Genomic DNA, 115,343 nt, shown 5'->3' with positions numbered 1-115,343 from the left:
TTTCCTCGGCGGCTTCCGCCGGGATCACGCCGCAGCGCGCCTCGGCCTTGGCCAGCGCGATCTCGACTTCGGCGTAGCGCGAGATCAGGCTGAAATCCGAGAACACTTCCCGCATCGCCGGCGTGCCGAAGGCGTCGCGGAACAGGATAGAGTCAAGGACGGTGGTCGAGGTCGGAAAGGCGGGCATGTCGTTTCCTGCAGGCAATTCGCTGGAAAGACTCATGCCACAATCATTGCCGGTTGGGAAAGCCGATCACCATTTCTCGTGCATGGTCCGGACATCGAGTTCGAACGACCAGGCGCGCGGCGGCTGTTTGTGCAGGAACACAAAACCGTCGACGATGCCCTCGATGCTGATCAGGCGCTCCTCGCGGCTGGCGGCCTCCGGGAAACGCGTCTTGATCTTTTCGCCGCCGATCGCGCCATCGACCACGACATGGCCGACATGAATGCCGTCGGCGGCATATTCCTTGGCCATCGCCTGCGCCAGCGTGCGCAAGCCCGCCTTCGATGAATTGAAGGCGCCGTAGCCCGAACGGCCGCGCAACGAGGCGCTCGCGCCGGTCACAGCAGCGTACCTTTGCCTTTCGGCACCATGCGGCGGACCGTCTCACGCCCGAACAGGAAGCCGCCGAAGCACACCACGCGCCAGCTTTGCTCGAAGTAATCGGCGGTCATGTCGATGATCTTGCCCGCAGTGTTATTGCCGGCGTTGTAGATCGCGAGTTCGAGGTCGGAACCGGCCTTGTCGAACAACGCGATAGTATCGGCCTCGCTGGTGGCATCGGCTACAACAGCCGTAGCGCGCCCGCCGGCTGCGACGATGTCGGCAACGACGGCGTCCAGCGCCGCCCTGGTGCGGCCGGCAACGAGCACGTTGAGGCCCTCAGCGGCGAACCGCTTGCAGAGTTGTGCGCCGAGGCCCTGATCAGGCCCGACACCGATGATAACAGCCGTTCCCATCCATCTCTCCCGCGTTCGAGGTCCACCAGCTAGTTATATGACGATCGTCATCAATTCAATCGACGGAGCGTCCACTTCCTGCTGTTCACGAGGATATGAGCGTCGGCAGTTCTGGTGAATCGCGCCGGGCGGTTGCCGGCGCCTCCTCAGTCGCGGAATTTCTTCTTTTTCTTCTTTCCGAATGCGGGCTTCGCAGCGCCGGCATGTTTCGGCTTGGCGGCATAAGCGGGCTTCTCCCGGAACGGCCGCTTTTTGTCGTAGCGCCTTTCCTTGTCGAATCCAGGCGCCTTTTCGCTGCGAGGCTTCTCTTCATACGGCTTACTGTCGCGGGATTTGCCGCCGGGCGGCTTGTTGCTCCAAGGCTTTTCGTCACGTGGCTTTTCATCACGGGGTTTTTCGTCGCGAGGCTTGTCTTCGCGAGGCTTGTCCCAAGGCTTTGCTTCGCGCGGCTCGGCCTGCGGGCCCTCGGGCAGCGGCTCGATGCGGATATTGTCTTCCTTGTCGGGGCGGCGGAGGTTGCCGACAAATTTATCGGCGGCGCGCGCGGAAATCTCGAACTCGGTGGTCGTGTCCATGACGCGGATGGCGCCGATGTCTGTTTTGTCGATGCCGCCGCGGCGGCAGATCATCGGCAACAGCCATCGCGCCTCGGCATTCTTGCGGCTGCCGATCGAAGCGCGGAACCAGACGCTGTTCTCGCCCATGACGTGGCGCGCCGACGGCTTTTTCGACTTGGATCGTGGACCGGCGCTACGGTCGTCACCGCGCGGCGCACGACTATCCCTATCTCTTTCGCGGCCGCGATCCTCACGGCCCCGGCTGCGATGTTCGCCGGGATCGATGATGTCTTCCGGCGAGGGCAGCCGTGATCGATAGAGCCGCGCCAATGCCGCGGCGATATCCTCCGCCGATCGCTCGGCGAGCAGGGCCTGCGCCAGCATCAAATCCTCAGGCGTGGTCTCTTCGGCGAACAGCGCATCCTTCAGCATACGCTCCTGGTCGAGCTTGCGGATTTCATCGGCCTGCGGCGGCGTGCCCCAGATCGCATCGATGCCGGCCAGGTTCAGCAGCACTTCGGCGCGGCGCTTGCGCGCCGGCGGCACCAGCAACACGCTGACACCCTTGCGCCCCGCACGGCCGGTGCGCCCGGAGCGATGCTGCATGACTTCGGGATCGTTCGGAATATCCGCGTGGATGACAAGATCGAGATTCGGCAGATCGATGCCGCGCGCGGCGACGTCGGTCGCGACGCAAACGCGGGCGCGTCCGTCGCGCAATGCCTGCAGCGCGTGGGTGCGCTCGTTCTGGGTCAATTCGCCCGACAGCGCCACCACCGAGAAGCCGCGTTCCGACAAGGTCGCCTGCAGATGCCGCACCGCTTCGCGGGTGTTGCAGAACACCAGCGCGCTCGGCGATTCAAAGAAGCGCAAGGTGTTGACGACCGCATGGTCGACGTCGCCGGGCGCAATCCGGATGGCGCGGTAATCGATATCGGCGTGACCGCCTTCGTCGCCACCAACCTCGATGCGGAAAGCTTCCTGCTGGTATTCCTTGGCCAGGGCGATGATGACGCGCGGCAGGGTCGCCGAGAACAACAGGGTGCGGCGGGTCTCCGGCGTGGTCTCGAGGATGAACTCCATATCCTCGCGGAATCCCAGATCGAGCATTTCGTCGGCCTCGTCGAGCACGACGGCTTTCAGTTCGGAAATGTCGAGCCGATTGCGCCTCAAATGATCGCACAGCCGCCCCGGTGTGCCGACCACGATGTGGGCGCCGGCCGCAAGCTCGCGCTGTTCACGGCGCGGGTCCATGCCGCCGACGCAGGAAACCACGCGCGCATCGGCATATTGATAGAGCCAGGCGAGTTCGCGGTGGACCTGCAGCGCGAGCTCGCGCGTCGGTGCGACGATCAGGGCAAGCGGTGCGCCCGCCCGCTCGAAGCGCTCGGCATCGCCGAGCAGTTCGGCGGCAATGGCCAGCCCATAGGCGACGGTTTTGCCGGAGCCGGTTTGCGCCGACACCAGCAGGTCGCGGCCGGCAGCGTCATTGGCCAGCACGGCGGTCTGCACCGGCGTCAGGGAATCGAAATTGCGCTCGGCCAGGGCTCGGGCGAGCGGCGGACTTGTGGTCAGGGATGTCACGAGATCAGAACCTTAATGGGCGCAGCTGCGCCGGAAAGCCGAATAAAGCCTCGAACCATACGATCGAGGCTGCCGGCTGGAGGATGCGCGGGTCCGATGACCCGAACGATTTGAATGAGATAGGCACCCTTTAGGCCATTCGCAGCCAAAGCGCCATGGAATGTTGGTAGGGGCTGCATTGCGTCGTTAACGGCGGGCTATGGTGTTGATATTGTTGCGTTATGATCGTGATGGCGCATCATCAGCAGGTCGTCATCCCCGCGAAGGCGGGGATCCAGTACGCCGCAGCCTATCGGTTCGATCATCGGCGTCTCTGGGATACTGGGTCCCCGCCTTCGCGGGGACGACAATTGTGGGTGTGACACACACCTCGACGATCTCGCGACGCGTTGCGCCCGAGCTTTGCTTGGAAATCCTTGCCCTCGAAAATGAGGGCGCAGGGAAGACCGGGTGCGCGCTGCACCCGCGGTCCCGTGTGCGGTTTGCACTAAGTAGGCTGCACACGAGCATACAGGGCAGCGGAGAACACCCGGCCTTCCCTGCGCAATGGCTTTACGGCTTATGCCGTGATCTCCCCGGAGACGAGTTCTTGGTTGACTCCGTCGCCGCCGGTTCGGCTCTCGCCTACCCGACAGCTTGACGCCTGCAACGGGCGCCAGGACCACACGGTTTTGCCGTACGCTCGATCCACGCCATCGTCAGACGTGAGCCCAGCGTCCACCGCAACCCGCCCAACGTCCGTGACGACGGCCGACGCCCTTCTGAGTAGGACGGGATGGACAAACATATGCACCCGATTTTCTTTCTGGTAAACGGAAATATTTTTTATTTCGGGGCTTGACACGATTTCCGGAAATACGAACTGATTTGCCCGTCGGGTTACTTTGTCGCACTCAGCCGTCATTGCCTGCGACAAACGCAAACGCGTTTGCGCAAGGGAGCGAAGCGACGAAGCAATCCATTCCTCGGCTGGGCGAGCCATGGATTGCTTCGCTTCGCTCGCAATGACGAGGCCTGGCTGGGCTGCCCGTCGGACGGGTGGAGCATTGGTTCATTCAACGATAGGATCTGCCCCATGACCATCCCGTTCAAGACCATTCGCGCGCGCGCCGAGAAGCGCAAGGGCGGGCCGAAGACGCTGCAGAAGCTGCTGCCGCCCAAGCCGGAGGCGAAGGCGCTTGCCAAGCTCGGCGACGACCGGATTCTCGCCGAGATGACCAAGCGGGTGTTTTCGGCCGGCTTTGCCTGGAGCGTGATCGAGAACAAATGGCCGGGCTTCGAGAAGGCGTTCCTCGGCTTCAAGCCCGGGCCGCTGACGCTACAGGCGGATGAATTCTGGGACGCGCTGATGAAGGACACCCGGATCGTGCGCAACGGCGCCAAGATCATGTCGGTGCGATCAAATGCGAGTTTCGTGCGCGAGATCGCCAAAGAACATGGCAGCTTCGGCAAGTTTCTCGCGAACTGGCCCTCCTCCGACCAGGTCGGACTACTCGACCTGCTGGCCAAGCGCGGCAGCCGGCTCGGCGGCAACACCGGTCAGATGATGCTGTGCTTTCTCGGCTTCGACGGCTTCGTCACGTCAAGAGACATGGTCGCGTGCCTGCGCGACGCCGGCCTCGATATCGCGGAGACGGTGACCTCGAAGCGCGACCTTGCCAAGGTGCAGGCGCAGTTCAACGAATGGGCCGAGGAAACCGGGCTGCCTTACGTGCAACTCTCACGCATCTGTGCGATGTCGGCGGGAGAGAACTACAGTAACGAGACGCTGGCGCGGTTTTTGGGTGGCGAGGAATGAGAACCTGATGTCGGGCTCCCTCGGTCGAGAAACCGCGCGCAGGGAGGAACCCACCCGTGCGCATTCCGGCTTTGACTGTCGTAATCGTCGCAGCACTTTTGACCGCAGCGCCCGTTCGGGCGCAGACCTATGATCCGGCCTACCCGATCTGCATCCAGACCTACAGCCACAACGGCAGCGCCATCATCTGCCGTTTTACCTCGATGGCGCAGTGCGCCGCGACGGCATCGGGGCGCGCGGCCCAGTGCATCACCAATCCATATTATGGTGGTGCAAAGGCGACTGCGGGACGGCGACCGCGCGGGGCGTATTAGTACGGCCTGAAATTGATCGCCGCCATCAGCCCGCCGCGCGCCGCGGCATCTGCTCCGGCGCCACCTCGGAAGGCTGCGGGATCTGCATCAGGATGGTTTGTCCTGAGGAGGCGATTTCGATTCCGGCGTCCTGGAATCTCTGCTTCATGCGCCGGTTGAACTCGCGCTGCACCGGCCAGCGCCCGCTGTCGGTGCAGCGGATCTGGCCGACGATCGACACCATCGAACCGTCGACCTTGTCGACGCCCCACAGTTCGAGATCGCCGCGGATCGCGTGCCGGTAGGCGTCCTCGCGGCGCATTTCGGCGACGATGTCCTTCAGGATCTGCCCGGCGCGGTCGGTGTCTTCCTTGTAGGAAACATTGACACTGACGGACGCATTGCCGGCCCCGCGGCTCGAATTGGTGAGCGTCGTCACCGCGCTGAAGGGAACGATGTGCACCGAGCCGTCGCCGGCGCGCAGGCGGATGGTGCGGATCGAGACATTCTCGACCGTCCCTGATAGCCCGGACACCGTGACGTTGTCGCCGACCTGGACGGTATTTTCCAACAGCAGAAACAGCCCGGTGATGAGGTCCTGCACCAGCTTCTGCGAACCGAAGCCGATGGCGATGCCGACGATGCCGGCACCGGCCAAGAGCGGCGCGACGTTGACGCCGATTTCGCTGAGCGTGGTCAGACCGACCACCGTGACGATCAGGCACAGCAGCGCCGTCCGCAGCATCGGCTGGAACGTGCGCAGCCGCGCCGCGCGCGCGTAATGTCCCTCGCGCGACAGCGCATTGACCTGGCGATCCATCAGCGCGTTGCTGATCTCCCAGATCGCGGCGGCCGCAAGCGCGGCGATGCCGATCGTCACCACCGCGGACAGCAGCCGGCTGCCGATTTGCCCGCCGTAGAACCATACGATGGCGTCGATGCCCCATACTTCGAGCAATGCGACGAAGCCCATAAAGGCGATGACCGAAGCGACGATCTTGCGCAGCAGCGGCAGATAGCGATTGGCGCGGGTCTCCAGACCCGGAAAGCGCTGCAGAATTTCGGGGCGGATGCGGAAACCGCGATCGATCAGGCTCAGCACCACGATGATCGCGAGCCGTGCGATCAGGATGACGGCGATGCCGCCGACAAAATACTGCAACAGCAGCGAATAGCCGTTTCGGATGTGCAGTGCCCACACCGTCCAGAGCGCAAGGTCGAGCGCGATCGCGGGATAGTGCCACACGCCGGCAATGCGGTTGCGTATCTGGGCGGCGGCGCCCGTGCGACCGTGCGGCGCGCGAATGGCGTCCGCGATCGGGCGGCGGCATTGCAGGATGATGACCACGATAAAGAGATGCACGACCAGCATCACGAGGCGCAGCAGCGCGGCATAACCGCCGCGGCTAAGCCCGAGCAGCAGCGCCACGTTTGCAAAGGCGATACCGGATACACCGACGGCGACGATGCGCCGGACCCAGATCTCGATATAGGCCGCGGTCTCGGCGCGGACCCGAAACAGGCCGTATGGCCCGGCCAGCGCCCGCGCGGCGCAGATCAGCGCGCGCGACAGCGCATAGCCATTGACGACCGCCTGGATGGCAAGCCGGACCGTCGGGCGATCGCCGATCTCGGTGCTCAGCAGCATGGTGGAAACGCCGACGAAGACCAGCACCGGCAGCAGTTCGAGCGCGAGCCGCCCCAGCACGAACGGCAACCTGATCAGCGACTGCCAGGCCCGCGCCAGGCTGAGACGCCGCCGGTGCAACGCCGGCTCCACGGTGACGTCAGCGGCGGAGGATGGCGGATCGACCATTGCCAGCGTCTGCGCCGGCGCGCGCGCGGTTTGCGGCAGGCGCGCTTCCAACAGCGCCACCGGCCGCTTGATCAGACGGAACACCAGCCATTCGGCGGCGAAGGCGCAGCCGAACACCAGCGCCAGTTTCCATGCGATGTCGAAGATCTGGCCGTAAGCCGCGGGATCGTTGACGGTTCGCAGGAACCAATAATAGAACGCCGGGAAATGCGTCACCGACCGCACCAGATAGGAGACTTCGCGCGATATATCGCCGACCTGTTCGGAGACCGTCAGCAGCAATTGCGCACCAAGACTGTCAGCGGTGAGCGGGATGGCCGGCTTCGCTTCGGGCGCCGGCTCGGCGGCCTGCAGCGATGAAGACGCACCCGCAATCGCCCGCAGCGTGTCGATCATCTGCGCGCGCTTCTTGTCGTCCTGCAACGTCTCCAGCGCCCGCTTTGCCTGATCAGGCGTCAGTGCATTGGCGTTGTTGGTTGCCGGGGCAGCGGCGGCCGGCGCGGTGTTGGATTGGGCAAGCGCCGCGGGGCAAGCAAACAGCGCGCACACGAGCAGGAGCGAGGGCAGGAATTTGTGCGACATCGAGGCCCCTTTTAAATGCGCACGACGGCAAAACCGGAACCGGTTTGCCGCCGCGCCAGCGTCATGTCGGAGAGCCCCTTTTCGCCGCCATCATGTGTCGGAAGTTTGCCATGGAGACGACTTTCTCTTGGCATTTGCGCGTGGCATTTGCCCTTGGCATTTCTTGCATGCCGCGTCACACAAATGTCGCAGCCATTAATCGCGCGACGTCGCCTGTCTGCGGATGGTGAAGAAAAAATACAGCAAGACCGGCAAGGACAGCGAAGTCCACGACAGGCCGTCCCACCACCCGTCACCAACGAGGGCGGCGACGAGGCCCACGGTGGAGAGGATGCCGATCAGGATCGGCAGCGCAAAGATTTGCCTCAGCGTGCGATGATTTCTCAAGCGATCACCGCGACAGCACGGGCCTATCGAGGGCGGAACCCTGGGCGATGGCGCGATCGACGCTGACGCCGGCCTTGCGCCGGCGCAGCCAGAGATAGACCCCGGTTCCGAGCACGATGATCGTCAGCACGTCGAGCAGCGCCCAGAGGATCTTCAGCGGCATGCCGCCATAGTCGCCAAAATGCAGCGGCTGCGAAATGAACAGGGTGGTGACATACCAGGGCATGTCGCGGCTGTCGGTCAGCTTGCCGGTTTCCGCATCGATCAATGCCGGCTTGAGCAGGCGCGAGGTCACCGGCGTGTCGCCCTTCAGGAACACCGCATAGTGGCTCTTGCTGCTGAACAGCGTTCCGGGGAAAGCGACAAAGCTCGGCGTCATGCCCGGCACCGTGTCCGTCGCCACAGTCACGGCCGATTGCAGCGAGGTTAGCCTCGTGGGCGGCGCGCGATCCTTGTATTGCGACGTCATCTCGGCAAGCTGGCCGTATTGCCACATCTTCAGTACGAGGTCCGCCCAGGTGTTGATCACGCCGGTGAAGCCGACCACCAGCGTCCACATCACGAGCAGAATGCCTGCGAGATTGTGGATGTCGAGCCAGCGCACGATGCGCGGGCGATGGCTGCGGTAAGCGCCGAAATCCAGCTTCCGCATCGACGGCGCATAGACCACGATGCCGGAGATGATCGCGATGCAGAACAGGATCCCCATCAGCCCAAGGAACAGTTTTCCCGGCAGACCCGCGAACATGTCGGTGTGCAGCTTCAGCATGATGTAGGTGAAGCGGCCGGTGACATCGGGCGAATCGAGATAGGCGCCGGTATGCGAATCCATCCGGACGAAGCGGTTGTTGGTCGGGTCTGACATGAGGGACTCGCCGACGCTGACGAACATCGCGTTGGGATCGTCGCGGTCCCAGATCAGGAAATGCGGCACCGGCATATTCTTCGGCGCATTCGCCATCGCGGTGGCGAGCAATCTGTCCAGATCGGCGAACGGTGTGCCGGGCGCGACCTCGGCCGGCTTCACCTCGCTGTGCAGGAGCTCGTCGATCTCATGATGAAAGATCAGCGGCAGGCCGGTGATGCACAGCATCAGCATGAAAATCGTGCAGATGAGGCTCGTCCATTTATGGACGGCGCCCCATCTGCGAAGAGATCTGGTTGCTGGCGTCATGATCAGCTAGTTCCAGGCGTATTTCAGCGTACCGAGCACCGTACGCGCCGCACCGAGGCCGCAATAGGGCATCGCCGTCAGGCAGGATGAGACATAATATTTGTTGGTGAGATTGGTCGCGTTGACCTGCGCGCTCCATCCTTTCAGGTCGCGCCGCAGATACTGGAAGTCGTAGCTGATGGCGGCGTCGTACAGCGTGTACTCCGGGATAAAGAGCGTGTTGGCGGCATCGCCATAGCTTGCGCCGACATAACGGGCACCACCGCCGATGCCGAACCCGGCAAGCGGACCGTCGTACCAGGTATATTTCGCCCACAGCGACGCCTGCCGGAGCGCGGTATTGACGAGATAATTGCCGACAAAGCCGTCGTTGCTCTTGGTCACCCGCGGATCATAGATGTTGTAGCCTCCGACGAGCTCCAGTTCCCTCGTCACGTTGCCGCGCACCTCGAATTCAACGCCGCGCACGCGGGCTTCGCCGGTCTGGACACTGAAGTTGATATTGCCCGGATCCCTTGTCAGCACATTCTGCTGGGTCACCTCGAATACCGCGGCCGTGAGCATCAGGTTGGAGCCGACCGGCTTGAACTTGACGCCGATCTCGGCGCCCTCGCCGGTCGTCGGCTTGAACGGGCTGCCGAACTGGTCGGTGCCCGAGATCGGCACGAACGAGGTCGAATAGTTGGCGTAGGGCGACAGGCCGATATCGAACAGATAGTTCAGGCCGACGCGCCCGGTCGAGGCCCGGTCATTTTGAAGATAGGTGCCCGGCGCCGGAAAGAAGCCTTTGCTGACGGTTTCCGCCTGCGCCCAGTCCTGACGTCCCGTCATCGTCAACGTCCAGCGGTCGAGCTTGACCTGATCCTGCAGGTACAGTCCCGCCTGGTTCATCGTCGTCGCGGTATTGATGAAGGACGGCAACGTGCTCGCCGCCGGAACCGGCGCACCATAGACCGGCGCGAACACGTCGATCGGTGCGATCATCGAGAACTTGTAATCCGAGGTCGAGGCCTGGCGGTTATAGTCGAACCCGACGAGCACCTTGTGAGTTAGCGGACCGGTGGCGAAATCGGCCTGGACGTGATTGTCCAGCGCCACGTTCTGCGCGGCGGATTTCACGTAGTTGAACGAGCGCAGCACGGTTCTGAAATCGGGAAGCAGGCCTTCGGAGCGAACGCCGGCCAGATCCTGCGACACGTCGAAGTAGCGAAAGTTCGAACGGAACTGCAGATTGTTGTCGAAGCGATGCTCGAAGGCATAGCCGAGCGAAAACTGCTCCAGCGTGAAGCGGTCGGCGCTGGGCTCGCCGATGTAGCGGCTATAGGGAATGCGGCCAAACGGATTGGGCGCCAGCCCCGCCGCGTCGCCCGGCACATATTGCTGCCATCCCTTGTTCTGGATGTTCGAATAGTGCGAGAGGAAGGTGAACGACGTGTCGTTGGTCGGCCGCCAGGTCAGGCTGGGCGCGATGAATGCCTTGTTCTCGTGCACGAAGTCCTGCTGATTGCCGGTGCTTCGCCCCAGACCGACGAGGCGATAGAGAAATTCGCCGTTCTTGTCGATCGGCCCCGAGGTGTCGAACGCGCCCTGGAACTGATCGAACGAACCGAAGGTGCCGACGATCTCATGCTGCGGCGTAGCCGTCGGCCGCTTGCTGATCATGTTGATCAACCCGCCGGGATCGGTCTGGCCGTACAGGCCCGACGACGGCCCGCGCAGCACTTCCAGCCGCTCGAGGCCATAGGTTTCGATCTTCGGATTGGCGAACTGCGTTCCCCGATCGATCGGCAGCCGCAGACCGTCGAGGTAGCGTGGCACGTCAAAACCACGGAGCTTCATGGCGTCGAAGAAGGTCGTGGCGCCATACGTATCGAGCGAGACACCTGGCGTGTAACGCAGCGCCTGGACAATGTTCTGGGCGCCTTGTGCCGCGATTTGATCCTTGGTGACGACCGAGATCGACTGCGGCGTGGTCAGAATAGGTGTGTCGGTCTTGGTGCCGCTGGCGCTTTGATTGGCGAGATAGCCGACCACGGGTCCGGTGGCGCGTTCGCCGGCGCCGCCGCGGGCCCCCTGTTCCACCAATTGCCGCTGGGCGGGAACCGCAGCGCGACGCGTCGCCGTCTGCGACCGCGCCGCGCGGCGGGACGGCTGTGCCGGACGCGCCGCTTGCGGCTTCGGTGCATCGACGGTGACCGGCGGCAAAGTTTGGCCGGACTGCGCGTGAACCGGCCCGATCTGCATGCTCAACCCGAATACGGTTACGCAGAAGAACGCCTTCGACGCCTCGCCCCACGCCGACGGCCTTACACAATCACGCATCATCACATCCCCGTTAACTAATCCCCGTTCACGAGAGATCAGATTTGATTTTCGAGCGCCTTTGCGTATGCGCAAAAAACCTTTGATCGTGCGTCGACACTCTCCAAGTTCAGCGCAGGAACACGCCGCCCGGTCATGCACCGGCGCAGATGCCGCCGGCCGCCGCGCAGGCGGCCCGGTTCCCCCTTGGGGATGCGGTGATGTCAGGACAGTCCGTCGCGCTGGCAGCTGCTCGGCACGTAGCCAAAATGCCGGCGGAACGCCGTGGAAAAATTCGCCGGGTTGGCGTAGCCGACGGCATAGGCCGCCTCGGTGACCGACAATCCCTGATGCAGCAAGGCTTCGCGCGCCGATTTCAGCCGGCTGGTTCGAAGATATTCCGATGCGCTGACGCCATAGACCCGATGAAATTGCGCCGTGAACGACCGACGGCTGACGCCGGCGTGCCTTGCCAGTTCGGCAATCGTCCAGGGATGCCGCAGATCGGATTCGATCAGTTCCCTGACCGCCTGCAGGCGTAAACGCTTATGGTCGGATACGAGACTGACGCCCTCGTTGCCGCGCAACGCCAGCATGGCTCGGGCCAACATCTCGGTCGCATGCGCCGACAGCAGCAGCTCGGCGGTCCGGCCGTCGGCCGCCGGGGAAATCATCTCTATGGCAATCGCCTTGATCCGGGGCGACGCCTTCAGCGACGCGACGAAGACGTTCTGGTCCCTTGTGTCGAACAGTCCGATGAATTCAGCCATCAGTCCGAGCCGCTCCAGCGACGCGACGGGAAAGGCGACGCCGGCCGCCTGCATGTGCGCGCCGCGCGGCGCATCGCCGTCCCACAGCGTCGGCTCTCTGAGCGCCATGACCACGATGGAAGCATCCGAATAGCTGATCCGGGTGGTGCCCTTGCGCGCCCGGCCGCTCCCTGCCCCCTTGAGTATCACGGAGACAAAAAGCCCTGCCTTGATGACACCTTCAGTACGAATCCGGGTGCCCAGCACCATGTTGTTGCGTTGGAAAAGGCAGCCCGGCGTCTCCAGCCATTGCGTGCGGCTGGCAAAATCTTCCACGATCGACCTGTCATTGTCATCGGGATCGACGATGCGGAACTGCTCGAAAATGTGGTCGTAGATGTGCGGCATCAACGGGGTTCGGAAACGTTCATGCCGGCACTATGCAATCTGTGCACATCGTCCTCAACGATGATCGCCGCATCCAGTTTAGAAGCGCTTGAAAATGGAATCGTTTTAATCAGCTTGCGCGCACCGCCGGCGCGCGTCCGTCACTCCGGCTTGTCGACATTCCAGAACACCGGCGTCGCCGGGCCGTCTAGGACGCCGGACAGCGATTTTCGCCGCGCCGCGGTCACGAGATACTGGCCGAGCGGGATACGTCAGCAGCACGGAAGCCGCGACAATCGACACTGCCGAAAACATGGTGGAACGTTTCCGGCCCGCGATGCGATGCATTCGATCTCTCCCGACGTGACGATCGATGGATGAAAAGCGCGTGCAGTGTGCAACCTGACGTCCCTCCGGGCAAAAACTGTTCCGTGAAGGGTGCACGACTCCGCGCGCGCCATCCGGCCGACCCTTGTCGCCGGCCTCTACCACCATTAGCGGAGTCCGCTTCGGGCTTGCCGTCGCCACTGATCGCGCGCAGACTGCCATTGGCAGGAAGACGGGGAACGCCATGCAGCGCCGACTTGCAGCCATCCTGGCGGCGGACGTGGTTGGTTACAGCCGCCTCATGGGCGCCGATGAGATGGGGACCCTCACCGCGCTCAAGTCACACCGTCGCGAACTGGTCGATTCCGGAATTTCAGAGCATCACGGCCGCATCGTCAAAACCACCGGTGACGGCATGCTGGTGGAATTCGCCAGCGTTGTGGATGCGGTTGGCTGTGCGGTCGCCATTCAGCGCAAGATGGTCAGCCGCAATTGCGGAATTCCCGCAGAAAAACAAATCGTATTCCGAATCGGAATCAACGTCGGCGATATCATCATTGACGGCGACGATATTTTTGGCGACGGCGTCAATATCGCGGCTCGGCTGGAAACGCTCTGCGAGCCCGGCGGCGTTTGTATTTCAAGGGCGGCGAACGACCAGATCAGGGACAAGCTTTCGATGGCTTTCGCTGATCTGGGCGAGCAAACCGTAAAGAACATCTCGCGCGCGGTCGGCGTATTCGGGCTTACCGCCAGGGACATCGAGGGCATTCCGGATTCCGCCATCCTCTCATCTACTGAAGACACCCTGACAACAACCATCCAGTACAAACAGGAAATACATTTCTGTCAGACCGGAGATGGCGTGCAGCTTGCGTATGCCCGAATAGGCCAGGGTTTCCCGCTCGTCAAAACCGGCCACTGGATGACCCACATCGAATTTGATATCGAAAGTCCGATCTGGCGATATCTTTACCGGGAATTGTCTCGCGATCACGCCTTCTTCCGATACGACGCCCGGGGCAACGGGCTATCGGATCGCGAAGTCCCGGAAGTCACTTTTGAAAAATTTGTCAGCGATCTCGAAACGGTCGTCGATGCCGCCGGCATCGATCGGTTCGCGCTTCTCGGCATATCGCAGGGTTGCGCGGTTTCAATCGCCTATGCCGTCCGGCATCCCGAGCGGGTTTCGCATCTCGTCCTGCTCGGAGGTTTTGCCGTGGGCTGGAAGAAACGTGCGAGAACCGAGGCCGAGAAGGAGGCGGGCGAAGCGATGCTCACCCTCATGCGCCTTGGATGGGGCCAAGAAAATCCGGCGTTCAGACAAATGTTCACCTCTCAGTTCATTCCGGACGCCAACAAGGAACAGGCCGACTGGTTCAACGAGCTGCAACGAATTTCGAGCTCACCCAACGACGCGGCGCGCAATCTCCTGGCGAATGGCGAGGTCGATGTGAGTTCGCTGCTATCGCAGGTCGAGGTACCGACGCTCGTCATGCATGCCCGTCAGGATTCCAGGGTACCGTTTGAGTCGGGCAGGCGGTTGGCCGCAGGCATCCCGGGTGCTCGCTTCGTTCCGCTTGAGAGCCGAAACCATGTGATGCTGGAAGGCGAACCGGGACTTGCGCACTTCCTTGACGAGCTACGATCATTTCTCGCTACCGATGTCGGGCACTAATCACGCAGCTTCCGCCATTGGCTCATAGCTGGCGCGTGCGCCACAAGGGACATCGGGGGCTCCGGCCAGAGATAAATCCGGCACGAGCCTTTGCAAATTCCGCGATCATTCGCCCTCGGCGAAGCCGGCCCGGACGACTTCCTCGCGCTTTCGCCGCAGATGGTTACGCAGGATATGGGCGAGACCGCCAGCGTCGCGCCGCTGCAGCGCGTTCAGGATTCCTTCGTGCTCCTGGATGGCGAGCGTCCAATGCTCTGGCGACATCGGCGTGATGAACCGTGCCCGCCGTATCCTTGCGGCGATCGACTCATAGAAGCCGGCAAGCACTGCGTTATCGGCCGCGCGAACGATGGCCTCGTGGATCAACCGGTTGCAGCGATAGTACGACAGCAGATCCTGCACGCGATAATGTTCGACCATGCTGGCCTGCAGCTCGGCAATCTCGCGCAATTGCGCGTCGGAAATGCGCGGACATGCCAGCTCACCGGCCGCGGCCTCGAGCGCCTCGCAGACTTCAAACAGTTCCTTGACGTCCTTCCGGGTGAGCTTGGCGGCGCGCGAGCCACGATTGGGCAGCAGCACCACAAGCCCTTCCGCCGCGAGCACCTTGAGCGCCTCGCGTAGCGGGGTGCGCGATATCGCGAACGACGCGCACAGTTCGCGCTCCGGAATGCGCGCGCCCGGCGGGATTTCGCCCTCCGTCAAGACGTGCCTGAGGCGGGAAACCACCTCGTCATGCATCATATCGAGGTTCTCCTCGGCGACTCGATGGAACCATTTTGAATGCAAAAATGATCCAGACCAAGCAAATTAGACCAGAATCCTGTTGCATTAGATAGTTTTTGCATTCAAAAATGCCCTCCGCAGCCAAACTGAGGTTCCATCCTGAGGGGTCTGTCAAGAAGATGAATGAAAACGTCACCCCCGTCACAGACCTGCTTTACGAGGTCCGCGACGGCATCGGCCGGATCATCTTCAACCGGCCGCAGGCGAGAAACTCGCTGACCTTCGGCATGTATGAGCGGCTGGCCGCGATCTGCGAAGCCGCCGCCGGCGACCGCAGCCTCAAGGTGCTGATCCTCAGCGGCGCGGGCGACAAGGCGTTCGCGGCCGGCACCGACATCAACCAGTTTCGCGCGTTCAAGACTCCGCAGGACGCCATCGGCTACGAAGCCAGGATCGACCGCGTGCTGACCACGCTCGAACAATGCGCCGTGCCGACCATTGCGGCGATCAACGGCGCGTGCACCGGCGGCGGCGCCGCGATTGCCGCGTGCTGCGATCTGCGCATCGGCACCAGGACCGCAAAATTCGGGTTCCCGATCGCGCGCACGCTCGGCAACTGCCTGTCGGCATCCAGCATCGGCCGGCTCTCGGGCCTGATCGGGGCGACGCGGCTCAAGGAGATCATTTTCACCGCGCGCCTGATCGAAGCTGAAGAGGCCGCCGCGCATCGCCCTGCTGCACGAAGTCGTGGAGGATCTTTCCGCCCTCGAACGACGGGCCGATGAACTGGCGCGGCTTGTCGCTGGTCATGCGCCCCTGACGCTGCGTGCCACCAAGCAGGCGCTGCTGCGCGCGCAACCCAAGCCGGCCGAAGACGAGGACCTGATCCTGATGTGTTACCAAAGCCGGGATTTCCGGGAGGGCATGGATGCCTTCCTGAACAAGCGCCAGCCGCAATGGACCGGCGACTAAGCAACAACAAAAAAGACAACAACAAAGATTGCGGGAGAAACAATGGGTCCGCTGGCTGGATTGAAGGTTGTCGATCTGACGCACGTCATGGCAGGCCCGACCTGCACGCTGATGCTCGCCGACATGGGCGCCGAGGTCATCAAGATCGAAAAGATTCCGGCCGGCGACGACACCCGCTACATGATCCCTCCCAAGATCGGCGACGTCGCGGCCTCATTCCTGATGATGAACCGCAACAAGAAGGGCATTGCGCTGGATCTGAAGACACCGGGCGGCGCAAAGGTGCTGCGGCGCCTGATCGGATCGGCGGACGTGCTGGTCGAGAATTTCGGCCCCGGGGTGATGGACAAGCTCGGTTTCGGTTACGCCGATATCAAGAAGGCGCACCCTGCCCTGATCTACTGCTCGCTATCAGGCTTTGGCCGCACCGGCCCCTACAAGCATCGCCGCGGCTTCGATCTGGTGGCGCAGGCGATGAGCGGCATCATGAGCTTCACCGGCGAGCGGCCCGACGGGCCGCCGGTCAAATGCGGCGCACCGCTGTCCGACATCACCGCGGGAATTCTCGCGGCCATGGGCATTCTCGCCGCCTATGCGCACCGTCTCAAAACCGGCGAGGGGCAGTGGGTCGAAACCTCCCTGTTCGAGGCGGCCCTCGTTCAGACCTACTGGCAGGCTGCGATTGCAATGGCCACCGGCGTGGCGCCGAAGGCGATGGGTTCGGCCCATCCGCTCAATGCGCCCTACCAGGCGTTCGAAACATCAGACAAGTGGATCGTGGTCGGCGGCGCCAACCAGAAAAACTGGATGCGCACGCTCGAAGTGCTTGATGCAACCGAACTGGCGCGGGATCCGCGGTTTGCGACCGGCGCCGATCGAATGGGGCATTTGAAGGAACTGGAGGCGCTGCTCACGGCTCGCTTCAAAACCAAATCCGCCGACTATTGGCTGGCTGCGCTCGAGGAGGCCGGCGTGCCCTGCGGGCCCGTCAACGACATGCTGCAGGCCCTCGCCGACCCGCAGACGATCGCGCGCGAAATGGTGGTCGAGGTCGGGCATTCCACGCTCGGCCAAGTGAAGACGATCGGATTGCCGATCAAGTTCTCGCAGACGCCCGGCAAGGTGCGGTCGGGCGCGCCGCTCTACGGCGAGCATACCAATGCAATCCTTGGCGCTTACGGCTTTGACGCCGACGAGATTGCCGCGCTTCACAAGGAGGGCGCGATCGCCGCGCCGGAGTTTGCCGGGGATGAAGTAGGCTGACGCAAGAGCCCAGCAAACGCCAAGACCAAGAAAACAAAAACCAAAAGACACATGGCAAAACACTTGGGAGGACTAGATGTCTCAGAAGCCGACATTCGCTGCGATTGCCTTCGGTCTCGCAATCGGGTTCACGGGAGCGGCAAATGCCGCGTGGCAACCGGCCAAGCCGATCGAATTCATCGCAACGGCAGGCCCGGGCGGCGGCACGGACAATTTCGCCCGCGCGGTCCAGAACATCGTCACCAAATACAAGCTGGTCGAGCAGCCTATCGTCGTCGTCAACAAGGCCGGCGGCAGCGGTGCCGAAGGCTACACCTACACCAAGGCTATGGCGGGCGATCCCTACAAGGTCGTGTTCGGCACATCGAACGCCTGGAACCAGCCGATGGTCTCCAAGGTCGCCTATAACTACACCGACCTGACGCCGATTGCCGCGATGGTGCAGGACGAATTCCTGCTCTGGGTGAAGCAGGACGCGCCCTACCAGAACGTGCAGGATTTCCTCAAGGCCGTTGCCGCCAAGCCGCCGGGCGATGTCAAGATGGGCGGCGCGCAATCAAAGGACACCGATGAAACCCTCACCCGCATGATCGACAAGGCGGCGAAGGTGAAATTCGTCTACATTCCCTTCAAGAGCGGCGCCGAGGCCGCGGTGCAATTGGCCGGCGGCCATATCGACGCCCATGTCAACAATCCCAGCGAAAGCATCGGACAGTGGAAGGGCAGCACCCAGCGCCCGCTCTGCGCCTTCAGCCCGCAGCGCCTGCCTGACGGACCCAAGGTCACAGCAACGCAGAACTGGCACGACATCCCGACCTGCGTTGAATCCGGCCTGGCCATTCCGCAATTCCAGCAACCGCGCACGGTGTGGCTGCCGGGAAAGGTGACGGCCGATCAGACCGCCTTCTATGTCGATCTGATGAAGAAGGTGCAGGCCACGCCGGAATGGAAGGAATATATCGAGCGAACGTCGCAAACCGACACTTTCCTGATCGGCGACGCCTTCAACAAGTTCATCAAGGAAGACATCGAACGCACCCGCAAGGTTGCTGTCGATGAAGGCTGGCTGATCTCCAACTAGGGTTCGGACGATGGTCTCCGGACGCAGCCTGGAAACGACGACGGCGCTCATTACCGGGGCGTTCGGCGCAGCCGTCGTCGTCTCCAGCCTCGACAACGGCATCGGCTGGTCCGCAGCCGGCGTCGAGTCCGGCACCTTTCCGTTGATCGTCGGCCTCGTCATTCTGGCCGGCAGCCTGTTCAATCTCGTACAGGGATGGTTGCACGCGCGGGCCGTCATTCTCGGGCCAAGCGAGTTCAGGCGATTGGCGATCCTGTTCGTCCCGGCGGCGGTCTTTGTCGGGGTCATTCCGCTGATCGGGATGTATGTGGCGGCTGCCTTGTACATTTTTGGTGCGATCGCCTGGAACAAGCGCGAATCACTGCTGCTTGCGGCGGCCGCCGCGATCGGCGCGGCGTTGTCGCTCTATCTGATGTTCGAGAAGACATTCCAGATCTCGTTGCCGCGCGGCGCGCTCGGCACCTGGTTCGGCTTCTAGGGGAGCGCTTCGTTGGAAAATCTCGAAGCCCTGATGCACGGCTTTGGCATCGCGCTGTCAGGCAATCATATTTTCCTGATGGTGATCGGCGTGCTGCTCGGCATTCTCGTTGGCGTGTTGCCCGGCCTCGGCGCCCCCAACGGCGTTTCGCTGCTGCTGCCGCTCACCTTCGGAATGCAGCCGGTATCGGCCATCATCCTGCTCTCGTCGATGTATTGGGGCGCCTTGTTCGGCGGCTCGGTCACATCAATCCTGTTCAACATTCCCGGCGAGCCATCCTCGGTCGCGACCACGTTCGACGGCTATCCGATGGCGCGCGACGGCAGGCCGACCACGGCGCTGGCGACGGCATTCGGCTCGGCTGCCTTTGGCGCGCTCGCCGGTGTCGTTCTGATTACGCTTGCGGCGTCATGGGTCGCGCAAGTGGCGCTGGCGTTCGGACCACCGGAGTATTTCGCGGTCTATTTTCTGGCGTTTGCGAGTTTCATCGGCATGGGCGGCTCGCCGCCGATCAAGACGCTGGTGTCGCTCGCGATCGGCTTTGCCCTGGCGGCCGTCGGGATCGACACGGTCTCCGGCAGCGTGCGGCTCACCATGGGCATCGACGAGATGGTGAAGGGTGTCAGCTTCGTGGTCGCCGTCATGGGCCTGTTCGGGATCGGCGAGTTGATGATTGCGGTGGAAGAGGAATTTCACGTCAAGGCGATCTCCTCCAGGGTGGAGTGGCGCGAAGTCTTCCGTACGCTCGTGGGTCTTCCAAAACATGGCTGGGCGCTGCTGCGCAGCGCGGCGATCGGCTGCTGGATGGGTATCACGCCAGGAGGCCCGACCGCCGCATCGTTCATGAGCTACGGCATCGCCAAGCGTCTTTCGCCCCGGCGCGCGAATTTCGGCAAGGGCGAGCCGGAAGGCATCGTCGCTCCAGAAGCCGCGGATCATGCCGCCGGCACCAGCGCCCTGCTACCGATGCTGTCGCTGGGCATCCCGGGATCGGCGACCGCGGCCGTCATGATGGGCGGCCTGATGATCTGGGGCCTCAATCCCGGACCGATGCTGTTCGTCGAGCAAAAGGACTTCGTCTGGGGACTGATCGCCTCGATGTATCTCGGCAACGTCGTCGCCGTGGTGCTGGTGCTGCTGACGGTGCCGATCTTCGCGGCGCTGATGCGCGTGCCGTTCTTCATCATTGCGCCTGTGATCGTCATCATCTGCACCGTCGGAGCCTATTCGGTTTCCAATTCCTATCTCGACGTCATGTTGATGATGGGATTCGGCGTTCTGGGATATCTGTTCAAGAAGCTTCATTATCCACTGGCGCCACTGGTGCTCGCGATCGTGATTGGCGACAAGGCGGAAGACGCATTTCGCCAATCCATGCTGATGTCGAAGGGCTCGCTCGGAATATTTTTTGCCAAACCGCTGGTGACCACGCTGATCCTGCTTGGCGCGGCGCTGCTGCTGATGCCGACAATCTGGCGAACGATCGGCCGGATGATGCCGCGGTCGGAGGTGAAGCCATGATCGTCGCACAGAACAAATTGACGCAGCTAAGGCCCCGGAGATCCTGATGAGACCGATCATAGCGCTTGCGATGGGCGACCCGGCCGGCATCAGCCCGGAGCTGACGGCCCGGCTCCTTGCTCTCGATGACGTCGCGGCCCGGGCCCGGATCGTCGTCATCGGCGACCGCCGCGTCCTCGATGATGGCGCGCGCGTTGCCGCGGTAAAGCTTGACCTGATATCCGCATCGCCCGACGCCGATCTGTCGAAGGAAGAGCGGGCCCCGGTTTTCATCGATCTCGGCCATCTCGATCCGGCGTCGGTCGCGCGAAGCACCGCGACAGCCGAAGGCGGCCGGTTTGCGCTGACGAATTATCGTCAGGCGCTGACGATGGCACGCGACGGCCGGGCCGACGCCGTTTGCTTTACGCCATTCAACAAGAACGCCATGCGGCTTGCACATCCCGTCTATGACGACGAGATCAGCTTTTCGGCCGACGTGGTCGGGCTCGACGGCCCGGCAAGCGAATTCAACGTGCTGGATGGGCTTTGGAACGCCCGTGTCACATCGCATATCCCGCTTGCGGAGGTCGCTTCGCACATCACCAGGGAACGCGTCCTGCGTGCGCTGCGGCTAACCGATGCCTCGATGCGGTCAGCCGGGTTCAAGCGTCCGCGCATCGCGGTCGCCGGCCTCAATCCCCATGCCGGCGATGGCGGGAATTTCGGGCGTGAAGAGATCGACGCGATCGGCCCCGCGGTAGAAGAAGCCCGCGCCGACGGGATCGCGACCGAAGGCCCGTTTCCCGCAGATACCGTGTTCCTCCGCGCCAAAGGCGGCGCATTCGATGCCGTGCTGACGATGTATCACGACCAGGGCCAGATCGCGATGAAGCTGATGGGCTTCGATCGTGGCGTGACGCTGCTGGGCGGCTTTCCGTTTCCGATCTGTACGCCGGCCCACGGAACGGCCTACGACATCGCCGGGAAGGGAATCGCGGGGATCGGAGCCGCCCATGCGGCGATCCTGCTTGCGGCGGAAATGGCGCAAAGAAAGCTGCAGGCTTGAAAGCTGCCCTCGCTTTGGAGTTTCGTCCGGATTGACCAGCGGTGTTTAGGGCGCGGCGGCGGCTTCACCTCAATCAGCTTTCTCTTATTCCAGAGCACTCGCTTGGGCGCCTAACGGGCAAGCGCGGAGTAAGCGATTGACCCAACCCGGACATTGGGCCTAGCGGCCGTGTAGCCATTCATGCTTTGATGGTTTGGGCTGAACCTACCAAGTTCGAGGCTCTTTTGACCGACGAGCGTGTAGTACGGCGGCTGGCGGCGGTGCTGGCGGCGGATGTCGCCGGCTACAGCCGTTTAATGGGACGCGACGAAGAACGTACGCTTGCTGACCTGAAGTCGTTGCGGAAGATCCTCTTCGACCCGGCCATCACTGCGCATCACGGCCGTATCGTCAAAACCACCGGCGACGGCATGCTGGTGGAGTTTGCCAGCGCTGTCGATGCTGCGCGCTGTGCGATCGAAGTTCAGCGCGGCATGGCCGCCCAGAATGCCGGCGTCTCACAGGATGTCAGGATCGAGTTTCGCATCGGCATTCACGTCGGCGACATCATCATTGACGATAACGACATTTTCGGCGACGGCGTCAATATTGCCGCGCGTGTCGAGAATGAGTGCGAGCCGGGCGGTGTTTACGTCTCTGGAAATGCCTTTGAGCAGATTAGAGGCAAGACCAAGTTCGAATTCGATGATTTGGGCGAGCGCACACTGAAGAATATAGAGCGCCCCGTGCGGTTATACTCTGTACGAGACGCGAATTTATCTGCGACAACGACCACCGAAGCAGCTTCGACGATGCCGTCGAATGCCAATGATCCATTGCCGCTTCCTGACAAGCCATCTATCGCCGTCCTCCCGTTTCAGAATATGAGCGGTGACCCCGAGCAAGAGTATTTCGCTGACGGCATGGTCGAGGACGTCATTACTGCGCTGTCGCGGTTCAAGTCGCTGTTCGTCATCGCGCGGAACTCATCGTTTTCCTACAAGGGAAAGTCCCCCGACATACGACAAGTAGGCCGCGAGCTCGGTGTGAGGTACGTTCTCGAAGGCAGCGTGCGCAAAGCCGGCAGCCGAATAAGAATCACCGGCCAGCTTATCGACACCAGCACCGGCGCGCATCTTTGGGCGGACCGCTTCGACGGCGCCCTCGAAGACGTCTTCGAATTGCAAGACAAGGTCACAGAGAAAGTCGTCACGGCGATTGCGCCGCGTCTCGAGCAAGCCGAGATCGACCGTTCGAAGCGCAAGACGGCTGGAAACCTAAGCGCCTACGATTGCTATCTTCGAAGTCTCCCCTATCTGCAGCTTCCATCAAAGCAGAGCCTTGAAGAGGCGATGCCGCTGCTGAGGCGCGCCATTGAGCTCGGCCCGGAGTTTGCCCCCGCCTACGGCCTGCTTGCTCAGTGCTATGCCTACCGGAAGGGCGCCGGGCTAGTGTCGAGTCCCGACGAGGAGAACGCCGAAGTCGCCCGTCTGGCCCGAATCGTTTTGCGTATTGGCCAAGACGATGCGGCCGCTCTCAGTAGCGCGGGCTGGGCCATCGCTTACGTTCTGCGCGACCTTCCTCATGCGCAGTCACTCGTTGATCGGGCTTTATCAATGAATCCCAATCTGGCGCATGCCTGGGGAATCAGCGGATGGATCAATGTGTGGTCAGGAAATCCGGCCGTGGCGGTGGAGCATCTGACCCGGGCCATGCGGCACGACCCGCTGCGCGGCCGTCATCATGTATCCCTGCAGAACGCCATGGCGCATGCCCTTTTCTTTCTCGACAAGTACGACGAGTCGATGGCCTGGGCTGAAAAAGTTCTTCGGGAGAATTCGGAATCGCATCCAGGGCTTCGCATCTTCACCGCGAGCGCCGCTTTTGCCAATATGACAGACACCGCTTTGAAAATGTGTGCGCGATTGCACGCCATCGATCCGGAGTTTCGCATGTCGCGTGTGGCGTCCTATCTCGGCCCGTATCAGAAGCCGGAATTTCTCGAAAAGTATGCCCAAGGACTGCGGCTCGCGGGCTTGCCAGAATGAGCAGCCGCTCCTTGATCGAACGCAACTGCCGGCTGACGAATTTTTGCGGCGATGAATTCGATCGCGGCCTAAATATTTGATGACAGTTTTATGACAGCGGCGTCCATCGGCGCCGGCAAGACCGATTCTTCAAGCGCAGAGCGCCGACGCGCTCAGCATCACCCCGCAAGACTCCTGCCGGACGCATATTTTTGTCGTGATTCGCCGCGATTCATGACAGAAGTAAAACAATCAGATGTCAGTTCGATTAAATGCGGAGCGGTGAATGAGCTTGGAATGGCGTGCGCAGCCAGCCTCCCTGGCCTGGTCTAACCCGGTGATCCGGTGGTGGGGCATGCTGACGCTGGTCAGCGGCGCCAATATCGCGGTTTGGTTCGTGCTGTACCGCCAGCTCCACGGACAGCCGATCGGAAGTCCAGCCAGCGCGTCCGGCGTGGAGCTGATGCTCGCGCTCAGCGCCGCTTATGTGTTCGGCTGCGCCTTCCGCTCGATCCTGCCGCGCGCCGACGTGCAGCGGATCTGCCTGTTCGACACATGGCTGTCGAGCGTGTTCGTCGGCCGCTCGGTCGCGACCGTGGCCGAGATCGCTTTCGCGGCACAATGGGCTGTTATCCTGCACCAGCTCGGCACCATGACAGGCGCGGACACCACCGTGAACGCCGCCTGGGTGATCGTGCCGCTGATCGTGATCGCCGAGTGCTACTCATGGCACGCAGTGCTGACCACCAAGTATCTGAATAACGCGATCGAGAATTCGATCTGGGCCGTCGTCTTCTTCATCATCGGCGTCGGCCTCTGCCGCCTGCTGCCGGAGTTCGACGGCGCGGTGCGCGCGATCCTGGTCGTCACGATCGTCGGGATCGCGTTCTATCTGGCGTTCCTGATGACCGTGGACGTGCCGATGTATCTGAACCGTTGGCGGGCCGATGTCGCCGACGGCAATCCGCTGCTGCACCCGCTCGAGGGTCTGCGCGACGTGCGCACGCGCTGGATCGTGACGCACGACATTGCCGAGTGGAAGGAAGAGATTGCCTGGATGTCGCTGTATTTCAGCCTTGCGGTCTGGTCGAGCCTGGCGCTGTGCGTGTTCTATTCGCTCGAGGATCATCTGCCGCGCTATCGCACCCCGGCGCCCGTCGCGAGCATTTCGTCGCAGGCGCCGGCGGTCGTTGCCGGGCTTGATCCGGTCATGGTGCACCACCGCAATTAATCGCGGACGCCGCTTTTCCCAACGAACCAGCGTGGCTGCGGCGGATAGCCGGTCGTTTGGCGTAGCCGTTCGCCTGGTCAGCCGGGTCAAGCCGGACTTTTGGTCAAGACGGTTTTGGCGAAGCGTGGCCCGGTTCCTGCTTTGACAGGCTGGTACTAACCTGATCCATTTCCTTGGCGATCCAATCATTTGGGTCCAGCCCCCGCGGCGGCGGGGGCGCCAGGGGGCGCAAGTCAGGCATTCAGCACCAGCCGAGGAGTCAATCCGATGCAAGAACGGGAACTTCGAGATCTCATTGCAGACGTCAAGACCGGACGCTTGTCGCGGCGGTCCTTTGTCCAGCAGATGATCGCCGTCGGCCTGACCGCGCCGATGGCCGGCATGATGCTGGCCCAATCCGGGGTGGCGATGGCCCAGACCGCGATCCCCTACAAGCCGACCAAGGCCGGCGGCGGCGGGCTTCTGAAAATCCTGTACTGGCAGGCGGTCACCCTGCTCAACCCGCATTTCGCCGTCGGCACCAAGGACCAGGACGGCGCCCGCGTCTTTTACGAGCCGCTGGCCGGATGGGACCAGGAGGGCAATCTGGTCCCGGTGCTGGCCGCCGAAATTCCGAGCAAGGAAAAACAACGGCCTCACAGAGGACGGCCTCTCGGTGGTCTGGAAGCTGAAAAAGGGCGTCAAATGGCATGACGGCATGCCGTTCACGGCTGATGACGTCGTGTTCAACTGGGAATATGCGCGAAATCCCGAGACCGCCGCGGTCTCGATCGCCAGCTACAAGGACGCCAAGGTCGACAAGATCGACGATTTCACCGTCCGCGTGACGTTTTCAAAGCCGACGCCGTTCTGGGCCGACGCCTTTGTCGGCACCTACGGCATGATCATCCCGAAGCATCTGTTTGCCGATTATATCGGCGGCAAGTCGCGCGACGCGCCGGCCAACCTCAAGCCGGTGGGTACCGGTCCCTACGTTTTCGTCGATTTCAAGCCGGGCGACATCGTCCGTGGCAAGCTCAATCCGAACTACCACATGCCCAACCGGCCGTATTTCGACAACATCGAGATCAAGGGCGGCGGCGACGCGGTGTCGGCCGCGCGCGCGGTGCTGCAGACCGGGGAATATGATTATGCCTGGAACATGCAGGTGGAAGATGAAATCCTGACCAAGCTGGAAGGCGCCGGCAAGGGCAAGGTCAGCATCGTCGAGACCGGCAATATCGAATTCATCATGCTCAACTCGACCGATCCGGCGGCGGAGGTCGACGGCGAGCGCGCCAGCGTCAAGACCAAGCATCCGCTGTTCAGCGACCCGGCGGTTCGCCAGGCCATCAACCTGCTGATCGATCGCGCCTCGATCGAGAAGTTCATCTACGGCCGGACGGCGAGCGCCACCGCAAACTTCCTCAACGCCCCGGCAAAGGTCCGCTCGAAAAACACCAAATTCGAGTTCAACATCGAGAAGGCCAACGCGATCCTGGAGGCCGCCGGCTGGAAAAAAGGCGGCGACGGCATTCGCGCCAAGGACGGCAAGCCGCTGCGGTTCGTCTACCAGACCTCGATCAACGCGCCCCGGCAGAAGACGCAGGCCATCATCAAGCAGGCGTGCCAGAAGGCGGGCATCGACGTCGAGCTGAAGTCGGTGGTGGCATCGGTGTTCTTCTCCTCCGACGCCGCCAATCCCGACACCTACACGCATTTCTATTGCGATGCGCAGATGTACAACACCACCATGACGCAGCCCGACCCCGGGTTCTTCATGAACCAGTACCTGTCGTGGCGGGCCTCCAACAAGGAAAACAAATGGCAGGGCCGCAACGTCTCGCGCTGGCAGAACAAGGAATATGACGAGATTTACAAGCAGGCCGAGGGCGAACTCGACGCCGTGAAGCGGGCCGCGATGTTCATCAAGCTCAACGACCTCGTCGTGACCGACAACTACATCCAGCCCCTGCTCCGCCGGCCGAAGGTCTCGGCCGTCGCCGGCAATCTGGCGGTACCGCTCAGCGGCTGGGACAACGATCTATGGCAGATCGCGAACTGGTACCGCGAGGCCTGAGGTGCGATTTACGATGCGCAAGATCTGAACGGGCGGTGGCAGGACGACCATGGGAAAATACATCCTCCGGCGCCTGATCATCGCCCTGCCCAGCCTGCTCGGCATCAGCCTCATTCTCTTTGTGCTGCTGGCGCTGGCGCCGGGCGACCCGTTCGGCGAACTTGCGACCAACTCCAATGTGCCGCCCGAAGTCCGGGAGGCGCTGCGGGTGAAGTTCGGGATCGACGATCCGATCTTCATCCGCTATTTGCGCTGGCTCGCCGCGATGCTGCAGGGCGACTGGGGCTTTTCGTTCGCCAGCCGCATCAACGTCGACCAGCTGATCCTGCAACGCGTGCCGACCACGCTGTTCGTGGTCGGCTCGTCGCAGATCCTGGCATTGGCAGTGGCGTTGCCGGTCGGCGTCTATGCGGCGATGCGCCCCTATTCGATCTTCGACCAGATCGCCAACACCTTTGCCTTCATCGGCTTCTCGCTGCCGACTTTCTTCACCGGGCTGCTGCTGATCCTGATCTTCAGCATCAATCTCGGCTGGCTGCCGTTCGTCTACCGGGTCGATATCCCGGCTACCGGCTGGCTCTGGCACTGGGAATATTTCAAGCAGGCGATCATGCCGATCTCGGTGCTCGGCCTGTTTCAGGCCGCCTCCTATACCCGCTACGTCCGCTCGGCGGTGCTCGACGTCATCAGGCTCGATTATGTCACGACGGCACGCTCGAAGGGCCTCAATGAAGGCAAGGTCGTCATCAAGCACGTGGTGCGCAACGCCTTGATCCCCGTGGTGACGCTGGTCGCGCTGCAGATGCCGGCGGTGTTCGGCGGCGCCATCGTCACCGAACAGATCTTCCGCATCCCCGGCATTGGTTCACTGCTGATCAGCGCCATCCTCGCCAACGACACGCCGGTCATCATGGCGGTGACCTTCGTGTTTGCCTGTCTCGTCGTCGTCTTCAACCTATTGGCCGATATCATCTATGGCTGGCTCGACCCACGCATCTCCTATCGCTGACGTCGTCGTTCCGCTCGAGGGACGCCCGCGCCACATTTCGCCCGGCTATGAGGTGTGGCGAAAATTTCGCCGCCATCGCATGGCGGTGGTGAGCATCGGCATTTTGACGTTGCTGACCGCGGCCGTTCTGTTCGGACCGCTGATCTGGCGGATACCGATCAACGAAATCGATTTCACCGCGCGGCTCGCTCACCCGTCGTGGGATCACCCGTTCGGCACCGACGATCTCGGCCAGGACCTGCTGGCGCGCATGCTGTATGGCGGACGCATTTCGCTGGCGGTCGGGTTCGCGGCGATGGCGGTGGCTATCGTCGTCGGCGTGCTGATCGGGGCGATCTCGGGCATCTCCCGCGGCAGCGTCGACGCCGCGCTGATGTGGATCACCGATCTGTTCCTGGCGCTGCCGCAACTGCCGCTGCTGCTATTGGTGATCTATCTGTTCCGGGATTTTCTCAAGAACTGGGTCGGCCCCGAGGGCGGCGTCTTCATCCTGATCGTGCTCGTGATCGGCGCGTTTCGCTGGATGCCGGTGGCGCGATTGGTGCGCGCGCAGTTCCTGTCGCTGCGCGAAAAGGAGTTCGTCGAGGCGGCGCGCGCGCTCGGCGCCACCACGCCGCGGCTGGTAATCAGGCACATCCTGCCGAACTCGCTCGGGCCTGTGATCGTGGCCGGCACCATCGACGTCGCGGCGGCGATCATCGCGGAATCGACACTGTCGTTTCTCGGCCTCGGCTTTCCGCCTGACATCCCGACCTGGGGCCGGCTGTTGTTCGACGCCAAGGATTATCTCGACATCGCGCCGCATTGGGCGCTGTTCGCGGGCGCCGCGATCTTCCTGACCGTGCTCACCATCAATTTCATCGGCGACGGATTGCGCGACGCGCTCGACCCCCGGAGAGTCATGTAATGTTGCGTCCGGAGGATACCGCGAGCGTGGGTGCGAAGCCGATCGACGAAGCGCCGATGCTCGACATCAGGGGCTTGAAGACGCATTTTGCGACCGATGACGGCATTGTGCAGGCGGTCGACGGCGTCGATATTGCCGTTCGGCGCGGGGAGACGGTCTGCGTGGTCGGCGAGTCCGGTTGCGGCAAGACGGTCACTGCGCTTTCCGTGCTCAAGCTGATCGCAATGCCGCCCGGGCGGATCGCCGGCGGGCAGATCCTGTGGCAGGGCCGCGACCTGGTGCCGATGGCGGCGGACGAGATGAACCAGATTCGCGCCAAGGAAATCGCCATCGTGTTCCAGGAGCCGATGACCTCGCTCAATCCGGTCTACACCATCGGCGATCAGATCGGCGAAGTGATCGCCCTGCATGAGGGCTTAGGGCGCCGCGCCGTGCTGGAGCGGACCATCGACATGCTGGCGCTGGTCCAGATCCCGAACCCGGCGCGCCGCGTCAACGACTACCCGCACCAGTTTTCCGGCGGCATGCGGCAGCGCGTGATGATCGCGATGGCGCTGTCGTGCCATCCGAAGCTCTTGATCGCGGACGAGCCGACCACGGCGCTCGACGTCACGATCCAGGCGCAGATCCTCGATCTGCTGCAGGACATGAAATCGCGCCTCGGCATGTCGATCATGCTGATCACCCACGCCATGGGTGTCGTCGCCGAAGTCGCCCAGCGCGTGGTGGTGATGTATGCGGGCAAGGTGGTGGAGGAAGCCGCGGTCGAGCAGCTGTTTGCCAACCCGCGCCATCCCTATACGCAGGGCCTGATCCGCTCGATCCCGCGCGTCGACAGGGGCGGCGGCCGCAAGGCCCGGCTGCAGACCATCGCCGGCACGGTGCCGAAGCTGATCAACCCGCCGCAGGGCTGCCGCTTCGCGCCGCGCTGCGGTTTTGCCACCGATGAATGCGTGCGCGCGCAGCCTGCCTTGCGCGAGCTCGAACCCGGCCACAAGGTGGCCTGCATCCACGCCGAAGCGACGGTGGTTCAATGAGCGAGCCGCTGCTCAAGGTCGCTAAACTGACCAAGGAATTTCCGCTCAAGGGCGGGCTGTTCAGCGGTCAAGTCGCCAGCGTACATGCGGTCGACGGCGTCGATTTTCACGTCGACCGCGGCGAAACACTTGGCCTGGTCGGCGAATCCGGCTGCGGCAAGTCGACCACCGGCCGCTGCGTGCTTCGCCTCATCGAACCGAGTTCGGGCGAAATCCATTTCGACGGCAAGGATGTCCGTTCGCTCAAGGCCGACGACCTTCGCATCCTGCGCCGCGACATCCAGATCATCTTTCAGGACCCCTATGCGTCGCTCAATCCGCGCATGAATGTGGGCGCGATCGTCGGCGAAGCGCTGATCATCCATCAGTTGACCAAAACCAAACAGCAGTTCGAAGAGCGCGTGGTGGATCTGCTGGAGACCGTCGGCCTGCGCGCGGACCATATGACGCGCTATCCCAACGAATTCTCCGGCGGCCAGCGCCAGCGCATCGGCATCGCGCGGGCGCTTGCGGTCGAGCCCAAGCTGATCATCTGCGACGAGCCGGTCTCGGCGCTTGACGTTTCGATCCAGGCCCAGGTCATCAACCTGCTTGAAGATCTGCAGGAAAAATTCGGGCTCGCCTATCTCTTCATCGCCCATGATCTCGCCGTCGTCGAGCATATCTCCAAGCGCATCGCGGTGATGTATCTCGGGCGCATTGTCGAGATGGCGTCGGCCCACGAACTCTATGCCTCGCCGCGGCACCCCTACACCGAGGCGCTGCTGTCGGCGGTGCCGATACCGGATCCGAAAGTGAAGCGACAGCGCGTCCGTCTGTCGGGCGAAGTGCCGAACCCGATTTCGCCGCCGACCGGCTGTCACTTTCACACCAGATGCCCGATCGCGCAGTTTCCGCTATGCAAGAGCGAGGCCCCACCGCTCAAGCAAAGCGCCGACGGCCACTGGGTTGCCTGCCATTTCCGTTGATGGCTAGCCTGCACGGCGCGCTGTTCCTTCGAGATGCTCCGGCGATGGCCCCCTTCCCGGACGTCGGGCGGCGGCGCAAAGCGCTCGTTCATTCCTGTTTCCAGAACCGGTCGCTTGGTATTACCCCGGCTGGATCAGAGGAAAACTCGGGCCTGATGCGGTTGAGGTAATGCATGTTCACCAAACCCTGGTGCTTCACTTCGACGGCGCCACGGGCGTCGGTATCGAAGCGCGTCTTGATGTGCTGCCAGGTCGATTCGGCGATGCTGATGCGACCGGGAACGCCGGCAGCCTCGACCCGCTGCGCTATATTCACGGTATTCCCCCAGATATCGTAGGTAAATTTGTGTTTCCCGACGACCCCGGCGATGACTGGTCCGGTATTGATTCCAATCCTCACGTGCCACGCCGGCAGGTGCAGCTTCTCGCGTTGCCGATTGATCCTGGCCAGGTGATCGATGACCTGCAGCGCAGCCAATGCGGCATCGACGGCGTGCGAGCGGTTGGGCTCCGGCACGCCGCCAACGGCGAGATAGGCATCCCCGATCGTCTTGAGTTTTTCCAGGCGATGCTTGGCCATGATGTCGTCGAACACGGTGAAGTGCTGGTCGAGCTGGTCAATGACGCTCGCCGGCTCCATGGTCTCGACCAGTCGGGTGAAGCCGGTGAAATCGATCAGCATCACCGTTGCAGAGTCGAAGAAGCGCGGCTGAACGCGGTCATTTGCCTTGAGCTCGGCTGCAATGGATGACGGCAGGATGTTCAGGAGCAGTTTGTCCGATTCGGCTTGCCCGGCAATTGCGAGGTCGCGCGCCCGCTCCAACTCGCGCAGCATCTCGTTGCGCACGAGCAATTGCCGGCGCAATTCGAGATGAACCATCGTCTGCCGTGCCAGTCGTCTGAGGGCCTCCTGCTGCTCGAAGGTAAGCTCTCGCGGCTCGAAGGCGATCACGCACAAAGTGCCCAGCGCATGGCCATCCTGCGTGATGAGTGGAACGCCGCAGTAGAAGCGGATGTGCATATCGCCCGTCACCAGCGGGCTGGTATTGAACCTTTGATCCTTTATCAGGTCGGGAACGTAGAGGATGTCATTGTTGCAGATCGTGGCCGTGCAAATCGAAATTTCCCGCGGGCATTCGGAAAGCTCTGCTGGAAGCGGACCATACTTCGCCTTGATCCATTGCCGCGAGGCGTCGACGAAGCTGACCAGCGCGGCGGGGCAGCCGCAGATCTGCGCCGCCAGTTCGGTGATTTCGTCGAAACCGGCTTCCGGAAGCGTGTCGAGGATTGCGTAATTTGTCAGCGCGACTAGGCGTCCGGACTCGTTGGCTGGCATCGTCTGGTTCATGACAAGCCCTTCGCGTTAGCCGGGTCATCAAGTCTAGTCGCGATACAAGAGCCGGCTACGCGTCAAATAGCTCCCGGACCTATCCCTGTTAGCTCAAACTAGCACATTACGACTGGAAGACGAGCGATGGGAAGAGCGCGGTAGCAACATGCTTAGCCGATATGGGCATTCGCCGGGTCCGGGTTGCGCCGCGAGCGGACTGCATAGGCTGGACGTGATGTCAGGCCGCCAGCATGATCCCGTGAGATCGGCTAGCCCGTGCCGGCACGGGAGACCGCATGGCCGCCCGCCGGAGGATTTTTTCGCCCACCAAGGAGACCAACATGTCCGATCCGCACCGCCGGGAGTTTCTCGCTGCCGCCGCCGCCATCGCCTCGATGGCAACGCTGGCCGGAACGCAGGCGGCGGTCGCCGGCGATCCCAGCTTCATGAACAATGTCCCCGATCCCGCAGTGTCGGGAAAGGACCTGCCGACGTTCAAGTTCGCGCTGGAGAAATCCGCCGGCAAGGTGATCGGCAACAGCTACGGCAAGGAAGCTACCGTCACGCAGCTGCCGATCTCCAAGGGAATTGCCGGGGTTTCGATGCGGCTCGAGCCCGGCGCGATGCGCGAGATGCACTGGCACGCCACCGCGGCCGAATGGGCGTTCGTGTTCGAGGGGCGCGTTCGCACCACCGTCGTCGATCCCAACGGCTTTGCGGAGACCAACGACTTCGACCCGGGCGACGTCTGGTACTTTCCCCGCGGCCACGGCCACATGCTGCAGTGCCTTGGTGACAAGCCCTGCCATTTCATCCTGGTCTTCGACAACGGCTATTTTTCCGAGTTCGGCACCTTCAGCATCACCGACTGGATCGGGCACATCCCGAAAGCGCTGCTGGCGAAAAACTTTGGCGTGCCGGAATCGGCGTTCGACAACCTCCCAAAGGAAGAAGTGTATTTTGCCCGCGGCAAGCCGCCACCCGCGGAGCCGTCGGTGCCGCTGCAGGGCTGGAAGCTGCCGCCGCAAACGCACAAATACCGCCTGCTGGCGCAGACGCCGACCGGCACCTTTCGGGGCGGCCGCGAATGGCGTGTGGATTCAAGCCGCTTTCCGATTGCGAAAACCATTACCGGCGTCGTGCTCGATCTCGATCCCGGCGCGATGCGGACACTGCACTGGCATCCGAACGCCGACGAGTGGCAGTACGTGCTGGACGGCACGGTCAGCGTCACCCTGTTCGGCTCGCATGGGCGCACCAGGACCGAGCAGCTGCATCAGGGCGACGTCGGCTATATCCCGCAAGGTTATGGGCACTCGATCGAAAATATCGGCGACAAGCCCGCGCGCATCCTGATCGGCTTCAATTCCGGTACCTACGAGACCATCGACCTGTCACAATGGATCGCGGCCAACCCGGCCGACGTGCTCGCCACCAATTTCAGCCAGCCGCCGGAATTATTCGGAAAGTTTCCCCATCGCGACGTGTTCGTTACGGGCAAGGATGGACCGGGCAAATAGGCCGGGAATCGGAGGAGCTCACGCCGGCAGGGGTTTTGGCACAGGCGCACCATTGAGCAGCTTGCCGATCTCCGGCTTGCATGCCCCGCAATTGGTGCCGGCCTTTAATCGTTGACCAATGGCTTCGACATTTCTCGCGCCTTTGCTGATCTCGGCGGAGATTTGCCGTTGCCCGATGCCGAAGCACGAGCAGACGATCGGCCCGATATCTTCCCCGGCTTCCAGCGGCTGCCCTGTGAGCAGCGACATCCGCGCCTTTGGCGAGAGCGTGTTTTCGGCGAACAAATTGGTCAGCCATGAGCGCGACACCAGTCTGTGGTCCGAGGCGATGAAGATGCATCCCTCCAACCGGCCGTCGCGAATGCTCGCGTAACGGTACCGGCCGATGCTCGGATCGCGATAGGCGAGCCACTCGATGTCGTCCTGCTCGGCGCGAAGCTGCGCGCGCGCCCAATCGCGCCAGCTCGCCGGCCGTTCCTCGATCGCCAGCTCCATGCGCCAGCACGTTCCCGCCCGTCCGGAAACCCAGTACCCCTTCTCCGGGCGTTCGATCTCGTAACGGCTTAGAATGAAGGCATGCCATTTCGGCAGATAGGGCTCGGCCTTCACGGGCGTATGCTTGGATTCCGGCTGTCCGGATATCGGGTCGGTCGCGGGATTGACCAGCGCGTTGATCAGGCCGTCGCCGGCATACTCGCCATTCCAGTGCATCGGCACGAACACGCAGCCGCGCCGCTGTTCGGCGGTGACGGTCACGCGCGCCACCATCTGGCCCCAGGGACTGGTCAGCCGGGCGAGCGCGCCATCTTCGATACCGGCCTTGCGCGCATCCTCGGGGTGGAATTCCGCACAGGGTTCGAACATGTGCATCATCAGCCGCGGCGATTTCCCGGTCCGCGTCATGGTGTGCCACTGGTCGCGAATCCGGCCGGTGTTGAGAATCAGGGGGTGCTCGCGGCTGGTCGGGTTCTTGGGCGGGCGCGGCACAACCGGAATAAAGCGCGCCTTGCGATCGGGGGTGAAGAAGCCTCCGGTCTCGAACAGCCGCTGCGTGCCGGTCGGATAATCCCGCGTCACCGGCCATTGTACCGGGGCCAGCGTCTCGTAAGCGCGATCATCGAGCGTGCTCAAGGCGGAAAGGTCGAAATCCCGCGCGCCATTATTCTCAAAGCCGGAGAGGCTGGCGTGCTCCCGAAAGATCTCGGCGACGCTCGTGTAGTCGAAGCCCGAAAATCCCATGCGGCGGGCGACGTCGCAGACGGTCCGCCAATCCGGGCGCGCGGCGCCGGGCGCGGGCATGAACGGCCGTTGCCGGGAGATGCGGCGTTCGGAATTGGTGACGGTGCCGTCCTTCTCGCCCCACGCGGTCGCGGGCAGCAGCACATGGCCGTGACGCGTGGTGTCGGTGTGGCGCATGCAATCCGACACCACGACGAGATCACAGGCGTCCAGCGCGGCGCGTGCGCGCGTAACATCCGGCAGGCTGACCAGCGGATTGGTGGACATGATCCAGACCGCCTTGATCCGGCCGGCAGCCATCGCGTCGAACATCTCGACCGCCTTGAGCCCGGTCTTGTCCGCAATCACCGGCGAGCGCCAGAACCGCTGCACGAGTTCGCGATGGCGCGGGTTCTCGATCTCCATATGGGCGGCGAGCTGATTGGCGAGACCACCGACTTCGCGTCCGCCCATCGCATTGGGCTGGCCGGTGAGCGAGAACGGCCCCATGCCGGGCTTTCCGATCCGGCCGGTCAGCAAATGGCAGTTGATGATCGCATTGACCTTGTCGACGCCGCTGCTCGACTGATTGATGCCCTGGGAATAGAGCGTGACGACGCGCTCGGTTTTGGCGAACCAGCTGAAAAACTGCTCGACTGCAGCGCCCGTCAGCCCGCAGACATCAGCCGTGTGCGCCACGGTCTGGCCGGCGACCTGCGCCAGCGCGGCCTCGGCGCCGGTGGTGAAATCGCCGACGAACGCGCCATCGGCCGCCTTGTTCTTCGCAAGATAGGCCAGCAATCCGTTGAACAAAACGGAGTCGCTGCCGGAACGAACCGGCAAATGCAGATCGGCACCCTCGCAGGTCGCCGTCCGGCGCGGGTCGATGACGACGATGCGGCAAGCGGGATTTCTCGCCTTCGCCGCCAGCATGCGCTGGTGGAGGATGGGATGGCACCAGGCGGCATTGGATCCGACCAGAACCAGCAGGTCGGCCAGTTCCAGATCTTCATAGCAACCCGGAACGGTGTCGCTGCCGAAGGCGCGCTTGTGACCCACCACGCTGGAGGCCATGCACAGCCGCGAATTGGTATCGATATTGGCGGTGCCGACAAAGCCCTTCGCGAGCTTGTTGACGACGTAGTAGTCCTCGGTGAGAAGCTGGCCCGAGACGTAGAACGCCACGGAATCCGGCCCGTGCTCCCGGATCGCCTTGCCGAATCCATCGGCGACATGGCCGAGCGCGGCATCCCAGGTCGCAGCCTGGCCGTCGACCATCGGCTCGAGCAGGCGTCCTTCCAGATCGATTGTTTCAGCCAGCGCCGATCCCTTCGCGCACAGCCGCCCGAAATTTGCCGGATGCACCGGATCACCCCGGACCGTGACCGCCCCCGCCTGATCCCTGTCGGCCACGACGCCGCAGCCGACGCCGCAATAGGGACATGTCGTCTTGACTGGCACGCGTCGTTACCCTCAATCGGCGGAAGCGGTGACTGCCTCACGAACGGACAGCCACACGGTGCCGTTCTCCACCTTGGCCGGATACGAGTGCGCGCATCCCTCGTCGGGAGCGACCGCCTCGCCGTTCGCAAGCTCGATGACGAAATTGTGCAAGGGACAGGTGACGCGCTTGTTGTGCACGATGCCTTGCGACAGCGGCCCACCCTTGTGCGGGCAGCGGTCGTCGAGCGCGAACACCTCGTCGTCTTCGGTCCGGAATACGGCGATGTTTCCCGACGCCGTGCGCACCACGCGGGCGCCGAGGCGCGGAATCTGATCCAGGGCTCCGATTTCAATCCACCGTGTCATACGAGCTCCGGTCATGCGAGTTCCAGTTCCGCCATCGGCGCGAACTCGTTGCGATCGACACCGCGTTGGGCGCGCTCCGCCCATGGATCGCTTTGCGAGAACTGCTGCGAATACACGAAGCGGTCGTACAGCGCTTTGCGGTTGGTGAGATCATCGACCACCTGCTTGCGGATGGCATCGAGACCAACACGATCGCACCACTTGTACATCCGCTCCAGATACCAGCCCTGCTCGCGATAGAGCTGCGTCAGTGCCGCGATCAACTCCAGCGTCTCCTCCTCGCTCGCCACCTTGGCGAGGAATTCGGTTCCCTTGATGTGAAGGCCGGCGGCGCCGGCGAAATGGATCTCGTATCCGGAATCGACGCAGATCACGCCGACGTCCTTGCAAGTCGATTCGGCGCAGTTGCGCGGACAACCCGATACCGCCATCTTCACCTTGGCCGGGGCCCAGGACCCCCACATGAATCGTTCGATCTTGATGCCGAGCCCGGTCGAGTCCTGGGTGCCGAAGCGGCACCATTCCGAGCCGACGCAGGTCTTCACCGTGCGCAGCCCCTTGGCGTAGGCATGCCCTGACACCATGCCGGCGTCGTTGAGGTCGGCCCATACCGCGGGCAGATCCTCCTTCTTGACGCCGAGCAGATCGATGCGCTGGCCGCCGGTGACCTTGACAGTCGGAATCTTGAACTTGTCGGCGACGTCGGCGATTGCGCGCAATTCGTTCGGCGTGGTCACGCCGCCCCACATCCGCGGCACCACCGAATAGGTGCCGTCCTTCTGGATGTTGGCATGGACGCGTTCGTTGATGTAACGCGACTGCTGGTCGTCGCGATATTCGCCGGGCCAGGTGGCGAGCAAATAATAGTTCAGTGCCGGCCGGCAGGAGTGGCAGCCGTTGGCGGTCTTCCAATCCATGAACTTCATGACATCGGGAATGGTCTTCAGCTGCTGCTCGACGATGACGCGGCGCGCGTCGTCATGGCTGTGATCGGTGCACTTGCACATCGGCTTGACCTTCGGCGCCGTCGAATAGTCGCCGCCGAGCGTGAAGGCGAGCACTTGCTCGACGAGGCCGGTACATGAGCCGCATGATGATGATGCCTTGGTGTGGGCGCGCACGTCATCGATCGTGAACAGCTTCTTTTCGGCGATCGCCTTGACGATGGTGCCCTTGCAGACGCCGTTGCAGCCGCAGATCTCCGCCTCGTCGCCCATCGCGGCGACCGAATTCTGGCCGGCGTGGCCGCCGTCGCCAAGATTGGCGGCGCCGAACACCAGGCGCTCGCGCATCTGCGAGATATCGGTGCCGTCGCGCAGATGCTGGAAATACCAGGGCCCGTCGACCGTATCGCCGTAAAGCACGGCGCCGACGATTTTCTTGTCGCGCAGGACGATCCGCTTGTAGACGCCGCGCGCGGCGTCCTGCATCACGACTTCTTCCTTGTCGGCGCCGGGCGCGAAATCGCCGGCGGAGAACAGGTCGATGCCCGTCACCTTCAGCTTGGTCGAGACCACCGAGCCCGAATAGCTGGCAAAGCCCTTCATGGCGAGCTGATTGGCGCAAACCTTGGCCTGATCGAACAGCGGCGCGACCAGACCGTAGGTCTGGCGACGGTGCTGCACGCATTCGCCGACCGCGTAGATGCGCCCGTCATAGGTCTGCATGGTGTCGGAGACGACAATGCCACGCTCGCAATGGATGCCCGCCTTCTGCGCGAGCTCGATGTTCGGGCGGATGCCGACGGCCATCACGACCAGGTCGGCCGGAAGCTCCACGCCATCGGCAAAGCGCACGCCGGTGACGCGGTCCTCGCCCAGGATGGCCTGCGTCTGCGCCGGCATCTTGAACACCATGCCGCGCTCTTCCAGCGACTTGCGCAGCATTCCGCTTGCAACGGGATCTAGCTGGCGTTCCATCAGGCAGTCGAGCAGATGCACGACGGTGACGTTCATGCCGCGCTTCATCAACCCGTTGGCGGCCTCGAGGCCGAGCAAGCCTCCACCGATCACGACGGCGTTCGGATGGCTCGTCGAGGCTTCAACCATGCGCTCGACATCCTGGATATCCCGAAAGCCGATGACGCCGGGGAGGTCCTTGCCGGGAAGCGGCAACATGATCGGATTGGAGCCGGTCGCGATCAGCAGCCTGTCATAAGCGACGCGCGAGCCCGTGGCGGTGACGACTTCGCAGGTGCGCCGGTCGATCATGACGATCGTCTCGCCCTTGCGCAGCGTGATGCCGTTGTCGTCGTACCATTGCTCGGTGTTGAGCATGATGTCGTCGACAGACTTCTCGCCGGAGAGGACCGGCGACAGCAGGATACGATTGTAATTGCCGTAAGGCTCGGAACCGAACACCGTGATGTCGTAAAGATCAGGCGCACGCTCCAGCAGCGTTTCCACTGTGCGGATGCCGGCCATGCCGTTGCCGATCACCACCAGCTTCTGCCTGCTTACTTTCTCGAGCATGATCTGCCTTTCGCATTCCGACGACACCGCGCGTCGACGCGACATGCGCCGTCGATCGGTTGAATAGAGGTTGGGAGTTTTGAGGAGCCCATCCGCGGGCAGCTGACCATCATCAATGACGATCGATATCTGCTTGAATACAAAACGCGTGCCAACTCGGGCGCAGCGATTCCGCGAGCGATATCAATAGCTTTATCGACTGCTGCGAATTCGGGCGTTTATGCGCACCGCACAAAAAAGCACCACCCTGCGCGTTTCAGTGGCGCGGTTTGCTGCCCGCGGCAGCAGACCGGGTCTTATTCCCTGGCGGTGGAATAGCGGTCAACGCGTTGCGATTAAAGGCAAAGTGCCGCTCGCAATCGAATGGCACGGTTATTGCTGCCTTTAGAACCAATCGAGACCGTCTCAATGACGAGTACGGCTCTCGCTTTCACCACATTCCATCAGATGTGCCGAGACCTGCTGCACCTGTGCGCATGCTCGGCCGCATGATCGCGAGGCTGTCGCAATGAAGTTTGCTGAGTTCAAGAAGGCTGGCCATTGGCCGACGCTGCTGGCCGCGTTTCTTTACTTCGACATCAGTTTCATGGCCTGGGTCGCGCTCGGCCCGCTGATGGTCTACATCGCGCACGACATGAACCTCGCGGTCAGCGAGAAGTTCACGCTCGTGGCCATCCCGGTTCTGGCCGGCGCGCTGCTGCGTGTCCCGATGGGCATCCTCGCTGATATCATCGGCGCCAAGCGTACCGGCATTATCGCGCAGCTCATCGTCACCGCGGCAACGGCGTGGGTATGGCGCTACGGGCTCGACAGCAAGCTCGCGATCATCATCTTCGGCCTGGTGCTCGGCATTGGTGGCGCGTCCTTCGCCGTCGCTTTGCCACAGGCGAGCCGCTGGTACCCGCCGCAATATCAGGGCGTGGTGATGGGCATCGCAGGCGCCGGCAATATGGGCGTCGTCATCGATACGATGCTCGCACCGACGATCGCCGAGCATTTCGGCTGGCAGGCCGTGTTCGGTTTCCTGCTGATTCCGATGGTGCTGGTGCTCGCATATTACGTCTTCGCGGCCAAGGATGCGCCGGGCGAGCGCAAGCCGATCTCGCTGAAGGCCTATGCCACGCTGCTGCGCGACCCTGATAGCCGCTGGTTCATGTTCTTCTACTTCATCACTTTCGGCGGTTTCGTTGGCCTCGCCAACGCGCTGCCGCTGTATTTCACCGTGCAGTACCACGTCTCCGGCGTGGCGGCGGGCCTGCTGGTCTCGCTGATCGTCGCCTTTGGCTCCGGCTTCCGCCCGGTCGGCGGGCTGATTGCCGACCGCATCGGCGGCATCCGATCGCTGTCGGTGCTGTTCGGGGTTGTCGTCGCGGCTTATCTCGTCATCGCCTTCATGCCGGAAGGGCCGGCGGCGCCGACCGCGGCGGGCTGGTCGCTGCTGCAGATGCCGCGCATTGCGTGGCTGTCGGTGCTGCTGTTCTCGGTCGGCGTGCTGGCGCTCGGCATGGGCAACGGCGCGGTGTTTCAACTCATCCCGCTCCGCTTCCGCCAGGACATCGGCCTGATGACCGGCCTGGTCGGGTGCGCCGGAGGCGTCGGCGGCTTTTTCCTGGCCCAGGCGCTCGGCACCGCCAAGGCCGCAACCGGCGGCTTCGGGGCCGGCTTCCTGTTTTTCGGAGCGCTGGCATTGCTTGGCTTTATCGGACTTGCCATGGTCAAGGTCCGATGGCGCACGACATGGGGCGCTGCATCGGGAGCGCGGGTCTGACGCCGCGCGCTTCCAAGGGCTCGGCAGGTCTCTGACGTGACGATCGGTTCGCAGAGAAATCTTCAGGTGCGCGTCGGTTTCGTCAGCGAGACCGGCAAGCGGGCGACGAACGAAGACTACGTCGCGGCCTGCCTCGGTCAGACCGGCGCATTCAACCGCGACATCGTTGCCGCGGTGGCGGATGGCGTCGGAGGCCACAAGGGCGGACGGGAAGCCGCCGAACTGACCGTGCGTTGTTTTCTCGACGCCTACTATTCGCTTCCCGAAACGCTGGGCGTTCGGCGCATCGCCTCGCGGGCGCTGGAGGCCGCCAACAGCTGGATCCATGCGCAGGGCCGCGTCGATTCCAGGCTCAGCGGCATGAGCTGCGCGTTCTCGTCGATCATCCTGTCGCGGCGCACCTGTCACATCGTTCACATCGGCGACACGCGCGCCTACCGTTTGAGCGAAGGCCGTCTGGAGCGGCTGACCAAGGACCACGTCGCTGGACGCGGCGACCTCGCACACGTCCTCAACCGCGCCATCGGCTTCGAGGATTTCGCGCGCGTCGACTATACCGCGGTCGGCCTGCGGCAACATGATCGACTGTTGATTTGCAGCGACGGCATTCACGGCGCGCTCGACGACGGCCGCCTGCAAGTATTGCTCGACGAGCGCGCCTCACCTGACGAAACCGCGCGAAAACTGGTGGACACGGCGCTGGCCGCCGGCAGCAGCGACAACATGACCGCGTTGGTGCTCGACGTCATCGACCTGCCGCCGGCCGACCGCAACGAACTCACCCACGCCATCGAAACCCTTCCCATCCTGGAGCTGCCGTCATCCGGCGAGACCATCGACGATTTCGTGCTCCAGGAGGTGCTGTCCGACGGACGCTACAGCCGGCTGTTCGTCGCCACCGACAAGCGGCAGAACCGCAAATTGGTGCTGAAATTTCCGCATCCGCGCGTTGCCAGCGAAGGTTCATATCGTCTCGCCTTCGTACGCGAAGCATGGGTGGCTGCCCGCGTCCGAAGCCTGTGGATCGGCGAGATCATCGAGGTTCCCGCCGGGCGCCAGACCCGGCTCTATTCGGTAATGCCGCTGTACGAGGGCGAAACGCTGGAGCAGCGCCTGAACCGCTCGCCGCAGCTCTCGCTGACCGAAGGCATCGGGATTGCCACCAAGCTGGCACGTGCGGTGGCGACCTTGCATCGCGCCGGCATCATCCATCGCGACGTCAAGCCCGACAACGTCATCCTGCTGGCGGCCGGCGGATTGCGGCTGGTCGATCTCGGCGTCGCCCGGGTGCCGCTGCTCGAGGACTTCCCGGCGCAGGACATTCCGGGCACCGCGAGTTACATGGCGCCCGAGCTGTTCAGCGGCCGCGCGGGAGACGAATTTTCCGATCTCTATGCGCTTGGCGTGACCGTCTACCGCATGTTCAGCATCGCCTACCCCTATGGCGAGATCGAACCGTTTTCGCGGCCACGCTTCGGCAAGCCGGTTTCGCTGTCGCGCTACCGTCCCGATCTGCCGGCCTGGCTCGATGCTGTGATCGGCAAGGCGCTCGCCGTCGACCCCACCCAACGCTTCGGCGACGTCATCGAATTTGCCCACGAGCTGGAAAACGGCGCCATGTGGGCGAAGCCCGCCGCCGAGAAGCGGCGGGCGCTTTACGAGCGCAACCCGCTGGTGTTCTGGAAAGTATTGTCGGCGGGGCTCGTCATCCTGGTCGCGATACTTCTGGCGTGGCGCTGACACTTAGGGAAATCCCTTACGACTCGATCCCCCGGTCGAAATCGTCTTCGAAGCGCAAATGCTTGACGCTGCGGCCTCGCCGGCGCACCAGCTTGAGGGCCTCGATCCCGATCCTGATGTGGATCTCGACATAGTTCTCGGTCACCGTCCGGTCCGACGCTTCGGTCTTCACGCCCTCGGGGATCATCGGCTGATCGGACACCAGAAGCAGCGCGCCGGTCGAAATATGGTTGGCGAATCCTGCCGCAAAAATCGTTGCCGTCTCCATGTCGATCGCCATGCTTCGCGTGCGGCGCAGGATCTCCTTGAAGCGGTCATCGTGTTCCCAGACGCGGCGATTGGTGGTGTAGACGGTGCCGGTCCAATAGTCGCGGCCGAGATCGCGGATCATCGTCGACACCGCGCGCTGCAATTCGAACGCGGGCAGCGCAGGAACCTCCGGCGGCAGATAATCATTCGACGTCCCCTCGCCGCGGATGGCGGCGATCGGCAGAATCAGATCGCCAATCTGATTTTTGCGCTTCAACCCGCCGCACTTGCCGAGAAACAACACGGCCTTCGGCGCGATGGCGCTGAGCAGATCCATCACGGTCGCGGCGTTCGGGCTTCCCATGCCGAAGTTGATCAGCGTGATGCCGTCGGCCGTCGCGTTGGGCATCGGCCGATCGATGCCGTTGACCAGAACGCCGTTCCCTGCGGCGAACCATTCGACGTAATTGTCGAAATTGGTCAGGAGAACATAGTCCCCGAATTCGGAAAGCTGTGTGCCGGTGTAACGCGGCAGCCAGTTCTCCACGATGTCCTTTTTGTCTCTCATTGCCTTTCGACTCACCTCGCGGCGCCCAGCAAGGCCAAGACTATCACGCCGACAACGACCGTGCCGCCGCCTTCGGCATCAAATTACGAGGTAGCCATTCAAATCACGAAGAAACCATGGCTGGCGTCGCGCCGGAGCTGGTTGACCAGGCCATATTCCCAGTCGAGATAGGCCTGCATTGCAGCGGTCGCGACATCGGTGCCCTCATAGGGACGACGGTAGCGGTGCGACGGATCGGGCTTTGGCAGGACCACGGGCGGGCCGATTTCGAGCGCACCGTCATAGCCGCCGTCGAGCACATAGGTTTCCCATCCCATCTGCGCGAGCCAGGACGCGGTCATGTCGGCGCGGACGCCGAGATTGTCCGACAGAAGAATCCGCGCGCCGCGCACGGGCGCGGCCATGTCGATCTCCTGCACCAGCTGCCCGCCCGCGTAGTGGCGGAAGCCCGGGAGGTGACCGGCGGCATACTCCTCGGCGTCGCGGACGTCGAAACGATAGAGCGTGCGGTTGGTCTGCGCCTGAAGTGCCAGCGCCTCTTCCGGGCCGACACGCCGCACGCCGGCGCGATAGGCGACATCGCGCGCATTGGCTTTTGCATTCTCGGAAGCGCCGATGGCACCACGACGGCCGGAGCCGTGTTCGAGATCCTGCTTTGCCAATGTCCAGCCGATGGTGCCGTTGCGCAGCGCCACGACCTTATTGGCGACGCCGGCATTGATCAGCGACTGGGTGCCGATGATCGAGCGGGTACGGCCGGCGCAATTGACGATGATGGTGGTTTCCGGATCCGGCGCCGCCTCGCCGGCGCGCAGCACCAGTTCGCCCCCGGGCACGCTGATCGAGCCCGGGATGTTCATGGTCGAATATTCATCGAAGCGGCGAACATCGAGAATCCGGATGTTGGCCTTGCGCGCAATCAGGCTCGCGACCTCTTCCGCCGCCAGCGACGGCGTGTGGCGGCGATGCTCCACCAGTTCGCCGAACGCCTTGGCGTAGGAGTTGACGTCCTGAAACAGCTCATAGCCCGCCGCCTGCCAGCCCTGCAGCCCGCCGTCGAGCACGCGGACATTGACGTATCCCAGCGTTTTGAACTGATCGACCGCCTGCGTAATGATGCCTTCGCCCGCGTCATAAACCACGACCGGCACGTCCTTGCGCGGCAGCCGTATCTCGGCTTCGAGTGCGATGCGGCCGGCCGCCATGTTGGCGGCAAACAGCGGATGGCCGGTGGCGAAAGCCGCCTCGTGCCGTAGATCGAGCAATGCGATTTCGTCGCGCAGCAGAAGCGCGATGCGGACTTGCGAGGGTGTGACGGTGGATTGGGTCATGGCATGGCGGGTCTGGAGGTGGCGTTGCTGCCGTCATCGCACAACCCGGCGGGTAATTCACCAGCAAATAACGAATGGCACGCCACCCTTCACCATGCAGGAATCTTGATTCGACGCGTTCTCTTGACGCGAACCGGTGTCCACCCCGGATCAAGTCCGGGGCAGGCTTTCGGTGGAAAACGCTCTCAGAGATACACCTGGTCGATATTGACAGACGATTCGACGCCGAGCTTGACGAAATGGTTCGTCAGCCAGTCGCTCGCGCATTTCCGGCCCTGGTCGCGAAGAAAAACCAGAAAGTCCCAATCGGCGTTGTATTTGCTGGTCGGGCTGAGCGCCCCCATGAATTCATCGTCGGCGATGCTATGGATGAACATCTGTCGAATGTCTCCGCCCACGATACGGTTCTGCTTGACCAGCGTGGTAATGAAGCTGACCGCCCGCATCTCCCGCATCAGCGATGAATTGAAACTGATCTCATTGATGCGGTTCAGGATGTCGACTGCCGCATGCGGCAACTCCTTGCGGAACAGCGGATTGATATGAACGATGACAATATCGGAACTCTTGCAGTTGTAGATGAGCGGGAACAGCGCCGGATTTCCCATGTAGCCGCCGTCCCAATAGGCCTCACCGTCGATTTCGACGGCGTGAAACATGGTCGGAACACATGCCGAAGCCATCACGGCCGAAGCTGAAATTTCAGTCCCCGAGAAGATCTTCACCTTGCCGGTGCGAACGTTGGTCGCAGACAGGAATAGCTTGACCGGACAGTCGGCGCGCTTCAGCACCTCGAAATCGATCGACTGCTCGACCACTTCACGCAACGGGTTATAGTCCGACGGGTTGAACTCATAGGGCGACAGCACGCGCGTCACGAAGCCGAGCAGCGAGAAGACCGGCGACCAGGTCAGCCTGTGGTTTCCCAGCAGCCGGTCGATCGGGCTTGGTTGCAACGGTCCCAAGCTCGCCGCGTCGCTGACACGCTTCCAGTAGTCGGTCAGCGCCTTGCGCGCCCCTTCGCGGCCGCCGACGGAAAGGCCGTAGGCGAACACCGCCGCATTCATCGCGCCGGCGCTGGTCGCACTCAATCCCTCGAAGGCAACGTCCTTTTCGTCGAGCAGCCGGTCGAGCACGCCCCAGGTAAAGGCGCCATGAGCGCCGCCACCCTGAAGGGCCAGATTGATCGTGCTCACCTGGTTTGAGAGTGCCGGTCCGTCGCCGGCGCTCCCTGCCTCAGGCGTTGCTGTCGAATAGCGCCCCGAAGCCGCTTCCATCGCAGAACTCCAGTTTCAATGGTGTTCGCAAGCAGTCAGGAGGAAATGTGGCTCCCGAGTACAGGATCCGCAAGCAGACCCTGGTCAATAGATGTATCGAGGAAGGCGTCATGGAGCATCCGATCATCGGCAGGCTGTCGGAGAGAATGCCGGCATTTGCCGTAGGAGGTCTCGCTGCCGGGCTCGCGCCGATCGACCAGAACGACCGCCCCCCTGCTGCCGCGCGGGGACGCCTCTACGTCAAGACACAGCTTCTTCCGGGAGATCGGAAGGAAACTCGCCGAAAGCCGCGACCATCTTTTCGGCATGCGGAGCACCTGCCACGGCCTCTACCAGTTCGAAGAACAGCGTCTTGTAGGACAGGATGATCACCCCCTCGGACCTCAGCCTCACCAACGCAGCATCGACATTGCGTGCCGACGAAAACAGCAGCTCCTCGACCGCGAAAACCTCAAAACCCATTTCGAGAAGACCGAGGCAGGATTGCAGGACGCACACATCGGTCTCGCAACCCGCAACGAGGATCTGCGTCTTCTTCAGCCGTTTCAGATGGGCCCGGATCGGCTTCTCCTTGGTGAGGTCGAAGAAATCCTTCTCGAAAACCTTTCCGGTGTTGCCGAGCGGCGCCTTGATATCCTGCGGCACCGCGCCTTTTCGGTGGACCGGCCGCTCGAGTGTGACGACCGTCGGAATACGCATGTACGCCAGAAGGCGCGCGAAGTTACGCATGTTTTTGCGCAAGCGAGAGCGGTTGCGCGGCTCGAGCTGCGCCAAAAAGAAATCCTGATAGTCGATGATCGCGCCGCAACACCGATCGGCGTGGACGCGCTTTGGGGCTGACATGCCGCGACGATAGTTCGTCCGCCGCCGTTTGGCCAGAGACGGGGCTGCGTGAATGCCGCAGTCAGGCGATCGCGCTCGCGCATCACGCGACCCATCCGTAGACGCAGCTCCATGCCGGCTAGGTGAGATAGATCACGGTTCTAGGTGGCATGAGTGAGGTTGATCATGCGGCGACACGATCGGCACGGGCCGAATGTGCGACTGGATTTTCAGGTCACACTGCACGATGTGCCTGCGGAGGATCGACGATGAAGTTCATTTCAACGATCGCGGCGGCGATGGCGCTGATCACGATCATGGCGGCTTCCACGCCCGGCCTGACGCAAGCCGGACCTGCCTCGCCACCGGACCACCCGGCCCTGCTCGAAGAAATCACCTTCCTCGATATTCGCGCGCCGGGTGGAAACTACCGGCTGGAAGCCTTGATCGTACGGCTGGCCGCCGCGAAGGGACGGCTGCCGGTCGCTTTGCTCACGCATGGCAAGCCTCGGCTGCCGTCCGAACTTGCGAACATGCGCGCCCCGTTGATGGCGCCGCAGGCACGCGACCTCGCCTATCGCGGCTATCTCGCTGTCGCCGTGGTGCGGCGAGGTTACGGCGTGTCGGGCGGGACGACGGGCCAGCCCGCCAATGCGGCCTATGCCAAATGCAATGATGCCGACCTGCGCCGCTACTTCTCGGTGGAGGCCGATGATCTCGAGCGCGCGTTGCGCGTCGTGGCCGGACGCGGCGATGCCGATGCCACGCAGGTGATCGCGATCGGCGGCTCCGTGGGAGGCGGCGCCGCGCTCGCGCTTGCGGCGCGCAATACCCCGGGGCTGAAAGCGGTCGTGAATCTCGCCGGCGCCATGCGGATTACCGACGCCCAGGGACAGCTCGCCTGTCCGCAGGATATGCCGATCGCGGCGCTGGCGTCTTTCGGCAGCCAGACGAGGACGCCGACGCTGTGGGTCTATTCGGAGAACGACGGCAATTTCGGGCCCGATGCCGCACGCAAGGTGCATGCGGCCTATGTCGCGCAAGGCGGCGTCGCCACCTTGAAAATCGCTCCGTCGCTGCAACCGGCCGACGGTCACAACATTTTCGAACTTCCGGCCGGGCGGCAGCATTGGCTGGCGGCGCTCGATCCCTTCCTGCGCGCGCAGAACCTGCCGACCTGGAGCGCGCAGCAGCTCGATGCCCTGATGCGGAAATACAATATGCCGGCGACCCGCCGGCCGTGGCTCGAGGGATATTTCTCGCTCTACACCCCAAAGGTGCTGGTCCGCGCGCCGAACGGCGTCCCGAGCTATTCCGCGAGTACCGGCGGGCTTGAACCCGCGCAGAGATCCGCTTTGGAAAGCTGCGAGAAGGCGGCCAAGATGGCCTGCAATCCAGCCATGAAAAATTTCGATATCGTGGCAAACTGAGGGGCGTCGCCGTCGCGGCATCAACACCGTTGCGGCGCGCGCAGCGCATGTGACGTCACGCGCGACGATCACGGATTTCGCGCGCCGCTGCAATCAGCCGCGATCAGAGATCGGTTCGTTCCTCGGAGATATCGCGGCGTTTTTCCATGTTGAAGCGCCCGGCATAAATGGGTCTGCCGCCGGTGGTTGGTCCCGGATATTGCACGATGAGGATATCGCCGCCCGTCGCCGTTTCGAACTTGCCTTCGAAATGCGGATCGGGATGAAAGATCATCGTTCCCTGCGTGTAGATGACGTCGTCGATCCGGAATTCGCCTGACAGGATGTACCAGACCTGCGCGAAATCGTGATTGTGAATCGGATGATGGGCGCCGGGCTCCAGCCGCAAAATTCCGGCGTTCGGTTCGGTCGGCCGTTCCGGCCGCGGGTGAAACAGCATCTTGCCGGTTTCGCCCGGCCAGCGGATGGTCTCCCACTCGAAATCGTCGATGTGCTTGGCCTCATACGGCAAATGCTTGCCGCCGGCTGAACTGGCCGCTGGTTGCATCGTCATTCTCCCTGGCTGGTTTTGGTTTTGGTCGTTTTTCGCGTGCTGGATGTTGTCGGGGCCGCGGCACCGGCCACGCGCCACCAGTCGAAATGCTCGGAAGATTTGCTGTGCGAGGATTTGGCAACCACCATCAATATCCGTGCTTCGTCGTCACCGATATTGTCGGCGCGGTGCGGCAGTTCGGAGTTGAGTAAAATGCCTTCGCCCGCTGCAAGCTCGAAGATTTCGGCGCCGACATGAAACCGGATGCGGCCTGAGAGCACGTAGCAATATTCCTGCCCCGGATGCGACACCATCAGATCCATCCGGTTCTTGCGCGGGAACGATAGATGAAAGACCTCGATGTCGTCGTTCGGCATGCCGCCGGCAAACAGCCGCCAGCGATAGCCGGTGCTCGGAATGCTCTGGTCTTCGCCGCCGTCGCCGTGGCGATGCACGGTGATATCGCTGCGCAGCCGGTCTGGCGGATCGGCGAACAGTTCACTGACGCCGATGTCGAGCGCCTGTGCAATCTGGATCAGGTTCGCGACAGAGCTTGAGACCTGGCCCCGTTCAAGGCGCGAGACGAACGCATCCGAGAGCCCGGTGGCGTCGGCCAGTTGCTTCAGCTTCATGCCGCGCCCCTCCCGCAACGCACGGATGCGACCACCCAGCCTCACCAAGGCTTCGTCCTGGATTTTCATGGCATGGAGCATTTCCTGGATTTGCTCGGTCGTCAACAAAAATTGCTTCACAGGCAATTTTTGTTGCAAGCTGTACTCACCTCAGGCCCGGCGCGACGTGCGGCCTTCAGCGCCGCTTGCGCGGCCGCGGCCGGTGCTCCGTCGGCTGCACTGGCGCGTAGAGGCGGACGAGCGCCTGCACCGTTGTGGCCAGCCGCTCGCGCAATTCCGGGGGGTCGACGACCTCGGCGTCGGCGCCGAGCGCGATCAGACCGGACGCGGCCCGCTCAACCGACTCGATCGGGATCGTGACGCTGGCCCAACCGTCGGCATCAACAGGCGTTGCGGTTTCGGCGGCCGCCTGAGCGACGTGCGAGCCAAGGACGTCGAGCCTGGCGAGGCCGCGCGCCGTCACGCGCAGCGTCGCGTTGGAATGGTAGACGCCGGTTTCGAACGCGCGTGACGAGGTGACCCAGAAGCGCGCCAGGTCGAAATCCTTGCGCCGTTCGAACGACTCCTCAGTCACTGCAAGATCGATGAAGTTGGAGACGCGATAGGTGCGCGGCTGATCGCCGACCTGCGCGACGAGATACCAGATGCCCGCCTTGAGCACGAGACCGAGCGGCTGCAGCCGGCGTTCGACCGCGCCCTCGGCGCGCCGGTAGTGCACGTCGAGGCACTTCTCGTTCCACACCGCGTTGGCGATTGCCGGCAACAGCCTGGCGTCATCGGCATTGCGGAACCAGCCGACGGGATCGAGGTGGAATCGCGCGGCGACGCGGCCTGCATTCGCGCGCGACCGTTCGGGCAATGCCGCGCTCAATTTCAGTTGGGCCGCGGTGAGCACGTCGGCGAGCCCGAGCTGCGCCGCGGGTCCCGGCAGGCCGGCGAGCGACAACGTCTCGGCCTCGGCGGGCGAAAGGCCGGTGAGCTTGGTGCGGTAGCCGTCGAGCAACTGAAATCCGCCGCTTGGGCCGCGATCGGCATAGATCGGCACATCAGCGGCGCTGAGCTGATCGACGTCGCGATAGATGGTGCGAACCGAAACCTCGAACTCGCTCGCCAGCTCTTCGGCCGTCATCCGGCCGCGGGCTTGCAGAAGCAACAGGATCGACAACAGCCGGCTCGCGCGCATTTTCGCAGCCTAGCAGAAAATACCTGACACACGCTGTCAGGTATGGCGGCGCATAATGAGAACAGCAACCGCCGACGCTGTCACGGGCCGGCAAAACACTAAGTAACACACTGAAACTACGACGATATTTCCTCGAATGGCCGCAACACAGAAAACAGGAGACGATCATGTCGACATTGGTGTCAGAACGCCGTCAGCCGATCATCGCGCCCAAACTTCTGGACCGGGTCCCGGCGCAACGCTCGACCCCGCGGACACCGGCCACGCACGAGCCAGCAGCCGCAGTCCCCGCGCACGCGGTGGTGACGCCGCGCGCGAGGTTGAGCCTGATCCTGGACTTGATCGTCGCGACGCTGCGCGTGTGGCACCGCCGCCGCGTGGCGCGCCGCGAACTCGCCAGCCTCGACGAGCGGATGCTCCGCGACGTCGGCCTCGATCCCGGTACTGTCTACTACGAGGCAAGCCAGTCGTTCTGGCGGACCCCTCGCGATTGGCGGAACTGAGAAGCGTAACCTTTGCTCATCCATGATGGGTTGGCTTCATCGGCAGGCTGACACGACCCGTCTCTCTTGCGATGTCGCCGACACCGGTTGTTTGAGGACGGGAAACGGGTGGCTGCGCTGCGTCCCCAACTGTTAGAGCGCCCTGACACAACCTTCTGGAGCGCTCGTTATGGAACTGAAAAACAAGTCGATCATCGTCACTGGCGCAAGCAGTGGGATAGGCGCAGCGGCGGCTTTGCTGTTCGCAGCCGAGGGCGCCAATGTGGTGCTTGGCGCGCGCCGATCGGCGGAGATGGAAACGCTTGCCGGTCAAATCAACCAAGGCAATGGCAAGGCTGTATTCCTTTCCGGCGATGTGAGGGATGAAAACTACGCCAATGCTCTCGTCGATCTCGCCATGAGGGAGTTCGGTGGGCTGGACGGCGCATTCAACAATGCCGGCATCGTGGGAGACATGGGACCGGTCGCCGATATGGGAATCGCCAATTGGAACGATGTCATGTTGGTCAATCTGACAAGCGCGTTCCTGGCCGCGAAGGCGCAGATACCGGTCATGAAGAAGCGAGGGCAAGGTTCGATTGTCTTCACGTCTTCCTTTGTGGGCTTCAGCAACGGGGGAATGCCGGGAATGGGGGCCTATGCGGCGTCCAAAGCCGGGTTGATCGGCCTGGTGCGGTCACTGGCATCCGACCACGCCGCAGATGGCGTCCGGGTCAATTCACTGTTGCCGGGCGGCACGATTACGCCAAGCGGTGGCGAGGGAAATCCTGCCGCTTTGGATTTCATCGCAAATCTGCATCCAATGAAGCGAATGGCGAATGCAAAGGAGGTGGCGCAGGCAGCCCTTTTCCTGCTTTCCGACCGCTCGACCTTCATGACGGGAAGCCCGATGATCGTGGATGGCGGCATCTCCGTTCGACTGACATAGGCCACACGTCGTCCGAATGGCCAGGACGGCCGAGACGCAGATTCGGCCCGCCCTACGACAACGAATTGCTGCCGTCATCGTCTGAAGCGGCCGCTCGCGAGCAAATCGATTACGGTTTCCGCAAAATCTTCTCCATCGCTTTCCCCTTTGCAAGTTCATCGATGAGTTTGTCCAGGTAGCGGATTTCCCGCATCGTCGGTTCGACAATTTCCTCGACGCGGACGCCGCAGACCGAGCCTGTAATAAAGGCTCGCGAAGGATTCAGCCGAGGCGCCTTTGCAAAGAATGTTTCAAAGTCCGTTTGCTTTTCCAGTTGCGCTTTCAACTCTCCACCACGATACCCCGTCAGCCACGATATGATCTGATCGACCTCCGCTTTTGTACGTCCTTTTTTCTCTGCTTTGGCAATGTACAGCGGATAGACGCTTGCAAAGCTCGTTGTATAGATCCGGTGTTTCGCCATGTTGCCATTTCCGCCTGCCGATTCGACGCGCTCTCCTATGAGATTAGGTGCACTGTCACCATAATCCCATCGCGAATTCCTCCAGCGCTTCGGAATTCCTGCATGGTACGGCGAAGATTCCACTTGGTTGAGCGCTGGCGCGTCAATATTCTGGGGGACAAGGTTCCGAACGACATGGCCGGGGCGGCGCGTCCGCCTGGCGAGTTCATGATCTCAACTGCCTCAGCACGGTACCACGAGCCTTTCAGCCGACGCTCTGTACAAAATGTCCGACGTGGAATTGCTGGCCGCCTACGTCGAAAGCCGTCGACAATTCGTCGAAAAGAAATTCACGCGCGATACACACCGGGCGCGGCTGGATTGGATCAAGGCCAAAATGTTCACCGGCAGTTCGGGCGGGGTCACCGAGCGCAACATGGCTATCGACGTCTCGGAAGAAATTGCGCGCAAGGGTCAGGAATTGCGCGAGATGACGCGCGACCTCGACCTGCTCAAGGTCGAGGTCGACATCATCGCGATCGTCATTCGATCCCGCGGCGCGTCGGCGCCGGCGGGCGTGCAAGGCGAAGACCTGGGTGGAGGCGATCATCCCGAGCGCGAAGGCCGTTCGGGCTCGTCCGACTGACGGTGAGCACCCGACTGCAACTTGCAGTTCGGGCCGCTACGTGTCGGGAAAAAAATGGCTGTCACTGAAACGGCAAAATGGCGCGCCCGAAGAGATTCGAACTCCTGACCCCCAGATTCGTAGTCTGGTGCTCTATCCAGCTGAGCTACGGGCGCGTTTTTCGCTAGGGCCATCGTGGGCTGGTCGCCCCGATGCATCCGAATGGTGTCGGAAACGTCGCGAAAGAGCGCTTTAGCTACCCGCTCCGCGTCCGATTGGCAAGCTCCGGAACGCGGGTTTTGGCAAACGATTTGGCCGGGGCAAACCGGCCAGATCGGCCGCAAAATGCAGCAAATAGCGTGATTTACGCCCGTGCCCGCTCGTTGCGAACGCTTTGCAGTTCCACCGGGCGGTCCGGAATCGAGATCCGGAAGGTGGCGCCGATGGTGCCTTCGACCAGATGGATATCGCCGCCATGGGCGCGAACCAGCTCGGCGGCGATGGCGAGGCCAAGCCCGCTGCCGCCGGGCCGGCCGGAGGTCTGGAACGCCTCGAACAAATGCTCGCGCGCCCGCGCCGGCACGCCGGGGCCGGTATCGGAAACCTCGATGATCGCGACCGCCCCTTCGCGGCGGCCGGTGATGCGAATCTGCAGCGCCGCCGCATCGCCCTTCGGGCGGGACTCCAGCGCCTGCGCAGCGTTGCGCACCAGATTGAGCAGCACGCGAAACATCTGATCGGGATCGGCGTCCATGGTGAGGCCGCGTTCGATCGCGCTGACCCACGCGATCGAGGCGTCGGCGGCAATGCCTGCGGATTCGCGCACTTCGGCCACGACAGGCTCGACCAGCATCATGCGGCGGTCGGGGGCGGCTTCCTGCACGCGACCATACGAAAGGGTGGACTGACAGAAATCGATGGCGCGCTCCAGCGAGCGCATCAGTTTCGGAGCAAAGCGCTGCACCCGCGGATCGGGCACGCTGGCGAGCTGGTCCGACAGTAATTGCGACGATGCCAGCAGATTGCGCAAATCATGGTTGATCTTGGAGACCGCAAGGCCGAGTGCGGCGAGCCGGCTCTTTTGATGCAGCATCGACACCAGGTCGCGCTGCATGTCGGACAATTCGCGCTCCACGACCCCGATCTCGTCGCCGCGCTGGCTCGGCACGATGATGCGCGCCGAACTTTCCGGGTTTTCATGGAAACCGACCAGGTTCGCGGTCAGCCGCCGCATCGGCCGCACGAACAGATGATGCATGGCGAAATAGACCAGCGCCGCCGTCAGCATGGCGATGGCCAACGAGACCAGGAGCGTGTTGCGCGAGAAGCGGTACATCGCCTGCCGCAGCGGCGCCTCGTCGAAGACGACCTCGATGAATTGCCCGCCGCCGGGCGCAGGTCCCACCACGCGGATCACATGGTTGTCCGTCTCCAGCATGGTTTCGATGGAATCGACGATGGCGGACCATACCGTGATGGTCCGCATGTCGATGTCGTGGTCGATCGCCGTCGGCAAATCGGCGCTGGCGAGCAGACGGCGCTGCTGCCCCATCTTGATGGCGACCGCGCGGGCGCCGACGCTCTTCAAAATCTGCCGCGCCAGCGATTCCGGGACCATGCCCGAGGGGGCGGCGTCCAGCACCAGCGCCGCGGTGCTCGCCGCGGCAATGCGGTCGTTCAGGCGGTTGATGCGGAAATTCGCGATCGCGGGCACGTAGATCATCAGGCCGGCGATCATGACGAGGGGAATGGTGAGCAGCAGCAGCTTGCCGGACAGGCCGAGCCGGCGCGGCGTCGGGGGCCGCGGCGCTTCAATGGTCGGCTGGTCGTCGGTCGCTGACACGAAATATCCGCCTTGATAACCTTGTTTCACGCGCAGGACGGCAGCTCAAGATCGGCTTCATGGCCGCCGCCCGCCCGCTGATTTGCGAGGATGCGTTCCGGCCACCGACCGGTCAAATTACCGATCGCTAATGTCGGCCGGTTCCGATGTCAGGGGCGAGTTGCCGCCCCGCCCCTAAAAACCCCGCGAAAACAATAATATTCGTCCCAATTGTGCCATTTCAAAGAAGCCCGATTGTGGCACCGCGCAACATTGACGAAAACAGGTCGCTCCCGTATAAGCCGCGCAATTGTCCGCTATGGCCCGGTCTGACCGGGGGCGGCTCATTTGGGGCCGTCAATGGCCCGTCTTGGGCCGGCCAGCATTACCGGACTTACCATCAATTCAGCGGCAGTTTGCAATTCAGCGGCAGCTTGCCAGGTTAGCGGAGAACTACCCGTGAAGCGGACTTATCAACCCAGCAAACTGGTGCGCAAGCGCCGTCACGGCTTCCGCGCCCGTCTCGCCACGACCGGCGGCCGCAAGGTTCTCGCTGCGCGCCGTGCGCGTGGCCGCAAGCGTCTGAGCGCCTGAGCCGGACGTCTCCGGAGACCTTATTATGGATCGGCTAAGGCAGCGGGCGGACTTCCTCGCCGTTGCCAATGGCGCGCGAGCCAACAGCGCCGCCTTCGTGGTGCAGGGACGCTGCCGCGACGATGATGGCCCGATCCGGATCGGTTTTACCGTTACCAAAAAGAACGGTACCGCTACCGAGCGTAATCGTATCCGGCGCAGGCTTCGCGAACTGGTGAAGCGGCTGGACGTCATACCGATGCGACCGCACCATGATTATGTGCTAGTCGGGCGGCGCGCGGCGCTGCACCGCGACTTTACGACCATGGTCGACGACCTTCGCCAGGCGCTGCTTCGCCTCGACCGACAGCCGGCAAAAGTGGCCAAAGCGCTTCCGCGTCAAGACAACGCGTCCAAAGACACCAGATAACGACGACGGCGCGAGCCGGAACCCGAGTTGAATGACGAGACCTTGAAACGATGACCGACAATCGCAACACCATCCTCGCCGTCATTCTGTCCGGCCTCGTGCTGATCGCGTGGCAGTATTTTTACAACGCGCCGCAGATGGAAAGGCAGCGTCTGCAGTCGCAGACCCAGGCCGAGCTCGCAAAGTCCTCGCCGCAGGCAGCGCCGGGCTCCGCCACCACCACGCCGACGCCAGGTTCGGCCCCGTCCGCCACCACGCCCGCCCAGCCGGGCGCGGCCGTGCCCGTCGTCAGCCGCGAGGCTGCGATTGCCGCAACCCCCCGCGTCAAGATCGACACGCCGCGGGTGACGGGCAGCATCGCCCTGAAGGGCGCCCGCATCGACGATCTCGCACTGGTGCAATACCGCGACACCGTCGACCCCAAATCGCCTGCGATCGTGCTGTTCTCCCCGTCGAACACCGCTCATCCCTATTATGCCGAGTTCGGCTGGGTCGGGGCCGCAGGCTCGACGGCGCGGCTTCCCGACCGCGATACGGTGTGGCAGCAGGAAGGCTCCGGCGCGCTGTCGCCGACCCACCCGGTGACGCTGAAATGGGACAATGGCGAAGGCCTTACCTTCCGCCGCACCATTTCGATCGACGACCGCTATCTGTTCAGCGTCAAGGACGACGTCACCAATGTCGGCACCGCGCCGGTCACGCTCTATCCGTTCGCCCTCATCTCTCGCCACGGCACGCCTGAGGTCTCGGGCTACTACATCCTGCATGAAGGCCTGATCGGTTATCTCGGCGACAAGGGCCTGCAGGAACACGGCTACAAATCCGTCGCCGAGGCGCCGGTGCTGGGCAGTGGCGGCCGGGGCTTCGAGTTCAATGTCACCAATGGCTGGCTCGGCATCACCGACAAGTACTGGGCTGCAGCGCTGTTGCCTGACACGTCGGCGCGCCTGAAGGCCCGCTTCCTCGCCGAACCCGGCGCCAAGGTCCGTTATCAGACCGACTATTTGCAGGATCCGCAGACCGTTGCGATCGGCGGCACCGGCAGCACCAATGCGCGGCTGTTCGCCGGCGCCAAGGAAGCCAACGTCGTCGGCATCAACTTTCCCTTCGCCGGCCACGGTGGCTACAACAAGCAGCTCGAGCTCAACCATTTCGACCTGTTGATCGACTGGGGCTGGTTCTACTTCATCACCAAGCCGATGTTCCTGGCGCTGGATTACTTCTTCCATTTGGTCGGCAATTTCGGCGTCTCGATCCTGCTGGTGACGGTGCTGGTGAAGCTCTTGTTCTTCCCGCTCGCCAACAAATCCTACGCCTCGATGGCCAAGATGAAATCGGTGCAGCCGCAACTGGCCGCACTGAAGGAGCGCTATCCCGACGACCGCCAGAAGCAGCAACAGGAGATGATGGAGATCTACAAGAAGGAGAAGATCAACCCGGTCGCCGGTTGTCTTCCCGTCCTGTTGCAGATCCCGGTGTTCTTCTCGCTCTACAAGGTGCTGTTCGTCACCATCGAAATGCGCCATGCGCCGTTCTACGGCTGGATCAAGGACCTTTCGGCGCCCGATCCGACCACGATCTTCAACCTGTTCGGGCTGATCCCGTGGGATCCCATGGTGCTCGGACCGCATGTCGGCCCGTATCTGATGCTCGGCGTCTGGCCGATCATCATGGGCATCACGATGTGGTTCCAGATGAAGCTCAACCCGACGCCGCCGGATCCGACCCAGAAGATGATCTTCGACTGGATGCCGCTGATCTTCACCTTCATGCTGGCCGGCTTCCCGGCAGGTCTCGTGATCTACTGGGCCTGGAACAACCTGCTGTCGGTGCTGCAGCAGAGCTTCATCATGCGCAAGAACGGCGTGAAGGTGGAGTTGTTCGACAACCTCAAGGCGACGTTCGCCAAGAAGGCCGATTCAAAAACCTGACGACCGGCATCTGGTTGTTGGACGCGAATACTCCCAACTCGTCATGCCCGGGCAGAAGCGCGTCTTCGCGCTAGACGTCCCGGGCATCCACGTCTTTGGGGTCCGAGAAAGTAAGTCGTGGATGGCCGGGACAAGCCCGGCCATGACGATGACGAGGAATGGAAACCTTCGCATGACCGACGAACCTGATGCGAAGCTGATTGAAGAGGGGCGAAAACTGTTCGCCGGCGAATGGCAGTTCGTCTGGGCCTCGCCGTCGATCGAAACGCTGCCGCCGATGGCCAGCGTGGAGGTGGCGTTTGCCGGCCGTTCCAATGTCGGTAAATCGAGCCTCATCAACGCGCTGACCGGCCGCAACGCGCTGGCCCGCACCTCGCACACGCCCGGACGCACCCAGGAACTGATCTTCTTTGAAGGCCCTGAGAACGCCGGGCTGCGCCTGGTCGACATGCCCGGCTATGGCTACGCCTCGGCGCCGAAGGCCAAGGTCGCGTCCTGGACCAAGCTGATCCATCAATTCCTGCAGGGACGCGCCACGCTGGCGCGGGTCTATGTGCTGATCGATGCCCGCCACGGCATCAAGGACGTCGACCGGGACGTGCTGAAGACGCTGGATAAATCCGCCGTGAGCTATCAGCTGGTGCTGACCAAGGCCGATCAGGTCAAGCGCACAGAGCTCGAAAAGCACATCGAAGAAACGACGGCCGCGCTGGCCAAACACCCCGCGGCGTTTCCGGACGTGCTGGTAACCTCCTCGCGCGACGGCAGCGGCATGCCGGAATTGCGCGCGGCGATGGTGCGTCTGCTCGGTGAGCGCAGCTGATGTCACGCGCCTGTCGTATCCTGATCGTGCTGGCCGCCATCATGGGCGCCGACGGCGTGATGCTGGCGGCCGCCTCCGCGCATCAGGCCGATGCGTCGCGGCTGGCGTCGGCGTCATCGATGCTGCTGTTCCATGCCACCGCCGTACTGGCGACCGTGGCCCTCGCCGAGCGCGGCGTCATCCGTATCAGGATCGGTATCGTAGCCGCCTTCGGCTTCGTCATCGCGGCCGCCCTGTTCGCCGGCGATCTGACGCTGCGGCAATACGCCGGACACGGCCTGTTTCCGATGGCAGCGCCAACCGGCGGGACGCTGTTGATTCTGAGTTGGCTGGCGGTCGCCGTGGCTGCGGCGTGGCCAAGGCCCCGGTAACCGCCTCGACCTCGTAGATGGGGTAACGGGCCCCGGTCTGCCTTCCAAGCAAGCCGCGCTTGCTACGGCGCTGTTGGGTGCGCGCTTCGCGCGGCTTGCTTGGAAGGCGGGCGGTCGTCCCTCACATGGATGGTGTTTACGGAGTCGAGGATGGACCTCGCTCCAAGCATCAAGGAGAGACGACCATGGAGTATTATGCAGGAATCGACGTGTCATTGGAATGCTCAAGCGTGTGCGTTGTTGATGGGAACGGCAAGATTTTCCGCGAGAGCAAGGTGGCAAGCGAGCCGGCGGCGCTGATCGGTTGGTTCACCTCGCTCGGGATCGGGCTGGGCCGGATCGGGCTGGAAGCTGGGCCGCTGTCGCAATGGCTGTACGCGGTGATGAAGCAGGCTGGGCTCGCAGTTGAGCTGTTGGAGACGCGGCACGTGCACGACGCGTTCAAGGCGATGCCAGTGAAGTCGGACCGCAATGACGCACGGGGGATCGCGCAACTGATGCGGCTGGGCTGGTTCCGGCCGGTTCACTGCAAGTCGGTGGCGGCGCAGGAAGTGAGAGCCTTGCTGACGGCGCGCAAGCTGGTTCAGAGCAAGCTTCTGGACGTCGAGAACAGCCTGCGCGGGATCTTGCGCGGCTTTGGGCTGAAGGTCGGCAAAACGACGGGAACAGATTTTGCTGGACGGATCAACGAGTTGGTGAAGGGGCATCCCAACCTGGAAGTGATCGCAGAAGCGCTGCTCAAGGTGCGGACCGTCCTGCTGAGCGAGTTCAAGGCCTTCGAGAAGCGGGCAGGCAGGATGTCGCTGATGAATGCCAAGGCCAGGTTGTTGATGTCGACGCCTGCGGTGGGGCCAATCATCTCACTGACCTATGCCGCAGCGATCGATGATCCCGCGCGGTTCACATCCTCCAAGCAAGCCGGGTCGCATTTTGGGTTGACGCCGAAGAAGCACCAGTCCGGCGAGACCGACCGATCGGGCCGGATCAGCAAGATCGGCGACGCTTCCGTGCGCGAGGCGCTCTACCAGGCCGCTCACATCATGCTGACGAAGCCGATCAAGGGATGTTCGCAGCTCAAGAGCTGGGCGATGCGGATCGCCAAACGGGCCGGCATGAACAAGGCTAAGGTCGCGCTGGCCCGCAAGCTCGCCGTGATCATGCATCGCATACTCAAGGACGGTGCGCCCTTCAATCCGGCCACCAAGGCTAACGCTGCAACGGCTTAGGAGCAAAAACGACAGGTTTTCGGGCGGGTCACGACACCAGCCTTCCCGAAGCGAAGTCCCTTCGCCGGGACGATGGATCAGGTCAGGCCGACATCCGGGATGTCGACACATCGAACGATGTGATCACGCTTCCGTAGATTGGCCGACCTATCCTCTTACGAACCCCATCAGGCGACGGCCCTTGCGCCGATCCCGTACAGAAGCAAGTTCCCGGCGAGCGGATGACGCAAAAGGGATTGACTAATCGAGGCCCGTTACAGAAGCCCGGATGAAGCGAAGCGAAATCCGGGGAAGCCCATCGCTGGCTCTGGCCCCGGATTGCGCGGAGCCTGTCATCGGGCGCGCAGTCGCGCGACCCGTTGGCTTCATCCGGGCTACGGAATTACACGCCCCCACTTTGCGCCCTGCCCGCCAATCAGCTAGAACCCGGCCCGACATCTGGAAATGACGAGAGCCGCTTCATGACCGACTCGCAACATATCAGCCCACTCGATCAGGCCCGTATCCTGTCCGAGGCGCTGCCGCACATGCAGCAATATGACGAGGAAACCATCGTCATTAAATATGGCGGCCATGCCATGGGCGCCGAGGATCTGGCCAAGGCTTTCGCCCGCGACATCGTGCTCCTGGAGCAGACCGCGATCAATCCGGTGGTCGTGCATGGCGGCGGGCCGCAGATCGCGACCATGCTGAAGCGGCTCGGCATCCAGTCCGAATTCGCCGCGGGCCTCCGCATCACCGACGCGGCGACCATCGAAATCGTCGAGATGGTGCTGGCCGGTTCGGTCAACAAACAACTGGTCGGCTACATCAACGAAGCCGGCGGCAAGGCCGTCGGCCTCAGCGGCAAGGACGGCAACATGGTGAAGGCGTCGAAGACGACGCGCACCATGGTCGATCCGGACTCGAACATCGAAAAGGCTGTCGATCTCGGCTTCGTCGGCGATCCCGACAAGGTGGACCTGACCTTGCTGAACCAGCTGATCGGCTATGAGCTGATCCCGGTGCTGGCGCCGCTGGCGACCTCGCATGACGGGCAGACGCTGAACGTCAACGCCGACACCTTTGCCGGCGCGGTGGCCGGCGCGCTGAAGGCGAAACGCCTGCTGCTGCTGACCGACGTTCCCGGCGTGCTCGACAAGTCCAAGAAGCTGATTCCGGAACTGTCGGTGAAGGATGCGCGCAAGCTGATCGCCGACGGCACGATTTCCGGAGGCATGATCCCCAAGGTCGAGACCTGCATCTATGCGCTCGAACAGGGCGTGCAGGGCGTCGTCATCATCGACGGCAAGACACAGCACGCCGTGCTGCTCGAATTGTTCACCAATCAAGGCACCGGCACGCTGATCCACAAGTGACAAGCGCGATCTCCCCGCCTGCGACGTTCACGCGCCTCCGCGCCAGAATGCGGCGGTATGGGAGGCGCACGGTCCTGGCGCTGCCGGCCGCCGCGATCTCGCTGTTCGTCTCGTCGTTGCCGGCGCTGGCCGACCTGAAGCTCTGCAATCGCATGAGCTATGTGGTCGAGGCCGCGATCGGCATCGACGACAAATCGGCGACCGCCACCCGGGGCTGGTTTCGCATCGATCCCGCCGCCTGCCGCGTGGTGCTGCAGGGCAAGCTGACCGCGGATCGCATCCTCCTCAATGCGCGCGCGCTCGGCGTCTATGGCGCCTCGCCGATCCCGCAGGGCGGCAACGACACGCTGTGCATCGCACCGGAGAACTTCATCATCGCCGCGGCGCGCCAGTGCCGAACCGGACAGACCCCGGCGCCGTTCACCCAGGTCACGCCGACGCAAACCGACGATGGCAATCTGGTCGCCTATCTCGCCGAGGGCAGCGAGTATGACGACGAACAGGCGCGCCTTGCCGGCATCCAGCGGCTGCTGGTGATCGCGGGCTATGACGCCGCCCCGATCGACGGCGTCGATGGCCCGAAGACGCAAGCCGCGCTGAGCGCATTCCTGAAGAATCGCGGGCTTAGCCCCGACATCGTGCAGTCGCCGAACTTCTTCACCGCCATGATCGACGCGGTGCAGTCGCCGTCCGCGACGGGGCTAACCTGGTGTAACGATACGCCGCACAAGATCATGGCCGCGGTCGCCACCGACGACGGCAAGGCCGTGACCAGCCGCGGCTGGTATCGGATCGATCCCGGCAAATGCCTGCATCCCGACGTGACCGGCCAGCCGAAGCAGGTGTTCAGTTTCGCCGAGGCCGTCGACGGCGAGAACCGCACGGTCAGGCTGAAGGACAAGCCGCTGAACTGGGGCGGCACCAAGGAGTTCTGCACCCGCGAGAGCAAATTCGAAATCAACGAACAGGGCGATTGCGGCAGCCGCGGCCTCAGCCCGATCGGCTTTGCCGTCGTCGACATGACGGGCGGCGGCAAGACGCTGCGGTTTGCGATGCCATGATGCAGCCCCGCTCTATCGTCGTCCCTGCGAACGCAGGGACCCATAACCACCGAATTGAGTTTTCGTTACCATGCCACCCGAGACCAAAGGCAACACGCACAGTGCATAACAATAACCGCCGCGGCGTATGGGTCCCTGCGTTCGCAGGGACGACGGGTTGAGACAGCAATGAAAACGATCTCACCCCGCACCTTCACCCACATCGACACCTGGGTGTTCGACCTCGACAACACGCTGTACCCGCATCACGTCAATCTGTGGCAACAGGTCGACGCCCGCATCGGCGAGTTCATCGCCAACTACTTGAAAATATCGGCGGCAGAAGCGCGGGTGCTGCAGAAGGATTATTACCGCCGCTATGGCACCAGCATGCGCGGCATGATGACCGAGCATGGCGTGCACGCCGACGATTACCTGGCTTACGTGCGCAAGATCGATCATTCGCCGCTGGAGCCGAACCCGGCGATGGGAGCTGCGATCGCCAGGCTGCCGGGGCGCAAGCTGATCTTGACCAACGGCTCGACCGACCATGCCGGCGCGGTGCTGGAGCGGCTTGGCATTGGCGACCATTTCGAGGCGGTGTTCGACATCATCGCCGCCGAACTGGAGCCGAAGCCGGCGCTGCAGACCTACCAGAAATTCCTTAGGGTTCACGGCGTCGATCCCACGAAATCGGCGATGTTCGAGGATCTCGCCCGCAACCTCGTGGTGCCGCACGAACTCGGCATGACCACGGTGCTGGTGGTGCCTGACGGCGCCAAGGAAGTGGTGCGCGAGGACTGGGAACTGGAAGGCCGCGACGCCGCCTATGTCGATCATGTCACGGATGATTTGACGGGGTTTTTGCAAGGGTTGCCGCGGGGTTAGGCCGCGCTATCTCCCCACGTCGTCCCGGGCTTGCTCCCGGCTCAAGGCCGGGACGACAGCGGAGCAAGCCTTGACTCTCCGCCGCCAAATCCCGAAAAAGCCTCCCAATTCACGTTACAACTGGCCCGATGTCCTAAGGAAATCCCGATGTCCCTGTCCGCGCTGGAATCCACCGTCAATACCGCGTTCGATGCCCGCGACGGCATCTCGACATCGACCAAGGGTGAGGTGCGGGAGGCCGTCGATCATTCGCTCGAACTGCTCGACAAGGGTGAAGTGCGCGTTGCCGAGCGCGCGGCGGACGGCAAGTGGAAAGTCAATCAGTGGCTGAAGAAGGCGGTGCTGCTGTCGTTCCGCCTCAACGACATGGGTGCGATCCCGGGCGCCCCCGGCAAGGCGACGTGGTGGGACAAGGTGCCGTCGAAGTTCGATGGCTGGGGCGAGAACCGTTTTCGCGATGCCGGCTTCCGCGCGGTGCCCGGCGCGATCGTGCGCCGCTCGGCCTTCATCGCCCGCAACGTCGTGCTGATGCCGTCCTTCGTCAATCTCGGCGCCTATGTCGATGAGGCCACCATGATCGACACATGGTCCACGGTCGGCTCCTGCGCGCAGATCGGCAAGCGCGTGCACATTTCCGGCGGCGTCGGCATCGGCGGCGTGCTGGAACCGCTGCAGGCCGAGCCTGTGATCATCGAGGACGATTGCTTCATCGGCGCGCGCTCGGAAGTCGCCGAAGGCGTGATCGTGCGCAGGGGCGCGGTGCTCTCGATGGGCGTGTTCCTCGGCGCCTCCACCAAGATCGTCGACCGCGACACCGGCGAGACCTTCATCGGCGAAGTTCCGGAATATGCCGTTGTGGTGCCCGGCAACCTGCCGGCGCGTCCCCTGAAGAACGGCCAGCCCGGCCCGTCCACCGCCTGCGCCGTCATCGTCAAGCGCGTCGACGAGCGCACCCGCGCCAAGACCAGCATCAACGAGTTGCTGCGGGACTGAGATAGCAGGCTAACTCTCAGCCATGCCTGAGGCACGCGCGCGCGCCCACTCCCTGCGCGATATTCCGGGCGGGGTGTGGGCGCTGGGCTTCGTCTCGCTGCTGATGGACATCTCATCGGAGATGATCCATGCGCTGCTGCCGATCTATCTTGTCACCGTGCTCGGCACGTCGATGGTCACGGTGGGCGTGATCGAAGGCATTGCGGAAGCGACCGTGTCGATCACCAAGATCTTTTCCGGCGCGCTCTCCGATTGGCTCGGCAAGCGCAAATGGCTCGCGGCGTTTGGCTACGGCCTTGCGGCGCTGACCAAGCCGATGTTTCCGCTGGCGCCGACGGTCGGCTGGCTGGTCACGGCGCGCTTCATCGACCGGGTCGGAAAAGGCATCCGGGGCGCGCCACGCGACGCGCTGGTGGCGGACCTTGCGCCGGCGCATCTGCGCGGAGCCAGCTTTGGCCTGCGCCAGTCGCTCGATACGATCGGAGCTTTCGCCGGCCCCTTGCTGGCGATCGGCCTGATGTGGCTGACCGCGGACAATTTCAAGGCCGTGTTCTGGTTTGCGGTCATCCCCGCCTTTCTGTCCCTGGCCTTGATCATCTTCGCGGTGCGCGAGCCCGACCACCCCGCAGGCTTGCGCAAGGTGCGCAACCCGATCAGCCTTGCCGAAATCAGGAATCTCGGCGCGGCCTATTGGTGGGTGGTGGCTGTCGCGACGGTTTTCACGCTGGCGCGCTTCAGCGAAGCCTTCCTGATCTTGCGCGCGCAGGGTGTCGGCATGCCGCTCACCCTGGTGCCCGTGGTGCTGGTGCTGATGAACGTGGTTTACGCCGCCGCCGCGTACCCGGCCGGTGTATTGTCGGACCGCGTCAATCGCGTCACCGTTCTGGCTGTCGGCATCCTGGTGCTGGTCGCCGCCGATATCGCGCTCGCGTTGCTGCCTTCGCTCACGGGGGTCGCGCTCGGCGTCGCGCTGTGGGGCCTGCACATGGGGTTGACCCAGGGGCTGCTGGCGACGCTGGTGGCGGATACCTCGCCTCCCGAGCTGCGGGGCACGGCTTTTGGATTTTTCAACCTGCTGGGCGGCTTTGCCATGCTGGCGGCCAGCGTCATGGCCGGGGCGCTGTGGGATCGTGCAGGGCCGGAAGCCACGTTCTTCGCTGGTGCCGGCTTTGCGCTGGTGGCGCTGGTGGGTCTGCTGGCGGTGCAGGGCCGCACCAAAGCAGGCCGAATCGAACCAGAATAGCTGGGGTGCGACCAATATTCCGGAACCGTGGAGTTTTTCCGCTGTCCGGAGGTTGCGATGGACTACGCCCGTTTACTGTTTGGTTTCAATGGCCGCACCAACCGCGCCAAATACCTCGCGGTCCAGCTCGCCCTCCTGACTTGCTGGCTGGTGCTTTGGCTGAAATCCCCGTTCGGGCAATGGGAGGTTTTGCAGGCCGGCGCCGTCATCGCGATGCTCTGGATCAACGCCGCCACGACGGCCAAGCGGCTTCACGACCGCAACAGGAGCGGCTGGTGGGCGATTGCGGTGCTGATCATCAACCCTCTCTCCTACGTGTATTACGCTCTGTTCTTCGGGCTCTATTTCGGCGTTGATGTTTCGGCCGCGCGGGAGATGCTGGTCGTCATGGGTGCTGTGGCGCTGTCCGTTCTGCAAACCTGGATGGTCATCGAGCTGTTTTTCCTGATCGGAACCGACGGCCGCAACCGCTTTGGAGCGGATCCGACGCGTACCCTTCTCCAAGCTCCCCTCGTTCCGCACCCCCAATCGTTCGGCGTTCCGGATTTTCTTCTGCACCGTGCCGGTCCGGTCGCACGTGGTTGATACCTGGCTGTTAGCCCGGAGTTACGCGCATGGATTACGCCTGGTACCTGTTCCGCTTTGAGGGTCGCCTCAACCGCGCCAGATATTGGCAGGCGCTGCTGATCAGCATTTGCTGGATGATATTCCTCGCCATCGTGACGATAGGCGTCGTGCTCCTCCTTGGCGGTAGCGGGCCTTTCAATTTCAGCCTCGGCATCGAGGAAATCCTCAAGCTGTTCGATCCCGCTTCTTATCGATCGCTGTCCTGGGTCAACGCGCCGGTCCTGTTTTTCCAGGCCGCAGGCTCGGTACTGTTGCTGTGGGTATTTTTCGCCACCTCGGTCAAGCGCTTGCATGATCGCGGCAGAAGCGGCTGGTGGATGGCCACGCTCGTGGTCTTTTCCGGTCCCTTCGACCAGCTCACCGACTGGCTTCCCGACGTACTCGGCTTGTTGTTGGCCATCTGCATTCTCGTTTTGTGGGTCTGGGGAATGATCGAGCTGTTCTTCCTCAAGGGCACCACCGGGACCAACGCCTTCGGCGCCGACCCGCTGGCACCGGTCGATACGCGGCCCGCATGGGACCAGCAAAGCGAGATCGAAATGGTGCCGCACAAAGCTAGCCCGCCGCCGGTTTGGCATGTTAAGCCGGGGTATGAATGATGCTGTTTCCATTACCCGCGACCTCGTCCGCTGCCCTTCCGTCACCCCGGCCGATGCCGGCGCGCTCGGTGTTCTCGAAAACCTCCTGAAGGCCGCCGGCTTCGAGGTGCATCGCGTTACATTCGGCGAGCCCGGCACAGCTGACATCGACAATCTCTATGCCCGCATCGGCGATAGTGCCCCGCACATCACCTTCGCCGGCCATACCGACGTGGTGCCCGCCGGCGATGAAGCCGCATGGAGCCATGGCGCTTTCTCGGGCGACATCAAGGACGGCTTTCTCTACGGCCGCGGCGCGGTCGACATGAAGGGCGGCATCGCCTGCAGCGTCGCGGCGGTGCTGCAATATCTCGCTGACCATGACGGCAAGCCAAAGGGGTCGATCTCGTTCCTGATCACCGGCGACGAGGAAGACATTTCGGTCAACGGCACCATCAAGCTGCTGAAATGGTGCGCCGAGCGCGGCGAGAAATTCGACCATTGCGTGCTCGGCGAGCCCTCTAATGTCGAAGTGTTAGGGGATTGCATCAAGGTCGGCCGCCGCGGCTCGCAATCCGGCACGCTGTTCGTCGATGGCGTGCAGGGCCACGTCGCCTATCCGCATCGCGCGGCCAACCCGGTGCCGGACATTTCGCGGCTGATCGTGGCGCTCTCCGACGAGCCGCTCGACCATGGCAGCGCCCAGTTCCAAGCCTCCAACCTCGAATTCACATCCGTCGATGTCGGCAACACCGCGAGCAACGTCATCCCCGGACAGGCGCGCGCGAAATTCAACATCCGCTTCAACGACAACCACACGCAGGAGACGCTGCGGGCGCTGGTCGATGAGCGACTGGCGAAAGCCTGTGGCAACCGGATCCGCGCACACATCAAATGGGAGCCCTCGAACTCCAACGTGTTCGTGACAAAGCCCGGCGCCTTCACCGATCTGGCCGTCAGCGCGATCGAAGAGGTCACGGGACGCAAGCCGGAACTGTCGACCTCCGGCGGGACTTCCGACGCGCGCTTCATCTCGAGCTACTGCCCGGTGATCGAATTCGGCCTGGTCGGCCAGACCATGCACCAGGTCGACGAGCGCACGCCGGTCTCGGATATCGAGAAGCTGACGAAGGTGTATCGCGGGATATTGGATCGATACTTCGCGTGATGGCGTCGCTTCACCAATCACAAAACATCGAAAACAACCCCATGCACAGTATGGATTGGGGTTCTCAATAATCCACACGCACCAGATATAGCCCGTCCGGCGGCGCGACGGGGCCGCAGGCGGCGCGGTTGCGGGCGGCGAGGGCTGAGGCAAGATCGTCGGCGCTCCAGCGGCCTTCGCCGACCCAGACCAATGAGCCCACCATCGAGCGCACCTGGCTGTGCAGGAACGAGCGCGCCGAGGTCACGATGGCAACCGCATCGCCGTCCCTGACGACATCGAGCTGGTCGAGCGTCTTCTCCGGCGATTTCGCCTGGCACTCGGTGTCGCGGAACGTCGTGAAATCATGCTTGCCGAGCAGCCGCTGCGCCGCGGTGTGCATCGCGTCGGTGTCGAGACGCCGCGGCACCCGCCAGGTGCGGCCGATATCGAGCGCGAGATTGGCGCGATGGTTGGTGATGCGATAGCGGTAATGCCGCTTCATGGCTGAAAATCGCGCCTCGAAATCATCGGCCACGATCTCGGCGCTGAGCACGCCGATCGGATGCGGCCTTAAGTGCGCGTTCAACCCGTCGCGCAAGCGACCCGGCGGAAACGGTTTTTCGATATCGCAATGGGCGACCTGCCCCAGCGCATGCACGCCGGCATCGGTGCGCCCCGCGCCGTGCACGCGAACCTGTTCGCCGCAGATCGCCTTGACCGCGGTTTCCAGTGCGCCCTGCACCGTTGGGGCGTTGTCCTGGATCTGCCAGCCGCTGAAGGGGCTGCCGTCATACTCGATGATGAGCTTGTAGCGGGGCATCAGCCGAGCCGCGCCGGCGGTTTTAACGGCGTGCCGCGCAGAAAGTCCGCGGCTTTCATCGGCGCCTTACCGGCGCGCTGCAGTTCAAGAATTCTGATCGCGCTGTCGCCACAGGCAATCGTGAGCTGGTCGTCGAGCACATCGCCCGGCGCGCCCGCGCCCTTGGCCGGCTCACAGCGCAGGATTTTGATACGCGCCGCTTCGCCGTCGAGCGCCGCCTCGCACCAGGCGCCGGGAAACGGCGATAGCCCGTGAATATGCCGCAGCACTTCGCGCGCGGGCCGGCTCCAGTCGATCCGCGCCTCGGCCTTCTCGATCTTGGCGGCGTAGGTAACGCCCTGCTCGCTTTGCTTGCGTAATTGCAGACCGCCGCGTTCCAGCCCGCCCATCGCGCGCACCATCAGGTCGGCGCCCAATGGGGCCAGCGCGTCGTGCAGATCGGCTGCGGTCATCGTGTCCGATATGGTGAGGCGCTCGGCCATCGCGACGTCGCCGGTATCGAGGCCGACATCCATCTTCATCACCATCACGCCGGACTCGGCGTCGCCTGCCATGATGGCGCGGTTGATCGGGGCTGCGCCGCGCCAGCGCGGCAGCAGCGAGCCGTGCAGATTGAAACAGCCGAGCGGCGGCGCATCCAGGATCGCCTGCGGCAGGATCATGCCATAGGCGACGACGACGGCGGCATCCGCGTTATGCGCGCGAAACGCTTCGAGTGCTTCCGGCGTCTTCAATGTGGTCGGCGTCAACACCGATATGCCGAGCCGCCGCGCTTCCTGCTCGACCGGCGTTACCTGCAGCTTCATGCCGCGCCCGGCCGGCTTCGGCGCGCGGGTGTAGACGGCCGCGATGTCATGGCCATGGGCCACGAGTTCCAGCAGCGTCGGCACCGCGAAATCGGGCGTGCCCATGAAGATCAAGCGGAGTGGCATAGTGTGAATGTATCCCGAGCCGATTGGATTTTACCCGTCATGGCCGGGCGATAGTAGTCTGCTTTGCGCAGACTACGTAAACTTGTCTGCGCTCCCGGCCATCCACGTCTTTGGTGCAGCGAGAAAGGAAGACGTGGATGCCCGGCACAAGGCCGGGCATGACGGCGGAGCGAATTGCGAACTACTCCGCCGCCCTCTTCGCAGCTTTTGTGAATTTCTTCAGCACACGGTCACGCTTCAGCTTGGACAAGTAGTCCACGAACAGCACGCCGTTGAGGTGATCGATTTCGTGCTGGATGCAGGTGGCGAACAGGCCGTCGGCGTCTTCCTCGTGCACCTTGCCGTCGAGATCCGTGAAACGCACGCGCACCTGCGCCGGCCGCTCCACCGCCTCGTAATATTCGGGAATCGACAGACAGCCTTCCTCATACACCGAGAGTTCCTCGGACGAGGAGATGATCTCCGGGTTGATGAAGACCCGCGGCTGCGGCTTGGTCTCGCCGTCCTCGGTCTTCTTGGCCAGATCCATGGTGATCAGCCGCAGCGGCTGCGCGACCTGGATCGCGGCCAGCCCGATGCCGGGCGCGTCGTACATGGTCTCGAACATGTCGTCGGCGAGCTTGCGGATCTCCGCCGTCACCTTCTCGACGGGTTTGGAGACGAGCCGCAACTGTTTGTCCGGCAGGATGATGATTTCTCGGATTGCCATGATGGGGCGATTTAAGCTGCTGGTTTGCCGCGGTCAATGCGCGGCGGAACTGGTTAAGGCGGCCTTAACCATGATTTTTAAGGCCGCGTTAACCACGAAAATTAAGGGGTCATTTACCATAAATGTTCCCTCTTCGTTCGCGTTAACCAGCGAATCGGCTACAAGCAGGCCATGAACGAGATTATTTTTGTGTTCGGCGACCTGTCGATACGCGCCTTCGACGCGATCCTCGGCCTTGGTACGCTCGCGCTGGTGTTGCTGCTCACCATTGCCATCGTCATTGCCCGCTCCGGCCGGCGCGGCGCGGAACTCGCGATGGCGCAGGCGATCCGGGCCGACGAGCTCGAGGAACGCCTGAGCGAAATGCTGCGCGCGCAGAGCGAATCCACCGGCCGGGTCGATGCGATGGGACAGGCGCTGGCCGGCCGCCAGGCCGAGATGGCCCGCGCCGTCAATGAGCGGCTGGATTCGGTGACCCACCGGGTCGGCCAGTCGATGGAAGCGACCACGCGCAACACCATGGACAGTTTGCGCGCGCTGCATGAGCGGCTCGGCATCATCGACAATGCGCATAAAAATCTCACCGACCTCACCTCGCAGGTCACCACGCTGCGCGACGTGCTCGCCAACAAGCAGTCGCGCGGCGCATTCGGCCAGGCGCGGATGGAAGCGATCGTCCAGGACGGCATGCCGAAAGGTGCTTACGAGTTCCAGTACACGCTCTCATCAGGCAAACGGCCGGATTGCGTGGTGTTCCTGCCGGACCAGCGCCCGCTCTGCATCGATGCGAAATTTCCGCTGGAAGCGATGACCGCGCTGCACGACGCGCGCACTGACGAGGAAAAGAAATACGCGACCCAGCGGCTGCGCGCCGACGTGATGAAACATGTCAACGATATCGCCGAGAAGTATCTGGTATCAGGCGAGACCCAGGACACCGCGCTGATGTTCGTGCCGTCGGAATCGGTCTACGCGGAAATTCACGACGGGTTCGACGACGTGATCCAGAAGGCCTACCGCGCGCGCGTGGTGCTGGTGTCGCCGTCGCTCTTGATGCTGGCGATCCAAGTGATGCAGCAGATCCTCAAGGATGCAAGGATGCGCGACGCTGCCGACCAGATCCGCACCGAGGTGCTCAATCTCGGCGACGATCTCAACCGGCTGCGCGACCGCGTCGTGAAGCTGCAGAAGCATTTTGGCGATGTGAACGAGGACGTCCGCCAGATTCTGATTTCCGCCGACAAGATCGAAAAGCGAGCGGGGCGGATCGAGGAGCTGGACTTCAGCAAGTCCGAGCCGCCGCCCGAGGCCCCGCGGATCGTCAAGCCGGGCGCACCGGAACTGTTCCCCTTGCAGCGGAAGATGCAGGCGGGGGAGTAGGGCGCACCGTGCTACACAAACGGTGTCATCGCCCGGCTTGACCGGGCGACCCAGTACGCCGCGGCTTCTCGATCTATCTCAAACACCTCTGGGATACTGGGTCCCCCGCTTTCGCGGAGGACGACGGCCGTTGTTATTTCATCCTTCTTTCGTCGAAAGCGCTGACCTATCCTCCTCCCGCGGCGATCTCCGGATAAAGATCGATCCAGTCTGGATTGTCTTTTTCTATCAGCGCAATTTTCCAGGCGCGCGGCCATTTCTTCAGCCGCTTTTCGCGCTGAACAGCAGCTTCAACTTCGTCAAAACATTCGAAATACACCAGACGATTCACGCCGTAATCTTTGGTGAAACCCTCGGCGACACCCGATTTATGCTCATACACACGACGAACGAGATCATTGCTCACACCGATGTAAAGCGCGCCACCGATGCGGCTGGCCAGGATATATACGTAGTAGCTGCGCGTTCCCATCTGCCGCCTCTGGGATACTGGGTCGCCCGGTCAAGCCGGGCGATGACAGTATCATTTTTGGCGCTCGAATCTGCTAGCACTGCGGGATGACCTCAACGCCTGACAGCCAGCCCCAAGCAGCCGATAGACCACCACCCCGCGCCTCGTGGCGCGATGCGTGGGCGGTCTATCTGCAGCCGCGCGTGCTGATCGTGATGATGCTCGGCTTCTCGTCCGGGCTGCCGCTGGCGCTGTCGGGATCGACGCTGCTGGTATGGGTCAGCGAGAACGGCGTCAGCCTCGGCACCATCGGGCTGTTCACCCTGGTCGGCACGCCCTACACGCTCAAGTTCCTGTGGGCGCCGCTGGTGGATGGCCTTAACATTCCGCTGCTGACGCGCTGGCTCGGGCGGCGGCGCGGCTGGCTGGTCTTCACCCAACTGCTGTTGATGGCCGCGATCCTCGGACTGGCGCTGACCGATCCCGCGCGCTCGCCGTTCTTCGTGGCGCTCGGCGCCCTGCTGGTCGCCACGACGTCGGCAACGCAGGACATCGTGGTCGATGCATACAGGGTCGAAAGCCTTGCGGAGAACGAACAGGCCGCCGGTATGGCGTCCTATGTCGCGGCCTATCGCGTCGGCATGGTGGCGTCCACGGCCGGCGCGCTGTTTCTCGTCACCGGCTTCGAATATGTCGGGCTGACCCGGCTCGACGCCTGGATGGCGAGTTTTGCGTCGATGGCGGCGCTGGTGCTGATCGGCATCGTCACGGTGCTGTGCGCGCGGGAGCCGGAGCAGTCCCGCATTGCTGACGCCGCAGCAGGCGGAAAGCCTTCGGTCAGCCGCATCGCCGAGGCCGCGATGGGCGCTTTCAGCGAGTTCCTGACGCAGCGCCATGCCATCGTCGTGCTGGTGTTCGTGATGCTGTTCAAGTTCACCGACGCCTTCGCCGGCGCGATGACAGTACCGTTCATCATCGACATCGGCTTTACGCGCAACGACTACGCCATCATCGTCAAGGGCGTCGGCCTGGCCGCAACCCTGATCGGCGGTTTCGCCGGCGGCTTCCTCGCGCGCGGCACTTCGCTGGTGACCTGCCTGTGGATCGGCGGCCTGCTGCAGGCGGTGTCCAACCTCACCTTCACCTGGCTGGCGCTGGTCGGGCCGCAGCAATGGGCGCTGACCGTCGCCGTCTCGGTGGAAGCGTTCACCGGCGCGATCGGCACGGTGATCTTCGTGGCCTATCTCTCCGCGCTGTGCAAGAACCCGCTGCACACCGCCACGCAATACGCGCTGCTCACCGCGCTGGCGTCAGTCGGCCGCATCTATCTGTCTTCCGGCTCGGGCTACGTGGCCGCGGCGACGGGCTGGCCGCTGTTCTTCGTGGTCTCCGTACTGGTCGCGGTGCCGAGCCTGATCCTGCTGGTGTGGCTGCAACGACGCGGGCATTTCGATGAACTGGGGCCGGTGAAGGTTTGACTCTCTTGTAGCCCGGATGGAGCGCAGCGAAATCCGGGGCCGCTGCGACGACGGTGAAGGAATCCCGGATTGCGCTGCGCTCCATCCGGGCTACGAAGCTCGCCTACTCAATTCTTCGTCACGACGCTCCACTTGGTGATCACGGCTTCGCTCATTTGTCCGGCAGCCTCGGCACAGGCGACTTCATCGACCTTCACCGAAATTTCCTTGCCGACTTTGCCCTTCAACTGCGCGGCCTGCGCGTCGCTGGTGATGACGAGTTGGAAAGTCTCCGGCCCGGTCTCGAGGTTGCACAGACCGCTCGGTGGCGGCAGGCGACGCGGCTCGGACGTAATCTGGTAGGTCGCGACCTTCGCGCCACGCTTGCCGCCGCGCGTCTTCATGGCGTTGAGCTCGCCCGAGAGGATGTCTCCAACATTGATCAGCTTGCCTGCCTTGGCCGGTGCAGGTTCCTCCTGCTGAGCCGTCTGCGCGGAAGCAGCAGGCGCCGCAAACGCCGTGACCATTACCAACACAAAAGCCGAGCGTGTGGCGAATCGTCGTTTCGTCATTTCCGATAGTTCCATGATAAAGAGAATCAGAACAGTGTTCGCTGTCGCATCGCAGCCGATAGCGTACCTTCATCGAGATAATCAAGTTCGCCGCCGACTGGAACACCATGGGCCAGCCGTGTGACCTTGACGTTGGCTTCCTGCAACAGATCGGTGATGTAATGCGCCGTGGTCTGGCCATCAACCGTTGCATTCAGCGCCAGGATGATCTCGCCGACCTGCTGGTCATGTGCGCGCGCCACCAGCGCGTCGATGGTGAGATCCTGCGGGCCGACGCCGTCGAGCGGCGACAGCGTGGCGCCCAGCACGTGATAGCGGCCGTTGGTCGCATTGGCCCGCTCCAGCGCCCACAAATCCGCGACGTCGGCGACCACGACGATGGTGGTGGGATCGCGCCGTGGATCGGTACATACGGTGCAGGGATTCTGCGTATCGATATTGCCGCAGGTCTTGCAGACCTGGATCTTTTCGATCGCCACCTGCAGCGCGCCGGCGAGCGGCGTCATCAGCGCTTCGCGCTTCTTGATCAGGTGCAGCGCCGCGCGCCGCGCCGAACGCGGCCCAAGCCCCGGCAGCCGCGCCAACAGCTGGATCAGACGTTCGATTTCGGGGCCGGCAACCGCAGTAGCCATTTCAGATGAGACCGAGCATTTTAGGTAAGACCAAGACTTCAGGTAAGACCAAGACTTCAGGTAAGACCAAGGCCTGGCGGCAGGCCGAGCCCACCGGTCAGCGCCTGCATCTTTTCTTGCATCGCGGTTTCCGCCTTGCGCCGCGCGTCGTTATGCGCCGTCACCAGCAGGTCTTCGAGGATTTCGCGGTCCTCCGCCTTCATCAACGACGGATCGATCTTGACGCCCTTCACTTCCATCTTCGCTGTCATCCGCACGGCGACCATGCCGCCGCCGGAAATACCCTCGACTTCGACATTGCCGAGTTCTTCCTGCATCGCCTGCATCTTGGATTGCAGCTGCGCCGCCTGCTTCATCATGCCGAGAAAATCAGCCATTTGGTTTTCCTTCGGTGCGTTCTCTCAAGATATCGATCAATCGTCGTCGCTGTCCGAACGCTCAGCCGGGTCTTCACCGATCGCGTCGGTTTCCGGCGGCTCGGCGGCAAGCTTGCGCACCTCGACGACCTTGGCGCCCGGGAACCGCGCCAGCACTTCCTGCACGCGCGGATCGGCTTCCGCGGCCCGCGCATGTTCGTTCTTCGCATGCTCGTTCTGCGAACGAACCGTCGGCTGGCCGGTCTCGTTGGAGACGATCACGGTCCAGCGCCGGCCGGTCCATAGTTCCAGCTTGCGGGAGAGATCGCTGACCAGCGCCCGCGCCGCGTGGCGCTCCAGCGCGACTTCCAGCCGCCCATCCTCCAGACGCACGAGCCGCATGTCGGCCTCGAGTGCCGCCTTGATCAGCAGATCGCGCTTCTCGCCGGCCAGCGCGACGAGCTGCGCAAAACTGGTGATTCGCAAAGCGGGCGCGGACTGCGACTCCGGCGCAGGCGCCGCCATTTGCGGGCGCGCGGACGCCTCGGCGCCGGACCTCTGCGCCGTGGGCGCGCGCATCGGCGCTGACGACATGGAGGACACGGTCGAGGCCGGCGCCACGCGCGAGGGCGCAGCACTTGCCGAAACGACCGGCGAGCCACCGCCATTTTGTTCAAGCATCCTGATCGCTTCGTCCGGCGTCGGCATGTCGGCGACATAGGCGATGCGCACCAGCACCATTTCGGCGGCAGCGGCCGGCCGTGTCGCGGTCTGCACCTCCGCTATGCCTTTAAGGAGCATCTGCCACATCCGCGACAGCACCCGCATCGACAATTTGGCCGCAAAATCGCGGGCACGCACCCGTTCGGTCTCGCCATAGGCGACGTTGTCGGCGGTCGCCGGCACGACTTTTACGCGGGTGACGAAATTGACGAACTCGGCCAGGTCAGACAGCACCACGACGGGATCGGCGCCGACGTCGTACTGCTCGCGGAATTCCTTGAAGGCGCTGGCGATGTCGCCGCGCGCCAGCGATTCAAACAAATCAATCACGCGCGTGCGGTCCGCGAGCCCAAGCATCTGCCGCACTGCGTCGGCACGCACGGTGCCGGCGGCATGCGCGATCGCCTGGTCGAACAGCGACAGCGAATCGCGCACCGAGCCTTCGGCGGCGCGCGCGATGATGCCGAGCGCCTCGGGCTCGACCTCGACGCCTTCCTTGGTCGCGATGTTGGACAGATGTCCCATCAATACATCGGCCTCGACGCGGCGCAGATCGAATCGCTGGCAGCGCGACAGCACCGTGACCGGGACTTTGCGGATTTCGGTGGTCGCGAACACGAACTTGGCGTGCTCCGGCGGCTCCTCCAGCGTCTTCAGGAACGCGTTGAAGGCCGCGGTCGACAGCATGTGGACTTCGTCGATGATGTAGACCTTGTAGCGCGCAGAGGCCGGGGCATAGCGCACGCTGTCATTGATCTGGCGGACATCGTCGACGCCGGTATGGGACGCGGCGTCCATTTCCAGCACGTCCATGTGCCGGCTTTCCATGATCGCCTGGCAGTGCACGCCGAGCGTGGGCATCTGGATCGCCGGCCCCTTCGCCGAGCCGTCAGCCATTTCGTAATTGAGCGCGCGGCCGAGAATCCGCGCCGTGGTGGTTTTGCCGACCCCACGCACCCCGGTCAGAATCCAGGCCTGCGGGATTCGCCCCGTTTCGAATGCATTCGAAACGGTGCGGACCATGGCCTCCTGGCCGATCAGGTCCTCGAAACTGGAGGGGCGGTATTTACGCGCCAGAACCCGGTAGGGCTTTCCGGCCTCGGGCAGCCCACCGAGATCGAGGCCGCCTGCATTGGCTTCAGGCTTTTCTTGGGGAGCGCCAGCATCACTCATCGGTCGATCCGCAATTGATTGTCTCTCAAGGCCGGCTTGCGGAACGGAAGAGGAATCAAGCGCCAAAGGCGGCCTCGCCGCTTTCAGCGCGATTCGCTCGAAAAACAGGTAGGAGACTGACGAGCGACCCGATCCGGACCTCGTTAGGGCTGCTTCCTTCCGGACCTGACCCGGTTGGCGAGTGGCTCGTCCACCGCCAATCTCCCGGTCCTTATTTGGGGCCAAAAGGGCCGGAAAGCAAGCGGGGTCAGCAGGGTTTGCGGGACTTGTGCAGAAACGCGGAAAGGCTTTACTTGCCGTCATGCCCGGCCTTGTGCCGGGTATCCACGCCTTCCTCGGTTCCCAACCAGAAAGACGTGGATGGCCGGGACAAGCCCGGCCATGACGGGGAAATACGTATGTCCGACGCCGCCTGGTCGCTGCACTCCCAACTCCAGAAAGACACCATCGACATCGGCGACCTGCCGCTGTGCCGGGTGCTGGTCATCAAGGACGCGCATTACCCGTGGCTGCTGCTGGTGCCGCGCCGCGAGGGGGCGGTGGAAATCATCGATCTCGACGAGGTGGCCCAGGCGCAGTTGATGACGGAAGTCTCGCGTGTCGCCCGTGCCCTCAAAGAGATCACCAAATGCGACAAGCTCAATATCGCGGCACTGGGCAATCTGGTGCCACAGCTCCATGTTCACGTCGTCGCGCGCCGCACCAGCGACGCCGCCTGGCCGCGGCCGGTCTGGGGCGTGATGCCGCCACTGGCGCATGACGCCGAGGAAGTCCAGAATTTCATCAGCGCGCTCCGCCGCAAGATTTGGCTAGGTTGAATTCATGTCAATTTTCGATTCCTTTCCACTCGGCAAGCCGGCTTTCGTCACCCACATTCTCGACCGCGCCGCGCATCTGCGCAGCAATGACGAGAAACTGTTCGCGCTGGAAAGCCACCGCGACGCCGGCGCCTATGTGATCTACCGCGACTCGCTGGTGGTGCGGCAGGAGGCCGGAGGATCGCGCGTCCTGCTCAGCGTCGACGAGGCCGTCAAACTGGGCGCCAATCCGGGCACGATCTTTCTGGGCCTGCGCGACGGTGCGCCGGTGTTCGGCATGGGGATCGCGGCGGCGGCGGTGGAAAAGCTGTTGACGCGCGACGACGTCGCCGTCACCGAACTGCGCGGCATGGTGATGCAGGGCGCGGTGCCGACCGAACAGCTCTCGGCGATCGCGACGGCGAAATCGATGGTCACCTGGCACCAGCGCCATGGCTATTGCGCCAATTGCGGCACCCGCACCGCGATGAAGGAGGGCGGCTGGAAGCGCGACTGCCCGAACTGCAAGGCCGAACATTTTCCGCGCACCGATCCGGTCGTCATCATGCTGGTCACTCATGGCGACAGATGCCTGCTCGGACGGCAGAAGCAGTTTTTGCCGGGGATGTGGTCGTGCCTGGCGGGCTTCGTCGAGGTCGCCGAAACCATCGAGGACGCGGTCCGGCGCGAGATTTTCGAGGAATCCGGGATTCACTGCACCGACGTGACCTATTACATGACGCAGCCATGGCCCTACCCGTCGTCGCTGATGATCGGATGCGCCGCACGCGCAACCTCGGACGAAATCGTGGTCGACAAGGCCGAACTGGAGGATGCGCGCTGGTTCACTCGCGACGAAGTGGCCCTGATGCACAGCCGCACACACCCCGACGGCATGTTTGCCGCGCATCCGTTCGCGATCGCTCACCATTTGATCGGCCGCTGGGTGCATGGGGGAACCGATTCGAGCGCATAGCGGGAACCCACACGTGGGCCAAATCATTACCCCCGGACTTTCTTCTGGGTTCCGGCATATGGCGGAGCCGGCATGACGGATTCCGGTATGAACTTTCACGATAAAGCGCCGAAAACCCCGCCGCGCATCCTCTGCATCGGCATGCCGGTGCGCGACCTGACCTTTCATACGCCAGCTGTTCCTGGGCGCGGCTCCAAGGAGAACGCCACCGCGTTCGACGAGATCTGCGGCGGCAACGCGCTCAATGGCGCGATCGGCATCGTCAGGCTCGGTGGCCGCGCCTCGATCTGCGGGCCGATGGGCGATGCCAAGGAAACATCTGCTCGATTCATCTTCGATCAGATGGCGCATGAAGGCATCGAGACGAAACATCTCATCCACATGCCCGGCCTGGTGACGCCGATCTCGGCGGTCATGATCGATCCTTCCGGCGAGCGCACCATCGTGACCTTCCGCGATCCGGAGCTGTGGAAGGTCAAGTTGCCCGACTTCGACACGCTGCTGGACGATTGTGCCGCCATTCTCACCGAGAGCCGTTGTGCTGAATTCTGCACGGATCTCTGCGCCGAGGCGCAACGGCGCGGCATCCCTGTGATCGTCGACGTCGACCGTGCAATGTCGCTGCGCGAAGGGCTGCTCAATGCGTCCTCGCACCTGGTGTTCTCGAGCGAGCCGCTGCAGGAGACCGCTGATGTCACCGACGACGCCCAGGCGCTGAAGAAAATTGCCAAGCTGACCAAGTCGTTCCTGGCGGGGACCCGCGGTGCGCGCGGCACGATCTGGCTCGACGAGAATCAGGCCATCCAGGAAACCCCGGCCTTCCCGGTCCACACCGTGGACACCCTGGGCGCCGGTGACGTGTTCCACGGCGCCTTCGCGCTCGCGATCACCGAGGGGCAGGAATTGCGTCAGGCGCTTCGGTTTGCCTCGGCTGCCGCGGCCCTCAAATGCACCCGCTTTGGCGGCGCCTTCGCTGCGCCGCAACGTATTGAAGTTGAAGAGCTTTTGAGCCAAGGCCAAAGTACCAGTCCGGCCTCGCCTGGCCAATAAGATAGGCTTGCTATAGAAGAATTTTCTATATATGAGGAACGAAAGCCTCATTCATGGAACATTCTTCTCATGACCGACATTGCAGTTCAGCTTCACGAAGCCAATCGCCGCCTTGACGCCATTGACCGCAAAATCCTGACGGTGCTGCAGGAGGACGCCTCGCTGTCGGTAGCCGAGATCGGTGACCGGGTCGGGCTGTCCTCGACGCCATGCTGGAAGCGCATCCAGCGGTTAGAGGCCGACGGGGTGATCCTGCGCCGAGTTGCCCTGGTCGATCAGAACAAGATCGGGCTCGGCATTTCCGTGTTCGTCTCGGTCGAAAGTTCCGACCATTCCGAGGCCTGGCTGAAGACCTTCGCCAGCGCCGTCAGTGCCATGCCCGAGGTGATGGAATTCTACCGGATGGCGGGTGACGTCGATTACATGCTGCGCGTGGTGGTCGCCGACATGGCGAGCTACGACGTGTTCTACAAAAAGCTGATCAGTGCCGTGCCGCTGAAGAACGTGACCTCGCGCTTTGCGATGGAGAAGATCAAGTCGGTTACCGCGCTGCCGGTGCCGGCGGCGTAACCGCCGTCCGATGTTGCGCCGCGCCAACGCTACCTGAGGCTGAAGGTTTACGCGCCGTTAGCTTCGTCACGATATTGTTTTGTGATGGAGCGGGGGGAAATCACTCCAACGACCCGACGGCCTGTCTGGCTGAACGCTGCCGCGCTGCTGATCGCGAGCTGGATCGGAATCGCAGCACTGTCGTTGCAGGTCAGGACTGGCGCCGAGATCGTGGCGGTGGCCTTCCCGCCCTGGTGGAGCGACCAGCAAGCGTTCATTGCGACCGCGTCCGCCAACGCCGCCATCGTCAGGACGACCGCCGTTCCGACCCTTCTGATCGTGCGACCGGACGACAATGACGGGCTGACACAACTGCACAAGGCCGGCGCCTGGCTGACCATGGACCCGCAGGCGATCGCGGCCTGTTTCGCGAAATAGACGCGTTCTTCACGACCTACATTTTGGGAGCTGGGAATGACCTTCGAAAGCGAAGACCTGGTAATCCTGCGCGAGACAGCCAGCAAGATATTGCTCGCGGTGCTCTGGCTGCATGTTCCGATCGCGCTCGTCATCGGCATGGCGCGCGATGCCGACTGGCTGGTACCGGCCGCATTCATGGCTGCAATGGCGCTGGCCGCGACCGTGTCGTGGCGCATGTCGGGCAACGGACTTTCCACCCGCCTGATCGTTGCCGTCGCGTTGATGGCCGATGTCGCCATGTTTGTCTTCCAGCTCGCGGGACATCGCTGGCAGGTCGACATGCATATGTACTTCTTCGCAGCATTGGCCTGTCTGGTCGCCTATTGCGACTACCGGCCGATCGTCATCGGTACGGTGGCTGTCGCGCTGCACCACCTGACGCTGAATTTCCTGCTGCCGGCCGCGGTCTATCCCGGCGGCTCCGACTTTGGCCGCGTCGTTCTCCACGCCGTCATCCTCCTGATCGAGGCAGGCGTGTTGATCTGGCTCACGACCACGGTCACCCATTTGTTCGAAATGGCGGCACAGAAGACCGCGGAGGCCGATGCGGCAAGCGCTGCCGAAGCGCGCGCCACCGCCGACCGCAACATGGCCGAGCAAGCCAAGCGCGACCGTGATGCGGCAAGGCGCGAACTCTCCGCCGGCTTCGAGCGCAGGATCAGTGGCGTCGTCGAGGCCGTCGCCATGGCCGCCGGCGAGATGCAGGGCCTGTCGGCTTCGATGAGCGAAAGCAACGCTGAAACCTCGCGGCAGACCGCCACGGTCGCCGCAGCATCGACGCAGGCCTCGGCAAACGTGGAAACGGTCGCATCGGCAACCGAAGAGCTCGCGGCTTCGATCAACAATATCGCCCAGCAAGTGACGCGTTCCGCCGAGATCGCCAACAAGGCCGCCGAAGAGGCACGCCGCACCAACGCCGTGGTCGAGGGGCTGGCCGCCGGCACCCAGAAGATCGGCGAAGTGGTGACGCTGATCCAGAGCATCGCCAGCCAGACCAATTTGCTGGCGCTGAACGCCACGATCGAAGCCGCCCGCGCCGGCGAACATGGCCGGGGATTTGCCGTGGTGGCGAGCGAAGTCAAGGCGCTGGCCAATCAGACCGCGAACGCGACGGAGGAAATTTCCGCGCAGATTCAAGCCATCCAGACCGCCACCGGCGAGGCCGTCAACGCCATCCAGGTGATCAGCGGCACCATCGCCGAGATCGACGAGATCTCAAGCGGAATCGCCGCCGCGGTCGATCAGCAGGGCGCCGCGACGCGCGAAATCGCCGGTAACGTGCAGCAGGCCGCGAACAGCACAAGGGATGTCAACGACAGCATCCTCAGCGTCAGCCGGGCCTCCGATGAAGCCGGCCGCGGGACGGCACGGTTGCTCGATGCCGCGAATGGCCTGTCGTCGCAATCGGGCCGGCTGAAATCCGAGGTCGACAGCTTCCTCGGCTCGCTTCACGCGGCGTAGGCAGCTGTCGTTATCCGGCTTGACCGGGTAACCCAGTATTCCACCGACGTCGAGATTCATTGGAGAAACCGCGGCGTACTGGATACCCCGCTTTCGCGGGGTACGACAGTTGTGGGCGGGGCGAGGTGCCCCCTCAAATCGTCTGGTTATACTCGCCGACTTCGGGATGGGTGCGCAGCACCACATTCATCGCCTCGAACATGTCGTGCATCCGTTGCTCGGCAACGGGGCTCTCGACCACCACCACCAGCTCCGGCTTGTTGGAAGACGCCCGCACCAGGCCCCAGCTGCCATCTTCGACCGTGACGCGCACGCCGTTGACGGTGACGAGATCGCGGATCTTTTGGCCCGCGACCTTCTCCCCCTTGTTCTGCAGCGCCTCGAAATGCTTCACCACCGCGTCGACGACGCCGTATTTGGTCTCGTCGGCGCAATGCGGCGACATCGTCGGCGACGACCAGGTTTTCGGCAGCGCGTCCTTTAGATCCGCCATCGACCTGCCGGTGGCACGATCGAGCATCTCGCAGATCGCGATCGCCGAAACCAGGCCGTCGTCATAACCGCGGCCGAACGGCTTGTTGAAGAAGAAATGCCCGGATTTTTCGAAGCCCGCCAGCGCGCCGAGCTCGTTGGTGCGGCGCTTCATGTAGGAATGGCCGGTCTTCCAATATTCGGTCCTGGCGCCCTGCTTCTGCAGCACGGGATCGGTGACGAAAAGTCCGGTCGACTTCACGTCGACCACGAACAACGCATCCTTGTGGATCGCCGACATGTCGCGCGCCAGCATCACGCCGACCTTGTCGGCAAAAATCTCCTCGCCGGTGTTGTCGACCACGCCGCAACGGTCGCCGTCGCCGTCGAAGCCGAGGCCGACATCGGCCTTGTGCTTCAGCACTTCGTCGCGGATCGCGTGCAGCATCTCCATGTCTTCGGGGTTCGGATTGTATTTCGGGAAGGTGTGATCAAGCTCGGTATCGAGCGGGATCACCTCGCAGCCGATCGCTTCCATCACCTGCGGCGCGAACGCGCCCGCGGTGCCGTTGCCGCAGGCGACCACGACCTTCAGCTTGCGCTTCAGCTTCGGGCGCTGGGTAAGGTCGGCGATGTAGCGCGCCGGAAAATTCTCGTGGAATTGATAGGAGCCGCCGGCCTTGTTCTTGAAATCGGCGTTGAGCACGATTTCCTTCAGCCGCGTCATCTCGTCGGGGCCGAAGGTCAGCGGCCGGTTGGCGCCCATCTTGACGCCGGTCCAGCCATTGTCGTTATGCGACGCGGTGACCATCGCGACGCAGGGCACGTCGAGGTCGAACTGCGCGAAATAGGCCATCGGCGTCACCGCGAGCCCGATGTCGTGCACCTTGCAGCCCGCCGCCATCAGGCCCGAAATCAGCGCGTATTTGATCGAGGCCGAATAGCCGCGGAAATCGTGCCCGGTGACGATCTCCTGCTTGATGCCGCGCTCCGCGATCAGCGCGCCGAGCCCCATGCCCAGCGCCTGAATGCCCATCAGGTTGATTTCCTTGCCGAACAGCCAGCGCGCATCATACTCGCGAAAACCCGTCGCCTTCACCATCGGCTCGGATTCATAGGCATAGGTATTCGGAACCAGCACGGATTTCGGCTTCGGAAACATGGGGGATGGCCTCTTGAGACATAGAAGGGCAGCGCCGCAGGCTTAGCGAAAGCCTGACTGCAGCGGAAGGCGGGATTAGCGGCTTTTGGCGATTAATTGCGGCGGATTTGAAGGCAGAACTGCCTAGAGCTTCAGCTCTGACTGCATCAGAACTGAAGCTCTAAATTCCTGTTTTGACGCGTTTTCTTCACGCGAACCGGCATCCACTTCGCTCGAAAACGCTTTATTGCTCCAGCACCAGCCTGCCATTGGCGTATTCGAAGCGCTTCAGCTTCGACAGGAACGACAGGCCAAGGAGATTTTCCGAAAGCGCTTCGTCGGGCAGCACCATGGCGTCGACGTCGCGCACCACGATCCCGCCGAGATCGATCATGGCAATCCGCGCGCGCGCGGCCTTGATGGTCCCATTGGCGGTGGTGACGGTGGCATTGTAGTCGCCGCGCGAGGGGCGCAGGCCGAACCGCGCCGCGGACTTCTCGTTCAGCGCCACCAGCGAGGCGCCGGTGTCGACCATGAAGTCGACGCGCTGGCCGTCGATCCGGCCGTCGGTCTGGAAATGGCCGCGCGCGTCTCTGGGAATGCTGAGGCTGCGGCTGCTGGCCTGCGCGACCGTCGCCGTTTCGATCTTCTGTGGCTTGGCATTGGCGGCCGCCAGCGTCGGCGCGATCTTGTCCGCCATCTGTCCCATGAAGCCGCCGAGGCCGACCAGAATGGCGGCGAAGATCATCAGGTTACGCATGACCACACTCGATACGCTACATTTGGGACTTTTGGTTTTGACGCGTTTTCTTCACGCGAACCGGGAGTCCTCTTCGCTCGAAAACGCTCTCACCGCCGATAACACCACGGCGCCGGCCAAGCCGCGACTAACAACGCCGGCCGAAGCTGCCATTTTGACGAAAAGGATGAGCGAAGTATTAACGGGACTGCTCAACCTCGCCCCGCTTGCGGGGAGAGGTCGGTAGCCCGGGTGGAGCGAAGCGCAACCCGGGGGCCATCCCAATGCTGGCAGATTTCCCGGGTTACGCTTCGCTCCACCCGGGCTACGAGCTATCCGTGGCAAGCGGGGGCGAGGGAGCAGCTACGTGCCGCGCGGTTTGACCCGCCGCGTCGGCATGGCATTGGCCGGGTCTTCCGGCCAGGGATGCCGGGGATAGCGGCCGCGCAGGTCGGAACGCACGGCTGCGTAACTGCCGCGCCAGAACCCGGGCAAATCGCGCGTCACCTGCACCGGCCGCTGCGCCGGCGACAGCAGTTCCAGCACCAGCGGCACCGCGCCCTTGGCGATCGAGGGATGGCTGTTGAGCCCGAACAATTCCTGCAGCCGCACGGCAATCGTCGGCCCCTGCTCGGCTTCATAATCGATCGCCAGCATGGTGCCGGTCGGCGCCTCGAAATGGGTGGGCGCCTCGCGCTCCAGCCGCGCACGCAGATCCCACGGCAATAGCGACAGCAGCGCGTCCGAGAGATCGCCTGACGACAAGTCCTTCAGCGAAGTCTTGTCGTAGAGAACGGGCTCTAGCCACGCCTCGCTTGTGGCAGCGAGCGCGTCGTCGGACAGATCAGGCCAGCTTTCACCTTCCGCCTTGCGCAGGAACATGACGCGATCACGCCATTGCTTTAACGCCTTTGACCACGGCAATTTGTCGAGACCGGCCGCGACCAATCCGGCCGCAAATGTTTTTGCGGTTTCCGCCGAGGGCTGCAGCGCCATCGGCGCCTCCGACAGCGTGATGGCGTGCAGGCTGCGCTTGCGCCGGGCACGGAGCGCCATCGCGCCACGATCGAACGTGATCTCCTCGGCGTTCTCGATCTGGTCGGCGAAGCGCAGTTCGATCTCTTCCTGCGCGATCGGCGCCGCCAGCAGAATGCGGCCCTGTGCGGCCGTGCCGGTCAGTTCGGCGACCGCAATATAGGGCGCGCGTGCCAGCGACGAGGTCTGCTCGACGGCCGCACCCCTGCCGTTGGCGAGCACAAAACTGCCGTTGCCCCGGTTGCGCGCGACCCGGTCGGGGAAGGCAAATGCCAGCATCACGCCGGTGCTCAGATCACCGTCCGCTTGCGCGGACGAAACCGGCGCTTCGGCCGCCACCTGCGAGGCCCAGCGCTGCGCCAGACTGCGCGCGCTGGCGGCACGGGGCGAACGGTCGCGGCGGAATTGATCCAGCCTGTGATCGAGATCGACGCCGTCGCCGCCGAGGCCGCGCTCGGTCAGGACAGCGGCGATGTCGGCGGCCTCTTCGCCCGCGCCAGCGCGATGCGAGTCCACGATCATGCGCGCCAGCCGCGGCGGCAGCGCCAGTGCGCGCAGGCTCTTGCCTTCCGCGGTGATCCGGCCGTCGCCATCGAGCGCGCCGAGTTCGGCAAGCAGACTGTTGGCCTCCTTCAACGCAGGCGCCGGCGGTGTATCGAGGAATGCCAATGTCGCGGGATCGCGCACACCCCATTGCGCGAGGTCGAGCACCAGCGAGGACAGATCGGCCGAGAGAATTTCAGGCTGCGTGTAGGCGGCGAGCGATGCCGTCTGCGGCTCGTCCCACAGCCGGTAACATACGCCGGGCTCGGTGCGGCCGGCGCGGCCGCGGCGCTGATCGACCGCGGCGCGCGAGGCACGCACGGTTTCCAGCCGGGTCAGGCCGATGTCCGGCTCATAGCGCGGCACCCGCGCCATGCCGGAATCGACGACAATCCGAACGCCTTCAATGGTCAGCGACGTCTCGGCAATCGAGGTGGCCAGCACCACCTTGCGCTGCCCCTTGGGCGCCGGCTGAATGGCGCGGTCCTGCACGGCGGCATCGAGCGCCCCGTACAGCGGCACGATCTCGACGCTTGCGTCATGGACCCGTTCGCCGAGAAAATTCTGCGTGCGGCGGATTTCGGCGGCGCCCGGCAGGAACGCCAGCACCGAACCGGGATCGGCGCGGAGCGCGGTTGCGATCGCGTCCGCCATCTGCCGCTCCAGCGGCGCATCGGCCTTGCGGCCGAGATAGCGTGTCTCCACCGGAAAGGCGCGGCCTTCACTGGCGACCACCGGAGCATCGCCCAGGAGTTTGCCGACCCGCGCACCGTCGAGCGTCGCCGACATCACGAGGATGCGCAAATCCTCGCGCAGACCGGTCTGCGCATCGCGCGCCAGCGCCAGCCCCAGATCGGCATCGAGCGAGCGTTCGTGGAATTCGTCGAACAGCACGGCAGCAACGCCGCTCAGTTCGGGATCGTCGAGAATCTGGCGCGAAAAAATTCCCTCGGTGACGACCTCGATCCGGGTCGCGCGCGATATCTTCGAGCCGAAGCGGACGCGATAGCCGACGGTCTCGCCGGCGCGTTCGCCGAGCGTCCGCGCCATCCGTTCTGCACTGGCGCGCGCCGCGATCCGCCGCGGCTCCAGCATGATGATCTTCTTGCCCTTGAGCCAGGGCGCGTCCAGCAGCGCCAGCGGCACCCGCGTCGTCTTGCCCGCGCCCGGAGGAGCCACCAGCACCGCGGCATTATTGTCCGTCAGCGTGCGCGTCAGCTCAGGAAGAGCCGCGTCGATCGGAAGGGGCGTGTCGAAGGTCAGGGGCAAGTTTTTCACTCATTCATCATGCCCGGCCTTGCCGCCTTCGCTAAAGCTTCGGCGGGCCAACCATTCGTGGCCACGTCGAAGCTTTAGCGGAGACGGGTGCCGGGCATCCACGTCTTTCTTTCTCGAACGGTCAGAAAACAAGACGTGGATGGCCGGAACAAGCCCGGCCATGACGGAAATAGCGGTGGCGCAGTTCAAGAAGCCATCAAACGATGGTCTCGGATCTCCGTCCCACGCTGTCATATGTGAAGCCGTGCGCCGCCATGTCCTCGGGGCGATAGATGTTGCGCAAATCCACCACGACCGGCTTGGCCATCTCGCGCTTCACGCGCTCCAGGTCGAGGGTGCGGTATTGCACCCATTCGGTCACGACAACCATGGCGTCAGCGCCGCGCAGGCAGTCATAGGGGTCTTCGCAATATTCGATATCGGGCAATTCCTTGCGCGCCTGTTCGATGCCGACCGGATCGTGGGCGCGGACCTTGGCCCCCATGTCGAGCAGCCCGGTGATGAGCGGAAGCGAGGGCGCCTCGCGCATGTCGTCGGTGTCGGGCTTGAAGGTGAGGCCGAGCACCGCGACCGTCTTGCCGCGCAGGCTGCCACCAGCCGCGTTCGACACCTTGCGGGCCATCGCGCGCTTGCGGTTGTCGTTGACCCCAAGCACGGCTTCGACGATGCGCAGCTGCACGTCGTGATCGAGTGCGATCTTCACCAGCGCGCGGGTGTCCTTTGGGAAGCACGAGCCGCCGAAGCCCGGGCCGGCATGCAAAAACTTCGCGCCGATGCGGTTGTCGAGCCCGATGCCGCGCGCGACTTCCTGCACGTCGGCGCCGACCTTTTCCGAAAGATCCGCGATCTCGTTGATGAAGGTGATCTTGGTGGCGAGGAACGCATTGGCGGCGTATTTGATCAGCTCCGCGGTGCGCCGCGCCGTGAACATCAGCGGCGCCTGGTTGAGCGACAACGGCCGATAGATATCGCCGAGCACCTTGCGCCCGCGCTCGTCCGAAGTGCCGACCACGATACGGTCGGGGAATTTGAAATCGCGGATCGCCGCGCCCTCGCGCAGAAATTCCGGATTGGACGCCACCACCACATCGGCTGACGGATTGACCTCGCGGATCAGCCGCTCGACCTCGTCGCCGGTGCCGACCGGCACCGTCGATTTGGTGACCACGACCGTAAAGCCCTTGAGCACCGCGGCGATCTCGCGCGCGGCGGCGTGCACGTAGCTCAAATCCGCGTGACCATCGCCGCGCCGCGACGGCGTGCCGACCGCGATGAACACGGCGTCCGCTTCCGCGACCGGGGCGCTCAGATCGGTCGTGAAATCCAGCCGTTTGGCCTTCACATTGGAAGCCACCAGCGCGTCGAGCCCAGGCTCGAAAATCGGGATCTCACCGCGCCGAAGCGCGGCGATCTTGTCGCCGTCCTTGTCCACACAGGTAACCTGGTGACCGAAATCGGCAAAGCAGGCGCCGGATACCAGCCCCACATAGCCCGTGCCAATCATGGCAATTCGCATGGAAAACAGCCTGTTTTTGATGGTTAACGGTCACCCGGATTCTGCCCGCCTCTTAAAGCATTTGGCGGCAAAGGGGAAACCGGAAAAGCGCCGGAGAACGGCAAGAACCGGCAAAGAAACCGGCAAGAAACCGGCATGTCATTTGTATGAATAAAGGAGAAAGCAACGGATCGGGCCGATGATGCGGCGCCAACGGACCAAAACAGGACATCCATGACACCAAACGGCACATTGCCTGTCGCCGAACGCGCCACGTCTTTCGTGGCCGGACGCGTAGATTGGGTCGACTATGCCAAGGGCATCTGCATCGTCATGGTCGTGATGATGCATTCGGTGCTTGGGGTTGAGGCCGCAGCGGGCCAGACCGGCTTCATGCATTGGCTCGTCATGTTCGCCAAACCGTTCCGGATGCCGGATTTCTTCCTCATTTCAGGCCTCTTCCTGGCGGTCGTGATCGACCGCGACTGGCGCACCTATCTCGACCGCAAGGTGGTGCATTTCGTCTATTTCTACGTGCTGTGGGTGACGATCCAGTTCGGTTTCAAGGCGCCGTCGTTCGCCGCCGGGACCGGTTGGGCCCATGTCGGCTATCTGTATCTGGAATCCTTCATCGAGCCGTTCGGCACGCTGTGGTTCATCTATCTGCTGCCGATCTTTTTCGTCGTCACAAAACTGACACGCAGCGCGCCTCCGCCAGTGATCTTTGCCGCGGCCGCGTTGCTGGAAATGGCGCACGTCGCGACCGGCTGGACCGTGATCGACGAATTCTGCGCGCGCTTCGTCTATTTCTATGCGGGTTATTGGCTGGCTTCCTATGTCTTCGCCGTGTCGGACCGCGCGCGGGCGCAGCCCGCACTGGCACTCGCGGGTCTGGCATTGTGGGCCTTGATCAATGGCGGCCTGGTCATTGCAGGCTACAGCGACTTGCCGCTGGTCTCGCTCGCACTGGGGTTTGCCGGCGCCGGCGCCATCATCGTGATGGGCACGCTTTTGGCGCGAATGCGCTGGCTGAATTTCCTGCGTTTTTGCGGCGAGCATTCGATCGTGATCTATCTCGCCTTCTTCCTGCCGATGGCGGCGACAAGGGCGCTGCTGCTGCGCAGTGGACTCCTCGACGTCGGCACGATCTCGCTGATCGTCACCGTCGCAGGCGTCGTCGGCGCGCTGGCGATCTGGCGGCTGGCGCTGGCGCTGCATGCCAACTTCCTGTTCGATCGCCCCGGCGCGTTCTGGATCGCGCCGAAAAAGGCGACCCCGGTGTTGCAGGCGGCGGAGTAGGTTTCGCACCCTGCCACCCGCCTGAATGGCAGCTGATGACAGCGTGGAAAATCGCCCGCCGAGGCTGTCAATCCGCGCAAAAATCCCTAAGTTTCGGCCATGCCGAAAACAGCCCCCAAAGCCGACAAACCCGCCCCCGCCAAAGCCGCAGCCAAGTCCGAGACCAAGTCTCAGACCAAGGCTGAAACCAAAGCGCCCGCCAAAGTTCCGGGCAAGGGCGACCATGTCTTTCTGGTCGACGGTTCCTCCTACATCTTCCGCGCCTATCACGCGCTGCCGCCGCTGAACCGCAAATCCGACGGGCTGCAGGTCAATGCCGTGCTCGGGTTCTGCAACATGCTGTGGAAGCTGCTCCGCGACATGCCCGAGGACAATCGGCCGACCCATCTGGCGATTATCTTCGACAAGTCCGAGATCACGTTCCGCAACAAGCTTTACCCCGATTACAAGGCGCACCGGCCACCGGCGCCGGACGACCTGATCCCGCAATTTTCCCTGATCCGCGACGCCGTGCGCGCGTTCGACCTGCCCTGCCTCGAGCAGGGCGGCTTCGAGGCCGACGATCTGATCGCGACCTATGCCCGGATCGCGGGTGAGCGCGGCGCCACCACCACCATCGTCTCGTCAGACAAGGATCTGATGCAGCTCGTGACCGACAAGGTCGTGATGTACGACACCATGAAGGACCGCCGCATCGGCATTGCCGAGGTGATCGAGAAGTTCGGCGTGCCGCCGGAGAAGGTGGTCGAGGTGCAGGCGCTGGCGGGTGATTCCACCGACAACGTGCCGGGTGTACCCGGCATCGGCATCAAGACCGCGGCGCAATTGATCGTCGAATATGGCGACCTCGAACAATTGTTGTTCCGCGCCGGCGAGATCAAGCAGCCGAAGCGGCGCGAGGCGCTGATCGAGAATGCCGAGAAGGCGCGGATTTCGCGCCAGTTGGTGCTGCTCGACGACAAGGTCGAACTCGACGTGCCGCTCGACGACCTTGCGGTGCACGAGCCGGATGCACGAAAACTGGTCGCGTTCCTCAAGGCGATGGAGTTCTCCACCCTCACCCGCCGCGTTGCCGACTATTCGCAGATCGATCCGTCCGACGTGGAAGCCGATGCTGCCAGCAAGAGTGCTGCCGCACCCGCTACGGCCAGGGCGGCCGGCGGCGCTACCGGCGACCTCTTTGCCAGCCCGCCCGCTACGGCAAAGCCGGGCGCTGATAAGCAGGACAAGGCCGCGAGCCCCAAGGGCACGCCGATTTCGCTCGCCGCGGCGCGCGCCGAGGCCGCGAAAAAGCTTCCCGTCGATCGCACCAAGTACCAGACCATCCGCAGCCTTGATCAACTCAAGGCCTGGATCGCACGCGCGCATGATGTCGGACACTTCGCGATCGACGCGCAAGCCAACATTGACGATCCGATGCAGGCCGACGTCTGCGGCATTGCGCTGGCGCTGGGACCGAACGACGCCGCGTACATTCCGCTCGCGCACAAGCAGTCCGGCGGCGGTTCAGGGTTGTTCGACGCCGGCCTCGCGCCGGACCAGATCAAGCCGAGCGACGCGCTGGCCGCACTGAAGCCGCTGCTGGAATCAGCGGGCATTCTGAAGATCGGTTTCAACATCAAGTTCAACGCCGTGATGCTGGCGCAGCATGGCGTCACCCTGCGCAATGTCGAAGATGCGCAATTGATCTCGTACGCGCTCGATGCCGGGCGCAATGCGCACGGGCTGGACGGGCTCGCCGAGCGCTGGCTTGGCCACGCCGTGATCAGCTATGGCGATCTTGTCGGCAGCGGCAAGAACAAGCTCACTTTCGACCAGGTCGAGATCGACAAGGCGACCGCCTACTCGGCCGAGTACGCCGACGTGATCTTAAGGCTGTGGCGCGTGATGAAGCCGCGCCTCGTCGCCGAGCGCATGAACGTGGTCTACGAGACGCTGGAACGGCCGCTGGTCAGCGTGCTGGCGCGGATGGAGCGGCGCGGCATTTCGATCGACCGCCAGGTGCTGTCGCGCTTGTCAGGCGAATTCGCCCAGACCGCTGCACGGGTCGAAGCCGAACTGCAGGAGATCGCGGGCGAGCCGATCAATGTCGGCAGCCCCAAGCAGATCGGCGACATCATCTTCGGCAAGATGGGCATCACCGGCGGCACCAAGACCAAGACCGGCGCCTGGTCGACCTCGGCGCAGATCCTCGACGAACTCGCCGAACAGGGCCACGAATTCCCGAAGAAGATTCTGGAATGGCGGCAGGTTTCTAAACTGAAATCGACCTACACCGACGCGCTGCCGGAATATGTCCATCCGCAGACCCATCGCGTTCACACCACCTACGCGCTGGCCGCGACCACCACCGGGCGGTTGTCGTCCAACGAGCCGAACCTGCAGAACATTCCGGTCCGGACCGAGGACGGCCGCAAGATCCGCCGCGCCTTTATCGCCACCCCCGGCCACAAGCTGGTGTCGGCTGACTATTCTCAGATCGAGCTGCGGCTATTGGCCGAAATCGCCGACATTCCGGTGCTGAAGCAGGCGTTCCGCGACGGGCTCGACATTCACGCCATGACGGCCTCTGAAATGTTCGGCGTACCGATCAAGGACATGCCGAGCGAGGTGCGCCGCCGGGCGAAAGCGATCAATTTCGGCATCATCTACGGCATCTCGGCGTTTGGCCTCGCCAACCAACTCGGCATCGCGCGCGAGGAGGCCTCGGCCTACATCAAGAAGTACTTTGAGCGATTTCCGGGCATCCGCGCCTACATGGATGCGACACGGGATTTCTGCCGCGCCAACGGCTATGTCGAGACCCTGTTCGGCCGCAAGTGCCATTACCCCGACATCAAGGCGAGCAACGCCTCGGTCCGCTCCTTCAACGAGCGCGCCGCGATCAACGCCCGCCTGCAAGGCTCCGCCGCCGACATCATCCGCCGCGCCATGATCCGGATGGAGGATGCGCTGGCCGAGAAGAAGCTCTCGGCGCAGATGCTGCTGCAGGTTCACGACGAACTGATCTTCGAGGTGCCCGAGAAGGAAGTCGCGGCGACGCTGCCTGTCGTTCAGCACGTGATGCAGGACGCACCGTTCCCGGCCGTGCTGCTCTCGGTGCCGCTGCAGGTGGATGCGAGGGCCGCGAATAATTGGGACGAGGCGCATTGATTCTTACCTCTCCCGCACTTGCGGGGGTCGAGACGAGCGAAGCTCGCTCTTAGGTCGACGCGCTCTTGCGCGTCGGGTGGGGGAAATCTCTCGCCGAACTCGCGCGTCCGTTGCTGGGCGACACCCCCACCCCAGCCCTCCCCCGCAAGCGGGAGAGGGAGTGCACTGCCGTTCGGATTGAATTGCCCTCCGTACAATTTCCGAAATGACATCGCGGCTTGTTGCGCGCTAGAAAAGTGCGAATTCCCTCGCGAGTCCCCTCATGCCCCACACGTCTGCCCTGCTCGGCTTCGCGCTCGTCTCGCTCGGCATGGTGCTGACGCCGGGGCCGAACATGATCTACCTGATCTCGCGTTCGATCACGCAAGGGGCGGCGGCGGGGATCGTGTCGCTTGGCGGCGTCGCGCTCGGGTTTGTGTTCTACATGCTGTGCGCGGCGTTTGGCATCACGGCGCTGTTGTTCGCCATTCCTTACGCCTATGACGCGCTGCGGTTCGCGGGCGCCGCCTATTTGTTGTGGCTGGCGTGGCAGGCGCTGAAGCCGGGCGGCCGCTCGCCGTTTCAGGTGAAGAAGCTGCAGGTCGATGGCCCGTGCAAGCTGTTCGCGATGGGCTTTGTCACGAATTTACTGAACCCGAAGATCGCGATGCTTTATCTGGCGCTGCTGCCGCAATTCATCGATCCCGCTGTGGGCAGCGTGCTGACGCAGTCGCTGGCGTTGGGCGCGATCCAGATCGTGATCAGCGTCAGCGTCAACGCGATGATCGCGCTGGCGGCCGGATCGATCGCGCTGTTTCTCGGCACGCGGCCGAGCTGGCTGCTGTTGCAGCGCTGGCTGATGGGCACGGTGCTGGCGGGGCTGGCGGTGAAAATGGCGTTCGAGGCGAGGAAGGCGTGAGCCCCGCTCGTCATGCGCGGGCTTGACCCGCGCATCCATCGCCTGCGCCCGCAGGCAGATCAGTTTGCTCAAGAAGGATGGATTGCCGGGTCACAAGCCCGGCAATGACACCGATATCCTCAATCCAGCTTCGCTTCCATCCCGCGCTTGGTCGCCGGGCGGGCCATCAACGCGTTGTACCAGCGCTCGACGTTGGGGAAGTCTTTCAACTCCACTTTGTGGCGCGGGTGGCGCCAGGCCCAGCCGAGGATTGCGAAATCGGCGACCGACAGCGCATCCGCGACGAAGTCGCGGCCGTCGAGCCGGCGGTCCAGCACGCCGTAGAGCCGGCGGGTCTCGTCCATGTAGCGCTTCAAGCCATAGGCGCGGTCGGTTTCGTTCTCCAGCGCGATGAAATGGTGCACCTGGCCGGGCATCGGCCCAAAGCCGCCCATCTGCCACATCGTCCATTCATAAACCGGGATACGCTCTGCCAGCGGCTCGGGCAGGAACTTGCCGGTCTTCTCGCCGAGATAAAGCAGGATCGCGCCGGACTCGAAGATGCTGACCGGCTTGCCGTCCGGGCCATCAGGGTCGACGATCGCGGGAATCTTGTTGTTCGGGCTGAGTTTGAGGAAGGCGGGCGCCATCTGCTCGCCCTTGCTGATGTTTACCGGGATCACCTTGTAGGGCAGCCCCATTTCCTCCAGCGCGACCGAGATCTTGCGGCCGTTCGGCGTGTTCCAGGTGTGCAGTTCGATGGTCATTTACGGTTTCCCCCAATAAAGCTTGGACTTCCCGTAGCGCGGAAGCTTGCGGCCTTACAACCGCCGTTTCCGAGGGGGCTTCCCTGCGCCCGGCGGGGGCCCGGCACATTGCCGCGCCCTGTTGATTTGGCCAGATCGGCTCTGGAATGTGACTGTAAGCACCGATAGATTGCCGCCCGCCTCAAACCTTTGGGAATACGCCTTGTCCAAGTCAGCCTCCCGCGCCCGCCTCGCCGAGATCATCCGCAAGCGATCGTTCGGCCGCGGAGAGATTACGCTGGCCTCGGGCCGCAAGAGCGACTTCTACTTCAACCTCAAGCCGACCATGCTCGACCCCGAGGGTGCGGCGCTGCTGGCGGAATTGACCTACGAGGCGCTGAAGGACGACCAGCTCGACTACGTCGGCGGCCTGGAAATGGGCGCGGTGCCGCTGGCCGGCGCGATCGCGCAGCTGTCTTGGATCAAGGGCCATCCGATCGCGGCCTTCTTCGTGCGCAAGAAGCCGAAGGAGCACGGCGCCCGCCTCGCGGTCGAGGGCCTCGCCAAGGGCGAGAGCCTGCAAGGCAAGCGCATCGTGATCGTCGAGGACGTCACCACGACCGGCGGCTCGGCGCTGAAGGCGGCCGAGGCCGTGCGCGAAGCCGGCGGCGAGATCGTGCTGGTATTCACCATGGTCGACCGCGAGGAAGGCGCGACGGAAGCGTTTGCCGAAGCGGGCATACAGTTTCGATCGCTCTACAAGGCCAGTGAATTTTTGAAGAGCTGATTTCGACCGCTCCCTCAGTTGTCATGCCCGGGCTTGACCCGGGCATCCATCAATCTTCGCAAGAGCTTTACTCCAAGAAGATGGATTGCCGGGTCAAGCCCGGCAATGACGAGGAGCGCCCGCAATTCTTTCCCGCTACCGAGCGCTTGCTCATAGCTCGTTTACCATCCCGGATTATGGTGAATCCGCTGACGCCTGTCGCGCGTCGGTGCTTAAGTTTTGCGTTGGGTGGAGTTAGCGTTGCGTACAGAGTTGGTTTTTTCGCGCATGCGGCGCCGCGCGACCTCTATTGTCGCCGCCACGCTTGCAGCCTCTTTCATGCTGGTGCCCGGCAGCGTATCGGCCGAAGGCCTGTTCGACATGTTCTTTGGCGGTGGCCAGAAACAGCAGGCGCGGCAAGCCCCGGCACAGGCGAATTTCTTTGCTGATCCGTTCGGCCTCAATCAGCCGCCAGCCCAACCCGCCCCGGCGCCGCGCGTCGCCGGCTCCGGACCCGCCTTCTGCGTCCGCAGCTGCGACGGCAAGTATTTTCCGCTGACCACGCGCGGCAACGCCACGCCGGTTCAGATGTGCCAGGCGTTCTGTCCCGCCAGCACCACCAAAGTGTTCTACGGCGGCAATATCGACAGTGCCTCGGCCAGCAATGGCGAGCGCTACGCCGACAGTGAAAACGCCTTCGCCTACCGCAAGGCGCTGCGCGCCGATTGCACCTGCAACGGCAGAAGCCCGTCGGGCCTCGCGCCGGTCGACCTCGCGCTCGACACCTCGCTGCGCTCGGGTGACGTCGTCGCCACCACCGACGGCCTGGTGGCCTATACCGGCGTCCGCCTCGGCGCCGAGCAGACCGCCGAATTCACGCCCGTCGCCTCTTATCCCGGCCTCACCGCCAGCGTCCGCGCGCGGCTCGGTGAAATGAAGGTCGCGCCTGTCAGCGCTGAAATGGTCGGTGAAACCGTGATGCCCGAGACGCGAAACGAGATCGCGATGCCGGCGACGGTGGTGCCGAAGAGCACAGCACCCAAGGCAGCGAAGCGGGCGGAAGTGAATTAATTGGACATCGCAGACCCTCATGGTGAGGAGCGCGTCTTCGCGCGTCTCGAACCATGAGGCCACAGACGGGCCTACATCCTTCGAGACGCGGCCAAGTGGCCGCTCCCTCGGTGAGCGCAAAGCGCTCATCCGGGGATGAGGACAATCGACATCACCGCCCGACGATCACCCCGATCACGTTCGGCGCCGACAGATATTTTTCCTCGATCGCCGCACGCGCCGCGGCGCGGTTTTCCGGCGTCAGCAGGCCGCGCTTTTCGGCGAGGATCATCCAGCAATAGCCCCACCAGTCCGACAGCATGCCCTGGTCGTCGACGAGGTCGTAGCCCTGCTCGGCGGCAAAGATCCGCGCATGGGCCTCATCGAGCGAATCGAGCCAGGCGTGATCGGCGATCGAGAACAGGTCGTCGCTGAAATCGTCGGTCGTGTAACCCCACACCGACATGCAGACGGCGTTGAACTCACGGTCGATGGCGTCGTCGTCAACCAGTTGGCGGCGCGAGGCCTGATGTAGCCGCGACAGCGAGCGCGCAAAATCGGCGATACGGGTGAGCGCGAATTGATCGAAGGCGATGGTGGACATGGACATGTAGTCCTCGATACCAGTGATAGACCATAGATATTGTGTCGGCACTGCGCCGAATCACAATGATATATCAAGTACTTGCTAAAGTGTTCTTAATTTGTTCCATGACCGCGAATTATCCGAACGGAGGGTTAGCAAAGACCATTCACTGCGACGAAGCGCTGGAAAACAGATTGATCACAACGACCCCGGAGACGATCAGGCCCATGCCCGCAGAGCGCGGCCGTATCCAGCTTCTGGCTCTGGAACACCCAGGCGATCGTGGCGATGAGGACGACGCCAACGCCCGACCAGACGGCATAGACCACGCCGGTCGGCAGGCTTCGCAGGGTCAGCGACAGAAAATAGAACGCCACCGCATAACCCGCGACCGTCACCAGCGACGGCAGCGGCTTGCTGAAACCGTCCGACAGTTTCAGGAAGGTTGTCGCCACGACTTCCGAGAGAATCGCGATGCCCAAATAGAGATAGGTCATGCCGCCTGCTAGCAGAGGCATGTGATGTTTTGACGACTCGGGCGGCCCCCGTATCCTTGGCTACGACGACGGCGGATCCGATGCCTGTTTCTCCCTCCTATTAGTAGAGGGGCAAGATTCAGGAGCATCGAGAATGGAACCGGGCTTCATCCAGCGAATCATCGGACTTTATGGCGCGAAGGGATTTGTGACGTTCGATCAACTCAATGAACTGCTGCCGTCGGCAACGACCAAGGCGGAAGATATCGAAGCGATTATGCAGGCGTTGAGCGACGCAGGAATAAACGTTGTCGAGGACAACTCGTAGCCAGGTGCATCGGCGGAACCATTCTCTCTGGAGGGCTGGCTTCGTTGTCGCTCACATCGCCGACAGCATCCTGCCGCCGCAATAATTGGCGTAGAATTTTCCGCCGCATTGCCGCTTCATCGCCGCACACCGGGCGGCGGGCGACGCATCCTTCGCGACGCTGAACGAGCAGCCCAACCCATCGGCGCTTTTGCCCGCCTTTCCGGCGGCGAACGCGGCGCTGGTGGCGCTGATGCAGCACACCAGAAGCGTCGCGGCGGCGATCTCGATGATCAATCTCATGGCGCGTCCTCCCCTCAACTGGCGCGATATCATCGCTTTCAAACGCCATTCTAGCACCGAAATCGGCGTGCCGATGCCTCCAAATCGGCCCGGTCCTTGCATAAAAACATACCAGCGCGGTGCACAACAAACGTCTGGATGGTTTCGGTTGTGGCGCAAGGCGCGTATCGTTTTGTGAGTCTGAACTGCAGGGATTGACGCGTTGCAAGAACAAGCATTCGCAGGGAGTTTTCCGGTGCCGGGCCAACCGATCGACGAACTGGCGCTTTCCGAAATCAAGGGCGCGATCCTCGCCAAGCTGCGGCTTGCCATCGGCAAGGACACCGGCATGGCGACCAAGCGCGACTGGTACAAGGCCGCGGCGTTGGCGCTGCGCGACCGCATCGTGCACCGCTGGCTGACGGCCGAGAAGGATAATTACGACGCCGGCCGCAAGCGGGTCTATTACCTCTCGCTCGAATTCCTGATCGGGCGCCTGTTCACCGACGCGCTGAACAATATGGGCCTGCTGCCGCTGTTCGAGGCGGCGCTGGGCGATCTCGGCGTCGATTTGTCGGATTTGCGCAATTGCGAGCCGGATGCGGCGCTCGGCAATGGCGGCCTCGGGCGGCTGGCGGCCTGCTTCATGGAAAGCATGGCGACGCTGGCCATTCCCGCGATCGGCTATGGCATCCGCTACGATTTCGGCCTGTTCCGCCAGATCATCGCGCAGGGCTGGCAGCAGGAATATCCCGACGAGTGGCTCGGCTTCGGCAACCCCTGGGAATTCCAGCGCTCCGAGGTGGTCTATCAGGTGCATTTCGGCGGCCACGTCACCCATGTCGCGGACAAGGGGCGCGAACGCGCGAGCTGGCATCCCGGCGAAACCGTGCAGGCCGTCGCCTACGATACCCCGATCGTCGGCTGGCGCGGCCAGCACGTGAATGCGCTGCGGCTGTGGTCGGCGCGCTCGCCCGATCCGCTGCGGCTCGATGCCTTCAACACCGGCGACTATCTCGGCGCGGTGGCCGAGGAAGCGCGCGCCGAATCGATCTGCAAATTCCTCTATCCGAACGACGAAAGCGCCGCGGGCCGCGAATTGCGGCTGCGTCAGGAGTATTTCTTCGTCTCCGCCTCGCTGCAGGATCTGGTCAAGCGGCACCTCGCCGCCGATGGGCAGTTGCGCAGCCTGGCGCAAAAGGCCGCGGTACAGCTCAACGACACCCATCCGAGCCTTGCCGTCACCGAGCTGATGCGGCTCTTGGTCGACCTGCATAATTTCCGCTGGGAAGAAGCCTGGAAGATCACGGTCGCGACGCTGTCCTACACCAACCACACGCTGCTGCCGGAAGCGCTCGAGACCTGGCCGGTCGAACTGTTCGAACGGCTGCTGCCGCGGCATCTTGAAATCATCTACCGCATCAACGCCGCGCATCTGGCGCTGGCCGAGCAACGCGCTCCCGGCGATATCGACTTCCGCGCCTCGGTGTCACTGATCGACGAGCGCTCCGGCCGCCGGGTCCGGATGGGACAACTGGCCTTTGTCGGCTCGCACCGCATCAACGGCGTCTCGGCGATGCATTCCGACCTGATGAAGGAGACCGTGTTCCACGATCTCAACCATCTCTATCCGCAGCGCATCACCAACAAGACCAACGGCATCACCTTCCGGCGCTGGCTGATGCTGGCCAATCCGAAACTGACCCGCCTGTTGCGCGAGACCTGCGGCGAAGCCGTGCTCGATGATTTCTCGCAGCTGCAGCGCCTCGAAGACCATTGCGGCGACAATTCGTTCCAGCAGCAGTTCCGCGACGTCAAGCTCCAGAACAAGCTGGCGCTGGCGCGGGTGATCGGCGAGCGCCTCAGCATCAAGGTCGATCCGTCGGCGCTGTTCGACGTCCAGATCAAGCGCATCCACGAGTACAAGCGGCAGCTGCTCAACATCCTCGAAGCGGTTGCGCTGTATCAGGCGATCAAGGATGAACCGCAGCGCGACTGGGTGCCGCGGGTGAAAATCTTCGCCGGCAAGGCGGCGGCGAGCTATCGCACCGCCAAGCTGATCATCAAGCTGATCAACGACGTCGCCGAAATCGTCAACAGCGATCCCGTGGTCGCGGGCCGATTGAAGATCGTGTTCCTCGCCAACTACAATGTCAGCCTGGCCGAAGTGATCATCCCGGCGGCGGACCTGTCCGAACAGATCTCGACTGCCGGCATGGAAGCCTCCGGCACCGGCAACATGAAGCTCGCGCTCAACGGCGCCTTGACCATCGGTACGCTCGATGGCGCCAACATCGAGATCCGCGACCATGTCGGCGCGGAAAACATCGCGATCTTCGGCATGGAAGCCGGCGACGTGATGGTCCGGCGCCGCCAGGGACTGGATGCCTCCGACGTGATCCGCCGCTCGCCGCGGCTGTCGCGGGCGATCAGCGCGATCGAGAGCGGCGACTTTTCGCCCGGCGACCCCGCCCGGTTCGAGGCGATCGGTCACACGCTGCGCCAGTTCGACCACTACATGTGCGCCGCCGATTTCGATTCCTATTACGAGGCGCAACGCGGCATCGATGCGCGCTGGCAGGTGATCCCGGCGTGGACGCGGGCCTCGATCCTCAACGTGGCGCGGATGCCGTGGTTCTCCTCCGACCGCACCATCCGCGAATACGCCGAGGATATCTGGCACGTGCCGGTGCTGCCGACCGCGCCAGTGCAGGAGCAGGATGCTCAGCGCGGCGTGTCGGGTTGAATTTCTCCCAGTCGTCATGCCCGGGCTTGACCCGGGCATCCACGTCTTCGTTTCTCGTAAGCAAGGAAGACGTGGATGGCCGGACATAGGCAAGCGGAAGCGACGCCGTCCTTCGGACGGCTACGCCCGGCCATGACGTAGGGAGCCATTACCTGTCACGTCATTGAATTCGACCCAGTTGCGGTGATACTGCACGGCAGTACCCGGGGAATTCCATGCTCACCAAGACACCGCATCTTTTCGACGACGCCACGCAGGTTACCGCCGGCGACAGCCGCTGGCAGGGCAAGACCAGCGAGGATTACTGGGCCTTTGTCGGCCCGTTCGGCGGCTGCACCGCGGCCACCATCCTGCGCGCGCTGATGGACCACCCGCAACGGTCGGGCGATCCGTTGTCGCTCACCGTCAATTTCTGCGCGCCGGTCGCGCAAGGCGCCTTCGATCTCGACGTGCGGCTGGTCAAGGCCAACCGCTCGACGCAGCATTGGTGCGTGGAGATGACGCAAGGCGGCGGCGAGGTGGCGACGCTGGCGACCGCCGTGTTCGCCGAGCGCCGTCCGTCATGGTCGCACCCGCAGGCGCCGTTCCCGTCATCAAAACCCTACGAGCAGACGCTGCCCTACGGGAAGGTCGCCGCTCCCTGGGTCAAGCAGTATGATTTCCGCTTCGTCGAGGGCGAACCGGGCTGGGGCTCGTCGTCGGCGGCGGAGCCGAATTCATTCTCGAAACTGTGGATCGGCGACCGGGTGCCGCGGAAGATCGACGCGCTGTCGCTGATGTCGATGTCGGACGCGTTTTTCGGCCGCATCTTCCACGCCAGGCGCGAACTGGTGCCGTTCGGCACGGTGTCGATCACGACCTATTTCCACGCCGACGCCGACGATCTCGCCGCCGAAGACATCACGCGCGTGCTGGCGGTGGCCGACGCCAAGATTTTCCACAAGTCTTATGGCGACCAGAACGGTGAATTGTGGTCGCCGAACGGACGGCTGCTCGCAACGACGACGCAAATCGCGTATTTCAAGGCGTAAGGGAACAATCCCGTTCGAGTCTGCGTAGGGTGGGCAAAGGCGCGTTTGCGCCGTGCCCACCATTCATCCACAGTGACGTCTTGAATGGTGGGCACGCTACGCTTTGCCCACCCTAAGCATTCCGAATATGAGGGCGGCTCATGTCCGAACCCGACGCCAAAAATATCGCCCTGCTCGGCATTCCCGTCGAAATCGGCGCCTCGCAGGCCGGCACGCTGATGGGTCCAGATGCACTGCGGACCGCGGGCATCGCGCGCGTGCTCGACCAGTTGGGATTTGCCGTCGAGGATCACGGCAATCTCGCGATATCGAAGGTCACGCCGGACGGGCCGGCCCCTGCCAACGCCAAATTCTACGATGAGGTGAAAACCTGGATCCGGCTGCTCAGCGAGCGCGCCTACCACCTGGCGCATTCCGGCGCCATCCCGATCTTCATGGGCGGCGATCATTCGCTCTCGATGGGATCGGTCAATGGCGTCGCGCGCTATTGGAAAGAACAAGGCCGGCCGCTGTTCGTGCTGTGGCTCGATGCGCATGCCGACTACAACACGCCCCACACCACCATCACCGGCAACATGCACGGCATGTCCTCGGCGTTCCTGTGCGGCGAAGGCGGGCTTGACGATCTGCTCGGCGATCAGCCGCGCGCGTCGATCACGCCGGATCAGCTCGATTTGTTCGGCATCAGGTCGATCGATCCCCTGGAGAAGAAGCTGGTCCAGGACCGCCGCGTCGCCATCGCCGACATGCGCGCACTCGATGAGTTCGGCGTCGGCGTGCTGATCCGCCGCGTCATCGAGCGCGTGAAGGCGAAAAACGGCGTGCTGCATCTCAGCTTCGACGTCGATTTTCTCGATCCGGCGGTCGCGCCGGGTGTCGGCACCACCGTTCCCGGCGGCGCCACCTACCGCGAGGCCCATCTGATCATGGAACTGCTGCATGATTCGGAACTGGTGCGCTCGGTCGACATCGTCGAGCTCAACCCGTTCCTCGACGAGCGCGGCCGCACCGCGCGCGTCGCGGTGGAGCTGATCGGCAGCCTGTTCGGCCTGCAGATTACCGACCGCCGCACGCCGACAAACGCGATGCTGCAAGGACGATAGCTGGAGCGGCCGCATCAAGAACAAGCATTCCGTGAAAAAAAAGGGCGACCTTGCGGTCGCCCTTCTTCATTTCCGGGAATGACGTTCGGATCACTCCGCCGCGAGCTTGACCTCAGGGGCAGCAGCGCGGACGTCGGCGTCGACCTGGGCTTCGAACTTGGCAAAGTTCTTCTGAAACATGCCGACCAGCGCGCGCGCGGTCTTGTCGAACTCGGCCTTGTCCTTCCAGGTGTTGACGGGGTTGAGAATGTCGCTGGGCACGCCCGGCAGCGCCGTCGGCACCGCAAAGCCGAAATACTTGTCGGTGCGGAATTCGACATTGCGCAAGCTGCCGTTCAGCGCCGCGGTCAATAGCGCCCGCGTCACCTTGATCGGCATCCGGCTTCCGGTGCCGTATTTGCCGCCGGTCCAGCCGGTGTTGACCAGCCAGCAATCGACATTGTGCTTGGCGATCAGCTCGCGCAGCATGTTGCCGTAGACCGACGGATCAAGGGGGAGGAACGGCGAGCCGAAGCAGGTGGAAAATTCCGGCTGCGGCTCGTTGCCGAGACCACGTTCGGTACCGGCGACCTTGGCGGTGTAGCCGGACAGGAAGTGATACATCGCCTGCGCCGGGGTCAGCTTTGCGATCGGCGGCAGCACGCCGAAGGCGTCGGCGGCCAGCATCACCACGTTCTTCGGCTGGCCGGCACGTCCGGTGCGCGAGGCGTTCGGGATGAAATCGAGCGGATAGGCCGAGCGGGTGTTTTCGGTCTTCGAACCGTCGTCGAAGTCCGGCACGCGGGTGCGCTCGCCGAGCACGACGTTCTCCAGCACCGCGCCGAAGCGGTTGGAGGCCGCGAAAATCTCGGGCTCGGCTTCCGGCGAGAGCTTGATGCATTTGGCGTAGCAGCCGCCTTCGAAATTGAAGACGCCGTCCTTGCCCCAACCATGCTCGTCGTCGCCGATCAGCGTGCGCTGGGGATCGGCCGACAGCGTGGTCTTGCCGGTGCCGGACAGGCCGAAGAAGATCGCCGTGTCGCCGTCGGGACCGACATTGGCCGAGCAGTGCATCGGCAGCACGCCCTTGGCGGGCAGATAATAGTTCAGCGTGGTGAACACGCTCTTCTTCATCTCGCCGGCATAATAAGACCCGCCGATCAGGACGATCTTGCGGGCGAAGTCGATCGCGACGACGTTCTCGGACTTGCAGCCGTGGCGTTTGGGATCGGCGCGGAAGCTCGGCAAATCGATGATGGTGAGCTCCGGCACGAAGCTGGCGAGATCGGCCGCTTCAGGGCGGATCAGCAGCGTGCGGATGAACAGCGAATGCCAGGCCAATTCCGTGAAGACGCGGGTCTTGATCTGGAAACTCGGATCAGCGCCGCCATAGAGGTCCTGCGCGAACAGCGACATGCCTTCGGCGTGCTTGAGGAAATCGGCGTAGAGCGCGTCGAACTGCTCTGAGGTGATCGACTGGTTGCCGGCCCACCACATCTTCTCGGTGGAGGCGTCGCGCACCGTGAACTTGTCCTTCGGACTGCGGCCGGTGAACTCGCCGGTGTCGGCGCACAGCGCGCCATCGGCGGAGAGCACGGCTTCGCCTGACGACAGCGAATATTGGTAGAGCTGCGGCGCTCCGAGGTTCCAGCGAACCTCTTTGAGTTTCTTTAAGCCAAATTTATCGGCGCCAAAGGCACCGTTACGTAGACCCGTCTCTTGCACGAAGAACCTCCTCGAACCCGCGTATCTCGATCGCGCGAATGCCGCTAAACGCGCTTCTGTCGCGGTGACCACTGAATATAGCCTTCCGGCTCCGGTCCGGCGACCTAATACTTGGCAACGCCGTGCTTGCCAAGCCGATCCAACGCGTTTTGGTTTATTCCAGACAAGGCCTTGATCTAGATCAAACACTTGCTGCGGCGCGGGGACGGTTGTGCACGCTCAACGCGCGACCATCAGCCGCGCGATAGCGCTACCATTCAGTTATTGCGTCGCACAATCTGATTTAGCGGGCCGCACCCTCGCCGATCAGCGCAAACGGCGCCCAGAATGCCGGATAGGCATTTCGGGGCGACGAAGCATCGTTGAGATAGGCCAGCATCGACTGGCGCAGCGCCTCGGCCCGGCCAAGCTTCGGGTCAGCCTTGAGGCGATCGAAGGTCGATGTCGTCAGCCGCGTCGCGGCCGCGGAATCCACCGCCCAGTGCGACACCAGCAATGCACGCGCGCCGGCATAGAAGAACGATCGCGCCAATCCCGAAAGCGCTTCGGCGCCGGGCTTGTCGCCGGCGATCGTATTGCAGGCTGACAGCACCACCCAATCGGCGTTGAGCTTCAACTGCGCCACTTCGCTCGACGTGAGCAGGCCGTCGTCGAATTCGGACGGCTGCTTCGGAATACTGAGCACAAGCGAAGGCTCGGCGATCCCCTTCACGTCACCGGCGACGAGACCGTGGGTCGCGAAATAGACGATGCTGTAATCGGCGAGCCGGGCGCGCTTCACATTGGTTTCGCTGGCGTTCTCGCCGAGATGAATATCGCTTTCGGAAACGCCGAGATCCTTTGCGACCGCATTGAGTTCGTCGGCGGTATCAGGCAGCTGCGACAGCACGCGGGAGAGCCGCGCGCGATCGACACCGGCGCCTTGCCAGAAGTCGGTATAGGCGACGTTGGTGACGCCGCGCGCCGCGGACTTGATCGCCGCCGGCTTGGCTGCGCCGCGCTTGTCGCCGCTGCTATCCTGCAACGGATTGAACAGCGGATCGCCGAAACCGGTCATCGGTTTGGTGGTTTGATCCTTGCGGGCAACCAGCCGCAGCGTCTTCAGGCTTGCGACCGACGGCAACACCGACACCGCGTGACGCTTGAGCAGCCAGGCGGCATCGCGGTAACCGTCGAGTTTTTCCGGGATCGCTACCGGCGGCTTCTCCGTCACCAGCAGATGAAACGGCAGCGCCGTCAACGCGCCGGTGGGAACAATCAGAAGGCTGCGCTTGTCCTTTATCCGCGTCTCGACGCGGCCCAGCAGGTGGTTGTAGAGCCAGTGGGCGGATTCGAGGTTGAACAGCGTGGCTTTTCCGGACGAATCGCTGGCATTGGCGATATCCAGTCCACGGCGGAAATCGGCGACCAGCTCACGCAGCCCTTCCGAGCCACGGCCTATGGGAGACCAGTCAACCCCTTCGCGCGTGATCGCAATGGCGTAGCTGTCCTTTACCGTGGCCGTGAGAAGCACCATCGCCTCGTCGCCTGATAACAGCGACTGAATCTCCTTCACCGTCATTGGCAGCGGATTCGACAGCGCGGCGTAGTCGGGAAATTCCGCAGACAAGGTCTTTTGCAACGACGGGCGTTCGGTCGAAATGGCGGCAAGCCTGGCCTTGGTCCGCTGCTCGCCAGCAAGGTCTCGCTTCGATCGCTCTTTCGAGACCGCCGCCACCAGAGCCCTGTCCAGCGCTTCCGTTTCCGCGGCGAGATCCTGGTCCCGTCGCACCAGTTCGGCGAGCCGATCGTTACCCGCGGCCAGCCGCACCGCCAGCTTGTTGACGGCTGACGCCGCCGACGACTGGGTGCCGCGCTGGATCGCATTGAGCATCGCATCCAGCGCTTGGTCGGTCGGTATCAGTTTGTTGCGCTCCGCGTCCGCCAGCACCGGAAGGACGGCGCGGAGGTCGCCGCGCCCGCTCGCGATCAGCCGCAGCGCCAGCGGCAACGCCTTCTCCGGGTAGCCTGTCTGAGCTTGGAAGAGCGCCAGATTGTTCATGGATCTGGCGGTATCCGGATGATCGGGGCCAACCGCGCGTTCACGGATCGCCAATGCCCGCTCGAAAAGCCGCTCGGCATCACGGACGCGGTCCGTCGGCCCATCGTAGAGTTCCGCCAGATTGTTCAGCGAACGCGCCACGTCGGGATGATCGGGGCCGAGTACTTTCTCGCGGATCGCCAGCGAGCGCTTGATCAGCGGCTCCGCTTTGGCGAAGTGGCCCTCGACCTTCTCGACCTGGCCGAGATTGTTCAGAAGCGTCGCGACCGCCGGATGCTCCGGACCCGCCGCTTTCTCATAGATCGCCAGCGCGCGCCTGAACAAGGGCTTGGAGTCGTCATGGCGGCCCTGTTTCTCGTAATGGGTGCCCAGATTGTTCAGGGACTGCGCGACGTCGGGATGCCCTGACCCCAGCGACCGCTCACGGATCGCCAGTGCCCGCTTGAACAGCGGCTCAGCTTCGGCGTAGCGCTCCTGGCGCTGATAGAGCGCAGCGAGATTGTTTAGCGCCGCAGCGATCTCCGGCGACTCGGCGCCAGCCGTCTTCTCCAGGATCGCAATGGCCCGCCTGGACAGCGGCTCGGCTTCAGCGTCCCTGCCCTGACTGCCATAGAGCTGCGCCAGGTTGTTCAGCGCAGCTCCGACGTCGCGATGCGCGGGGCCGTATTTCTTTTCCAGGGATTCGACCTGCCCCTGCGCCAGCGCGACAGCTTCGGCATATTTTCCGGCGCGGCTGAGCTCGTTGATTTTGGCGCTGACCGCCGCGGTCTCGCTTTTCTGCGCCGACGACGGCGCGCTGAGACACGTGCTTACGAAAAGCGTGAGCCCTGCAAGCAGGACCACTCGAGTGCGGGAATTCATGATGCGGACTTAACCTTTGGCCACTTCGCGCGGGAGTGTGGATTAGGTCGCGCGAACGGCCGCCGCCGTTCAAATTCCGGCTGCTCAAGGACTCGTGGGCGCCTTGGCCCGGGCCTCGCCCGCGAGCCGGACGAGCATCTTGCGTAGGGCGGTCCCGTTGGTGACCCGTTCTGGGAAATCCAGCCGCAGCGTGGCGGAGCCCGCCTGCATGTCCATGCCATCGGGGTCGCAGCCGGTGCAGGCCCAGTCGGCGCTATCGGCCCCGAGCAGGCGCGTGGCGTAGAGGTTCATCGCCTCACGGTGGTCCTCGTTCATGTGCTCCACGGCGCCCTGCTCGGCTTCCAACAGCCCCTCGGCATCGCTGATATCGGTCAGGAACTGCTGGGGTGTCAGGTCGATGATCCGGCCAAACCCGGCGACCAGATGGGCGCCTGTTGGCACGATCCGGAAGAACGAAAAATCCTTAAAATCTACAAAGACTTCCGCGGACGGATGGGCGTTGAGGTAGCGCCGGCGGAGGATCTCGGCCTGGTCGCCCGCGGCCTCCTCGGCCCGCCCTGCCAGCATGATCCGGGCGCCCTCCAGCGGGTCGCCGGCGGCGCGCTCGTCCAGCATCAGCGAGACCCTGCTATCGGCCAGAATATTCTTCGTATGCAGCGCCAGCCGGGAGATCAGCAGGATCGGCGAGGCATCGGAAGCGCTCGCGATATTGACCAGCGAGCAATAGGGATCGCCGCTGCCGGCCATCAGGGTTGCGAGCGCGCCCTGCCGGCTCCGCCTCAGCAGCGAGCGGGCCAGTTTGGAAGGGTTAAAATCAGCGGTCGGTTGCATCGTTTTCCAGCCATCTTATTGCAAAAAGGGCCTTTTCTCAGGCCTTGAGGGTGCTATATGGGTGCTACGCATCGTCCGCGGAACGTTTTCGCGGAACTCGGTCACACTTCAGCCCAGCTTGCATTGCTCGTTGACCGCGTACGAAGCCCATTTATACGGCGCACGGCTGATTTGCCCGCCGTTTAAGCCACTTCTCTTTCGAAAGCAGGCTCATGCCCACAATCGCCTTGGTCGATGACGACCGCAACATTCTCACTTCCGTCTCGATTGCGCTCGAAGCCGAAGGCTATCGCATCATGACTTATACGGATGGTGCGTCGGCGCTCGATGGTTTCCGCACCTCGCCGCCGGACCTTGCGATCCTCGACATCAAGATGCCGCGCATGGACGGTATGGAGACGCTGCGGCGGCTGCGGCAGAAGTCCGATCTGCCGGTCATCTTCCTCACCTCCAAGGATGAAGAGATCGACGAATTGTTCGGCCTCAAGATGGGCGCCGACGATTTCATCCGAAAGCCGTTCTCCCAGCGTCTGCTGGTCGAGCGCGTCAAGGCCGTGCTGCGCCGGGGGCAGCCCAAGGATCCGACCGCCGCTCCGAAGGAGCCGGATGCACGTGCACTCGACCGCGGCCTGCTGCGAATGGATCCGGAGCGTCATACCTGCACCTGGAAGAACGAGCCGGTGACGCTGACGGTGACCGAGTTCCTGATCCTGCAAGCGCTGGCGACGCGGCCCGGTGTGGTGAAAAGCCGCAACGCGCTGATGGACGCCGCCTATGACGATCAGGTCTATGTCGACGACCGCACCATCGACAGCCACATCAAGCGGCTGCGCAAGAAGTTCAAGGTGGTGGACGACGATTTCGAGATGATCGAGACGCTCTACGGCGTCGGCTATCGCTTCAAGGAAGCCTGATCTGCACTTTTGGTCTTTTTGTTTGAGCATGATCTTTTCGGAAAACCGGTGTCCACTTTTCCGGATCATGCCCGAGCGGATCGTTAACTGACGCCTTGGCGCGTCTGGGGTAGGATTGAGCGCGCAAGCAGCGCTTTGCAGGGACAGTCGAGACAACCGGCAGTTTTAGCCATTGCTAGATCGAACGCAGCCTGACCGAGGCCGGAACAACGAGGATGCATCTGCGTCCCTCGATCGGGATTACGTTGCCGACGACAAGGCGCAGAACCAGGGCTGGTGGCGGCCACTGGGCTGGCTGCGTCGCGCCGGACAATTCTTCTTTGCGCTCTCTTTCTCCAGTCTCACCCGCCGTATCGTCTCCCTCAATCTGGCGGGCCTCGTCGCGCTGGTGGCGAGCATCCTCTATTTGTCGCAGTTCCGCGCCGGCCTGATCGATGCGCGTGCACAGAGCCTACAGGTGTATGCCGAGATCATCTCCGAGGCGATCGCGACCTCGGCCACCGTCGAGGGCGGCACCATCACCGTCGATCCCGACCGCCTGCTCGATCTGAAACCCGGTGAAAGCTATGGCGCGCCGGACGAATATTCCGACTTTCCGATCAACCCGGAGCGCGTCGCGCCGGTGCTGCGCCGCCTGATCGCGCCGACCAAGACGCGCGCACGGATTTTCGACCGCGAAGGCGGGCTTATCCTGGACAGCCGCAATCTGTTTGCCCGCGGCGACGTGCTGCGGTTCGAACTGCCGCCACCGTCGGCCGACAAGCCCAATATTGCGGAGCGGACGCTGACCGCGATCCGCACCTGGTTCAATCGCGGCGACCTGCCGATCTATCGCGAACTCGGCCCCGAGGGCGGCAAAGGCTATCAGGAAGTCGCGCAATCGCTGGGCGGCCAGAAGAGCAGCATGATCCGCGTCAATGAGCGCGGCGCGGTCATCGTGTCGGTCGCGGTGCCGGTGCAGCACTTCCGCGCGGTGCGTGGCGCGCTGATGCTCACGACCCAGGGCGATGACATCGACCAGATGGTCGGTGCCGAGCGCTGGGCGATCCTGAAAATCGGCGGCGTCGCCTCCGCCGTCATGATCGTATTGTCGCTGCTGCTGGCGAGCACGATCGCAGGTCCAGTGCGGCGCCTCGCCGACGGCGCCGAGCGCGTTCGCCGCCGCATCCAGACCCGTGTCGAAATTCCCGACTTCACCCGCCGCCGCGACGAGATCGGCCATCTCTCCGGCGCGTTGCGCGACATGACCAACGCGCTCTATAGCCGCATCGAGGCAATCGAGATGTTTGCCGCCGACGTCGCCCATGAGCTGAAGAACCCCCTGACCTCGCTGCGCTCGGCGGTGGAAACGCTGCCGCTGGCGCGCAATGAAAACAGCCGCGCGCGGCTGCTCGCCGTCATCGAACACGACGTCAGGCGGCTCGACCGGCTGATCTCAGACATTTCCGACGCCAGCCGCCTCGATGCCGAACTGCAGCGGCAGGATATGGCCCCGGTCGATTTCAGGCGCTTGCTGACGACGCTGACCTCGGTCGCCAATGAAACCAAGCTCGGCCACGACGTCTCCGTCGAGGCGCGTTTCGAGGGCCGCGGCCCGACCGATACCTTCTCGGTGCCCGGCCATGATTCGCGGCTCGGCCAGGTGATCTCCAACCTGTTGTCGAACGCTCAATCGTTCTCCCACGCCGGCGGCAAGGTGCGCATCGTCTGCCGCCGCGTCCGTTCGGAAATCGAAATCGTGGTCGACGACGACGGTCCAGGCATCGGCGAGGATGCGCTCGAGCGCATCTTCGAGCGCTTCTACACCGACCGGCCGCATCAGGGTTTTGGCCAGAATTCCGGCCTCGGGCTGTCGATCTCCAAGCAGATCATCGAGGCCCATGGCGGGCGTATCTGGGCGGAAAACCGCGCCGGTCCGGCCGACGCCGACGGCAACCCGATGGTATCGGGCGCGCGCTTCGTGGTCAGGCTGCCGGCGCCATGACTGAGAATGCCAGCGTGCACGCCTCCGCCGTGCTGGTTGGCGACCGCGCCGTCCTGATCCGCGGGCCGTCGGGTTCCGGCAAGTCACGGCTGGCCTTCGACCTGATTCTGGCCGGCCGTATCGGCCAGGTTCCACCGGCCATTTTGGTGGGCGATGACCGTGTCCATCTGGGCACACTGGCCGGAGAATTGTGGGTCCGCCCGGCGGCCGAATTGGCCGGCCTGATCGAAATCCGGGGCCTCGGGATTCGTCGCTGTGATTGCGTCAGCGAGGCGGTAGTCGGTCTGGTTGTCGATCTCGCGGCTGGTGACGCAGAACGGTTGCCGCCGCCCGAAGTCCTCGTCGTCAGCCTTAATGGTGTTTTGATACCGAGAATCCCTGTCGGAACCGGCTTTCAGCCCCTTCCACTGGTTGTCGCCGCGCTTACGACAACTCAAAGTTCACCTTCCGGTAATAATACGGCCGATTGTGTGAAGGGGTTTAGTAACCATATAAGCCCCACTATCGCGACCGAATAAGACCGGCGCAGGCTCCCCTCTCTTGCCACCGATTTCCGGGAGAATAGCCAAGATGCCCTCTTGCGCGGGGCCTCTGGATGGTCAAAGTGGCGCGTTCGTGCGGTGCACCAAAAGCACCCGCGAGGAGTTTCCGATGATTGGTCTAGTGCTTGTGACCCATGGGCGCCTTGCCGACGAGTTCAGGGCGGCGCTCGAACATGTCATGGGTCCGCAAAAACAAATTGAAGCGATTACGATCGGAGCCGAGGACGACTCCGATTTGTGTCGAAGCGACATTATCGAAGCGGTGAATCGCGTCGACAGTGGCGACGGAGTTGCTATCCTTACCGACATGTTCGGTGGCACCCCCTCCAACCTGGCGATCTCCTGTATGAGCCGCCCCAAGGTGGAAGTACTCGCAGGTATCAACCTTCCCATGCTGGTGAAGCTTGCCAAGGTGCGTGAAGAGCGCTCGCTTCCGGACGCCATCGCGATGGCTCAGGAAGCCGGCCGCAAATACGTCACCATCGCCAGCCGCGTACTCGCCGGCAAATGAGCGACGAGGCCCCGCCCGGAAACGACGTCGGGCCGAGCGTGCCAGCCGGCGCCATTTCCCGCGAACTTCTCATCATCAACAAGCGCGGACTGCACGCGCGCGCGTCGGCCAAATTCGTCCAGATGGTCGAGCGTTTCAACGCCGAGGTCTGGGTGACGCGCGGCAACGAGACCGTCGGCGGCACCTCGATCATGGGATTGATGATGCTGGCCGCAGGTCCCGGCACCACAGTGACGGTTTCCGCCACCGGCCCCGAAGCGCAGGCCGCGGTCGACGCGATCGCGGGTCTCGTCGCCGACAAGTTCAACGAAGAAGGCGTGTGAGCGCTTGCTCTTGTAGGGTGGGCAAGGGCGCGTTTGCGCCGTGCCCACCATCCAGACCATCGTCGTGAAGGGTGGGCACGCTTCGCTTTGCCCACCCTACGAATTACAGATCTCGAAATCTCAAAACGGATTGGTGACGATGCCGCCGTCGGCGCGCAGCGCGGCGCCGTTGGTGGCGCTGGAGGCTTTTGAGCAGACGTAGCAGATCAGATTGGCGATCTCCTCGGGCTCGGCGTAACGCTGCAACAGCGAGGCCGGCCGCCGTTCGCTGAAGGTGCGCGCGACGAGGTCGTCGACGGTCGCTCCCATGCCCTTGGCACGCGCAGCCAGGCGCACCGGCGCCATCTCGACCCAGGTCGGCCCCGGCATGACCGAATTGACGGTCACGTTGGTCGCCTTGGTGAGTTCGGCGGCGCCGCGCGCGACCACGAGCTGGGCGGCCTTGGAGAAGCCGTAGTGGACCATCTCCTTGGGAATGAAGACGCCGGATTCGCTGGAAACGAACACGACGCGGCCCCAATCCTTGTTGTCCAGCATCCGCTTCAGATAATGCCGGGTCAGACGCACGCCGCTCATCACGTTGACTTCGAACATCCTGGTCCAGTCGGAATCCTCGATATCGAAGAATCCTTTCGGCTCGTAGATGCCGAGATTGTTGACGAGGATGTCGACTTCAGGAAATTGCGCTGTAAGCGCGGCGCAGCCTTCAGCGTTACCGAGATCGACCGCCGCCGAGTGCACCTCGGCAGCAGGCGCGGCTTGCCGAACCTTTGCCATGGCTTCTGTGACGGCGGCCTGCTCTCTTCCGTTGACGATGACTTCCGCGCCCATCCGCGCGAGCCCGATGGCGGTTGCGAGCCCGATGCCGCGCGTCGAGCCGGTGACCAGCGCGGTCTTTCCAGTCAAATCGAGATTCATGCGTTTCCCCAATTCCCTTTTTATTTCTTTTCCGGCGGCACCACTATCACGTTCCAGATCGTGGCGGGGCCCGCCCCCCCTGAGAAAAACCTTCGCGTCGTAATCACCATGCGCTCGCCATTGGCGGCATGGTCCTTCATCCATGCCTCGCATCTTTCGAACTTCCAATCGCCGGTCTCGCAGATCCCGATGAAGCCGGATCGCTTGGCCTCTTCGAGCGAGGTCAGCCCCGACGACCACGGCTCGTACGGCGTCAGGACCGCCGGATGATCGGCGCTGTAGAATGTAACGGGGTGGCCGATATCGCTGTAGGCCGCCACCACGGGCAAGGCTGAGAAAAACCGCCGGTGCCAGACTTCCGTCAGTTCGCGGGCGAGTTCGGAGCGCGCCCGGTAGCTTGCCCCCTCGTTGCGATGCTGGCCGGCATCATAGGAAGCGATCTGCGGCGATGCGATCAACACCACCAATGTAAGTACCAGCCAGGTCGCGGTCAGCCGAAGCAGCGCCAGCTGCCGCACCCGCAGCGCCGGGATCGCGATCAGCGCCAGCGGCACCAGGAAGAACAGCGGGATGCCCCAATCGGTCTTGATGTAGACCTGGAACAGCACCGCGCCGAGTGGCGGCCCGATCGCGACCACCGCCTGGATCAGCCAGACATTGAGCGCCTGCGTGGTGTTCACACTGGCATTCGCACCGCGCGACCAGAACGCAAAAGACGGCTTGCGCCAGCGCGACGGCC

At 63.2% G+C, this 115,343-nt stretch carries 100 protein-coding genes, 1 tRNA gene, 1 other RNA gene and 4 pseudogenes (2 of these 106 running past the window's edge); 60 read left to right on the top strand and 46 right to left on the bottom strand.

Annotated elements, in window-relative coordinates:
- From ABIE49_RS24775 to ABIE49_RS24760, 4 genes are all read right to left on the bottom strand, one after another.
- On the bottom strand, positions 1–187 hold the start of the coding sequence (locus ABIE49_RS24775) for a class-II fumarase/aspartase family protein (protein WP_192737205.1). Its footprint begins 1,175 nt before the window's first position; 187 of the gene's 1,362 nt are visible here — the first part of the coding sequence; its start codon is at positions 185–187; the stop codon falls past the left edge of the window.
- Between the two features lie 66 nt (positions 188–253).
- On the bottom strand, positions 254–568 hold the full coding sequence (locus ABIE49_RS24770; RefSeq protein ID WP_354066965.1) for a Rossmann-fold NAD(P)-binding domain-containing protein: 315 nt from the start codon (positions 566–568) through the stop codon (positions 254–256).
- Entirely contained in the window at positions 565–963 is a 399-nt protein-coding gene (locus ABIE49_RS24765; protein ID WP_354066964.1) for an SDR family NAD(P)-dependent oxidoreductase, read from the bottom strand. Before ABIE49_RS24765 ends, ABIE49_RS24770 begins: the two co-directional genes overlap by 4 nt.
- 146 nt (positions 964–1,109) lie before the next feature.
- Positions 1,110–3,104 carry a DEAD/DEAH box helicase gene (locus tag ABIE49_RS24760; RefSeq protein ID WP_192737002.1) on the bottom strand — a complete coding sequence of 665 codons (1,995 nt, stop codon included), beginning with the start codon at positions 3,102–3,104 and terminating at the stop codon, positions 1,110–1,112.
- A gap of 1,075 nt (positions 3,105–4,179) precedes the next feature.
- On the opposite strand from ABIE49_RS24760, the gene ABIE49_RS24755 reads away from it, so the two are divergent.
- Both ABIE49_RS24755 and ABIE49_RS24750 read left to right on the top strand, forming a co-directional pair.
- A complete protein-coding gene (locus ABIE49_RS24755; protein ID WP_192737001.1) occupies positions 4,180–4,902 on the top strand; it encodes a DNA-3-methyladenine glycosylase I in 723 nt (240 codons plus the stop codon).
- A 56-nt stretch (positions 4,903–4,958) separates the two neighbouring features.
- Positions 4,959–5,216: a DUF3551 domain-containing protein gene (locus tag ABIE49_RS24750; RefSeq protein WP_192737000.1), complete on the top strand. Its 258-nt coding sequence runs from the start codon at positions 4,959–4,961 to the stop codon at positions 5,214–5,216.
- A 25-nt stretch (positions 5,217–5,241) separates the two neighbouring features.
- Here ABIE49_RS24750 and ABIE49_RS24745 read toward each other — a convergent pair whose 3' ends face one another.
- The 5 genes from ABIE49_RS24745 to ABIE49_RS24725 form a co-directional block, all read right to left on the bottom strand.
- Positions 5,242–7,593: a mechanosensitive ion channel domain-containing protein gene (locus ABIE49_RS24745; RefSeq protein WP_192736999.1), complete on the bottom strand. Its 2,352-nt coding sequence runs from the start codon at positions 7,591–7,593 to the stop codon at positions 5,242–5,244.
- Positions 7,594–7,788: 195 nt separating this feature from the next.
- A complete protein-coding gene (locus ABIE49_RS24740; RefSeq protein WP_192736998.1) occupies positions 7,789–7,980 on the bottom strand; it encodes a hypothetical protein in 192 nt (63 codons plus the stop codon).
- A gap of 4 nt (positions 7,981–7,984) precedes the next feature.
- Positions 7,985–9,154 (bottom strand): PepSY-associated TM helix domain-containing protein, encoded by a 1,170-nt coding sequence (locus tag ABIE49_RS24735; RefSeq protein ID WP_192736997.1) that lies wholly within the window; start codon positions 9,152–9,154, stop codon positions 7,985–7,987.
- A 6-nt stretch (positions 9,155–9,160) separates the two neighbouring features.
- Positions 9,161–11,476 carry a TonB-dependent siderophore receptor gene (locus tag ABIE49_RS24730; RefSeq protein WP_354066963.1) on the bottom strand — a complete coding sequence of 772 codons (2,316 nt, stop codon included), beginning with the start codon at positions 11,474–11,476 and terminating at the stop codon, positions 9,161–9,163.
- 203 nt (positions 11,477–11,679) lie between these two features.
- Positions 11,680–12,612 (bottom strand): AraC family transcriptional regulator, encoded by a 933-nt coding sequence (locus ABIE49_RS24725; protein ID WP_192736996.1) that lies wholly within the window; start codon positions 12,610–12,612, stop codon positions 11,680–11,682.
- Positions 12,613–13,162: 550 nt separating this feature from the next.
- Between ABIE49_RS24725 and ABIE49_RS24720 the strand changes: the two genes are divergently transcribed.
- On the top strand, positions 13,163–14,596 hold the full coding sequence (locus ABIE49_RS24720) for an alpha/beta fold hydrolase (RefSeq protein ID WP_192737203.1): 1,434 nt from the start codon (positions 13,163–13,165) through the stop codon (positions 14,594–14,596).
- Positions 14,597–14,701: 105 nt separating this feature from the next.
- On the opposite strand, the gene ABIE49_RS24715 is transcribed toward ABIE49_RS24720, so the two are convergent.
- Positions 14,702–15,340 carry a GntR family transcriptional regulator gene (locus ABIE49_RS24715; RefSeq protein ID WP_192736995.1) on the bottom strand — a complete coding sequence of 213 codons (639 nt, stop codon included), beginning with the start codon at positions 15,338–15,340 and terminating at the stop codon, positions 14,702–14,704.
- Between the two features lie 161 nt (positions 15,341–15,501).
- Between ABIE49_RS24715 and ABIE49_RS24710 the strand changes: the two are divergent.
- The 13 genes and pseudogenes from ABIE49_RS24710 (at position 15,502) to ABIE49_RS24650 (ending at position 30,902) form a co-directional block, all read left to right on the top strand.
- A pseudogene (locus ABIE49_RS24710) lies at positions 15,502–16,294 on the top strand (enoyl-CoA hydratase/isomerase family protein).
- A 42-nt stretch (positions 16,295–16,336) separates the two neighbouring features.
- The gene (locus ABIE49_RS24705) at positions 16,337–17,557 is read left to right on the top strand and encodes a CaiB/BaiF CoA transferase family protein (RefSeq protein WP_192736993.1); all 1,221 of its coding nucleotides are present in this window, start codon (positions 16,337–16,339) and stop codon (positions 17,555–17,557) included.
- Between the two features lie 76 nt (positions 17,558–17,633).
- Positions 17,634–18,638, top strand: coding sequence for a Bug family tripartite tricarboxylate transporter substrate binding protein (locus ABIE49_RS24700; RefSeq protein WP_192736992.1), 1,005 nt, complete (start codon positions 17,634–17,636; stop codon positions 18,636–18,638).
- A 10-nt stretch (positions 18,639–18,648) separates the two neighbouring features.
- On the top strand, positions 18,649–19,116 hold the full coding sequence (locus tag ABIE49_RS24695) for a tripartite tricarboxylate transporter TctB family protein (protein ID WP_192736991.1): 468 nt from the start codon (positions 18,649–18,651) through the stop codon (positions 19,114–19,116).
- Between the two features lie 12 nt (positions 19,117–19,128).
- Complete coding sequence (locus tag ABIE49_RS24690) at positions 19,129–20,637, top strand: tripartite tricarboxylate transporter permease (protein WP_192736990.1); 1,509 nt, start codon at positions 19,129–19,131, stop codon at positions 20,635–20,637.
- Between the two features lie 46 nt (positions 20,638–20,683).
- Positions 20,684–21,685 carry a 4-hydroxythreonine-4-phosphate dehydrogenase PdxA gene (locus ABIE49_RS24685; RefSeq protein WP_192736989.1) on the top strand — a complete coding sequence of 334 codons (1,002 nt, stop codon included), beginning with the start codon at positions 20,684–20,686 and terminating at the stop codon, positions 21,683–21,685.
- Positions 21,686–21,909: 224 nt separating this feature from the next.
- Positions 21,910–23,712, top strand: a complete 1,803-nt coding sequence (locus ABIE49_RS24680; protein WP_354066962.1) for an adenylate/guanylate cyclase domain-containing protein — start codon at positions 21,910–21,912, stop codon at positions 23,710–23,712.
- A 265-nt stretch (positions 23,713–23,977) separates the two neighbouring features.
- Positions 23,978–24,922 (top strand): hypothetical protein, encoded by a 945-nt coding sequence (locus ABIE49_RS24675; RefSeq protein ID WP_192736987.1) that lies wholly within the window; start codon positions 23,978–23,980, stop codon positions 24,920–24,922.
- Between the two features lie 267 nt (positions 24,923–25,189).
- Positions 25,190–26,981 (top strand): annotated as a pseudogene (locus tag ABIE49_RS24670) (peptide ABC transporter substrate-binding protein).
- Positions 26,982–27,030: 49 nt separating this feature from the next.
- Positions 27,031–27,990 carry an ABC transporter permease gene (locus ABIE49_RS24665; RefSeq protein ID WP_192736985.1) on the top strand — a complete coding sequence of 320 codons (960 nt, stop codon included), beginning with the start codon at positions 27,031–27,033 and terminating at the stop codon, positions 27,988–27,990.
- The gene (locus tag ABIE49_RS24660; protein ID WP_192736984.1) at positions 27,956–28,897 is read left to right on the top strand and encodes an ABC transporter permease; all 942 of its coding nucleotides are present in this window, start codon (positions 27,956–27,958) and stop codon (positions 28,895–28,897) included. Before ABIE49_RS24665 ends, ABIE49_RS24660 begins: the two co-directional genes overlap by 35 nt.
- Positions 28,897–29,934, top strand: a complete 1,038-nt coding sequence (locus ABIE49_RS24655) for an ABC transporter ATP-binding protein (protein ID WP_192736983.1) — start codon at positions 28,897–28,899, stop codon at positions 29,932–29,934. Before ABIE49_RS24660 ends, ABIE49_RS24655 begins: the two co-directional genes overlap by 1 nt.
- Positions 29,931–30,902 carry an ABC transporter ATP-binding protein gene (locus ABIE49_RS24650; protein ID WP_192736982.1) on the top strand — a complete coding sequence of 324 codons (972 nt, stop codon included), beginning with the start codon at positions 29,931–29,933 and terminating at the stop codon, positions 30,900–30,902. Before ABIE49_RS24655 ends, ABIE49_RS24650 begins: the two co-directional genes overlap by 4 nt.
- Before the next feature lie 88 nt (positions 30,903–30,990).
- On the opposite strand, the gene ABIE49_RS24645 is transcribed toward ABIE49_RS24650, so the two are convergent.
- Entirely contained in the window at positions 30,991–32,250 is a 1,260-nt protein-coding gene (locus ABIE49_RS24645; RefSeq protein WP_192736981.1) for an adenylate/guanylate cyclase domain-containing protein, read from the bottom strand.
- 323 nt (positions 32,251–32,573) lie between these two features.
- On the opposite strand from ABIE49_RS24645, the gene ABIE49_RS24640 reads away from it, so the two are divergent.
- On the top strand, positions 32,574–33,752 hold the full coding sequence (locus ABIE49_RS24640) for a cupin domain-containing protein (protein ID WP_192736980.1): 1,179 nt from the start codon (positions 32,574–32,576) through the stop codon (positions 33,750–33,752).
- An 18-nt stretch (positions 33,753–33,770) separates the two neighbouring features.
- On the opposite strand, the gene ABIE49_RS24635 is transcribed toward ABIE49_RS24640, so the two are convergent.
- From ABIE49_RS24635 to nirB, 3 genes are read right to left on the bottom strand one after another with little or no spacing between them, the layout of a single operon-like run.
- Positions 33,771–36,431 (bottom strand): nitrate reductase, encoded by a 2,661-nt coding sequence (locus tag ABIE49_RS24635; protein ID WP_192736979.1) that lies wholly within the window; start codon positions 36,429–36,431, stop codon positions 33,771–33,773.
- A 12-nt stretch (positions 36,432–36,443) separates the two neighbouring features.
- Positions 36,444–36,779 carry a nitrite reductase small subunit NirD gene (nirD, locus tag ABIE49_RS24630; RefSeq protein WP_192736978.1) on the bottom strand — a complete coding sequence of 112 codons (336 nt, stop codon included), beginning with the start codon at positions 36,777–36,779 and terminating at the stop codon, positions 36,444–36,446.
- An 11-nt stretch (positions 36,780–36,790) separates the two neighbouring features.
- Positions 36,791–39,250 carry a nitrite reductase large subunit NirB gene (gene nirB, locus ABIE49_RS24625; RefSeq protein WP_192737202.1) on the bottom strand — a complete coding sequence of 820 codons (2,460 nt, stop codon included), beginning with the start codon at positions 39,248–39,250 and terminating at the stop codon, positions 36,791–36,793.
- Between the two features lie 508 nt (positions 39,251–39,758).
- On the opposite strand from nirB, the gene ABIE49_RS24620 reads away from it, so the two are divergent.
- Both ABIE49_RS24620 and ABIE49_RS24615 read left to right on the top strand, forming a co-directional pair.
- The gene (locus ABIE49_RS24620; protein WP_192736977.1) at positions 39,759–41,018 is read left to right on the top strand and encodes a nitrate/nitrite transporter; all 1,260 of its coding nucleotides are present in this window, start codon (positions 39,759–39,761) and stop codon (positions 41,016–41,018) included.
- Between the two features lie 66 nt (positions 41,019–41,084).
- A complete protein-coding gene (locus ABIE49_RS24615) occupies positions 41,085–42,758 on the top strand; it encodes a bifunctional protein-serine/threonine kinase/phosphatase (RefSeq protein ID WP_192737201.1) in 1,674 nt (557 codons plus the stop codon).
- Positions 42,759–42,774: 16 nt separating this feature from the next.
- Here the strand turns inward: ABIE49_RS24615 and ABIE49_RS24610 are convergent, their stop codons facing one another.
- From ABIE49_RS24610 to ABIE49_RS24595, 4 genes are all read right to left on the bottom strand, one after another.
- Positions 42,775–43,575: an AMP nucleosidase gene (locus ABIE49_RS24610; protein ID WP_192736976.1), complete on the bottom strand. Its 801-nt coding sequence runs from the start codon at positions 43,573–43,575 to the stop codon at positions 42,775–42,777.
- A gap of 98 nt (positions 43,576–43,673) precedes the next feature.
- Positions 43,674–44,906 carry a rhodanese-like domain-containing protein gene (locus ABIE49_RS24605; protein WP_192736975.1) on the bottom strand — a complete coding sequence of 411 codons (1,233 nt, stop codon included), beginning with the start codon at positions 44,904–44,906 and terminating at the stop codon, positions 43,674–43,676.
- Positions 44,907–45,091: 185 nt separating this feature from the next.
- Positions 45,092–46,183: a patatin-like phospholipase family protein gene (locus tag ABIE49_RS24600; RefSeq protein WP_192736974.1), complete on the bottom strand. Its 1,092-nt coding sequence runs from the start codon at positions 46,181–46,183 to the stop codon at positions 45,092–45,094.
- A 240-nt stretch (positions 46,184–46,423) separates the two neighbouring features.
- Positions 46,424–47,026, bottom strand: a complete 603-nt coding sequence (locus tag ABIE49_RS24595; RefSeq protein ID WP_192736973.1) for an isochorismatase family protein — start codon at positions 47,024–47,026, stop codon at positions 46,424–46,426.
- A gap of 248 nt (positions 47,027–47,274) precedes the next feature.
- Here ABIE49_RS24595 and ABIE49_RS24590 point away from each other — a divergent pair, with 248 nt between their 5' ends.
- Positions 47,275–48,435, top strand: a complete 1,161-nt coding sequence (locus tag ABIE49_RS24590) for an alpha/beta hydrolase family protein (RefSeq protein ID WP_192736972.1) — start codon at positions 47,275–47,277, stop codon at positions 48,433–48,435.
- A gap of 103 nt (positions 48,436–48,538) precedes the next feature.
- On the opposite strand, the gene ABIE49_RS24585 is transcribed toward ABIE49_RS24590, so the two are convergent.
- From ABIE49_RS24585 to ABIE49_RS24575, 3 genes are all read right to left on the bottom strand, one after another.
- Positions 48,539–48,982: a cupin domain-containing protein gene (locus ABIE49_RS24585; RefSeq protein ID WP_192736971.1), complete on the bottom strand. Its 444-nt coding sequence runs from the start codon at positions 48,980–48,982 to the stop codon at positions 48,539–48,541.
- A gap of 2 nt (positions 48,983–48,984) precedes the next feature.
- A complete protein-coding gene (locus ABIE49_RS24580; RefSeq protein WP_192736970.1) occupies positions 48,985–49,668 on the bottom strand; it encodes a helix-turn-helix domain-containing protein in 684 nt (227 codons plus the stop codon).
- Positions 49,669–49,774: 106 nt separating this feature from the next.
- Positions 49,775–50,782: a helix-turn-helix transcriptional regulator gene (locus ABIE49_RS24575; protein ID WP_192736969.1), complete on the bottom strand. Its 1,008-nt coding sequence runs from the start codon at positions 50,780–50,782 to the stop codon at positions 49,775–49,777.
- Between the two features lie 167 nt (positions 50,783–50,949).
- Here ABIE49_RS24575 and ABIE49_RS24570 point away from each other — a divergent pair, with 167 nt between their 5' ends.
- Both ABIE49_RS24570 and ABIE49_RS24565 read left to right on the top strand, forming a co-directional pair.
- Positions 50,950–51,285, top strand: a complete 336-nt coding sequence (locus ABIE49_RS24570; RefSeq protein ID WP_192736968.1) for a DUF1127 domain-containing protein — start codon at positions 50,950–50,952, stop codon at positions 51,283–51,285.
- Between the two features lie 169 nt (positions 51,286–51,454).
- Positions 51,455–52,213 carry an SDR family oxidoreductase gene (locus tag ABIE49_RS24565; RefSeq protein ID WP_192736967.1) on the top strand — a complete coding sequence of 253 codons (759 nt, stop codon included), beginning with the start codon at positions 51,455–51,457 and terminating at the stop codon, positions 52,211–52,213.
- Between the two features lie 109 nt (positions 52,214–52,322).
- Here ABIE49_RS24565 and ABIE49_RS24560 read toward each other — a convergent pair whose 3' ends face one another.
- Complete coding sequence (locus tag ABIE49_RS24560) at positions 52,323–52,676, bottom strand: DUF2200 domain-containing protein (protein ID WP_192736966.1); 354 nt, start codon at positions 52,674–52,676, stop codon at positions 52,323–52,325.
- A 265-nt stretch (positions 52,677–52,941) separates the two neighbouring features.
- Between ABIE49_RS24560 and ABIE49_RS24555 the strand changes: the two genes are divergently transcribed.
- Positions 52,942–53,301: a hypothetical protein gene (locus tag ABIE49_RS24555; protein ID WP_192736965.1), complete on the top strand. Its 360-nt coding sequence runs from the start codon at positions 52,942–52,944 to the stop codon at positions 53,299–53,301.
- Between the two features lie 78 nt (positions 53,302–53,379).
- On the opposite strand, the gene ABIE49_RS24550 is transcribed toward ABIE49_RS24555, so the two are convergent.
- A tRNA-Arg gene (locus tag ABIE49_RS24550) sits at positions 53,380–53,456 on the bottom strand.
- Positions 53,457–53,644: 188 nt separating this feature from the next.
- Positions 53,645–55,123, bottom strand: coding sequence for an ATP-binding protein (locus ABIE49_RS24545; RefSeq protein WP_354066957.1), 1,479 nt, complete (start codon positions 55,121–55,123; stop codon positions 53,645–53,647).
- Positions 55,124–55,561: 438 nt separating this feature from the next.
- Between ABIE49_RS24545 and rpmH the strand changes: the two genes are divergently transcribed.
- The 14 genes from rpmH (at position 55,562) to dapE (ending at position 68,351) form a co-directional block, all read left to right on the top strand.
- Positions 55,562–55,696: a 50S ribosomal protein L34 gene (gene rpmH, locus ABIE49_RS24540; protein WP_006609582.1), complete on the top strand. Its 135-nt coding sequence runs from the start codon at positions 55,562–55,564 to the stop codon at positions 55,694–55,696.
- 25 nt (positions 55,697–55,721) lie between these two features.
- The gene (rnpA, locus tag ABIE49_RS24535) at positions 55,722–56,105 is read left to right on the top strand and encodes a ribonuclease P protein component (RefSeq protein WP_192736964.1); all 384 of its coding nucleotides are present in this window, start codon (positions 55,722–55,724) and stop codon (positions 56,103–56,105) included.
- A gap of 50 nt (positions 56,106–56,155) precedes the next feature.
- Positions 56,156–58,036, top strand: a complete 1,881-nt coding sequence (gene yidC / locus ABIE49_RS24530) for a membrane protein insertase YidC (protein ID WP_192736963.1) — start codon at positions 56,156–56,158, stop codon at positions 58,034–58,036.
- Positions 58,037–58,208: 172 nt separating this feature from the next.
- The gene (yihA, locus tag ABIE49_RS24525) at positions 58,209–58,859 is read left to right on the top strand and encodes a ribosome biogenesis GTP-binding protein YihA/YsxC (protein WP_192736962.1); all 651 of its coding nucleotides are present in this window, start codon (positions 58,209–58,211) and stop codon (positions 58,857–58,859) included.
- Positions 58,859–59,230: a DUF423 domain-containing protein gene (locus ABIE49_RS24520; protein WP_192736961.1), complete on the top strand. Its 372-nt coding sequence runs from the start codon at positions 58,859–58,861 to the stop codon at positions 59,228–59,230. The genes yihA and ABIE49_RS24520 overlap by 1 nt, the downstream gene beginning before the upstream one ends.
- Before the next feature lie 185 nt (positions 59,231–59,415).
- On the top strand, positions 59,416–60,456 hold the full coding sequence (locus tag ABIE49_RS24515; protein WP_192740894.1) for an IS110 family RNA-guided transposase: 1,041 nt from the start codon (positions 59,416–59,418) through the stop codon (positions 60,454–60,456).
- 461 nt (positions 60,457–60,917) lie between these two features.
- The gene (gene argB / locus ABIE49_RS24510; protein ID WP_192739163.1) at positions 60,918–61,814 is read left to right on the top strand and encodes an acetylglutamate kinase; all 897 of its coding nucleotides are present in this window, start codon (positions 60,918–60,920) and stop codon (positions 61,812–61,814) included.
- Positions 61,815–61,888: 74 nt separating this feature from the next.
- A complete protein-coding gene (locus ABIE49_RS24505; protein WP_192739299.1) occupies positions 61,889–62,875 on the top strand; it encodes a DUF1036 domain-containing protein in 987 nt (328 codons plus the stop codon).
- A gap of 168 nt (positions 62,876–63,043) precedes the next feature.
- Complete coding sequence (locus tag ABIE49_RS24500; protein ID WP_192739164.1) at positions 63,044–63,742, top strand: pyrimidine 5'-nucleotidase; 699 nt, start codon at positions 63,044–63,046, stop codon at positions 63,740–63,742.
- A 147-nt stretch (positions 63,743–63,889) separates the two neighbouring features.
- Positions 63,890–64,735: a 2,3,4,5-tetrahydropyridine-2,6-dicarboxylate N-succinyltransferase gene (dapD, locus tag ABIE49_RS24495; RefSeq protein ID WP_192739165.1), complete on the top strand. Its 846-nt coding sequence runs from the start codon at positions 63,890–63,892 to the stop codon at positions 64,733–64,735.
- Positions 64,736–64,757: 22 nt separating this feature from the next.
- Positions 64,758–65,978 (top strand): MFS transporter, encoded by a 1,221-nt coding sequence (locus tag ABIE49_RS24490; protein WP_192739166.1) that lies wholly within the window; start codon positions 64,758–64,760, stop codon positions 65,976–65,978.
- 57 nt (positions 65,979–66,035) lie between these two features.
- A complete protein-coding gene (locus ABIE49_RS24485) occupies positions 66,036–66,563 on the top strand; it encodes a DUF805 domain-containing protein (protein ID WP_192739167.1) in 528 nt (175 codons plus the stop codon).
- A gap of 116 nt (positions 66,564–66,679) precedes the next feature.
- A complete protein-coding gene (locus ABIE49_RS24480) occupies positions 66,680–67,204 on the top strand; it encodes a DUF805 domain-containing protein (RefSeq protein WP_354066956.1) in 525 nt (174 codons plus the stop codon).
- Positions 67,197–68,351 carry a succinyl-diaminopimelate desuccinylase gene (dapE, locus tag ABIE49_RS24475; protein WP_192739169.1) on the top strand — a complete coding sequence of 385 codons (1,155 nt, stop codon included), beginning with the start codon at positions 67,197–67,199 and terminating at the stop codon, positions 68,349–68,351. The genes ABIE49_RS24480 and dapE overlap by 8 nt, the downstream gene beginning before the upstream one ends.
- A gap of 64 nt (positions 68,352–68,415) precedes the next feature.
- On the opposite strand, the gene truA is transcribed toward dapE, so the two are convergent.
- The 3 genes from truA to def all read right to left on the bottom strand — a co-directional run bounded on the left by truA (position 68,416) and on the right by def (position 70,794).
- Positions 68,416–69,153: a tRNA pseudouridine(38-40) synthase TruA gene (truA, locus tag ABIE49_RS24470; protein WP_192739170.1), complete on the bottom strand. Its 738-nt coding sequence runs from the start codon at positions 69,151–69,153 to the stop codon at positions 68,416–68,418.
- Positions 69,153–70,085: a methionyl-tRNA formyltransferase gene (gene fmt, locus ABIE49_RS24465; protein WP_192739171.1), complete on the bottom strand. Its 933-nt coding sequence runs from the start codon at positions 70,083–70,085 to the stop codon at positions 69,153–69,155. Before fmt ends, truA begins: the two co-directional genes overlap by 1 nt.
- 181 nt (positions 70,086–70,266) lie before the next feature.
- Complete coding sequence (gene def, locus ABIE49_RS24460; RefSeq protein ID WP_192739172.1) at positions 70,267–70,794, bottom strand: peptide deformylase; 528 nt, start codon at positions 70,792–70,794, stop codon at positions 70,267–70,269.
- Between the two features lie 171 nt (positions 70,795–70,965).
- Between def and ABIE49_RS24455 the strand changes: the two genes are divergently transcribed.
- Positions 70,966–72,174 (top strand): DNA recombination protein RmuC, encoded by a 1,209-nt coding sequence (locus ABIE49_RS24455; RefSeq protein ID WP_192739173.1) that lies wholly within the window; start codon positions 70,966–70,968, stop codon positions 72,172–72,174.
- Between the two features lie 166 nt (positions 72,175–72,340).
- Here the strand turns inward: ABIE49_RS24455 and ABIE49_RS24450 are convergent, their stop codons facing one another.
- Entirely contained in the window at positions 72,341–72,646 is a 306-nt protein-coding gene (locus ABIE49_RS24450) for a GIY-YIG nuclease family protein (protein WP_192739174.1), read from the bottom strand.
- An 86-nt stretch (positions 72,647–72,732) separates the two neighbouring features.
- Between ABIE49_RS24450 and ABIE49_RS24445 the strand changes: the two genes are divergently transcribed.
- Positions 72,733–74,103, top strand: a complete 1,371-nt coding sequence (locus ABIE49_RS24445; protein ID WP_192739175.1) for an AmpG family muropeptide MFS transporter — start codon at positions 72,733–72,735, stop codon at positions 74,101–74,103.
- 107 nt (positions 74,104–74,210) lie between these two features.
- On the opposite strand, the gene ABIE49_RS24440 is transcribed toward ABIE49_RS24445, so the two are convergent.
- The 5 genes from ABIE49_RS24440 to ffs all read right to left on the bottom strand — a co-directional run bounded on the left by ABIE49_RS24440 (position 74,211) and on the right by ffs (position 77,743).
- Positions 74,211–74,654, bottom strand: a complete 444-nt coding sequence (locus ABIE49_RS24440) for a hypothetical protein (RefSeq protein WP_192739176.1) — start codon at positions 74,652–74,654, stop codon at positions 74,211–74,213.
- A 26-nt stretch (positions 74,655–74,680) separates the two neighbouring features.
- Complete coding sequence (gene recR / locus ABIE49_RS24435; protein ID WP_192739177.1) at positions 74,681–75,286, bottom strand: recombination mediator RecR; 606 nt, start codon at positions 75,284–75,286, stop codon at positions 74,681–74,683.
- A gap of 56 nt (positions 75,287–75,342) precedes the next feature.
- Positions 75,343–75,663, bottom strand: a complete 321-nt coding sequence (locus ABIE49_RS24430; RefSeq protein WP_192739178.1) for a YbaB/EbfC family nucleoid-associated protein — start codon at positions 75,661–75,663, stop codon at positions 75,343–75,345.
- A gap of 36 nt (positions 75,664–75,699) precedes the next feature.
- The gene (locus ABIE49_RS24425) at positions 75,700–77,538 is read right to left on the bottom strand and encodes a DNA polymerase III subunit gamma/tau (protein ID WP_192739179.1); all 1,839 of its coding nucleotides are present in this window, start codon (positions 77,536–77,538) and stop codon (positions 75,700–75,702) included.
- 108 nt (positions 77,539–77,646) lie between these two features.
- Positions 77,647–77,743: signal recognition particle sRNA small type (gene ffs / locus ABIE49_RS24420), an RNA gene on the bottom strand.
- Positions 77,744–77,936: 193 nt separating this feature from the next.
- On the opposite strand from ffs, the gene ABIE49_RS24415 reads away from it, so the two are divergent.
- The 6 genes from ABIE49_RS24415 to ABIE49_RS24390 all read left to right on the top strand — a co-directional run bounded on the left by ABIE49_RS24415 (position 77,937) and on the right by ABIE49_RS24390 (position 82,851).
- Positions 77,937–78,356, top strand: coding sequence for an HIT domain-containing protein (locus ABIE49_RS24415; RefSeq protein ID WP_192739180.1), 420 nt, complete (start codon positions 77,937–77,939; stop codon positions 78,354–78,356).
- 4 nt (positions 78,357–78,360) lie between these two features.
- Positions 78,361–79,311: an NAD(+) diphosphatase gene (nudC, locus tag ABIE49_RS24410; protein WP_192739181.1), complete on the top strand. Its 951-nt coding sequence runs from the start codon at positions 78,361–78,363 to the stop codon at positions 79,309–79,311.
- An 87-nt stretch (positions 79,312–79,398) separates the two neighbouring features.
- The gene (locus tag ABIE49_RS24405; RefSeq protein ID WP_192739182.1) at positions 79,399–80,361 is read left to right on the top strand and encodes a sugar kinase; all 963 of its coding nucleotides are present in this window, start codon (positions 79,399–79,401) and stop codon (positions 80,359–80,361) included.
- A 69-nt stretch (positions 80,362–80,430) separates the two neighbouring features.
- The gene (locus tag ABIE49_RS24400; protein WP_192739183.1) at positions 80,431–80,931 is read left to right on the top strand and encodes an Lrp/AsnC family transcriptional regulator; all 501 of its coding nucleotides are present in this window, start codon (positions 80,431–80,433) and stop codon (positions 80,929–80,931) included.
- 84 nt (positions 80,932–81,015) lie between these two features.
- Entirely contained in the window at positions 81,016–81,348 is a 333-nt protein-coding gene (locus ABIE49_RS24395) for a hypothetical protein (protein ID WP_192739184.1), read from the top strand.
- A gap of 36 nt (positions 81,349–81,384) precedes the next feature.
- Entirely contained in the window at positions 81,385–82,851 is a 1,467-nt protein-coding gene (locus tag ABIE49_RS24390; RefSeq protein ID WP_192739185.1) for a methyl-accepting chemotaxis protein, read from the top strand.
- A 133-nt stretch (positions 82,852–82,984) separates the two neighbouring features.
- Here ABIE49_RS24390 and ABIE49_RS24385 read toward each other — a convergent pair whose 3' ends face one another.
- The 4 genes from ABIE49_RS24385 to ABIE49_RS24370 all read right to left on the bottom strand — a co-directional run bounded on the left by ABIE49_RS24385 (position 82,985) and on the right by ABIE49_RS24370 (position 89,574).
- Complete coding sequence (locus tag ABIE49_RS24385; RefSeq protein WP_192739186.1) at positions 82,985–84,484, bottom strand: phosphomannomutase/phosphoglucomutase; 1,500 nt, start codon at positions 84,482–84,484, stop codon at positions 82,985–82,987.
- A gap of 223 nt (positions 84,485–84,707) precedes the next feature.
- A complete protein-coding gene (locus ABIE49_RS24380; RefSeq protein ID WP_192739187.1) occupies positions 84,708–85,223 on the bottom strand; it encodes a TIGR02281 family clan AA aspartic protease in 516 nt (171 codons plus the stop codon).
- Positions 85,224–85,565: 342 nt separating this feature from the next.
- The gene (gene hrpB / locus ABIE49_RS24375; RefSeq protein ID WP_192739300.1) at positions 85,566–88,049 is read right to left on the bottom strand and encodes an ATP-dependent helicase HrpB; all 2,484 of its coding nucleotides are present in this window, start codon (positions 88,047–88,049) and stop codon (positions 85,566–85,568) included.
- Between the two features lie 205 nt (positions 88,050–88,254).
- On the bottom strand, positions 88,255–89,574 hold the full coding sequence (locus ABIE49_RS24370; RefSeq protein WP_192739188.1) for a UDP-glucose dehydrogenase family protein: 1,320 nt from the start codon (positions 89,572–89,574) through the stop codon (positions 88,255–88,257).
- Here ABIE49_RS24370 and ABIE49_RS24365 point away from each other — a divergent pair.
- The 4 genes from ABIE49_RS24365 (at position 89,573) to ABIE49_RS24350 (ending at position 94,903) form a co-directional block, all read left to right on the top strand.
- Positions 89,573–89,728, top strand: coding sequence for a hypothetical protein (locus ABIE49_RS24365; RefSeq protein WP_192739189.1), 156 nt, complete (start codon positions 89,573–89,575; stop codon positions 89,726–89,728). The two genes, ABIE49_RS24370 and ABIE49_RS24365, sit on opposite strands and share 2 nt — an antisense overlap.
- A 59-nt stretch (positions 89,729–89,787) precedes the next feature.
- The gene (locus ABIE49_RS24360) at positions 89,788–90,852 is read left to right on the top strand and encodes an acyltransferase family protein (protein ID WP_192739190.1); all 1,065 of its coding nucleotides are present in this window, start codon (positions 89,788–89,790) and stop codon (positions 90,850–90,852) included.
- Between the two features lie 99 nt (positions 90,853–90,951).
- Complete coding sequence (polA, locus tag ABIE49_RS24355; RefSeq protein WP_192739191.1) at positions 90,952–94,005, top strand: DNA polymerase I; 3,054 nt, start codon at positions 90,952–90,954, stop codon at positions 94,003–94,005.
- A gap of 262 nt (positions 94,006–94,267) precedes the next feature.
- Positions 94,268–94,903, top strand: coding sequence for a LysE family translocator (locus ABIE49_RS24350; protein WP_192739192.1), 636 nt, complete (start codon positions 94,268–94,270; stop codon positions 94,901–94,903).
- Positions 94,904–95,022: 119 nt separating this feature from the next.
- Here the strand turns inward: ABIE49_RS24350 and ABIE49_RS24345 are convergent, their stop codons facing one another.
- Positions 95,023–95,649: a glutathione S-transferase family protein gene (locus ABIE49_RS24345; RefSeq protein ID WP_192739193.1), complete on the bottom strand. Its 627-nt coding sequence runs from the start codon at positions 95,647–95,649 to the stop codon at positions 95,023–95,025.
- Between the two features lie 202 nt (positions 95,650–95,851).
- Here ABIE49_RS24345 and pyrE point away from each other — a divergent pair, with 202 nt between their 5' ends.
- Together pyrE and ABIE49_RS24335 are read left to right on the top strand one after the other, a co-directional pair.
- Positions 95,852–96,415, top strand: coding sequence for an orotate phosphoribosyltransferase (gene pyrE, locus ABIE49_RS24340; RefSeq protein ID WP_192739194.1), 564 nt, complete (start codon positions 95,852–95,854; stop codon positions 96,413–96,415).
- A 267-nt stretch (positions 96,416–96,682) separates the two neighbouring features.
- Positions 96,683–97,465, top strand: a complete 783-nt coding sequence (locus ABIE49_RS24335) for a DUF2865 domain-containing protein (RefSeq protein WP_192739301.1) — start codon at positions 96,683–96,685, stop codon at positions 97,463–97,465.
- A 151-nt stretch (positions 97,466–97,616) separates the two neighbouring features.
- Here ABIE49_RS24335 and ABIE49_RS24330 read toward each other — a convergent pair whose 3' ends face one another.
- Both ABIE49_RS24330 and ABIE49_RS24325 read right to left on the bottom strand, forming a co-directional pair.
- The gene (locus ABIE49_RS24330) at positions 97,617–98,048 is read right to left on the bottom strand and encodes a hypothetical protein (RefSeq protein WP_192739302.1); all 432 of its coding nucleotides are present in this window, start codon (positions 98,046–98,048) and stop codon (positions 97,617–97,619) included.
- Positions 98,049–98,196: 148 nt separating this feature from the next.
- Positions 98,197–98,527 (bottom strand): annotated as a pseudogene (locus ABIE49_RS24325) (DMT family transporter).
- A gap of 133 nt (positions 98,528–98,660) precedes the next feature.
- Here ABIE49_RS24325 and ABIE49_RS24320 point away from each other — a divergent pair.
- Positions 98,661–98,822: pseudogene (locus ABIE49_RS24320) on the top strand (RNA polymerase sigma factor region1.1 domain-containing protein); the annotation flags it as partial.
- Between the two features lie 63 nt (positions 98,823–98,885).
- On the opposite strand, the gene ABIE49_RS24315 reads toward ABIE49_RS24320, so the two are convergent.
- Positions 98,886–99,116, bottom strand: coding sequence for a hypothetical protein (locus ABIE49_RS24315; protein WP_192739196.1), 231 nt, complete (start codon positions 99,114–99,116; stop codon positions 98,886–98,888).
- Positions 99,117–99,318: 202 nt separating this feature from the next.
- On the opposite strand from ABIE49_RS24315, the gene ABIE49_RS24310 reads away from it, so the two are divergent.
- From ABIE49_RS24310 to rocF, 3 genes are all read left to right on the top strand, one after another.
- Positions 99,319–101,841, top strand: coding sequence for a glycogen/starch/alpha-glucan phosphorylase (locus tag ABIE49_RS24310; RefSeq protein ID WP_192739197.1), 2,523 nt, complete (start codon positions 99,319–99,321; stop codon positions 101,839–101,841).
- A 215-nt stretch (positions 101,842–102,056) separates the two neighbouring features.
- Positions 102,057–102,872, top strand: a complete 816-nt coding sequence (locus tag ABIE49_RS24305) for an acyl-CoA thioesterase (RefSeq protein ID WP_192739198.1) — start codon at positions 102,057–102,059, stop codon at positions 102,870–102,872.
- Between the two features lie 140 nt (positions 102,873–103,012).
- Positions 103,013–103,975, top strand: coding sequence for an arginase (gene rocF / locus ABIE49_RS24300; RefSeq protein ID WP_192739199.1), 963 nt, complete (start codon positions 103,013–103,015; stop codon positions 103,973–103,975).
- A gap of 90 nt (positions 103,976–104,065) precedes the next feature.
- Here the strand turns inward: rocF and ABIE49_RS24295 are convergent, their stop codons facing one another.
- The 3 genes from ABIE49_RS24295 to ABIE49_RS24285 all read right to left on the bottom strand — a co-directional run bounded on the left by ABIE49_RS24295 (position 104,066) and on the right by ABIE49_RS24285 (position 109,412).
- Positions 104,066–105,679: a phosphoenolpyruvate carboxykinase gene (locus ABIE49_RS24295; protein WP_192739200.1), complete on the bottom strand. Its 1,614-nt coding sequence runs from the start codon at positions 105,677–105,679 to the stop codon at positions 104,066–104,068.
- Between the two features lie 283 nt (positions 105,680–105,962).
- Complete coding sequence (locus ABIE49_RS24290) at positions 105,963–108,581, bottom strand: CHAT domain-containing tetratricopeptide repeat protein (protein ID WP_192739201.1); 2,619 nt, start codon at positions 108,579–108,581, stop codon at positions 105,963–105,965.
- Between the two features lie 84 nt (positions 108,582–108,665).
- On the bottom strand, positions 108,666–109,412 hold the full coding sequence (locus tag ABIE49_RS24285; RefSeq protein WP_192739202.1) for a HugZ family pyridoxamine 5'-phosphate oxidase: 747 nt from the start codon (positions 109,410–109,412) through the stop codon (positions 108,666–108,668).
- 212 nt (positions 109,413–109,624) lie between these two features.
- Here ABIE49_RS24285 and ABIE49_RS24280 point away from each other — a divergent pair, with 212 nt between their 5' ends.
- The 5 genes from ABIE49_RS24280 to ABIE49_RS24260 all read left to right on the top strand — a co-directional run bounded on the left by ABIE49_RS24280 (position 109,625) and on the right by ABIE49_RS24260 (position 113,686).
- The gene (locus ABIE49_RS24280; protein WP_016843287.1) at positions 109,625–110,326 is read left to right on the top strand and encodes a response regulator transcription factor; all 702 of its coding nucleotides are present in this window, start codon (positions 109,625–109,627) and stop codon (positions 110,324–110,326) included.
- A gap of 172 nt (positions 110,327–110,498) precedes the next feature.
- Positions 110,499–112,310 carry a sensor histidine kinase gene (locus ABIE49_RS24275; RefSeq protein WP_192739203.1) on the top strand — a complete coding sequence of 604 codons (1,812 nt, stop codon included), beginning with the start codon at positions 110,499–110,501 and terminating at the stop codon, positions 112,308–112,310.
- Positions 112,307–112,828 carry an HPr kinase/phosphorylase gene (locus tag ABIE49_RS24270; RefSeq protein ID WP_192739204.1) on the top strand — a complete coding sequence of 174 codons (522 nt, stop codon included), beginning with the start codon at positions 112,307–112,309 and terminating at the stop codon, positions 112,826–112,828. Before ABIE49_RS24275 ends, ABIE49_RS24270 begins: the two co-directional genes overlap by 4 nt.
- A 133-nt stretch (positions 112,829–112,961) precedes the next feature.
- Positions 112,962–113,363: a PTS sugar transporter subunit IIA gene (locus ABIE49_RS24265; RefSeq protein WP_021076632.1), complete on the top strand. Its 402-nt coding sequence runs from the start codon at positions 112,962–112,964 to the stop codon at positions 113,361–113,363.
- Positions 113,360–113,686, top strand: a complete 327-nt coding sequence (locus ABIE49_RS24260; protein ID WP_192739205.1) for an HPr family phosphocarrier protein — start codon at positions 113,360–113,362, stop codon at positions 113,684–113,686. Before ABIE49_RS24265 ends, ABIE49_RS24260 begins: the two co-directional genes overlap by 4 nt.
- A gap of 120 nt (positions 113,687–113,806) precedes the next feature.
- On the opposite strand, the gene ABIE49_RS24255 is transcribed toward ABIE49_RS24260, so the two are convergent.
- A complete protein-coding gene (locus ABIE49_RS24255) occupies positions 113,807–114,604 on the bottom strand; it encodes an SDR family NAD(P)-dependent oxidoreductase (protein ID WP_192739206.1) in 798 nt (265 codons plus the stop codon).
- 20 nt (positions 114,605–114,624) lie between these two features.
- Positions 114,625–115,343, bottom strand: the final stretch of a protein-coding gene (locus tag ABIE49_RS24250) for a glycosyltransferase family 39 protein (RefSeq protein WP_192739207.1). The gene runs 886 nt beyond the window's last position; 719 of the gene's 1,605 nt are visible here — the last part of the coding sequence; its start codon lies off the right edge, out of view; it ends in the stop codon at positions 114,625–114,627.

This window comes from Bradyrhizobium sp. OAE829, from assembly GCF_040546575.1.
Lineage (GTDB): Bacteria > Pseudomonadota > Alphaproteobacteria > Rhizobiales > Xanthobacteraceae > Bradyrhizobium.
The sequence above is the reverse complement of the archived record's forward strand: the minus strand, read 5'-3'. Positions and strand labels throughout refer to the sequence as shown.

Bases quoted from the DNA above. Each gene is read 5' to 3' on its own strand.
- ABIE49_RS24735 (WP_192736997.1), bottom strand. From the start codon at position 9,154: ATGACGCCAGCAACCAGATCTCTTCGCAGATGGGGCGCCGTCCATAAA.
- recR (WP_192739177.1), bottom strand. From the start codon at position 75,286: ATGGCTACTGCGGTTGCCGGCCCCGAAATCGAACGTCTGATCCAGCTG.
- ABIE49_RS24605 (WP_192736975.1), bottom strand. From the start codon at position 44,906: ATGACCCAATCCACCGTCACACCCTCGCAAGTCCGCATCGCGCTTCTG.
- ABIE49_RS24255 (WP_192739206.1), bottom strand. From the start codon at position 114,604: ATGAATCTCGATTTGACTGGAAAGACCGCGCTGGTCACCGGCTCGACG.
- ABIE49_RS24335 (WP_192739301.1), top strand. From the start codon at position 96,683: ATGCGGCGCCGCGCGACCTCTATTGTCGCCGCCACGCTTGCAGCCTCT.
- argB (WP_192739163.1), top strand. From the start codon at position 60,918: ATGACCGACTCGCAACATATCAGCCCACTCGATCAGGCCCGTATCCTG.
- ABIE49_RS24480 (WP_354066956.1), top strand. From the start codon at position 66,680: ATGATATTCCTCGCCATCGTGACGATAGGCGTCGTGCTCCTCCTTGGC.
- ABIE49_RS24455 (WP_192739173.1), top strand. From the start codon at position 70,966: ATGAACGAGATTATTTTTGTGTTCGGCGACCTGTCGATACGCGCCTTC.
- ABIE49_RS24280 (WP_016843287.1), top strand. From the start codon at position 109,625: ATGCCCACAATCGCCTTGGTCGATGACGACCGCAACATTCTCACTTCC.
- ABIE49_RS24745 (WP_192736999.1), bottom strand. From the start codon at position 7,593: ATGTCGCACAAATTCCTGCCCTCGCTCCTGCTCGTGTGCGCGCTGTTT.
- ABIE49_RS24645 (WP_192736981.1), bottom strand. From the start codon at position 32,250: ATGAACCAGACGATGCCAGCCAACGAGTCCGGACGCCTAGTCGCGCTG.
- ABIE49_RS24555 (WP_192736965.1), top strand. From the start codon at position 52,942: ATGTCCGACGTGGAATTGCTGGCCGCCTACGTCGAAAGCCGTCGACAA.
- truA (WP_192739170.1), bottom strand. From the start codon at position 69,153: ATGCCCCGCTACAAGCTCATCATCGAGTATGACGGCAGCCCCTTCAGC.
- ABIE49_RS24445 (WP_192739175.1), top strand. From the start codon at position 72,733: ATGACCTCAACGCCTGACAGCCAGCCCCAAGCAGCCGATAGACCACCA.
- ABIE49_RS24705 (WP_192736993.1), top strand. From the start codon at position 16,337: ATGGGTCCGCTGGCTGGATTGAAGGTTGTCGATCTGACGCACGTCATG.
- ABIE49_RS24315 (WP_192739196.1), bottom strand. From the start codon at position 99,116: ATGAGATTGATCATCGAGATCGCCGCCGCGACGCTTCTGGTGTGCTGC.
- rocF (WP_192739199.1), top strand. From the start codon at position 103,013: ATGTCCGAACCCGACGCCAAAAATATCGCCCTGCTCGGCATTCCCGTC.
- def (WP_192739172.1), bottom strand. From the start codon at position 70,794: ATGGCAATCCGAGAAATCATCATCCTGCCGGACAAACAGTTGCGGCTC.
- ABIE49_RS24360 (WP_192739190.1), top strand. From the start codon at position 89,788: ATGACACCAAACGGCACATTGCCTGTCGCCGAACGCGCCACGTCTTTC.
- ABIE49_RS24425 (WP_192739179.1), bottom strand. From the start codon at position 77,538: ATGAGTGATGCTGGCGCTCCCCAAGAAAAGCCTGAAGCCAATGCAGGC.
- ABIE49_RS24515 (WP_192740894.1), top strand. From the start codon at position 59,416: ATGGAGTATTATGCAGGAATCGACGTGTCATTGGAATGCTCAAGCGTG.
- ABIE49_RS24560 (WP_192736966.1), bottom strand. From the start codon at position 52,676: ATGGCGAAACACCGGATCTATACAACGAGCTTTGCAAGCGTCTATCCG.
- ABIE49_RS24385 (WP_192739186.1), bottom strand. From the start codon at position 84,484: ATGTTTCCGAAGCCGAAATCCGTGCTGGTTCCGAATACCTATGCCTAT.
- ABIE49_RS24330 (WP_192739302.1), bottom strand. From the start codon at position 98,048: ATGTCCACCATCGCCTTCGATCAATTCGCGCTCACCCGTATCGCCGAT.
- yidC (WP_192736963.1), top strand. From the start codon at position 56,156: ATGACCGACAATCGCAACACCATCCTCGCCGTCATTCTGTCCGGCCTC.
- ABIE49_RS24405 (WP_192739182.1), top strand. From the start codon at position 79,399: ATGAACTTTCACGATAAAGCGCCGAAAACCCCGCCGCGCATCCTCTGC.
- polA (WP_192739191.1), top strand. From the start codon at position 90,952: ATGCCGAAAACAGCCCCCAAAGCCGACAAACCCGCCCCCGCCAAAGCC.
- ABIE49_RS24575 (WP_192736969.1), bottom strand. From the start codon at position 50,782: ATGCGCGCGAGCCGGCTGTTGTCGATCCTGTTGCTTCTGCAAGCCCGC.
- ABIE49_RS24380 (WP_192739187.1), bottom strand. From the start codon at position 85,223: ATGCGTAACCTGATGATCTTCGCCGCCATTCTGGTCGGCCTCGGCGGC.
- dapD (WP_192739165.1), top strand. From the start codon at position 63,890: ATGTCCCTGTCCGCGCTGGAATCCACCGTCAATACCGCGTTCGATGCC.
- ABIE49_RS24350 (WP_192739192.1), top strand. From the start codon at position 94,268: ATGCCCCACACGTCTGCCCTGCTCGGCTTCGCGCTCGTCTCGCTCGGC.
- ABIE49_RS24665 (WP_192736985.1), top strand. From the start codon at position 27,031: ATGGGAAAATACATCCTCCGGCGCCTGATCATCGCCCTGCCCAGCCTG.
- ABIE49_RS24345 (WP_192739193.1), bottom strand. From the start codon at position 95,649: ATGACCATCGAACTGCACACCTGGAACACGCCGAACGGCCGCAAGATC.
- ABIE49_RS24290 (WP_192739201.1), bottom strand. From the start codon at position 108,581: ATGAATTCCCGCACTCGAGTGGTCCTGCTTGCAGGGCTCACGCTTTTC.
- ABIE49_RS24755 (WP_192737001.1), top strand. From the start codon at position 4,180: ATGACCATCCCGTTCAAGACCATTCGCGCGCGCGCCGAGAAGCGCAAG.
- ABIE49_RS24720 (WP_192737203.1), top strand. From the start codon at position 13,163: ATGCAGCGCCGACTTGCAGCCATCCTGGCGGCGGACGTGGTTGGTTAC.
- ABIE49_RS24610 (WP_192736976.1), bottom strand. From the start codon at position 43,575: ATGAGAGACAAAAAGGACATCGTGGAGAACTGGCTGCCGCGTTACACC.
- ABIE49_RS24305 (WP_192739198.1), top strand. From the start codon at position 102,057: ATGCTCACCAAGACACCGCATCTTTTCGACGACGCCACGCAGGTTACC.
- ABIE49_RS24715 (WP_192736995.1), bottom strand. From the start codon at position 15,340: ATGATGCATGACGAGGTGGTTTCCCGCCTCAGGCACGTCTTGACGGAG.
- ABIE49_RS24595 (WP_192736973.1), bottom strand. From the start codon at position 47,026: ATGTCAGCCCCAAAGCGCGTCCACGCCGATCGGTGTTGCGGCGCGATC.
- ABIE49_RS24365 (WP_192739189.1), top strand. From the start codon at position 89,573: ATGGAAAACAGCCTGTTTTTGATGGTTAACGGTCACCCGGATTCTGCC.
- ABIE49_RS24270 (WP_192739204.1), top strand. From the start codon at position 112,307: ATGACTGAGAATGCCAGCGTGCACGCCTCCGCCGTGCTGGTTGGCGAC.
- ABIE49_RS24440 (WP_192739176.1), bottom strand. From the start codon at position 74,654: ATGACGAAACGACGATTCGCCACACGCTCGGCTTTTGTGTTGGTAATG.
- ABIE49_RS24620 (WP_192736977.1), top strand. From the start codon at position 39,759: ATGAAGTTTGCTGAGTTCAAGAAGGCTGGCCATTGGCCGACGCTGCTG.
- ABIE49_RS24260 (WP_192739205.1), top strand. From the start codon at position 113,360: ATGAGCGACGAGGCCCCGCCCGGAAACGACGTCGGGCCGAGCGTGCCA.
- ABIE49_RS24700 (WP_192736992.1), top strand. From the start codon at position 17,634: ATGTCTCAGAAGCCGACATTCGCTGCGATTGCCTTCGGTCTCGCAATC.
- ABIE49_RS24730 (WP_354066963.1), bottom strand. From the start codon at position 11,476: ATGCGTGATTGTGTAAGGCCGTCGGCGTGGGGCGAGGCGTCGAAGGCG.
- ABIE49_RS24585 (WP_192736971.1), bottom strand. From the start codon at position 48,982: ATGCAACCAGCGGCCAGTTCAGCCGGCGGCAAGCATTTGCCGTATGAG.
- ABIE49_RS24485 (WP_192739167.1), top strand. From the start codon at position 66,036: ATGGACTACGCCCGTTTACTGTTTGGTTTCAATGGCCGCACCAACCGC.
- ABIE49_RS24285 (WP_192739202.1), bottom strand. From the start codon at position 109,412: ATGCAACCGACCGCTGATTTTAACCCTTCCAAACTGGCCCGCTCGCTG.
- ABIE49_RS24500 (WP_192739164.1), top strand. From the start codon at position 63,044: ATGAAAACGATCTCACCCCGCACCTTCACCCACATCGACACCTGGGTG.
- ABIE49_RS24695 (WP_192736991.1), top strand. From the start codon at position 18,649: ATGGTCTCCGGACGCAGCCTGGAAACGACGACGGCGCTCATTACCGGG.
- ABIE49_RS24725 (WP_192736996.1), bottom strand. From the start codon at position 12,612: ATGCCGCACATCTACGACCACATTTTCGAGCAGTTCCGCATCGTCGAT.
- ABIE49_RS24660 (WP_192736984.1), top strand. From the start codon at position 27,956: ATGGCTGGCTCGACCCACGCATCTCCTATCGCTGACGTCGTCGTTCCG.
- ABIE49_RS24655 (WP_192736983.1), top strand. From the start codon at position 28,897: ATGTTGCGTCCGGAGGATACCGCGAGCGTGGGTGCGAAGCCGATCGAC.
- ABIE49_RS24400 (WP_192739183.1), top strand. From the start codon at position 80,431: ATGACCGACATTGCAGTTCAGCTTCACGAAGCCAATCGCCGCCTTGAC.
- nirB (WP_192737202.1), bottom strand. From the start codon at position 39,250: ATGCTCGAGAAAGTAAGCAGGCAGAAGCTGGTGGTGATCGGCAACGGC.
- ABIE49_RS24370 (WP_192739188.1), bottom strand. From the start codon at position 89,574: ATGCGAATTGCCATGATTGGCACGGGCTATGTGGGGCTGGTATCCGGC.
- ABIE49_RS24570 (WP_192736968.1), top strand. From the start codon at position 50,950: ATGTCGACATTGGTGTCAGAACGCCGTCAGCCGATCATCGCGCCCAAA.
- ABIE49_RS24675 (WP_192736987.1), top strand. From the start codon at position 23,978: ATGAGCTTGGAATGGCGTGCGCAGCCAGCCTCCCTGGCCTGGTCTAAC.
- rnpA (WP_192736964.1), top strand. From the start codon at position 55,722: ATGGATCGGCTAAGGCAGCGGGCGGACTTCCTCGCCGTTGCCAATGGC.
- dapE (WP_192739169.1), top strand. From the start codon at position 67,197: ATGAATGATGCTGTTTCCATTACCCGCGACCTCGTCCGCTGCCCTTCC.
- ABIE49_RS24640 (WP_192736980.1), top strand. From the start codon at position 32,574: ATGTCCGATCCGCACCGCCGGGAGTTTCTCGCTGCCGCCGCCGCCATC.
- nudC (WP_192739181.1), top strand. From the start codon at position 78,361: ATGTCAATTTTCGATTCCTTTCCACTCGGCAAGCCGGCTTTCGTCACC.
- ABIE49_RS24765 (WP_354066964.1), bottom strand. From the start codon at position 963: ATGGGAACGGCTGTTATCATCGGTGTCGGGCCTGATCAGGGCCTCGGC.
- ABIE49_RS24395 (WP_192739184.1), top strand. From the start codon at position 81,016: ATGGAGCGGGGGGAAATCACTCCAACGACCCGACGGCCTGTCTGGCTG.
- nirD (WP_192736978.1), bottom strand. From the start codon at position 36,779: ATGACACGGTGGATTGAAATCGGAGCCCTGGATCAGATTCCGCGCCTC.
- ABIE49_RS24265 (WP_021076632.1), top strand. From the start codon at position 112,962: ATGATTGGTCTAGTGCTTGTGACCCATGGGCGCCTTGCCGACGAGTTC.
- ABIE49_RS24600 (WP_192736974.1), bottom strand. From the start codon at position 46,183: ATGGAAGCGGCTTCGGGGCGCTATTCGACAGCAACGCCTGAGGCAGGG.
- ABIE49_RS24650 (WP_192736982.1), top strand. From the start codon at position 29,931: ATGAGCGAGCCGCTGCTCAAGGTCGCTAAACTGACCAAGGAATTTCCG.
- ABIE49_RS24430 (WP_192739178.1), bottom strand. From the start codon at position 75,663: ATGGCTGATTTTCTCGGCATGATGAAGCAGGCGGCGCAGCTGCAATCC.
- ABIE49_RS24565 (WP_192736967.1), top strand. From the start codon at position 51,455: ATGGAACTGAAAAACAAGTCGATCATCGTCACTGGCGCAAGCAGTGGG.
- ABIE49_RS24580 (WP_192736970.1), bottom strand. From the start codon at position 49,668: ATGAAAATCCAGGACGAAGCCTTGGTGAGGCTGGGTGGTCGCATCCGT.
- ABIE49_RS24450 (WP_192739174.1), bottom strand. From the start codon at position 72,646: ATGGGAACGCGCAGCTACTACGTATATATCCTGGCCAGCCGCATCGGT.
- ABIE49_RS24590 (WP_192736972.1), top strand. From the start codon at position 47,275: ATGAAGTTCATTTCAACGATCGCGGCGGCGATGGCGCTGATCACGATC.
- fmt (WP_192739171.1), bottom strand. From the start codon at position 70,085: ATGCCACTCCGCTTGATCTTCATGGGCACGCCCGATTTCGCGGTGCCG.
- yihA (WP_192736962.1), top strand. From the start codon at position 58,209: ATGACCGACGAACCTGATGCGAAGCTGATTGAAGAGGGGCGAAAACTG.
- ABIE49_RS24390 (WP_192739185.1), top strand. From the start codon at position 81,385: ATGACCTTCGAAAGCGAAGACCTGGTAATCCTGCGCGAGACAGCCAGC.
- ABIE49_RS24685 (WP_192736989.1), top strand. From the start codon at position 20,684: ATGAGACCGATCATAGCGCTTGCGATGGGCGACCCGGCCGGCATCAGC.
- ABIE49_RS24490 (WP_192739166.1), top strand. From the start codon at position 64,758: ATGCCTGAGGCACGCGCGCGCGCCCACTCCCTGCGCGATATTCCGGGC.
- ABIE49_RS24520 (WP_192736961.1), top strand. From the start codon at position 58,859: ATGTCACGCGCCTGTCGTATCCTGATCGTGCTGGCCGCCATCATGGGC.
- ABIE49_RS24415 (WP_192739180.1), top strand. From the start codon at position 77,937: ATGTCCGACGCCGCCTGGTCGCTGCACTCCCAACTCCAGAAAGACACC.